We start from the raw sequence: 107,451 nt of genomic DNA, 5'->3' as shown, positions 1-107,451 counted from the left end.
CAGGCCGTCTTCGTTGCACCGGTGCCGGGCGCAAGGGTCGGCAGGCTGGTCTCATCCGCGAAGATCATCGCCCTTGCAGACCTCGGCCAGCACATGCCCGGCCAGGATTTCCAACTCGAACCCGACCTTTCCCATCCATTGCGACATCAGGCGGCGCTCAAGCTCCACGCCATCGCGGGCGTAAATCCCTTTCTGACGGTAGAGCGGCAGGCCATCGGCGTATTTGGAGACCGCGAGTCTCGCGCCAGCAGCGCCTCGGTCGGGATGCCGCCCTCGATGAGATGGGCCGGAGGCTGGATCACGTCATCGGCATTTTTGAAGGCCGTCGGGCATTCCTTCGGACCAATGGCAGTCATGCCCTCCATTGGGTCGGCGGGTGACGATGACGCGGAACTTCGCGGACATCGACGAGGATCAGCGCACAGTCCCCCGGACTGTGCGCCCGAGGAGGGTCCGCTCGTGCGGCCATCGCTCGAACCAATGGCGCGATGGCCTCACCATCCTCGCCGATCAGAACCTTCCGCTGGCCTGCATGTTCCGGCAGGTCTTCTGGCTCGATCACCACCTCGACCCGCTCCAGGTGCGGGGCGAAGTCCTTGCGCGGCCGGGGTGCGCGCTTTTCACCGGCAGGGCGGTCCTTGCGGACCTGTGCCTGCAATGCCGCGATACCGATCTCCTCGCAGACAAAAGCCCGGCTCGCGCCTCGTCGTCCTCCGGCATCGGGAGCTTTTCCGAACGGCGACCGAACCGCGCCCGGTCGAAGGCCTTCAGGATGCCGTCAGTTCCCGGATCCGCTCCGCCGCCGCCGCGTTGCTGACCTTCAGGGCCTCATTCTCGCCCTGCAAAACCGACGCTTTCGCCGCCATCGCCCGGATCATGGACTTCAGCAGATCCATGTCGTCTGGAAGAGAAAGATCATCGGTGCTCATGGCCATTTCATTGCTCCGAATAGGATTCAGGTGACCTGGCCGGGCTGCCTCCCGGCGGTCAACGGGGCGGTTCCGGGCTTGGGTAACGGATCACGACCGAAGACGTCAGCCGACTGTATTCATGTAGATAATTGAAATTAATTGATATTACCTGCGTACATCCACACATCCTTTTGCTGCGACCGATCATGGCAATGAAGCGGCCGCAGGCTGGATCGGGATGGAGCCGGTTCACTCCGTTGAGCCAAGTGCTCGGGCGATCTGCGTCAACGCCGCGTGAAGCGGGGATTTCGCCGGCAAACAGGCACGCGCCAGCGCCACCGCTTCGGCCAGAGCGAGAGCCGGTCCCTCGATCCGGTCCGCGACTGCGTTGAGCGGCACCGGATCGGTGGCGATCAGCGCTCGCGCAAGTGCGAGCAGCGGCGCCTCGGGCAGGTGCAGCCCGATCCGCGCCGCCTCGGCAACAAGCTCCGGCGTGGCCTTCTGCTGCGCCGCCCGTGCGAACAGGAGCCGCAGCCGCAAGGTCTCTTCGTCCTGCGGGTCGGCAAGTTCCACGGCGTGTTGCAACGCCTCCACCATCGCGCCGAGCGCTTCGTCGCGTTCGTCAACCGAGAGGGTGGCGCGCCGCTGGTTCAGGTCGGCCATGATTTCGAGTCGCGCCACCCCCGGGCCACAGGCAAGGTTCAGCGCCTCGATGATCCGCAAAGCCCGCCGCAACTGCGCGGCGTCATCCGCCATCCCCACCCGCAATGGCAGTGACAGGCATTGTTGCAGCGTCCCCACCGGCAGGATGCCGACCGTCGCCCGCACCGCGCGTTCATAGGCCGCGAGAGCTTCCTCCAGACGGTTCTCCGCGGCATAGGCATCACCAAGCGCGCTGGCGACATCGGCGCGTTCGGCCCAGCCATAGGTCTCGATCTGCCGCGCCAGTGTGTCGAGCGGCACCTCGGGATCCGTCACGGATTGGCGCAGCAGCGCGATCGCCTCTGTCGGCGCGGCAGGGTCGTGGGAGCGCGATACCGCTTCAGCCGGCTGGCCATGCAGAATGAAACCCGGATGGCCGTAACACTGATAGGCGCCCCAGGTGCTGTCGCGATAGCCGGTTGCATCATGGGCCGCACGGCGGGCCTCTCGCACGGCGGTTCCGAAATTTCGCCCCTCGCAGAGCGCATCGTAAAACGCCGTGGCGAAGCGTAGCGCGGCGGTATCATCGACTTGCCAGCCGCAGGCGACGACGGCGGGGCAGCCGAACTCGATCATTTCAACGGCGAGACTCGCGGCCATGCCGGGCCGGTCGTGGCGCAGTTCGCGGTCCTCATCGCGGATCGCGCCAAGATGGCAGCAGTTGAAGAAGAACAGTTCCGGCGGTGCGGGAAGCTGCGCGAGCGGCCCGGCAGGCAGAACCGAAAGAGGCCCGCCGCCAAGCACGATCCCGGGACCGACTTCGCTCTCCGCGACGCCATGGCTCGCGATATGGATCACGTCCCAAGGCCGCGAATAAAGCGCCGAGATGACGTCGACCGGGGCCGCTTCCTCTCCGATCAGTCGCGTCACCTGATACTTCGCCTCTTCAAGCCGCGTGGCGACCTCCTGTGCCTCGGCCACGGCGCCGGGCAGGGCGGCATTGGGGCTACCACCGCCGCGCGGATCACCGATGACGAGCGCCCGCCTGTTGCCGCCGCGCCGCGGCGGGGCGGGGCGGTCGCGCTGCGACACCAATTGCCGCAGCACCCCGAAGCGCACCGCAGGCGGCGCGGTTGCCAGCCGGACGTCATCGTCGGGGCGCCGGTCGTCGAGCATCTCCCACGGGATCGCGGCGGTCTCCCGGTCGAGGATCAGCCGCATGTTGCGGTCATCGAGGCTGTGCTCCTTGAAGCGCGATGGCCAAAGCAGCTCGAAAAGCGTCCGGCCGGGACCACGGCCATCGGGGTCCACCGCGCCGGTCTGTGCGGGGATCCCGGCGACGAACTGCCGCACGAGACGGCGAACCCGCGGAACGACATCGGCCTCGACCCGCGCGCGGCCATCGACCATCAGATAATGTAGCGGACCTTCGCCGGACGGTTCCGCCTCGGGTGCAGTGACGGTGACCTCGATCCAGGAGTCGGGCGTATTTTCCGGGCCGGTGCGGCGCCAGCCACCTTCGCCCTGTTCCAGCCGCGAAATCAACTCGAACCGCCCCGGGCGCGCGTCGATGCGCGATTTCGCCGCGTGCCAGGCGGTGATTGCGGTCTGCTCCACGGCTTCGATGATCTCGATTTCACCGATGGCGGGGGCCGGGCCCTCGCGCTCGCCCGCGATCAGCCGGTTGACCTCCTCGGTCGCGTTCAGGATCGCGGCAACGCAATCGCCGACCGAAACCACCCCGCCGCCGGAGCCGAGCAACACCGTCGAACAGGTAAGTGGTCTTTCGCGGCCCATCCGCTGCGCCGCGTCGACATAGGCGAGCAGCGCGCTCCGGATCGTGCGCGTCAACGCCCCCGCCGAAAGGGTCGAGAGAACGCCCAACCCTGCGACGATCCCCTCATGTCGCGAAGCGTTATCAAGCGCGACATCCCATGTCCCGATCAGGCCGGGATGCAGGCCGCGCGCGTTGCGCTGCGTTAAGCGTCCACCGAGCATCGTGTCCAGCGCGGCCTCGGAGCCGCTGATCGGGTCGCCGACGAAATGCCCGACAAGCACCGGATGGTTCGGGCGCCGCCTGCGTTTGAGATCGCCATGGACGACGCGGACGCGCACCGGCGCCTCGGTTTCCTCTTCCTCACCTGGCACGCCACCCATCGCCATCGCGAGGAACTGACGCTGAGAGGGCAGGATCGGCAGTTCCCGTTCGGGCAGAATCCGGGTGTCGTCCCCCACGGGGCCGTCGCGCATGGCGGGCTGGCGCGGGAGCCCGCGCGTGTCCCCGTTGAACAGCAGTTCCGCGATCGCCGGGAAGAACGACCGTCTGCGGCACAGGTCGCCATGCTGGGCCGGGGCATTCCAGGCGGGCACGTCCTTCGGGATGCCGGTGGACCAGAGCACGGTGCCGTCCCCCGCCATGGTTCCCGTCGCCTGTATCTCGTCCTTGACGAGCCGGAAGCCGTTGACCGTCTCGCGGCGGCCCTGCCCGGAAATATAAAGGGTTCGTCCGTCGGGCAGGACGTCATCGCCCAGCAGCCTCCAGAAGGCGTTTGCCGATTTCAGTGCATGGGGCGCGGGCGGCGGGCGCCCGGCAAGCGCCCGCCACACCGCCGGGGACAGCATGTCGGGCGGTAGCAACTGAGTCGCGCCGGGCCAGCCGCGGATGACGGCGGTGATGTCGTCGAGCGACCCCGAGCCGCCGAGAAACGCCAGCGCCCGCGTCGCGAAATCCCGCCCCAGCATCGCCATCGCCATCGCGTGCGAGCCGCCATTGGGCGTGCCGAGCATCAGCAGGCGCGAGCCGCTCCGGTTGCGGAATTCGCGCTTCAGGTCGGGGCTTCGGATCAGCGCCATGCGCGCCACCAGCCCCCCCATCGAATGCCCGACGAGATGCAGCGGGCGACGGCTGTCCCCGGCCAGGGATTCGAGGATCTTCTGCGCCACCCGGGGACCGAGATCCTGAATCGGCTGCCGCCAGTCGTAGGACATCGGGAGCACCTCATGCGTGCGCCGCAGATAGCCGATCAGATCGCCGTAATAATCACGCATCACGCCATCGGCGGAGACCTTGCTGCCCCATGCAAGCGCGGCAATCCCCTTGCGGCACAGTTCAAAGGGGCTGACCCAGACCACCCTGTCGTTGACCTTCAGGCTGCTGCCAAGGATGCCCGGCAGCACCACCGCGAGCGGCCGCCCCTTGTCACGCGCGAGCGCAGGGGCAGCAAGGCCACGGTCCACCGGGTCGGCCTGCGCGGCTGCGGCGCGCTCGGTCAAGCCATTAGCCACCAGCCGCCCCTGTCCGCGCAACCCGGCAAGCAGTGCAGAGACCGTTCTGGTATTCGCGAAATAACTGAAATGATTGACGCTCGGGCCCTGGTCGAAGAAAACCGGCGGCTCCTCGGCGCGGGTCATACCGGCGCCCATCGAGGTCGTGTCGACAACGAGATCGTGATCCGCGCCGAAATACGCATCCAGGAACCACAGCGGCAGCGCCGAAAGCAGACCACTGGCTGCGGTATCGCCGCTGATCACCATCAACCCGTCATTACCCGTGCCGAGGATTCTCTGGTTCAGCAGGCACAGAAGCGGCGAATGTTCGGGCGCCATCGCGGCAACACCGGGCAGGGCGTTCAGACTGTCCGGAGAAAAGGCCGCGATGCCGATTCCGCGCAGCATATCGAGCCGCGCCCGTGTCTCGGTGCTGACGGGGAGGAGGCTCAGGACGTTGAAGATCAGGTTGATCCAGTCTCCGATGCGGCCATCGACAAGGCTCGTGCCGCCTGCGGGGCAGGCGACGCGCACGAAACGGGTCACGCGCGGAGCGTTTGCGACGAGGGCCTTGCCGAGCGCCGCCATACGCGCCTGCGCCTCCTTCGGGAATGTCGCAAGATTCTCCTTGCTGAAGATCGTGTCGCCTTTCGGTGGTCTCACCTGCGGCCAGGCGAGCAATTCGCCGACAAGCCCGCCACGGCTGTGCGTGACGAGATGCAGTTCGATCCCCTTGGGCAGACCCTCAAGAAGTTCGGCGACATTCTGCGCCGGATCCTGGGTCAGGCTGCGGTGATCGAAGGCCAGAACGCGGCCCGGGTAGAGTGCGTGAATCTCCTGCCAGACCTTCGACGGCGGGCGCATCAGCGCGCCGAAAGAGCCATCTGTCGTCGAGGCCGTGCCGTGGATGAACAGCAGCCAGGGCCCGTTTTCGGGCAGGGCCTCGGGGGAGGTCACGGGGGTGCGGGTGCCGTCCACCGAAAGCCGGAACAGGCCCTGGGTGTCGCCTTCGAATTTACGCGCGGCCTCGGTAACGGAGGCGGCGGCGGCCAGCACGGCGATCTGTTCGACCGCGACATGGGCCGCACCCCGGGTGATGCCTCCGGGGACATGAGGCCGTGTCAGGACCGTCGGCAGCAACAGGACGTCCTCGCCGTCGGCGGCGCGGCTGCGCAGGACATCGCGCGGAAGGCGCGCGCCGATGTCCTCGGGCCGCAGCCAGAGCCGCACGCCGTCCGCCATCTCGATCTCGACGACATCCTCCGGGCCGATGTCGAGCAGGATCGGTTCGGCGGTCGCCCGTGCGGTGCGGACCTGCACCCGGTCCCTGACCTTGACGTCAGGCAGATCGCCCGCGACCCGTTTGCCCTGAACCTGAAGTTTCATGGTCATCTCCTCCGAGAGTTTGGCAGGTGGCACGCGCCGGGCGTTTCCTAAGATCTCGGATGGTCGAGCCGGGTGATCGAGACCCGCGCCGCGCCCGAGTTGTTCGTGTAGAAGACACCGGGCAGGAAGCCGACGTCATTGGCATAGAGAAACAGCGGACCCGTGCGGTTCGCGGTGAAGCTGCCGACGAAATCCGCATGGCAAAGGGTTCCGGGCGCGGGCATTTCGCCGGGATCCTGCGCGCCGATCTGCACCACCGGCGCGAGCCACGGCGCATCGGCCCGGCGCGCCCATTCAAAGCTGCGCAGCAGGGGGCCGGGCGAGGGGGCGCCGCCGGGCGGAACCGGGTTTTTGTGGTCCTTGAAGTCCTCGCTCACCGTCATACGCAGCGCGAACTGCTGGCCCTTGACGGCCCGCAAGCCGGTGTCAATGCAGGGCGCCTGCGGATCGAAGGCAAGCCGGTGCGCGGCGCCGGGCACGATTTGCGCGTCGTCCTTCTGCACACAATGCGCACGGGCCAGGACTACGCGCTGAATTCGGAGTGAAGGTGCAGGCCACGAGCGCGAGGATGGTGCAGGCAAAAACGTATTCGAGCGTCTTTGGCGCCATCCGCGCCCCCGCGTGCCAGAACCGCGAGACCTTCGGCACCTGTTCCTGCCCACGCCATCCGGCGGCGGCGGCATCGCGGATCCTGTCGCGCAGGTTCCAGCCGGAAACGTAGAGCATCCCCCCGAACAGAAGCGCACCCGCGCCCGTGCAGCCCGACCGCATCAGCCCGCTCATCACCCAGTTTCGCAAGCCCTCGGACAGGATCGTCAGCCGCCCGTCCGCCCCGGTTTCGAACAGGAACCGCAGCGGATAGAGGCAGAAGAAAGCGATGATCGCGATGATCGCCCGGTTCAGCAGGCGGTAGCGGAAGACCATCGCCGCGATCGCCTGCCGTGTCGCGGCGGGAAGCGGGGGCAGGGCGTCCTGCCCGGCGATCATGCAACCCTCGGCTGGGCTGATCGGGCCGTAAAGGTCGGCGCCGCCCTCCAGCTTGGCGGGCAGGGTCGGGTCGGCCTCCTCAGTGGGGTCGATATGGCGCGGCTGATAGCGATATGCGGCGGCGAGGCCCTTGCGGGAATCGTGGATCGGCGCGAGGTCGAAGCGGCGTGCGATGAGATCTTCCTGCAACGTGGGGGCGACGCGCAGCCCGGCCTCCCTGGCGCCGTCGAGTATCCATTGCAGCGGGGGAACAGCACCGTGATCCTCGGGGTAACCGCCGCCGATATCGGAATGCACGCCGGGAAACCACATCTGCCGCACATCCTGCCAGGCGCGCTCGGACGGGGTTTCAAAGGCGACGGGGTGGAAGGACAGCCGCTCCTCGTCGATGGCAAGAGCGTGGCGCGCATGCAGCACACAGGGCGCACAGACCCCATTCGCGAAGTTGAGTGGAAAGATCAGCCGGTCGATCAGCCCGCGCAGCTCCTCGACCGGCATGCCATAGGCTTCGACCGTATCGAAGACGCCGAGGAAATCGACGGTGACGCCGCAGTCCGGCGGCCCGGTGAACTCCTGCACATCGGGCGGCCAGACCGGGCGACGCTTGGTTCCGGCGACCTCTTTCTCGATGTCGCCGTGCAGTTTCTGGCCGAACAGCCATCGTTTCGCCGTGACCAGCCCGTCGCGCACCAGGCGCGCCGCCGCGATCGTCGGCCAGACCGGACCGAGCGTCGCCTTGCGATAGGCCCGCCAGGCGCCCCTCGCGTTGCGGCGCATCTCTGCGGTGCTGACCGGCCGGTCGTCGCGTTCCGCCGGCATCAGGCCCTGCCGCGCGATCATCCCCGCCAGCGTACGCACGGTAAACGCCCCCCGGCTGAAACCGAACAGCAGGATCCTGTCGCCGGGCCGCCAGTTCCAGCACAGGAAACGGTAGAGCTTGCGCACGTTCGAGGGCACACCGAAGCCCGTTGCCCCGTCAATCAGGCGTATGATGCTGTTGCCATGGGTGCCGACGCCGGGAATATAGCGGGCGATCTGACCTCCATCGCTCTGATCCGTCGCGGTATAGAGTCTCCAGATGTTCGTTTGGCTGACGGAGAAAGCATTCCCGGTGCCGTCGGCAAAGACAATCAGAACCCGCGGTTCGCGCTCTTTGTGCATCAGAACCCTCTTGTTTCGTCGGTTGTGAAAACCCTCTCGCACTCTGCGCCGGGACCAAGGACGAAATGCCCGTGAATTTTCGACCAGCGCGGCACGGGCCGGAAAAACCGCGCTCCGTATTCAGAAAGATGCGCAAGAAATACAAAGCCCGGTGGCGCGGTATCCGCGCCATTCACAATGAAATGCGTCATGAAAACTTCCATAAAACGTGAATTGATGTTTCGAGTATTCGACTCCTTTCGATTCTCGTCAACACTCCCGGCTATGGATGTCTGTCATGCGGTTTTGCGCCATGTTGCGCATCACCAGAATGGGGAATCAGGATTCGATCAGGGCGGCGCCGATGCTGGAGGCGAGGCGGATGAGTTGCGTGCGGTTGATACGATCAGTCTTGGACAGCAGCGATTTGGCCTGTGAATTGACCGTCTCCACAGAGCGGTTCCGGCGCGCCGAGATCTCACGATTTGTCAGGCCCTCGGCCATCAGCCCAACCAGGCTCGTTTCGGAATCGGTCAGGGCCAGCACCCGTGACAGCAGGCCAAGGTCAAGCGGAATCCTGCGTGCGATGTCGAGGCTGTAGAGGATGTATCCGTCGAGCCAACGTTCGCCGAGGTCAGCGGTGTGATCTCGACGGCAAACCTCCCGGCATCTGGCCTCTGTCCGTCGAGGGCTTCCTTTCGCGGTCGCGCTCCGAACCGGCCATGACGTCCCGCCTCCGATGTCAGTTCGAGGGACCAGGCCTGATCCTTCGGATCGCGCAATTCGATCTGCCCCCGGATGGTGCGAAAGAAAACGCCGCATTCCGCGCGTTGGCGCCGAAATTCGGCGTTTTCGCAGACCACCTGACGGTCCGACCGGATCTGGAGCCGCGGATCGACGGGCGGAGCGCACGCCTTCGCCGAAGCGCGACAGGATGAGATGGTGCGGCGCCTGATGACGATCCTAGGCGCGTGGGCCAGTCTGCGCCGTGGCCCTTGCGACACCGGCCCCACCGGTCGAGAGGTTCTCGAAAGACCGGGACTTCGCGACCTGCTCATTATCGGGGCCACGCAGATCGTGCGCTGGCGATCTCGGCACGATGCGCCCGCGGGCTCGTGGATGGTGCGGATACTGGCGACGAAGCCAAAGATGCTGATTGCCGTGACGCTGGCCAATAAAATCGCCCGCCTCGCCTGGGCTTTGATGCGCGGCGATGGGGTCTATCTGGCTCCGGCCAGCGCCTGACGCCAGGCGGACCGATCGGGGACCGTCGGAGGGTGTGAACGGTCGACTGGAAGGTTATGGACGAAAATCGAGAAGACGGGATTAGGCAAACCATCAGACCGGACAGCCCCTTGAGCGCAGGTAAGCATTCTGAACCCGATCCCCTGGCTTCATAAGGGCCTGTGGCGCACGGAAAACCGCACCACGAGGCCTCATCGGCCTGGATTTGGTCAAAGAACGAGGGTCCTGATCCAGATATCCGTCCAGATGCTCGACATGTTTTCGAAACACGCCTTGAGCTGACATGATGTCTGCCTCATGTTAGAAGAAATCCGTTTTACGAACATGTTGCGGGCATCATGTTAAAACCCACCTATCTCCTTCCGACTCTGCCGCCTCCGGTGGCTCTGGAAACGGTGCCGGTCTGAAAAGCCTGAACCGTGCCTCTCGGACGCTTGCCGACCTGAAGGGGCAGGCGCGGGCCATCCTGATCGACACGCTGGCGCTGCAAGAGGCCAAGGCCTCATCCGAGGTCGAAAACATCGTGACGATGCAGGACGAGCTGTTTCAGGCAGAGGTGGTTCCCCATGACTCCCAGTCTCCGGCCGCCAAGGAGGTGGCACGTTATCGGAATGGGCGGCGCCTCGGCCACCGCAGGCTGATCGAGACGGACGGGCTTATCCCGAACTCGACCATCATTGACATGTTCCGCCTGCTGAAGGACCGGGATGACGGCTTCCGCGCGATGCCCGGCACGGCACTGAAGAACGAAAGAAGCGGCGAAACCATCTTCGTTCCGCCTCAGGATGCAAACGTCGATCATGTTCGGCAGCCGAATGGCAAGCACCTCCGAAACGCGCATACCGGTCGCCGCGATCAGCCCGAACATCGTGGCGTAGGTGATCGGTCGGATCGAACCGTCGGGGCCAAGGCGATGCGCGGCATTGATCAGCCGCCGGATGCCCCTGGGATCTTAGTAGGGGGTGCGGCGCCGGTTACTGGCGCGGCCAAAGCGGTCAGCCAAGGGCACTTCATGGCGCGGATCTTCGGTATGCAGCGCAACCGCGAAGCGGCGTACCGTCAGCAGACGGTTGCGTCGTTGCTCGGGCGATGGTGCCCACTCGCGCACGGTCGCCGTCGTGACGACACGCTCACCGCGATGCTCGGCGAAGCGCAGAAGGATGCCCGGGTGAAGAGAAAGAATGCGCTCTTCGCCGGGCACGAGGTCGGCGCCGAGAACTAGGCGAGGCTCGCCGGCCTCATCGCCAATTGCAAGATGTGCGACGTAGACCCGGCCAGCAAGCTCACCGAAACCCTCCGCGCCGTGCTCGACGGACACCCCAAGAGCCGCATCGACGACCTCATGCCGTAGAATTTCGCACCCGCGTCAACCATCGCCGCATAGGGCACCGGCTGAGCGCCTACAGACAGCCCAACGCGGTTGCCGCACGTCCATGATCGGCCCGAGAAGCCCCGACCGTCGAACACCGGAACACGGAGCGAGCGTTTTTGATTACATAATACTGATTACAGGTGTCCTTGTTGTGACGCTGTTCTGAAATACGGATGTTGGTGAGCGAAAGGACATCCTGAATGGCGGCGCGCTACAGCCGCCTCACCCATGCTGACAACTAGGCTGCGGGGATCGACGACCGGAGCAGAGCGTCTTTTCCGCCGAACCTGCGACGGAGCGCATCAGCGCCCCGGATCGACGGCCTGTCGCAGAAGGTCCACCACCCGTTCGTGGCCCATCAACCCCTTCGTGACCATGGCCTCGACAAAGGAAACCCCGTCCTTGGCTGCCTGTTTCACGATCGCCGAAACCCGGGTGTAGCCCAGTTCGGGCACCATAACGGTCGCCAGCGCCGGGGGAATTCAGCAGCAGGTCGAGCGCCCGCCCGGGGACCACCTCGATCCCGCGGATGCGTATGTCGGCAAAAAGGCTGTTGCCATTGGTCAGAAGACGGGTGCTTTCAAACAGGCGCGCGGCGATTACCGGCTCGAAATGGTCGATCTCAAGCTGCCCGGCCATCAAGGCCAGCGCCACGCTCTGGCCATTGCCAACCAGCGCGAAGGCCAGTTGCTGCATCATCATCGGCGGGACCGGGTTGATCTTGTCCGGCATGATCGACGATCCGGGCTGCACCGCGGGCAGGCGGATCTCGCCCAGGCCCGTCTGCCGAATCAAGTCATGCGCGATCTTTTCGATGGTCTCGGCGACGATGCGGATCGCCGACGAGACGCGGGCGAATGTGTCGGAATTCTGCATCGCATCAAAGGGATCCACCACCCGAGCAAGGATAGCTCGACCATCGGATGCGCATAGACCGCAGCCGGATCTCCCGGGGCCGATCGCGCTGCCGCCTAGCAGCAGGATCAGCAGATCTCCGGCCGCTCCGGCGATCTTTGCCGCTTGACGCCGGATCGCGCAGGCATAGCCGCCGAACTCCTGGCCAAGCGCCATCGGCTGCGCCGCCTGCATGCAGGTGCGCCCGATCTTCAGCACATCGGCAAAGGCCATGCCCGCCCGGCAAACGCATCGGCCATTATACTCCAGCGCCGAGGGTGCCACGTCATTGGTCGATTGCCCATGGTTCACATGATCGTTCGAATGCGGCACCGCATAATCACCTGCCTCGCGCCCCATGATATCCACGATGAACTGTTCATGATGCACGCCCGCAATGATTTCGTCGCAGGCGGCGATGATGGCGGCGGCCAGATCGGACGGCAGGGCGCCGATCTCCAGATTCGCGCGGACCGCGGCCTTCTTGGTCACCGCCAGCGCAATGACGAGGCACGGGTGATCCCCAGCCGCTCGCCGCCCTGGGTGTTGACGCCATAAAGCGCCGTATCGGGCAGTTCGCGGGGACCGAGACCATCGGCTTCAATACGAGCCATGCTCAGAAATCCTGTGAGAGAGAAGGGTCAGAGCACCTGGTTCAGGAAGCACGGCGTGCGCGGGCCGGTGGCATTGTCGAAAAGCTGCGCGGGCGGCCCGTGTTCGACGACCACGCCCTTGTCGGTGAAATAGATGTGATCGGCGACTTCGCGGGCGAAACTCATTTCATGGGTGACCAGAATGCAGGTCATCCCCTCCGCCGCCAGATCCTTCATCGTGACCAGCACTTCCTTGACCGTCTCCGGATCGAGCGCCGCCGTCACCTCGTCGAACAACATGATGTCGGGCCGTATCGCCAGACTGCGGGCGATGGCGACGCGCTGTTGCTGCCCGCCCGACAATTCCCCCGGATAGCTGTTCTCCTTGCCTTCCAGCCGGACCTTTCGGATCAACTCCCGGGCGCGCTTCTCGACCTCGGCCCTGTTCCCCTTCAGCACCTTCACCGGCGCCATCATCACGTTTTGCAGCGCGGTCTTGTGCGGGAACAGGTTGTATTGCTGAAACACCATGCCAACCCTCTTGCGCAGGGCCAGAAGGTCGAGCTTCGGGTCATGCACCTTCTCCCCTCGACCAGGATCGAGCCGCCCGGAATGACGTTGAGCGCATTGATGCAGCGGATCAGCGTCGATTTCCCCGATCCCGAAGGGCTGATGATACAGACCACCTCGCCCTTCCTGCTGTCGAGGCTGTTCCGGTTCAGGACCGTCAGCGGACCGTAGGATTTGTGGACGTCTTTCAGCGAGACGATGGGTTTGTCTTCTGTCCAGGCTATCGGATTTCCTTACAATTTCATGGCATGGCGGCGTTCCAGCCGCGCGGTTAGGACGCTGATCGGATGCCCTGCGCCCAGCCCGGGCCGATCACGCTGGCGATCAGCGCGCCGAAGACCAGCGGAATCCGCAGGCCCGTCGCACCAGCCCGGCATCCGGGCCGCCATGGGTGCGACGGGGCAGCAGCACCACCATATGGCCGGGCCGTTCGATCGGAGGCAGCCATATGTCAGCCTCCATATCCGGGGATGTGCAGGGCCTGTTCCCAGCGGCCCATGATCCAGACCAGCGTCGTCTTGACCAGATTGGTGCCCAGCGACGGCAGCGAGATCCGCAACGCCAAGGGCAACACGATATCCCTGTAGATCCGCCACCGGCTGAACCCCAACGCCTTGGCGGCCTCGGCGGTGGCTTTCGGCACGGCTTCGATACCTGAACAGAAAATCTCGGTGTTCAGTACCCCGGCGAAAAGCGAAAGTGAGATCACCGCCCAACTGAAGGCCGACACCATCGGCACCGTCTCCCCGGTTTCGGTCTGCATTCGCAGGATCGAAGCGAGCGCGAAGAAGAAATACAGCGGCACCAGCGGCGGCGTATTGCGGAAAAAGGTCACGAACAGTCCGGCGGGTGCCCGCAGCGCCAGATGCGGCGAACCCTGCGCCCAGTTTCGGCCACCCCCACCGCCAGTGAAAGCAGGATCGACAGTTTGACCATCACCCACAATCCCCCAAGGAACTGCGCCCGGTTCCAGGCACCATCGCCGATGCTCAGGTTGATCCCGTGGCTCTGGTATATCCACTGAAAGAATGTTTCGATAGTTTCCATCGCCACCTCCGGAAAAGCGGCCCAATGAATGGGCCGGCAAGGTCAGCGGAATTTCTCGTGCTGCTCTTCGGGGAAGGAACTGGGCGCGATGCCATGGGCGGCATTGGCCGCGATCAGAAAGCCGCTCCTGTGTCCGTCCGTGACGATCTGGCTGATCTTCTGGTCATAGGGGCCATTCAGTTCGTCCAGCGAAACGGCAATGGCCTAGGGTTGCATCTATTCCGTAACGAAGGGCATTTCGTAATCCGCCCAGGCCGCTTCCGACGCGCGTTGGCTCCCGATCCAGGTGTTGTCATAGATCAGCGCGAGGCAACTGCCGTTGGTCAGGGCGGCGCTGACCTCGGCACACCGGCGAAGGCGACGATGTTCGACTTGTTTCTGCCTCACTTCCCGCAGGCAATAGCGGCCCTGAATGGCGCAAACATCCTTTCCCGCCAGATCCGGCCATTCCTTGAGACCGCTGGATTTCCGCGCCATCACATTGGCGCCACCGGAATAGTTCGGCTCGACCATCCCCACCACCTTGCGGCGCTGCGGGTTGTTGCCAAGCGTCGCGACGATCAGGTCGACCCGTTCCTGTTGCGGGAATTTCATCCGGTTCGAGGCCACGACCGGCGCCAGTTCCACCGAAACGCCCAGAAGCGCGACTATATCCTTCGCAAGGTCGATCTCCAGTTCTACCAGTTTTCCATCCGCATCCAGATAGCCTCAGGGGCGATAGTCGTTCTTGATGCTGATCACGATCTTTCCAGCGGCGAAGATCTTGTCCAGTGTGTCGCCAGAGGCGAGGAAACAAGAATTGCGGCGAAGGTGAATTTCAGCAGGGTTTTTATCTGATGTCACCTGTTGAATTGTCGTCGCGCCCTGTTTAAGGTGCTTTTTTATTCCCGCTCATCGCATGCCGCACACTTGCCACGCTGGATTCGCATCAGGAATCCAAGCCGCCGATTTATGCCACCTGTGTCACCGCCGCTTGCGCAAGGGGGCATTCTGGATCCTTTTGGCGGGTCATCGGGTGCTGACATGTGTCCGGCCTCTTTGCAGCCATCGTCATGCCGCGGGCCGGTATGGTGTTCGCGGATCAGGTCCAGATCAAAGCCGCGTGCTCGAAGGCACTCTGTTGCACACTGGTTCGCCCGATCCCGTCTCACGACGATTGCGCCAAACTGCTCCTTGCCCTCTTCCGCTCCGACGTCCGCGCGACCGACGACGATTTACAGCGCCGTGGCCGGAGCCTTGTAGGCGCTACCGTAGGCCAGCACGGCCCAGACGATCCGCGCCGTTCGCGATGAGCTTGAACCCGTGGCGCTTCATCGCTCACTGTTTGCCAATGCCACCCTCACCAGCATCGCCAGCATGCCGCCGAGCGAGGTGCCCGGTTGCGCCGCAGCATGGCAGTGCCGTTTGATGATGACGCTGTTGGCGCCGATGACCAGCAGCCTCCTCAATGAACGCTCGCCCATCTTCGTCGTGGCCCCCAGCCGCTGCTTCCCGCCTTCGCCGAATGCTGTCGCGGCGTGGGGCTGATCCAGGCGGCAAAATCGCGGCCCTTGCGGAATATCTCCGGAGGCGTGGCGAGCGCCGTAGCGATCAGCGGACCGATGCCGGGATTACCATGAGACGGCGCACCTTATCGCTCTCCCGCCCGCGGCGATCTGCCGGTCAAGTTCGGCGAGCAGCCCTGCCAGCACGCCCAGAGTGGCCCGCGCCGTCGCGGGCAGGCTCGAAGCCTCGCTTTCGATCCGCGCGATCAGCCGGCCCGCGTTCCTCGCGCCTTGAGGCACAACATAGCCATGCTCGCCCAGATGTCCGCGAAGGGCATTGATCGACTGCGTGCGCTGCCGGATCAGCAGCTCGCGCAAGCGGAAGACCATCGCCGCGCCCTGAGTCTCTTTGCTCTTCACTGGCACGAAGCGCATTGTCGGTCTATGAGCCGCCTCGCGAGACGGGCCTCGGCATCCGCCATGCCGTTCTTCTGGCGCTTCACGAACGGTTTCACCTAGGCAGGCGGGATCAGCCGCACGTCATGGCTCAGCTTGCCGATAGTAATGCGCACCGCCACAAGCTTCCATCGCCACGACGCAAGAGGGCAACTGGCTGCAAACCCCAGCACCTGAGCCCGCCGCAACTTCTTGCGCAGAACGGCCCGTCCTGTGCCATCGGCTCCATGCACCCGAAACACATTCTGCGCCAGATCGGGCCCGACAGTGATAATCGCCAACAGGACCACTCCCTATGTGGACCCTCGCAGACCCACCCGGGCACAAAGATGCCCGCAGGGGGACAGCAACAGTGTCGCGACGATAGACCGTTATACGCTTGCGGATGTGATGCTGTCGCCAGAGGATTTCGGCCTGTCGCCCGCAGCCTGACATTTCACGGATAGCCGCAGTCGGCTCCTGTTCCAGCAGGCGCCCGACCATCCAGCGCGCGCGGCGTAGTCGGCTCTGAACAATTATGGGGCGATCAGCGGCCGCGATCCGGCGTGAACGTCCTTCCTGGAACAAAGAGGCATCATCGTGGCGGAGGCCTCGCCCCGTTCACGCTATTGCACGAACACCGTCTCATCTATGGCTCTGCCTTTTGCATCCTGACGGCGGGCCTGCATTGGCGGTTCAGGCCCATGGGAAGATGACACTACTCCCCTCTCGACAGCCGAATGAGAAAGACCCGTTGGATCTCACCGCCCGGGAGCCGGATCGCCTTCCTTCTCGGGCGCATAGATGGCGGTGCGGATCTGTCCGGATGGATCCGTCCATGCGCGATACATCCCGGGGCTGTTGAACGGCATGCAGATATTGCCCTTGCGGTCGATCGCCACCAGCCCGCCGGACCCTCCGATCCGGCCGAGTTCGGCCACGACATCGCCCGCGGCTCTGTCGAGGCTCTGCCCGCCCCACCGCATCCGCGCGTCGATTTCGTGACCCACGGCCCAGCGGATGAAATATTCGCCATGCCCGGTTGCGGAAACCGCCGCCGTCGCATCGTCTGCCCAGGTTCCGGCACCGATCACCGGGCTGTCCCCGATACGGCCCGGCATCTTGGCCGTCATCCCGCCGGTCGAGGTCGCCGCCGCCAGATGCCCCGCCCGGTCGCACGCGACAGCCCCCACCGTGCCGTGCTTGCGGGCCGGGTCGCCGTCATCGGGCAGGCCAAGGCCGCGGCGGCGCATCTCGGCATCGAGCGCCGCGCGCCGGGCCTCGGTCCCGAACCATTCGGGCGGCATGATCTCCAGCCCGGTTTCGGCGCAAAAGCGGCGGGCGCCCTCGCCGGACAGGAAGACATGCTCCGTCCGCTCCATCACCGCGCGGGCGGCAAGGACGGGGTGACGTGGGCCGCAAATACCGGAAATCGCCCCGCAGGCACGGCGGGCCCCGTCCATGATCGCGGCATCCATCTCATGCGTCGCATCGGTGGTGAAGACCGCCCCGCGCCCCGCGTTGAAAAGGGGATCATCTTCCAGTGCCATCACCGCCGCCGTCACCGCATCCAGCGCTGAACCACCCTCTTGCAGGATATCCAGCCCGGCTTTCAGGCAGGCGCAAAGCGCGGCGCGATACGCGGCCTCGCGCTCCGGCGTCATGCTGGATTTCAGGATCGTGCCCGCGCCGCCATGCAGCGCGATCGCCGGTTGGATAACACTCATGGCGGCCTCCTATCGCAGCGCGAAGCTCATGGCGGACATCGCCGTCATCCAGCCGATGATCTCGGCCACCGAGGCACAGTCGAACGCCACCGTGGTCGGGTCCAGACGCTCGGCCGGTGGCAGAACCGCCATCTGATCGGCCAGCGCCGCGTTGTTCATCACGAATTCCGCGCGGTAAGGCCCCTGCCAGCGCAGTGGCGCGTTCTGCCCCGCCGCCTCCACGGCCCGGAGCGCCGCGGCCTTCAGCATCTCATGCGCCCGCGCAACCGAGACCTGACGGGCGGCGCGCTGGCCGAAGGCGCGCTTCACGGTGACGAATTCGGCCTGCGGGAACAGCGGCAGGTTCTCCTCCCGCATCCGGTCGTCGCCCGAGACCAGCCCGACCGGCACCCCCAGTTCGCCGGCATAGGCGCCATAGATCGCCGGTTCCCCGCAGGGGCGGCCGTTGACGCGCACCTCGCGGAACGCGAAACCGTTGGTGGTATGGGCCAGAACGCCGCCCTGCCCCGCCATCGAGTGATGCCCGGTCATGAAGAACAGGTCGAACCCGGCCTCCAGACCGCAGGCCATGTTCATCGGCTTCGGCTTGCCGAGGATCAGATCCGCCGCCGGATGCAGGTCACCCGGCAGCAGATTGGTCATCGGGCCATGGGAATCGTTGACGAGGATTTCCGAAACCCCCGCCTCGACCAGCCCCTCGACCACGGCATTGACCTCGCGCGTCATCAGCAGGCGGGCCTTTTCATATTCGGGATGCCCGGCCTGACCCTGCGCAGGGGCGACCACGCCGGCGACACCTTCGATATCCGCCGAAATATAGACCTTCATCGTCAATTCGTCCTGAGTTTTGGATCGAGCGCATCGCGCAGCCCGTCGCCGAAGAGGTTGAAGCCCAGCACCGTCACGAAGATCGCCAGCCCCGGAAACAGCGTCAGGTGGTCGGCGACGCCCATATAGGTGCGCCCGTCGGCCAGCATCGCGCCCCATTCCGGGCTGGGCGGCTGTGCGCCGAGCCCGATGAAGGACAGCGCCGCCGCCGTCAGGATCGAAGTGCCGATCCGCATCGAGAAATAGACGATCACATTGGGCAACGTGCCGGGCAGGATGTGGCGCATCATGATGACCCAGTGATCGACCCCGATCGCACGCGCCGCATCGACATAGACCGTCCGTTTCAGTTGCAGCGTCGTCCCGCGCGCCAGCCGCGCGAAGACCGGGACCGAGAACACCGCGACCGCATAGATCACATTGGTGATCCCCGGCCCGAGGATGGCGATGACCGCGATAGCGAGCAGGATCCCGGGAAAGGCCAGAAGCAGGTCGCACAGGCGCATGATCGCGGAATCGATCAGCCCGCCGAAATAGCCCGAGACGATCCCGAGCGAGACGCCGACGAGCGCCCCGAGCGTCACCGACAGGAAGCCGACCGCCAGCGAGATCCGCGCGCCCCAGATGATGCGGCTGAAGATGTCGCGGCCATAGGCATCCGTTCCCGCCCAATGCACGGCGGTAGGGCCTTCGAGGACGGCGTTGTAATCGGGTTGTGTCGGGTCATAGGGCGCAACCCAGGGCGCAAACACCGCCACCAGCATGATCGCCACAAGGAAGACCAGCGCGACCAGCGCCACCTTCTGTTTCCTGAACCGGCGCCAGAACTCGGCCAGCGGCTTGCGCATCTTTGCGGCGGGGGGCGCGGCTGCCGTCACATCGGTCATTGGTAGCGGATCTCCGGATTGGCAAAGACATACAGCACATCAACCAGCAGGTTGATGAAGATGAATTGCAGCGAGAACAGAAGGATCAGCGCCTGGATCACCGGATAATCCCGATAGGATACCGAATCCACCAGCAGCCGGCCGACGCCGGGCCACGAGAAGACGCTCTCGATCACGATCGAGCCGCCGAGCAGAAAGCCGAATTGCAGCCCGACCATGGTGATGATCGGGATCAGCGCGTTGCGCAGCGAATGGTGCCAGATCACGCGCCGCTCCGGCACGCCCTTGGCGCGGGCGGTGCGGACGTAATCCTCGCGGGCGATCTCGATGAAGGCCGAGCGGGTGAAGCGCGCCATGACCGCCGCCACCCCCACGCCCAGCGTGAAGGAGGGCATCACGAAATGCTGCCAGGTGCCGTATCCCCCCGTCGGCAGCCAGCCGAGCCGGACCGAGAACACCCCGACCAGCAGCAGGCCGAGCCAGAAGGGCGGAAAGGAAATCCCCGAAACGGCGATGATCATGCCCATGTAATCCTGCCACTTGCCGCGCTTGACCGCCGAGACGACGCCGATCAGCAGCCCCACCACGGTGGACCACGCCATCGCGAAGACCGTGAGCCAGACCGTCGGCATCAGCCTCTCGCCGATCTCCTCGACCACGGTGCGGCGGGTCTTCAGCGAGATGCCGAAATCGCCATGCAGGACGCGGCTGACATAGGTGACGAACTGCTCGGTCAACGGCCTGTCGAGGCCGAGCGACTTACGCACCGCCAGCACGTCCTCGGGCGAGGCATCGACCCCGGCCACCAGCCGCGCGGGATCACCCGGCAGCATATGGACGAAGGCAAAGACACAGACGGCGACCATGAGGATCACCGGGATTGTCGACACCAGCCGTTTGACCAGATACCCCAGCATGGCTTTCCTTTCCTGAAACGGGCGCGGCCATCAGGCCGTGCCCTGGGTCACGGTGGCGTTATTGCGCGAATGCGGCATCTTCCAGCAGGAAGCCGCGATCGGGCAGCATGTAGACCCCCGACAGATCCTTGGTCCGGGCGGCGATGTTCTTCGGCACGCCAAGGAAGATCCACGGTGCCCCCGCCCAGGCGAGCTTCTGCGCCTCGGCATAGAAGGCCGCGCGCTTTTCCGGATCCGCGGTGCCGATGGCGCCCGCGATCGCGGCATCGACCGCATCATCCTTGAAATAGGCAGTGTTGAACATCGCGGGCGGGAAGCTCTCGCCGTAGAGCAGCGGGCGGATGCCCCAGTCTGCATCCCCTGTCGAAGCCGACCAGCCGCCGTAATACATCTGCACGGTGGCATCCTCGGGCTTCTCCACCGACCAGATCCGTTGCGCGGCGACACCGGCTTCCAGCGGCACCACGGTCACCTTGACCTTGATCTGGGCAAGCTGCTGCTGGATGAACTGCGCCGCGCGCAGGCTTTCGGTGTTCGACGCGGCCCAAAGCTCGGTTTCGAACCCGTCGGCCAGCCCCGCCTCGGACATGAGTGCGCGCGCCTTGTCCAGATCGAAGGCATAGTCCCCCGCCGTCACATGGAAGGCCAGCAATTCGGGAATGATCGAATCCGCCGGGCTGCACAGGTTGTTATAGGCGATCTTGCAATAGGTCTGCTGATCGACGGCATGGTTTCAGCGCCTGGCGCACCCGCACATCGTCGAAGGGTTTCTTCGTGTTGTTCAGCGCAACGTAATATTCCACGATGGAATCCGTCGCCTCGACGGTCAGCGCCGGGTTCTTTTCGGCCACCGCCATCAGTTCGGGCGGAAAGCCGGGAACGAACTGCACTTCTCCGGTTTGCAGCATGGCAAAGCGCGCGCCCGATTCCGGAACCGAGCGGATCGTCACCCCCTCGACCTTCGCGGGGCCCTTCCAGTAGCTGTCGTTCCGCACCACCTCCAGCGTATCCGCCGACCAGTTCTTGAAGATGAACGGCCCGGTGCCGACCGGATTGCGGTCGATGTCCTTACCGTATTTCTCCAGCGCGGCGGGCGAGATGATCATCGCGCCCGGATGCGACAGCGAGGCGATCATCGCGCCGAAGGGCGCCGAGAGGATCAGTTTGACGGTATGGTCGTCGACGACCTGCACTTCCTTGATCATCGACACGAGGCTGCGGCGCGATAGCCCGTTGGCGGGGTCGGCCAGACGCTCGATGTTCACCTTTACCGCCTCGGCGTTGAAATCGGTGCCGTCGTGGAATTTCACCCCCTGACGCAGCGTGATGGTGAATTCGGTGGCGTCATCGTTCGACGTATAGCTTTCCGCCAGCAGCGGCACGCTCTTCATGTCCTTGTCGAAGCCGAAAAGCCCCTGATAGACGAGCCGGAGCGAGGTCTGGGACATGGTGTCGTTGACATTCGTCGGATCGAGCCCGGTCAGGTTGTTCGGAATCGCCACGGTCAGCGGCTTCGCCCAGACGGCGGCGGGGATCAGCGCGGCGGCAATGGCGGCCGAGGCAAGAAGATGTTTCAGGTTCATTCCGGGTTCCTCTGTCAGAGTGTCATTTGAAATCGCCGACGGGGTGACGGGCGACGAAATGCCCGCTCTCCACCTCTATCAGCGGCTTGACGATGGGCGGATCATTGGGGGCGCGGATCGGGCTCGGGACTTCGCCCTCGATCAGCGGCCGGTTCCGGTTGCGGCTCTGCGGCGCGGCGATCGGCACCGCCGACAGCAGCCGGCGCGTATAGGGGTGCTGCGGGTTCTCGAACACCTGCCGGCGGCTGCCGATCTCGACGATCTGGCCCAGATACATCACCGCGACCCGGTGCGAGATCCGCTCGACCACGGCCATGTCATGGCTGATGAAAATATACGAAAGCCCGCGCTTCTCCTGCAAATCCATCAACAGATTGACGACCTGCGCCTGAATCGAGACATCGAGCGCCGCCACCGCCTCGTCGGTGATCAGGATGGCCGGATCGCCCGCAAGCGCCCGCGCGATACAGATCCGCTGGCGCTGCCCGCCCGAGAACTGATGCGGATAGCGGTGCGCATGTTCCGGGCGCAACCCGACATCGAGCAGGAGTTCCGCCACCCGCGCCTCGACCTCGGCCCCTTTCGCAAGGCCGTGGGTCAGAAGTGGCTCGGCGATCGAAAAGCCGACCGTGAGGCGCGGATCGAGCGAGGCGAAGGGGTCCTGGAACACATACTGGATCTTGCGCCGCATCACCTTCTGCTCGGCGGCGGACATGGTGAAAATGTCCTTGCCCTGATACAGGACCGAGCCCGAATTCGCCTCTTGCAACATCATCACCGTGCGGCCCGTCGTCGATTTGCCGCAGCCGGATTCACCCACCAGCGCCAGCGTCTCGCCCGGGCGCAGGTCGAAGCTGACCTGCTCGACCGCATGGACCCGCCCCGTCACCCGCGACAGGATCCCCTTGCGCAGATCGAACCGCGTCACCAGATCGCGCACCTGCAACACCGGCTGATCCGAGGTCACGGTATCCTGCGCGGGATATTGCTCGAACCCGTCGGCGGAACGATAGTCGCCATCCGCCTTCAGCAGCGGGAAGCGGCGCGGCAGATCCTCGTCCTTCAGCGCGCCAAGGCGCGGCACCGCCGCCAGCAGCGCCCGCGTATAGGGATGCTGCGGCGCGTCGAAGATCTGCTCGACGCCGCCCTCCTCGACCTTCTCGCCATGGCGCATGACCAGCACCCTGTCGGCGACCTCGGCCACCACGCCCATGTCATGCGTGATGAACAGCACGGCCATGTCGATCTCGTCCTGAAGGATGCGGATCAGCCGCAGGATCTGTGCCTGAATCGTCACGTCAAGCGCCGTCGTCGGTTCGTCCGCGATCAGCAGCCGCGGCTTGCACGACAGCGCCATCGCGATCATCACCCGCTGCCGCATCCCGCCCGAAAGCTGGTGCGGATGGCGGTTCATGATCCCGGCGGCATTGGGGATGCGCACCTTTTCAAGCATCCTCAGCGCCTCGGCCCGGGCTTCCTCCTGCGAGCAGCCCTCATGCTGGCGCACGGCTTCGGCGATCTGCTCGCCCACCGTGAAGACCGGGTTGAGCGAGGTCATCGGCTCCTGAAAGATCATCGCGATGTCCCGGCCGCGCACCTGCTCCATCTTTTTGAGCGGATGCTGCGCAAGATCGACGGTCCGGCCATCGCGGTCCGTCAGGCGCACCGAACCTTCGGAAATCCGCCCGCCGCCGAATTCCACCAGCCGCATGATCGCCAGCGATGTGACCGACTTGCCCGATCCGGACTCGCCCACGACCGCCAGCGTCTCGCCCGGCGAAATCTGGAACGACAGGTTCCGGACGGCACGGAAATCGCCATCGTCCCCGGCGAAATCGACGGTGAGGTTGTCCACGCGAATGATCGGCGCGGCGGTGGTCTCGCCCTGCGGCGGGAGGGTCGTTTCGGCGGTCATCGCGGTCATTCGGGCTCCTTCCCCGGGGTTTCGGTATCGTGTTCCCGCAGCCAGTCGGACAGCAGCGGGCGCGTCGCGCCGCCGGGGCCCACAACCGGCGTCGCGGCGCAGAGCGCGTTCAGGACCGCCTCCTCGGTCGCCTCGCAGGCGGCGCGGAACAGGTCATCCATGCGGCTGTCATGCAGGCGCTGCATCGGCAGCAGGTCCGGCCCGGGATCGTGCGGGATACGGTTGGCCGTGGAGAACCCCAGCACCACATCGCCGCTGCCATTGCCCCAGAAGGTACCCAGCCGGGCGATGCCCGCGCCCGCCCGCCGGCAGATGCGCTGCAACTGCCGCTGATCGACGGGCACATCGGTCGCCAGAACAACAATGATCGAGCCTTTCTCCGGGCCGCCTCCGGCGCGCGGATCGGGCCGCCGCCCGTCGGGCAGGACCAGATCACCCGCGCGGCCGAAATTGGCCAGAACCAGCACACCCAGATGCCGCGCCTCGCCCGCGATCGTCATCCGCCGCGATGCCGTGCCGATGCCGCCCTTGAAGCCGAAGCAGGTCATGCCGGTTCCCGCGCCGACAGAGCCCTCGGCGCAGTCGCGGCCCGCGGCGTCGAGGGCCGCCAGCGCGTCGGCCTCGGTCACCGCCATGGCCTGAATGTCGGAGAGCCCGCCATCGTTGCATTCGCAGACCACGGCATTCACCGTCGATGTGCCGCGCCCGATGTCGGGGTTCTCCGCGACCGCCCGCCGGATCAGCGCATCGGCACACCGTCCGACGGCGAAGGTATTGCTCAGCAGGACAGGCGTTTCCAGCGACCCGAGTTCGGCCACCTGCATCAGCCCCGTGCTTTTGCCGAAACCGTTCACCACCTCGACCGCCGCCGTGAGCTTTTGCCGGAACAGGTTTCCCGGCTGTGGCACCACCGCCGTCACCCCGGTGTTCAGCGCCCCGCGACGACATGTCCGGTGCCCGACAAGAACGCCCGGAACATCCGTGATCGCATTCAGCGCACCGCAGGGCTGAATACCGGGCAGCCGTGCCATCATGCGGTATCGGGGCGCCCCGACCTGCTCCCGGACGCCCCCGTTCATGCCGCCTCGGGATTGTGCATGGCGACCGCCTCCAGATAGAGCCGCTGCAATTCCCGCGTGACCGGCCCCGGCGTGCCGTCGCCGATCACCGCCTCGCCGATCCGGACGACCGGCAGAACGAGGTTCGAGGCGCTGGTGAGGAAGGCTTCGGCCGCACCGCGCGCCTCGTCGAGCGTGAAGGCGCGCTCCTCAAGGCGCAGGCCCGGCGCCGTCTCGATCAGCCGCAGCACCGCCCGGCGCGTGCAGCCGGGCAGGATCGCCGTGGAATTGGGCCGTGTCACGATGGCGCCGTCGCGCGACAGGATGAAGGCCGTCGAGGATGCACCCTCCGTCACCACGCCGTCCTCATGCAGCCATACGTCGTCGTAACCTTCCGCCCGCGCCTGCTGCTTTGCCAGCACCTGCCCGAGCAGCATCACCGTCTTGATGTCCCGCCGGTTCCAGCGCGGATCGGCCAGCGGCAGGACCGAAATCCCGTTGCGCTGCGCCACCGTATCGGTCAGCATCTTCGGCTGGGTAAAGGCCACGAAATTCGGCTTCAATCCCTGCGGGGGCAGGAAATTCCGCTCCGCCGTGCCGCGCGACACCTGAAGATAGATCGTGCCATCGGTCATCGCGTTGCGCCGCATGAGTTCGTGCTGGACCTCGCGGATCTGCGCGAGTGGCAACGGCAGGGGAATGCCAAGCTCGCCCAGAGACCGCTCGAACCGCGCGAGATGCAGGTCATTGTCAACGAGCCGCCCGCCGATCACCGCCGTCACCTCATAGATCGCATCCCCGAACAGAAAGCCCCGGTCCATCACGGGAATGGTGGCGTGCTCTTCGCTCTGGAAGACACCGTTGACATAAATCTGTCGCATCGACTGCACCTTGCTGTGACGGTTCAGCAAACCCATGCGCGGGAAGCATGGCACTGGCCAATGCCGGTTCTCGAAAAAGATATTCCGGATCTGCATAACCTCGGTTATTCAAAGGGTAACTGTTGCAGCATGATCGGCGCCGAAACCGGGGATGGAACTTAAGTGGCTTGAAGACTTCGTTGTGCTTGCAAATTGTGCGAGTTTTTCACGGGCGGCCGAGGCCCGGCATGTCACGCAATCCGCTTTCAGCCGCCGAATCAAGCAACTGGAGACCTGGCTCGGGGTAACGCTGATCAACCGCGCGGGGCTTCCCGCCGAACTGACGGCCGAGGGCCGCGCCTTCCTTCCCGTGGCGCAGGACACCATCCGCACCTTCCACCAGTTGCGCGAGAGCCTGCCCCCGGTCGCAGATCTGGGCGACCGGCGGGTGACGATCGCCGCGCTGCACAGCCTCGGCGTGACGGTGCTTCCCGAATGGCTCGAACGCAGCCGCGCGACACTGCCCGGCCTCGTGACGATGGTCCTCCCCGACCGCGGCGGCATAGAGGCCAACCTCGAAGCCCTGACCGGCGGCGAGGTGGATCTCTTCGTGACCTATGTCCATCCTTTCGTGCGGCTGTTTCTCAGCCCCGGGGATTTCGAATGGAAGACGCTCGGCGCTGAGCAGCTCCTGCCGGTGGTGTCGCCGAAGCTGCGCCTTCCCGGGCTGCGTGCCCGCGAGGATCTGATCGAACAGGCGCTGCGCCAGGATGTCCCCCTGCCCTATCTCGACTATACCGGCAGTTCGTTTTTCGGCGTGGCCCTGCATCGGGTATTCGCACAGCGCCCCCCTTTGCAACGCAAGCTGGTTCACCAGAGCACGATCAGCGACGGGCTGCGGCAATGCGCGCTGGCCGGCTGGGGGTTGTGCTGGCTTCCCCATGCGCTGATCCGCGACGATCTGGAAAACGGCCGACTCTGCCTTGCGAGCCGCGATCCGGACTGGTCCCTGCCCGTCGAGATCCGCGCCTTCCGCCCGCGCGACGGAAACCGGGCGATGGCCGATGCGCTGTGGCGCAACCTCCCCACGGCCGATCCGCCGTCACATCCCACGCAAATATGAGGCGACCCCCGATCCGGCTGGAAACGATTGGGGAACGGAACCGCGCCCAGGTGTTCAGTCCCGGCATCTGGTGGATCGGGCTCAGGATGAATCTGTCGGGCTCTGATGTCCAGACCTTGCAGATGTATTCGTGCGGCTTGAGACCACCGAGCGTCTTGCGCCTGCGCGCGAAGTTGTCCCGCTGCAATCATCGTTAGCAGGGAATTGCGACCGACAGCGCAGCGAGAGATCGTTGGCCCGGGCCACGATCAGGTCATGCCCCTGCGGACCGGTGCCATCCTCACGCAGGAGGAAGATTTTGCCATGAGATGTGTTCGCGTTGCACCAGAGGGTGCGTTTCCGGCATTGTCACCAGCAGACGATCACGCCAGACAACGCGGGCGTGCAGGTTGGGGATTTCGTGCGTGAAAGCCATGAAGGCCACATCCAGCCGGTTATCGCGTGCCGTCCCCTCGGTGATGCGGAGCGCGTCCCCGGCATGGAGGTTGAGCGATTCAGCAGCCGGTCGAGAAATCCACCGGTAATTTTCCCCGTCAGCGGACCTTGCCAAAGCAAGGCACCCGATGCGTAAGGACAAGGCAGACGGAGGCTCCCAGCCCCCAAGGTGCCGTCGCCGGCTGCCGCGGCCTGTCCCTCTTGCGTGACAGAACCCGACCGAATGGGCGATGCGCAACAGGAGGAGACGGCAGACGTGACAGCGATAATCGACTTTCTCAACAATATTTTCTGGGGCTATGTGCTGATCTACGGCCTGCTGACGGTGGGGATCTATTTCAGCATCCGCCTGCGCTTTCAGCAGGCCCTGCATTTCGGCGAGATGATCCGCTCGATCACCGCCGCGCCGTCTACGGACAAGCAGGGCATCTCGCCCTTTCAGGCGCTTTGCACCAGCCTGGCCTCGCGCGTGGGAACCGGCAACATCGCTGGCGTCGCCGTGGCGCTGGTGCTGGGGGGGCGGGCGCGATCTTCTGGATGTGGGTGGTAGCTTTCGTCGGTATGGCCACGGCCTATGCGGAATCGACGCTGGCGCAACTCTACAAGGTCAAGGACGACACCGACGCCACTGCCGTCTATCGCGGCGGTCCGGCCTTTTATATCGCCAAGGGTCTGGGCATGCCCTGGCTGGGGGCGGTGTTCGCGTTCTGCCTGATCCTGTCCTTTGGTCTGGTGTTCAACGCGGTGCAGGCCAATTCCATCGCCGACGCGATGGAAGGCGCCTTCAACCTGCCCAAGATCGTCACCGGGCTGGCGCTGGCGGCGCTGACCGCCGTGGTGATCTTCGGCGGCATCCGCAAGATCGCGGCGGTGGCGGAATATGTCGTGCCCTTCATGGCCGGCATCTACCTGCTGGTGGCAATCATCGTCGTGGTGATGAACCTGTCCGAAGTGCCCAGCATGCTGTGGCATATCGTCGGCAATGCCTTCGGGCTGGTCGAGGTGGCGGGCGGCGTCACCGGCGGGGTCGCGGCGGCGATGATGAACGGGGTCAAGCGCGGGCTGTTCTCGAACGAGGCCGGTATGGGCTCGGCTCCCAACATCGCGGCGGCGGCGACGCCGAACCCGCATCATCCCTCCAGCCAGGGATTCGTGCAATCGCTGGGCGTGTTCATCGACACCATCCTGGTCTGCACCTGCACGGCGCTGATGATCCTGCTGTCGGGTGTCTACGTCCCCGGCGGCGAGCTGACCGGCACGCAACTGACGCAATCGGCGCTGGCCGACCATATCGGCGGCATCGGGCCGATCTTCGTCGCGGTGGCGATCTTCTTCTTCGCCTTCACCTCGATCATCGGCCACTATGCCTATTCGGAAATGGCGCTGTCCTTCCTGGGCATCGGCAACAAGGCCGGGCTGACGGCGCTGCGCACGGCGGTGATGGTGATGGTGGTCTGGGGTGCGCTTCAGGCGGTGGCGACGGTGTTCAACCTGGCGGCTGCCTCGATGGGGCTGATGGCGACGATCAACCTGATCGCCATCGCTGCACTGTCGGGCACGGTGGTCGCGCTGACCCGCAACTATTTCGAGCAGCGCAAAGCCGGGGTCGTGCCGCGTTTTCATATCAAGGAGCACCCGGAAATGGCCAAGGGCGTCGATCCCGAAATATGGAACTGACCGCCACGACCCGCCCATGACATCGGCAGCCGGGCCCTGGGGTCCGGCTTGTCTTTGCGCCCGACGGTCGCGCCATGCCTACCCCTTTCGGCCAACCGGCAAGGCTTCGCCCAACAAAACGGCAGTTATCCCCGGCAATGACCCTAGGTTAGCCTCGGCACCATCAACAGAGAAATATAAAATAAAATCAGGACATTCCTCGCGGCTCTTGCCGCCACCGCCGCGCTCGGCCAGGCCGCTTCGGCGCAGGAGATGTCGTTCTTCCGCATCGGCACCCGCGGCACGGCGGGCACCTATTACCCGATCGGCGGGCTGATCGCCAACGCGATCTCGAACCCGCCCGGCTCGCGCGCCTGCGAGGATGGCGGCTCCTGCGGCGTGCCGGGGCTGGTGGCGACGGCAGTGGCCTCGAACGGCTCGGTCGGCAATGTCAATGCCATCAACGGCGGCGCGATGGAGGCGGGCTTCAGCCAGTCCGACATCGCCTATTGGGCGCAGACCGGCACCGGGCTGTGGAAAGGCCAGCCGGCGGTGGAAAAGCTGCGGCTGATCGCCAACCTCTATCCCGAAAGCATCCATCTGGTGGCGCGCAAGGATGCGGGCATCGCCTCGGTCGCCGATCTCAAGGGCAAGAAGGTCTCGCTGGACGAGCCCGGCTCGGGCACGCTGGTCGATGCCAAGATCATCCTGGAAGCCTATGGCCTGTCGGAAGCCGACGTGACGCCGGAATACCTGAAGCCCGACCAGGCCGCCGACCGGATGCGCGACGGCGCGATGGACGCCTTCTTCTTCGTCGGCGGCTTTCCGGCGGGCGCCATCGCGGAACTGGCCAGCCAGCATGACGTGACCCTGGTGCCCATCGCAGGCCCCGAGGCCGACAAGCTGCGCGAAACCTACAGCTTCTTTGCCGCGGACAACGTGCCCGCCGGCACCTATGACGGCCAGGAGGCCGATGTCGCCACGCTTTCGGTAGGCGCGCAGCTGGTGACCAACGCCGACCAGCCCGAAGAACTGGTCTATGGCATCACCAAGGCGCTTTACAACGAGAACACGCAGAAGCTGTTCACCGCTGGCCATGCCAAGGGCAAGCAAATCACGCTGGACAGCGCGACCCAGGGCGCGGGCATCCCCTTCCATCCGGGGGCCGAGCGTTTCTACAAGGAAGCCGGGAAGCTGGAATAAGCACCCCCGCAAGCCGAACGGGGGACGCGACCGGCATCCGGTTCGCCTCCCCACCCCCCAATCGCACGGCAGGACAAGCGCATGACCGACACCACCCCCCAGCTTTCCGAGGACCAGCTTCGCGCGCTGGAAGAGGAATACGATCCCGAGGCGCGCTTTCGCACGGTGACGCGCCCCGTCGCCATCCTGTCGGCGGTGATCCTGTTTCTGCTGTCCTGCTATCACTTCTACACGGCCGGCTTCGGCATTCCGCGCGCGACCACGCATCGCGGGCTGCATCTGGGCGTGTCGCTGTTCGTGATCTTCCTCAGCTTCTCGGCCCTGGCGCGCAACCGCCACAAGACCGATGGCTTTGCCGTGCTGGGCGTACCGGTGACTGATTGGCTGCTGGCCATCGGCGGCGCGGTCAGCGCCTTTTATGTGCCGTGGATCTATGCCCAGTTGCAGTTCCGCGTCGGTAATCCGCTGCCCATCGACATTGCCATGGGCACGGTCCTGCTGGTGGTGCTGATGGAGGCGGTGCGGCGCTCGATGGGCTGGCCCCTGCCGGTGATCGCGGCCCTGTTCATCGCCTATGCCTATTTCGGCCGGTCGATGCCGGGCATCCTTGTCCACCCCGGCGCGGATTGGGCGACCATCATCAATCACCTGTATCTGACCTCGCAGGGCATCTACGGCACCGCGCTTGGGGTGATCGCGACCTATGTGTTCCACTTCGTGCTGTTCGGCGTCATGGCGCAGAAGATCGGGCTGGGACAGTTGTTCATCGACCTGGCCACCGCGCTTACGGGCCGCTTCGCGGGCGGGCCAGCCAAGGTGTCGGTGGTGTCCTCGGCCATGCTGGGCACGATCTCGGGTTCGTCCATCGCCAATACGGTAACGACCGGGGCGCTGACCATTCCGGCAATGATCAAGATCGGATTCAAGCGCCATTTTGCCGCCGCCGTCGAGGCCGCGTCCTCGACCGGCGGGCAGATCACGCCGCCGGTCATGGGGGCAGTCGCCTTCCTGATGGTGGAATACCTGGGCATCCCGCTGCGCACCATCCTGATCGCCGCCATCGTACCGGCCTTCATGCATTTCTTCGGCGTGCTGGTGCAGGTTCATCTTGAGGCCAAGCGCCTGGGCATCCGGGGCCTGCGCAAGGAGGAACTGCCCACGGCTGGCAAGGTCCTGCGCGAGGGCTGGCTATCGGTCTTTCCGCTGGTGCTGCTGGTCTGGATGCTGATGTCGGGCCGTACGCCGTTCCTGTCGGCCTTCTGGGCCATCACCGCCTGCATGGTGGTCTATCTGATCCAGCGCATCATGGCGGCGGGCGTTCTGGGCGGCATCAAGGAGGCCGCCGCCGGTATCTACGAGGGCTTCGTCGCGGGTGCCCGGCAATCGCTGGCGGTGACGGCGGCGGCGGCGCTGGTCGGTGTGGTGATCGGCATCGTCACCCTGACCGGCGTGGGCTTCAAGATCGCCTTCATGGTCACATCGGTCGCGGCGAACTGGGCCGCCTCGCTACATGGGGTGCTGCCGTTCGAACTGTTCTCGATCCAGACACTGACGCTGCTCTTCACGCTGGTGATGACGGCGGTGGTCTGCGTGCTGATGGGCTGCGGCGTGCCGACCACGGCGAATTACATCATCATGGTCGCCGTGGCCGCGCCGGTGCTGGGCATGATGAATGTCGAGCCGCTGGTGGCGCATTTCTTCGTCTTTTACTTCGGCGTGCTGGCCGACGTGACGCCGCCAGTGGCGCTGGCCGCCTATGCCGGTGCCGGGATCGCGGGCGCGAACGGCTTCAAGGCGGGCAACACCGCCTTCCGGCTGTCGATGGGCAAGGCGCTGGTGCCTTTCGTCTTCGTCTTCTCGCCCTCGCTGCTGCTGGTCACGCAATCCTTCACACTGCCCGACTTCCTGCTGGCCTTTACCGGTGCGGTGCTTGGTATCGTGGCGCTGTCGGCGGCGATCACCAATTGGCTGCTGGGTCCGCTGCTGCTGGTCGAACGGCTGCTGCTTCCCGTTGCCGCGCTGATGATGATCGCACCCGAGATCATCTCGACCGTGATCGGCGCAGCGATCCTGGGCGCGGTGCTGCTGCGGCAAGTGCTGGCCGGAAGATCGGGCCCCAGCCCCGAACCGGCCTGACCGGAGGCACCGAAAGGCGTTCCCGGCCACAGTATCCATACGCCGCCGGGGGCCATTGGTGCCCTACGCCAGGGACGCCCTCGGCAAATATCCGGTGCACAAGGTGAGAGAGGGGGTGAGGTCATGCTTGAGCATCCGACGCCACGACGGCAACGATCAGACGATCCAGCGCTCCGCTGGCCTCTACAGGCAGGTGGATTGATGCGCGACACGCGCTTGCCGGTGGAGGGATCTTTGACGAAGCGCAGGCGGTTCCAGACCAGCACGCCCGCATAAAGCTCGTTGTTGACGATGCCGGTTCCGCGCGAGACATGGCCCCGGATACTGGTGTCGCCCCATGCCCGGCCAAGCGGGCCGGGAACGCCATCGCGGTTCAGATCGACGGCGATAGCCTTGGGGCTTTTGCCGGATGCAAACTCGCGGAAGATGCGGCGCACGGTATCGGCTTCTTCGGGGATGATCTCCCTGTCGCCCCGGATCGGCTCGCCATTACCGTCGATCTTCTTCACGATGCGATAGCCGTGGCAAAGCCCACCGCCCGCCTTGCCCTTCTCCACCCTGCCCCGCAACCCGCAATGGGTTTTCATGGCAAGGTCTTTGAGAAACAGCGCGTTCATCGTGCCTTTCAGCCCAACATGAAGCTCGGAGATCTCGCCCTCGGCCAGCGTGACGATGGTCACGCCCGCGAATTTCAGATGCTTGAACAGGGCCGCCACGTCCGCCTGATCGTAGAGGGAACATCAGAACTGACTCGCGTCGGCACGGCTAACTGCCCCTACTCGGCGGCGCGCATGCCCAAACGGTATCAGCCCACGACCATGTAGCGAAGGCGGGAAGCGCGGAGACCTCATCTATCGCAGCGCTTCTCGCCTTCGCGGTTGCGTGCTTCTCGACGAGAAGGGCGGGAGGTTCCTTGTTGGCGCACAGGATGGCGATCTGGAAGCCCAGAGATAGGTGCCAGTCAGACAAGTCGCAGCCAAAGCCCCTACCAATGGTGACGGAGGGCGGAAAGATGAGGTTTGTTGCGCCCACAAATAGGGCCATGCCACGCGCTCAGAAGCGGACCTCCTAGAACTGTCCTCTCGAAGAGTCCACTCTTGAGAGCAGACTTGTTCACATGTCTCATTTCGCAAAGCCATCACGCGCAACGATCACGGCCGCCCGCCGATCCTTGAAACCGATCCACGTCCGGCACGCGGCAGGGCACGAAACGCCGTAGAGACCCCGCACAAGACCAGGTTCACTCTTTCAGGCATCAGAGCACGTCTTGTTCGGGTAGTGTCTCGCCGGTGATCCTGGCCAGTTCGGCAAGCAGTTGCTCCCGAAAGGTGACATCCGTGAAGCGCGTCTGGATCGGCGCCAATGCCACGGTTCTCGCCGGCGTCGTGATTGGATTAGGCGCGGTGGTCCCGCAGTATGTCGATCTGAACACAGTTATTGGCGGAGTGCCGGCGAAGAGAACCCGGGATATCTGGCCAGTCGGATAGCCTCTGAACCAGGTGATCGGCCGGTTCGGCGCAGAAAAGAACCGCCGCTGGATGAGGCGGCGGCTCTCAGGGGTCCGCACGAGCGACCTGCTATTGGACAACGGTCGCCGGCTCGGTGGACGTTGCGCCATTCAGCACCTGCGCCACACTCGTGGCAGCCTCCACGCATGCGGTGGTGGATTGCGCAGGCATGACAGCGCGGACACTGCGCTCGGCCTTGAACGCACAGTTCGCCCCCCCGGCCAGCATACTGGGCCGGCTGAGGACGATGGTCGCTGCAAGCCTCATCGTGTTCCACTTTTCTGTTGGACTGGTTGGCCACGGTCACAGAGTCAGATGGAATGCTTTGCACGGTCAAATTGCCCCGCGTATCGCGAATGAGCTTGTGATTCCCTTGCATGAATAAAAGGCGGCATTCAATCCCCGCCACGGTATCTGACCGCATCCAGGAACAGCCTGAATGCCCGGGATGCCTGATGGCGGTTGGGATAATACAGGTGATACCCTTGTATGACAGGGCACCAATCTTCGAGAGCGATGACAAGCTCGCCCCGGGAAATGAAGGGGGCGGCAAGGTCTTCCGGCAGATACGCCAGACCGTGGCCATCCACGGCAGCGCTCAGTATTGGAACGACGCTGTTGAAGGCAAGCTGACCACCGACGCGAACATTGATCGACTGACCATCCTTCTCGAATTCCCACGGGTAGAACGATCCGGCCGTGATGGAGCGCAGATTGATACATTGGAGATCGGTCAGATCCTGCGGGACCGTCAGCATGGGGTTCAGGGCAAGATATGAAGGTGCACCAACGACGATAAACCTGAAATCGGGACCGATCCGCATCGCGATCATGTCCTTCTCGATGCTCTCGCCAAGACGCACACCGACATCAAGACCCTGCTCGACAATATCGGTGTAGCCATAGTCAATGACGAATTCGACCTCGATACCCGGATGTCGGGGCAGGAACTCCCGCAGCCTCTGCCGGAAAATGGTCTCGATCACATAGTCATTGCAGGTGATCCGGATCTTTCCTGACGGACGGTCACGCAGATCGCCGAGGCTGGCGATCTGAAGATCAATCTGCTCGAAAAGCGGGCCGACCGACTGAACAAGCCGGAGGCCGGCTTCCGTTGCCGCGACGTTGCGGGTGGTGCGCGTCAGAAGGCGGATCCCCAGACGTTCCTCAAGCCCTCGAACAGCATGACTGAGCGCTGAGGGCGTAACGCCAAGCCTGGCGGCCGCCCTTGTGAAGCTGCGCTCACGCGCAACCGCCAGAAACGCAGCAATCTCGTTGTGCGGCCCCGCTGCCATTGGTGAATTTTCCTCACAGGTTCATACAATATAACGGTACTAATACCCGCAATCTTTCTGGCCTACCTCTTCCCTCAACGCAACAGACAGTCTGGCCGGGCGCCTTGAAGGCCAAGACGCAGATTCAGACGACCGGGCCTTGCCCACATTTCCGGTCATATGGTCGTCCAGGGGGATCGAAGAAATGCAACATGTTCTGCTCAAGGACTTTGGTGATCCCGGTCAGCTTGTCGTTGAATCCGTCGCAGACCCGATCCCGGGGCCTGGCGAGGTTCTGGTCGATGTCGAAGCCGCCGGCGTCAACTTCCTGGATCTCGCGCAGCGCATCGGGGCCTCGAAGATCCACACCGTGCAGCCTCCGCTCGTTCTCGGTCTCGAAGGACTTGGCCGTGTCCGGACCTTGGGCGCCGGTTTGGAGGATGGCCAATCGGGCCTGAAGGCCGGTTCGCGCGTCGCCTGGATGGATGTGCGCGGTTCTTATGCGAGCCAGGTCGTCCTTCCTGCCAGCCGGGCCATTGTCGTTCCTGAAAGCTTCACGACAAGCCAGGGCCTGCTTTTTCAGGCGCTTACGGCGCAATACCTCGTCCATGAATACAGGAAGGTCGGCCCCGGTGATCGTGTGCTTGTTCATGCGGCTGCGGGAGGTGTCGGACAGATTCTTGTCCAATGGTTCAAGCACCTCGGCGCCTGGGTGGTTGGCACCGTATCAAGCGAACGGAAGGCGGCCACAGTTCGCGGCCTCGGCGCCGATGCCGTCGTCATTTATGGACCGGACTATGATTTCGTCGAAGAGATCATGACGCACACCGGCGGCAAGGGGGTTGATCTCGCGCTCGATGGGATAGGAGAAAAGACCCTGGTGAAGACCATCGCGACGCTGGGACGGGGCGGCACGGCAGTTTCGATCGGTGCGGCTTCCGGCCCCATTCCGGCAATTCACCCGACGCTGCTGACCCAGAAGGCGCTGCGGCTGGGCGGAGGGTCGGTGTTCACCTATGTCGCAGACCCGGCCGAGTTGCAGCAGCGTGCGGCACAGGTCATCGCCGCCATTGAAGAGGGCTGGCTGCACTTGGACAACGCAACGGCATATTCCCTTGATCGCGCTGCGGATGCCCATCGGGACATCGAAAACCGGCAGGCGCAAGGCAAACTTTACCTGACACCCTGACGAAAGGCCGACGACGCGAACCGGATATGGCAGGTTTCGGTTCGCCCTTCCTCTGCCGGCGGCCGATGCCCCTACGCGGCGCCCGCCCGTGCGCGGTGGCGCACCCACCCTCTCGACCAAGGACAAGAACAGAATGCGAAAGTCCCTCATCCTTGCTGCCGTCGTCGCAATGATGCCGACCGTCTCCACCGTCAGTTGGGCTCAAGCGCCCGAAGCCACGCCAGTCGCCGCAGCGGATGAACAGGCGATCCGCGACATCCGCACCCGTTGGGCCACGTTGATCGAAGCCGGAGATGCGGCTGCGATCGAACAGCTCTATGGCGCAAACGCCGTGCTCATGGCACCGGGCGAGGATGAAGTGGTCGGCAGCGCGGCAATCGGCGCACGGTGGGGGCGGCAGCTTCAACTGGAGGGGTTCAGCTTCCGCCTCAACCCCGAGGACCTGATTATCTCCAGTTCCGGCGATCTGGCCTATGACCGGGGAACCTACGATTTCGCAGCGACAATCCCGCAAGTCGGCCCGATCACCGACACCGGAAAATATGTGCTCGTCTGGCAGAAGATCAGCGGCGACTGGAAGGTGATCTCCGACATCTTCAACAGCGATCCGGCTCCGGAAGCAAACTGAGCGGCATCAACCAGCAGCGGGAAAGGAACGGGCGATGACGATCAGTCCGACATTGAAACTGAACAACGGGATCGACATCCCCGCACTGGGGCTTGGCGTTCTCTATAGCGGCGGTGACGACACCGTTCGCATGGTGCGCACCGCAATTGAAACGGGCTATCGGCTCATCGACACCGCCGCCGCCTACCAGAATGAAGAACAGGTCGGTGAGGGTATTCGGCAAAGCGGCATTGACCGCTCTGAACTGTTCGTCACAACCAAGCTGTTCTTGCCCGACTATGGCTATGAGGAGGCGTTGCGGGCCTTCGACACCAGCCTTGGAAAACTCGGACTGGACTACCTCGACCTCTATCTTCTGCACTGGCCTGTTCCCCGGACCTTCGATGCCACGCTGGCATCCTGGCGGGCATTGGAGAAGCTGCTGGCCGAGGGTCGCATTCGCGCCATCGGCGTCTGCAACTTCAACCCGGACCATCTGGCCAACCTGATCGCCGGGAGCGATGTGATTCCTGCGATCAATCAGGTCGAGCTACACCCTTATTTCACCCAACCCGACGTGCGGGCGGCGAATGCCGAGCATGGTGTTCTGACGCAGGCGTGGTCGCCGATCGGAGGCGTGAAGCGATACTGGGCCAAAGACCCGGCGACCGCCCATGACCCGCTCACCGATCCGGTCATCGCCGAGATCGCGTCGAGATATGGCAAGACCACCGCACAGATCGTGCTGCGCTGGCAGATCCAACACGGCCATTCCGTCATCCCGAAATCCGGCCGGCCCGAGCGCATTGCGCAGAACATCGACATCTTCGACTTCCAACTCACCGCCGAAGAGGTCGCGGCCATAGACGCGCTCGACTGCAATGAACGTGGCGGCCCCGATCCCGAGGCCAACGATCTTGAGACCATCCGCAAGCGTGTGGCGGCAGCGAAAGCCTGAGCATCGCCACCTCGCTTGAACGGCAGCGGTCGCTCGACCGATCGTTGCAACCTGACAGTAGAATGGAGACATAAATGGCAGAACAGAAAGTCTGGTTCATTACGGGCGCATCGCGTGGCATGGGCGTCGAGTTTGTCAAGGCGGCGCTCGCCGCAGGGGATTTTGTCGTTGCGACCGGCCGGAACCCCGACAATGTGGCAGATGCGGTTGGCGCCCATCCGAACCTGCTGGTCGTCAAGCTGGACGTGACCAGTCAGACGGATGCGGAGGCAGCGGTGCAAGCTGCCGTGGATCGTTTCGGCCGTATCGACGTCCTCCTCAACAATGCCGGCAATTGCTATGCGGGATATTTCGAGGAGATGTCTCCCGTCCGGATTCAGGCACAGCTTGACACCAACCTGATCGGGCCGATGAATGTGACCCGCGCGGTGCTTCCCGGCATGCGCAAGCAGCGGGCCGGTCATATCCTTTCCATCTCCTCCGGTGCGGGACTGGCCGGCTTCCCCTTCAGCTCGATCTACGCAATGTCGAAATTCGCCGTGGAAGGGTGGATGGAATCGCTGCGGGGAGAAGTCGCCCAGTTCGGAATCCACACGACCATCGTCAATCCGGGCATGTTCCGTACCGAACTGGCCTCGGAAGCCTCGATGTTCTTCGGCGAGGCGACGGTGGCAGAGTATGCGGAGGCGAGTGCCGCACAGCGGCAATGGTGGAAGGATCAGTCCGGCAAGCAGGCCGGTGATCCCAGAAAACTGGCCGGCGCCCTGGTGGAAGTGGTGAAATCGAACCCGCCGCCGCACCGGTTCATCGCTGGCAGCGATGCCGTTGAGCTTACGGAACAGAAAATCCGTGAGTTGCGGGAGGATATTGCTGCACTTCCCGAGGCTTCGCGCCATATGGACATCGACGTGTAAGACCGAACCCATTGGGCTGGATTGCGTGCCTGTGCATCCGGCCCACAGACATATCCGTGACTTCAATAGAATAGCCGCCTCCTGTGATGGGCGGCCATCCTTTATACCAGACTGTTGGCGTAACCGCGCGAGCTAGCCCCGGCGGGGAGCCTCGCGCAGCCTTGCTGCCAGTGCATCCTGGTATTCGCGAAGCCTGCTGCCGCTTGCGCCAGCGGCGCCGAGGAAAGCCAGAGGCTCCGAATAGTTCATGCCGATATAGTTCGCGCTGGCGGCCAGCGGGGTCAGCACCTGTTCGATGGTGAAGCCGTATTGGCCTTCACGCCGGTAGCCGCTCGCGGCGCCGCCGGCCGTAACCACGGCGAACAGCTCCTTGCCCCTGAGCTCGGACGGAGCGCCCGCGCCCCATACCTCGTTCAGATATGCCTTCATCATCGGCGTCATGTTGAACCAGTGGATCGGGAACATCAGGACCATCCGGTCCATCTGCTGATAGAGCCGGCGTTCCGCCGCGCGGTCGAATCCACGCACGTTGTCACCATAGACCGAATCCAGGTTCACGAACATCGTGTCTTCTGCGGTTTGCGCCACCTCCCACAACGCCTTGTTGACGACAGAGCGGTCAGGATAGGGATGGGAGGCGATGATCAACGTCTTCGGTGTGCCGTTGATAACCTGAGCCTGAGCACTCGTGCCCGACAGCGCTGCGGGCACCACCGCGCCGAGGGCCAGCCCGGCACCTGCCCTGAAGATGTTGCGGCGGCTGACATTGCCTGCACCTGAGGCTTCGTTCTGTAGGTTCGGCCCTCTTTGCCTGTCTGACATGGTGATCTCCTTTCTTGAAGGTTTTGTCTGCTCCCGGACGTGAAATGAGGAGGTCTCCCGATCCTATGCAGGGGGATACGGCGCCTCGGCAGTCCAGCTTTCGGCCGACTGACCGAGAACGGGATCCGCCTCGCGCATCCTGATCTGTCGCACATCACGACTGTTCGCTTTATGCTCGAAATGCTCATTACCCTTATATATTAGGCTCATGAATTGGCCTGACATGATCAGGCCAGCGCCAGCACCGGCCCGTCCAGAAGGTCCATCAGACGTCCGAAATGCCCATCCGACCGGGCGGGGGCATTCGAGTCCGAGGTGATGGCGATGGCAAGGTTGCGGTCAGGATGCGCCGCGATAATCTGGCCGCCATAGCCGCGCGCGAGGATGTAGCCGCTCCCGGTCAGGAACCAGCCATAGCCGTAGTCCATGCCGGACCAGGGCGAGCGGGTGTGCCGGCGCACCGAGGCGCGAAACCACTCCGGCGTCACGATCTGCCGCCCCTCGAACTGCCCGCCGTCGCGCATCATCACGGCGATGCGCAGCATCGCGCGCGGCGTCAGCGCCATCTCGTTGCCGCCGAAATAATAACCCTGCGGGTCGCGGGTCCAGGCGGGGATCTCGATGCCAAGGGGACGGCCGAGGACAGTGCGCGCCTGATCGAGCAAGCTAGCACCCGTCGCAACCGCCAGCACCGCTCCGAGAATATGGGTGGTGCCGGTCGAATAGATCATGCGGCTGCCCGGCGTGGCGACCATCGGCCGGCGCAGGGCATAGGCGACCCAGTTGCGGGAATTCACCCAGGCCCCGTAATTGCCGCCCGAGGTTCCCTCAAGACCGGCGCGGAGCGTGACCAGATCCTCGATGGTCAACTCCGCAACGCCGGATGTTGCATCAGTGGGAATGAGCGACGGGGCGACTGTGCCAAGCGCGGCATAGACGGAGGGAAACGCCCCTTGCGCAATCGCGCTGCCGGTCAGCAGCCCGACGATGCTTTTCGAGCAAGACTTGATGTTCGCCACCCGGTCCAGACCCGGCCCGCGTGGCGCTCCGGCCACAAGGACGTCCCCACCCCGCTGCACCATGATCGCATGAAGCTGTGGCAGGTTCGCCGCAAACAAACGGATGTCGCCTGCGGTCTGGGCGGCAGCCCGATGCACGAAGGGGCTGGTGAGGACCGCCAGAAGGCCAGCGGAGAAGACACGGCGGTTCGGCATCGGGATCACCGCGCAGGCGTCAGGCGGATCAAGGCGCCGTCCTCGGCATCGGTCAGGATCATCACCGCACCATCCTGTGCGACATCGACATCGCAGATACGGGCCTGCCCTTGCAGATACCGCGCCTGGCCGGTGACGCGACCATCCTCCAACGTCAGGCGCACCAGTCCACCGATCAGCAGGTCGCCCCGCCAGTCCGGGAACAGCGCGCCCTCATAGAAGGCCATGCCACCCGGCGCGATCACCGGATCCCAGTAGTAGACCGGCTGCTCCATCCCCTCCCGCGCGGTCAGACCCTCGCCAATCGGGGCGCCGCTATAGTCGCGGCCATAGGTGATGACCGGCCAGCCGTGGTTCAGGCCCGCCTGCGGCCGGTTCAGCTCATCGCCTCCGCGCGGCCCCTGCTCGGCCGTCCAGAGGCTGCCGTCCGGGGCCAGCGCATCCACCTCCGGCAGACCGGCAATGGGCTCGGAGACCGTTCCGTTCTCTGCGATCTGCCGCAGCCGTCCGGGCCGTTCGGTCACAAACCAACGTCCATCGGGCAACTGCTCCATGCCCCAAGGGTGGACCAGCCCCTTCGCGATGACCTGCTGTTCCAGCCGCAGATCATCCGCAATGACCGGCGCGCGCGTCTGCCCCGCAAAAGCCGACTGCTGCCCGGGCGCATTGGGCGGGGCGGCATTGAAGTCCTGCGCCATGGCAGGAGCGGAGAGAGCAAGAACCGTCGAGATCGCCAGGGGCATGCCCCACCCGAAGGAGCCACGTTGTTGTCCTGGATTCTGCATCGTCGGCGTCTCCTCAACATGTATCAAATGAGTGGGCACCCATCAGGGCGGGGCGCGGTCATCCGACCACAGCTTGCACCATACGGGCGCTGCCCCGGCGCGAAAACCCGCCCGATCCCGCATGGCCCTATGAGGCCCGCTCATGAAACCACCTGGCCAGCCCTGTGTTGTCCCCGGTTTGGCGGATTCACGCTACCCCCAGTCACTGCGCGCGCCCGGCCCGGAACTGTGCGGCAACCTCCGCCACGCGCTGCCCGAGGTGGGCCGCAGTCTTCAGGTCGCTCTCGATCGGCGTCACGTCGGGCGAGTCATTATCGGACTGTGCCATGGCGCCCAGCCAGCCGCCGACGCGGTTCATGTCCTCTGAACCGTTGCCGGGAAACATGTCGAGCCCGACCCAGATCATGCCGTGCTGGGCGGCGAACAAGGCCATGGAAATCAGCGAATTCAACTTGTCGCCGTGTATGGCTCCGGAATTGGTGAAGCCGGCGGCGATCTTGTTGCGCCACTTCTGCGGTGTCCACGCCCGCTGGGTCGAGTCCTCCATAAACTGCTTCAGTCGCGCGCTGATGAGCCCGTTGTAGGTGGGGAAGCCGAAGATGATGGCGTCACACGTCTCAAACATATCCCACGGCACATTGCCTTCCGCGACCGGAACGAGGACGGCTTTTGCGTCTACCACCTTGTTGACGCCTTCTGCGACGGCCTGAGCTTGCTTGGCGGTGTGACCGAAGCCGCTGTCGAAAACGATTGCAATTTTCATGATACTTCTTCCGAATTGAGAGTTCGCGTGAGGGCCAGGCCCCTGATCGCCATCGCGAGCGCGTCAGTTATCTGCAACAGCCTTTGGGAACCGCGTCCCTGCCTAGCCGTTGCCTATAGCTAGGCCCATGAGCCCAACAGATTAGGTATATTCTTGCATTGCCTTATGATCGCCATTCATCAATCAAAGCATGACAGCACCTGTCAGCGGCAGAAGTTAGCCCGAGAACCGCATCGCCTTGACCAAGGCAGCGAAGGCGGGCGAGTGATGCCGTCGGCTGGGATAGTAGAGGTGGAACCCTGTCCAATAGGCTGAACAGTTTTCCAGCACGCAGACCAACTGACCGGATTCCAGATAGGGACGGGCCAGGTCTTCAGGCAAGTGAGCCAGACCGATCCCGTCCACCGCTGCCTGCAATACGTCGTAGATGTCGTTGAAGACGGCCTGACCTTCGACCCGGACACTGATCTCCCGGCCGTCTTCCTCCAATTCCCAAGCATAAAGGCCGCCATAGGTAGGTAAACGCAAATTGATACAGGAGTGGTTGGTCAGATCCCGTGGCGTCTCCGGTGCGGCTCTGTTCTCGAAGTAGGCGGGTGCACCTACCACCAGAAACCGGATGTCGGGACTGATCCGAACGGCGATCATATCCTTTGCCACCTGTTCACCCATGCGAACACCGGCATCATACCCTTCGGCAACGATATCCTGGAGGCCGTAATCGACATTCAGCTCGACGGTGATCGCAGGATATTCCTTGAGAAAATCGCGCAGCTTCGGCCACAGATACTCCCGCATCTGGTAGTTAGCGGTAGTAATCCGGATGTTTCCAGAAGGTTTGTCGCGTAGTGCGCTGACGGCATCAAGTTCCATTGCAATTCCATCAAAATGCGGTGCGATCCGCGAAAGGAGAAGTTCCCCCGCGTCGGTAGGCGAAACGCTCCGCGTCGTTCGTGTCAGCAGCCGCAACTCCAGCCGTTCTTCCAACTGCCGGATGGTGTGGCTGAGCGCCGATTGCGAGACGCCGAGTTTGGCCGCAGCCTTCGTGAAGCTTCGCTCACGGGCGACCTCGATGAAGGCAATCAGATCGTTGATGTGCTGTCGCTTCATTGATCGCCTCTCCTCATGAATGACAGGCTGATTATGCCACCGCTTACCCTGAGGAGGTAGCCGAACCCTGCCGGTTCGGCCATTGCTATGGCATGTTCTGGACACTGCGCTGCGGCTGGCGCGCTTCCAGCTTCTCGGGATAAGGGGGTTTGTCCCATTGCTCGAACATTTTTCGGTCCCTTGTCTGTCGATAAGGGCAGGATACTGTTGGTGCCTTCACGGAATTAGAGGCAGAATCCGGCAAAAGGCTATGAAAGTAGCTCATGAATTGGGTCACTTGCCGCAAGCCGTAGGATTCGCCGGGGCGATCTGCATCTCATGCCCACGAACGGGCATGGGTCATGCGCCGCGAGGCGTGATCCGAACCGTGGCCCCGCGCGCCCGGGCGCCGATCATCGGCGCAAGATACTGGCTGCCTTTGTATTTGACCCTATAGGCGTCGTCGATGCGGTCATTCAGTGGTCCCTCGATGGGTTCGAAGATAACTCCGTAGGTATTGCCGGCGGCAGTGATCTGTCCGGCGCCTTCCCGCATCGCCGCCTTGTGCCAGCGTGAGCCCTGACCATTATAGGCGCGGACATAAAGCGCACCCTCCACGATGACCGACCAGATCCATGTCGGTGTGCCCGGAGTCTTCCCGTCCTCGCGAAAGGGGGCGACGCGGAGGTCATTCGCCGCGTCGATTTTGTTCAGTTCTTCCTTGTCCCAGCTCATCATGGGCTCCTTATGGTTCGATGCGTTCGATGGTGGCGTTCAGTGGACCGGGCTGGCGCAGGGCGTCGATATTGCCATCGAAGGCCCCCAACCTGATCAATCCGCGTGAATAGCGGAAATCGCGGTAGAAGATGGCTAGATTGCCCCAGGGCGCAAAATAGGTGATGTCGCCGACCGACGGATCGACGCCTTCGGGCGATCCATCCGTCGACAGCCGCGCGGGCAGATCGGCGATCTTCTCGGTTGCGTTGTAGTCGGCGAGCGTCAGGTCGAGCGGAAGCATCGCAAGAAAGTCGCGGCTCGCGGCGTTGTCTTCCAGAGTCGCCGTCAGTACCGCGCCTTGAAGTGTCAGCCGGATTTTCATGGTGCTCTCCTTCGCCTCGGCGGCGAGCGCACCAGATCCCGCGATAGAAAAGGCGACCATCAAGTTGGTCGCGAAACGGGAGCGCATCGCTCAATCCTCCGATCAGTAGAAACTCGTATGTTGTCGCGGGCCGTCTAGCGGCCCGCCATGATTGTATTGGCGACCAGGGCGATCGTTCGGAGGCGAGGGCGCGCCCTTGCAATTTGCAGGACACTGCGTTCCTCTTCACCAGGGCTGACTGGTCGGCCCGACGGTGAATTCGTTGATCGTCGTATCCTCGGGTGCGTCGATCGCAAAGGAGACGACGCTGGCAATCCGGTCGGGCGTGATGGCGTGCTGGTCATAGAGCGCCTTCATGCTCTCGGCGGCGCCGGGATCGGTGATTCCGCCCAGCAATTCGGTGCTGATCGCGGCGGGATAGATGGTCGCCGTGCGAATGTTCGTGCCCTCCATGGCGGACTCCATGCGCAGCACTTCCATGAAATCGCGCACGAAAAACTTGGTGCCGCCATAGACGGCACTGCCGGGGTAAGCCTTGATCCCGGCAACCGAGGAGGTCGCAATGACATGGCCGGATTTTTGCGCCATGAAATGCGGCATCACGGCTGCGACGCCGTTCAGGACGCCCTTGATGTTGATATCGACGGCCTGGTTCCATTCCTCGGTCTTGAGCGCGGAGACCGGCGAGGTCGGCATGATGCCGGCGTTGAGGAAGATCACGTCGACGCGGCCGAACGTGTCCTTGGCGAGGCTCACGATGGCCTCGTTGTCGGATGGCCGGGTCACGTCGAGAACCTGGTAGACGGCCTGTCCGCCGTCCTTGCTGATCTCGTCTGCGATCTGCTTCAGCCTATCCTCGCGGCGCGCGCCGAGAACGACCTTCGCGCCCTGTTTGGCGAGCAGCCGGGCCGTGGCCTCGCCGATGCCGGAAGACGCGCCGGTGATAATCACCACTTTATCTTTGATCATTGTCGTTTGTCCTTGAAAGAAAGCGCCCGTCAGGCGCCGTATTGCGCGTCGCTGACATGCTCCAGCCAGTCGACGACCTTGCCGTCCTGCACCTCCTGCAAGGCGATGTGGCTCATGCCGGTCTCCGGCGAGGCGCCATGCCAGTGCTTTTCGCCGGGCTCGAACCAGACCACATCACCCGGATGAATGCTCTCGATCGGCCCGCCCCACCGCTGCACAAGGCCATGTCCGAAGGTGACGATCAGTGTCTGGCCCAGGGGGTGGGTATGCCATGCCGTCCGCGCGCCCGGCTCGAAGGTGACATGGGCGCCCTGAACGCGCTCGGGGTCGGCGGTGTTGAACATGGGGTCCACGCGGACTGTCCCGGTGAACCAGTCAGCAGGGCCTTTGGAGGACGGGCTGGTGCCCGCTCGGGTGATGTGCATGGTGGCCTCCTTATCATTCGCGACCGCCGGGCAGGAAGCCCGACGGCCAATCTTCCAGCTTCCTCGCCAATTATTCGCTCAGATATTGTTCGTCGGTAACGCGCTCCATCCACTCGACGACCTTGCCTTCAACGGAGCCGTTGACCACGATATGGGTCATGGCGGTCGTATCCGACGCGCCGTGCCAGTGTTTGACACCCGGCGGTGCCCAGATCACGTCGCCGGCACGGATGATCTGGCGTTCGCCGCCTTCCACCTGCGTCCAGCCGGTCCCCGAGGTCACATACATGGTGCTGCCGGCCGGGTGCGAGTGCCAGTTGGAATGCGCGCCGGGAAGAAAGGTCACGCTTGCCATTTCGTAGTTACGCCCGTCGGTGGCGCTGAAGATCGGTTCAACGAACACCGTTCCGGTAAAGACTTCCGCAGAGCCGATGACGGTCGGCCGCGAGCCCGATGGGCTGATGACATCCTGCGCCAGGGCGGGGCCTGCGATCAGCACGAGCGCGGCGGCGGCAATCAACCTGTTCATGTCATTTTTCCTCTTGATCGGGTTGCGAGGAGCCCGCATCGCCGCGGTCACTGGCCGCGGGAGGCGAAGACTTCTTGGAATACCGGGATCACGCCGAATACGTTTGGCCAGTTGGCGTAGAAGGCGAGCTGGGTCAGGGCCTCGGACGCCTCCGCCTGGGTCAGGCCGTTATCCATGGCGCGGTTGAGGTGGAAAGGCACCTGCACGCCCTGGCCATTGGTGACAAGCGACGTGACCGTGACCAGACTGCGATCGCGCGGCGTCAGATCGGGACGTTGCCAGAGGTCGAGGAACATAGGATTGCGGGTGAAATCGACGACGCCCTGCGCCGTGGCGCCATAGGTTTCCTGCACGCTGGTCTCGCGCGCAGCCTCGACTTCCTCGTTCAAGGGCAGCAGTTCGACATCCGGCCCAGGCAAGCTATCGGGAGCGATACCGCGTTCCTCATAGAGGTCCGCAGCGACCTGTGCAGCGGCGATACCGTGGTTCCACCCGGCATAAAAGGCGAGATGGGTAATGATGCCGGACAGTTCCCCCGAAGTGACGCCGTTGTCCAGGGCGCGGGCAAACTCTTTGCGCTGCAACTCGGTCTTGCCGCCCGCGATCAGCGCGGCGACGGAAATCACGCTGCGGTCACGGGGGGAAAGCCCCTCACGCTGCCACAATCCCCCTTCGAGCGTCTTCCTGTCATAAGCGGCGAGGGCCGGGGCCGCCCGGGCCAATGCTGGATCAGCTTCCTGAGCGAAGGCCGCCGGGCCAGTGAGGGACAAGGCAACCGCAATTGGCGCAAGCTTCTTCATCGGTCTGTGCTCCTTCTCTTATCCGGGGGGAAGATGGCACTGCCCTTGGGTCAGAATAATGGGTAAAATTCCGATTGCGCCTATGAGCCAGATTCATCAATCAAGGTGTCAAGGCGTGACGCCTTGCGATCGCGAAGGACGCGAGATGTTCATCGTCCCACTTCGACGCAGCAGCGTCTGTGCTGTAGATCGACGGCTATGGCGCTCTTTCTGAAGACGGACCTGTCTACAATTACTTCGGCGGGAAGCGCGACCTGTTCGTCCTTGTGTTTGGGGAGGAACTGACGAAGATCGCGCGCGGCGTGCCCGCCGAAGGTGACTGAAAGTCAACCGACTTCGCTGGTGCTTAGCCCAGGATCGGATTGGGTCGCCAACAAGGATCTGACAAGCATTGTGTGTTGAGCGGCATCAGCTATCAGCCAACTCTTTTCGCCATATGCCTACCATTTCTAATATTCGTAAAGCTCTGACGGATAATGATACAAGTTCTCTCCAAGGACGCTGCCCGGGAAGTCCAGGCCGATAAGCCGCGGCGGGGTGGATGATGGATCTCTACTGGCGATCAACCCATATTTCTTCGCCACATTCTCCACGATGACTTGAACGCGATGTTCCGCTCGCCGCTAGCAGAAGGCGGTCTTCCGCGCCGTCGCCCGCCTGCATGGCGATGACGCCACGGTGCCGCTGCTCGCCCGGGGCGGGATGAAGCGGGATCTCTCAAGTTCCCCGGCGATCCATCCTGCGACTTTGCGGCGGCCGAAGACCCCAGACGACCCTGCCTGCCTCGCCAGTGACGGGAGGTCAGGTGCTGCCCCCGGGCTCAACACACCGAAGGCGTCATCACGAACATGATTTCGGGGCTTTCCCCGCCGCTTCATCGCCCGCTGTCTACGCTTCACGACTGCCGTTGCCGACAGCCATGCAAAACTCGCTTCCGGCTGGCGGGCGGCGCCTTTGCCGGGCGGGAGTTGAACCCGCTGGATCGCTTCGAACGGTTTCAGGTCGTCTGTCACCTCCTTCCATTTATCATCCCCCGTTCCGGGGCTTCGACCTGGCCAACGTCGAGGGGAACACCCGCAAGGACAAGGAGGCCAAAGAGATCACCCATCGCCTTCGAGGCCGTGAAGCGCATCGACGCGCTGTTCGCAATCGAGCGCGACCTGAACGGCCAGGATCCCACCGACCGCCTCGCGACCCGACAGGCGCGCTCGGTCCCGCTGGTCAAGGATCTGGAACGCTGGCTGCGGAGCGAACGCGCGCTTCTGTCGAAGCACGCCAAGGCGATCGGCTATCTGCTTTCATCCGAACACTGGCCTGGCTTCACCCGGTTCCTCGACGACGACCGCGTCTGCCTCAGCAACACCTGCGCTGAACGGTCCTTGGTCGCAAGAGTTGGCTCTTCGCCGACTCGGAGCGTGGCGGTCACCGAGCGGCCTGCATGTATTCCCTGATCGGCTCCGCGAAACTGAACGGCATCGACCCGCAGACCTGGCTCGCCGACACCATCACCCGGATCTCCGGCCTGCCAGCCTCGCGCCTGCCCGGACTGCTGCCGTGGACCTCAAAACCGGCAGTGCCACAAGTCAACGCTGCATGACCACGGTTCTCGGCGGAGGGTACAAAGAAGATTCCTGCGGTGTAAGCCGTAGCCATAATCCAGGTTGTTTCTGTCTACGCAGCACAGGTCATGATCGACAACGCCGCGGGCAGCGCCAGTTTGCTCAACATATCATTCTTCCGTTGGCTTTCTGATTTTATGTTCAACTATACTGCGGTTGCGCTCTCAATGACCAAGCACCTGCGACAAGAAGCGCTTGGTCCGTTCGTTTCGAGGGTTTGAAAAGAACGCATCGGGCGCAGCTTCCTCCACGATTTCGCCGCGATCCATGAAGATCACGCGATCGGCGACCTTGCGAGCAAATCCCATCTCATGCGTGACGCAAATCATTGTCATGCCTTCGGTCGCCAGGCTTGTCATGACGTCCAGCACCTCGGCGATCATCTCGGGGTCAAGCGCAGAGGTAGGTTCGTCGAACAGAAGGATCTCGGGCTTCATGCACAGGGCGCGGGCAATGGCGACGCGCTGTTGCTGGCCGCCTGACAGCTGGCCCGGGAACTTGTCGGCCTGATCGGGAATGCGGACCTTTTCCAGAAAGCGCATCGCCGTCGCCTCGGCCTCGGCGCGAGGGGTCTTGCGCACCAGCATGGGAGCAAGCGTGCAGTTCTCCATGACCGTCATGTGCGGAAACAGATTGAAATGCTGGAACACCATGCCGACCTCGCGGCGGATCTCGTCGATGCTTCCCACGCTGTCGTCCAGTGCTGTGCCGAAAACCCGAATTGTGCCGGCATCATGTTCTTCGAGCTGGTTGATGCAGCGGATCATGGTCGACTTGCCCGAACCGGACGGCCCACAGACGACCACCTTTTCACCTCTGGATACGGTCAGATTGACATCCCGCAGAGCGTGAAAAGTACCATAGAACTTGTTCAGGCCGGTAATCTCGATGGCGGGGGCTTGGTGATTGCTCATCTGGCAGGCTCCTATCGGCGGCCGACATTCATGCGCCGTTCGAGATAGGCGCCATAGCGGGACAGGCCGAAAACAAAGGTGAAATAGATCGCCGAGATGAAGACATACACCTCGACATAGGCGAACTTCCATTCGCCGGTGTTATAGGCGGCGTTGCCCGCAGCGAGCAGTTCGACGAAGCCGACCACCACCACCAGCGAGGTTTCCATGAAAGTAATCACGACCTGGTTGATGGTGGCGGGCAACGCCAGACGAAAGGCCTGGGGCAGGACAATCCGGCTGATCCGGTAACGATAGGGAATGCCAAGCGCCTTGGCGGCCTCCTCTTGTCCGGAAGCGGTGCCCTGCAACCCACCGCGGATGATCTCGGCCTGATAGGCGGCGAAGAAGATCGCAAGCCCCACGATGACGCGGTAAAGTTTTTCACCCGTCAGCATGGCGGGCAACACGAAAGGCAGCACCACGGCGAAAGTGAACAGGATCGACAAGAGCGGCAACGAACGCACAGCGTCGATGAGAAGCCCGGTGACCTTGGCGATGACCGGCATCTCGGAGCGGCGCATCAGGGCCAGCATCACCGCCAGCGGCATCCCGATCACGACAGTCGAAACGAACAGGAACAAGGTCAGGGCAAGCCCGCCCCATTGCTCCTCGCTGACCCGCGACAGGCCGAAAGTTCCGCCCTTCATCAGGATATAGAAGGCCAGAGCGGCAAACAGCCAGATCGCAGCGAGCCGTCCGATGGCCCACATACGCGGCAGGCAGCTAAGAGCGACGGTCGCGATGACGATCACGCAGGCCAGCGCAGACCGCCATTGCTCGCCATAGGGATAGATGCCGAACATGATCAGCCGCCAGCGATTGGCGATAACCGCCCAGCAGGCGCCACCATTCGCGCGACACTCCGCAGCGCGGGCGTCGACGCCGAAAGTAGCGCGGAACAGTGCCCAGTCCAGCACCCACCATATCAGCAGGCCCAGGATAGCGACGCAGACCAGCGTAAGGATCGAACCCAATGGCGAGGCAAAATATTCGCTTCGCAACCGGCGCCAGAGGCGTTGCGAGGGGTCGGGGGCATGGATCGGAAGATCGGTCATTGTGCTACTCCGATCTGCTTGCCCTTCAGGGCGATGGCGCGGTTGACGCGATTCAGTACAGCGGCAAGCGAGAAGTTGATGATCAGGAAGCCCGCCATCAGGATGCCGATCAGTTCCAGCGTCTGGCCCGAATGGGTGATCGAACCGGCGATGACCATGAAGAAGTCCGAAAAGCCGACCGCGATCCCCAGCGTCGTGGCCTTGATCAGCCAGACATATTGGTTGATCAGGATCGGCAGCATGGCGCGGATCGCCAGCGGCATCCGCACCCGGCTGAACACCCGCCAGGGCGACAGGCCAAGCGCCTGCGCGGCCTCGACCTGGCCGCGGCCAACGGATTTGAAGCCCCCGCGGACGATCTCACCTATATAGGCCGCCCCATAGACGGTGATGGCAAAGGCGAGCGCATAGATTTCCGGCCGCAGCTGGAAACCGCCGCGAATGTTAAGGCCGCGCAACTCGGGCAGGCTGATCAGCGGTGTGCCGGGGATACGCCCCCAGTATAGCGCGACCGCCGCGCCAAAGATACCGGCCATAAGAACGCCCAGGCACAGCAGGCGGCGCCGCGCGGCCTCGACCCTGCCAAAACGCCGGGCGACCACTATCCACAAGATGACGAACAGCGCGGCGATCATGATCACAATCGCAACCACGGCCGACAGCACGGTCACGCTCAAACCGGGAAAGTGCAGGCCACGACCGGTCAACATGATATGGCCGATCTGGATGGCATTGCGCGGGCTGGGCAGTTGCGTGACCACCGCATACCAGAAGAACAGTTGCACGATCAGCGGGATGTTTCGGAAAATTTCGGTATAGATCGTGCCAAGCAGGCGTGCCGGCGCATTTTTAGAACTGCGCGCAAGGCCAATGACCAGGCCAAGCAAGGTAGCACAGAACAGCCCGACGAAGCCCATCAGCAACGTGTTCAGGATGCCGTTGAAGATGAACCACCAATAGGGATCACCGGGCGACGTCGGCAGCAGCGAAGTCCCCATCTCCCATCCGGTCGCACGCCACAGGAAGCCGAAACCCGACGAGATCCCCTGTGCGGAAAGGTTCCTCTGCGCAGTCACCCCGCCGATGATCAGGATCGCGGCGATGGCCGCAAGAAAGGCGCCCTGAAGCAGCTGCCGGCGGATTTTCTTGCGGCGCCAGAAAGGAATCGTTGTCATGCAGAGCGCCTCCAACATGTCGCTGTGAAACTGCATGGCAGAGCGATCGGGATAGGGATCGCTCTGCCCGATTTACGGGACTGCCCGCTCCCATCAGTCGATGATGTAGGGGAACAGCACGCCGCCATCCTTCCACAGCGCGGTCAGTTCGCGGTCCATCTTGTAGGGAGATTTCTGACCCAGGCTGCGTTCGAAGATTTCGGAATAGTTGCCGACATTCTTGATCACGCCATAGGCCCAGTCATCCGACAGCCCCAGGCCCGCGCCCATGCCCGGCGTCGCGCCAAGGAATTTGCCAACTTCGACCGTAGGCGGATTCGCCTTCATCTCATCGACGTTTTCCGACGTGATGCCCTCCTGTTCGGCAAAGAGCAGCGCGCTCAGCGTCCAGTTCGCAATATCGACCCAGTTGTCGTCACCTTGACGCATCAACATCACCGACGGCTCCAATGCGATGATATCAGGCAGCATGACATGCGCCTCGGGATCGTTCGATGACGCCCGGGACACCGCCAGAACCGGCCCCCACTGGATGTAGGTGTCGCAACGGCCCGAGAAATAGGCTCCCTCCAGCTCGGACGTGCGTTCGATCGCGACAACCTCCATCTCGATGCCGATCTGCTGGAGATATGAGGTCAGCTGCTTTTCCTGCGAGGTGCCCGCCATGACGCAGATCGTGCCGCCCTCGGCATCCTTGAGGCTTTCCAACCCCAGCTCTTTATGGGCCAGGACGCGGGTCGTGCCGAGATAGTAAGAGTTCGAGAATTGCATGTTCAGGTCGGTGTCGCGGCTCAGCGTGCCACCCGAGGCCTTGATCATGATGTCGACATCGCCCGATTGCAGCGACGGCCAGCGCTGTTCCCAGGACAGCGGGATGATGCGGACTTTGGACGGATCGCCAAGGATGGCGGTGCCAATGGCGCGGCACAGTTCGATGTCGATCCCTTTCCAGTTGCCGCGATCGTCGGTTTCGGCGAAGCCCAGATACGAGCCGTTATGTCCCGGACACAGCAATTCGCCGCGTTGCTTCACCGTCTTCAGCGTGTCGCCGTTGCCTGCGAAGGCTCCGGCAGCGGAAAGGATCAGGATACCGGCGGCAATGCCGGTTTTCAGAAAACAGTTCATAGCCCACTCCCGTGTTGGCATTGATTACAGGCATTCGGTCTTGATCCCGCCGCAGCCTGCGTTTCGCGTCGGGTTTTTCCAGTCCGGCATCGCGGATAGGGAAACAGTGTCAGGCGTAAATATAACCACCTGACACTATTATATTTTCTCCGGTCATATAGGTGTTCTTCGGGCCACCGGCCATCAGCACCCATTCCGCCATCTCTTCCGGTTCGCCACCTCTGCCCAGGGGGCTGGCCTTCGCCAGTTCGGCAAGGAATCCTAGCTCGCGGGCCTTTTGCGTGGCCATTCCGGCCGGCGCGACCGAGTTGACCAGAATTCCGTCAGGAGCAACTTCATGCGCCATGCTTTTCGTCAGGCTGACGACGGCGGCCTTGGTGGCGGCGTAATGGGCATTCTGCGGATGCGCCTTAAAGGCGTCGACCGAGGTGATATTGACGATCCGCCCACGCACAAGGCCGTTCAGGGACTGCTGCCGCATCCTGCGGATCGCCGCGACCATCATGTGATAACTGCCCTTGACGTTGATGGCATTCGAGGCGTCCCAATCGGCATCCGTGATTTCGAGGATCGGCTTTCTGGGATAGATGGCGGCCGAGTTCACCAGCGTGTCGATCCGGCCCAATTCGTCGGCGACCTTTTCCAGCGCGGCATGGGCCGCATCGGCCGTGCGGATGTCGCAGGCCGCAAAAGCGGCAGGAATACCGGCCTCGCGCGCGGGGGCCAGTGCCGCCTCGGCTGCTTCGGGGTTGAGGTCGATGATCCCCAAGGCCGAAGCCCCGTTTGCCACTGCCATGCGGCCGATGAGCGCGCCCAATCCAGCACCGCCGCCCACGATTACGACAGAAGTCCCTGCATCTGCGCCTATCCTTACTTTTTCTGCTGCGAACCGGTAACGGTCGCCTGATGGGTGGGAAGAATGTCGAAACGCGCCACATCGACGGCCTGCGGCAGCTTCCAGACCGAAAGCAACATGGCGGCCACGTCCTGCGGCTGAACTGCGGAATGCCCGGCATACATCGCGGCCCGTGCATCCTCCGACAGCAGATCCTTGTAGAGGCCGCTTTCGACACGGCCTGCGACGATCTCGGTCACGCGCACACCATGCGGCGCCATGTCCAGCCGCAAGGCCTGGGCAAAACCGCCGATGGCCGCCTTGGTGGCGCAGTAGACGGCCAGATTCGGGAACGGTGCATGTCCCGCTGTCGAGCCGGTAAAGAAGATATGACCCCTGCCCCGCCGACGCATACCCGGCGCGACGATCCGGGTCAGTTGCAGCACAGCAGTCAGGTTCACCGCGATGGCCCTTTGCATCTCCTCCTCGGGCAGATCGCAGAAGTTCACCATCGCTGGCATCATGCCCGCGTTGTTGACGAGAATGTCCGGCTCCAATTCCGCGAGCGAACCGAGAAGCATTCGGATCAGCCAGATCCAGACGCAGGCCCCTGATGCCCTGCGCCTCCAGTTCCGCCAACGCATCAGGCTGCCGCCCGACAGCGATCACCTCGTGACCGGCATCCCTCAGGGACAATGCGATTGCCCGTCCGATACCGCTCGTGGCGCCTGTTACCAAAGCTTGTGTCATGCGCGTATCCTTTCACGCAGGAGCGTGCAGCATCGGGGGGCGCAACCAAATCAAGAAAAGCGCAGGATCGACAAGTTTTTCTTGCCTCTCGCCTTGCGCGAAATCCGGTGCATCGCACCGTCGCGGATCAACTAGGACTGGGCCCAGTCTTCTTCCGCGATCCATTTGCAGAATGCCGCGATAGCGCTGACCCGGCGATGCGCCTTGGGCAGAACCAGATAGAAGCCAGGCACATGCCCGGCAGGCATGCCCCGCATGATCCCGCGGCCGAAAGGGGCGACGAGCTTGCCCAGTTTCAGATCTTCTTCCGCATCAATGGTCGAAATCAGCCCGACGCCCAGCCCCGCCACCGTCGCCCGCCGCATCGTCGCGGCATCCTGAAAGCGGATGGCAGCCTGCGAAACCTCGGCCCTCACCCCCAGATGGGCCAGCACATCCGGCCAGAGCCTGTCCGAAAGAACAGGATGCAGCAGCGCCAGATCCTTCAGGTCGTCGGGGATGGCGATCCTGCGGGCAATTTCAGGCGTGCAGCAAATTTCCTTGTAGTCGTAGAGCAGCAAGGTAGCCTCATAAGGCTTCCAGGTGCCGTAGCCCCATTGGATGGCGACATCCACATCGTCCGCCACGAAATCCGGCAGGTCGACCATCGTCGTCAGGCGCAGGTCGGCGTCAGGCATGGTTTCCCGGAACCTGGCAAGCCGGTCGAGCAGATAGCGCGTGGCAAAGTAAGGGCTGGCGTTCACGTTGATCCGGGTCCGCCGCCCGACCTTGGTGACGCGGCGCACGCCCTCCTCCATCTCCTCGAAGGCGGACTGGATGTAATGCGCCAGCAAGATCGCCTGCTCGTTCGGCTCGATGACGCGGCCCTTGCGCTCGAACAGCTCAAGCGCCAGGGTTTCCTCCAGCAGCTTGATCTGCTGGCTGACGGCCTGAGGCGTCACCAGCAATTCGTCGGCTGCGGCCCGAAAACTGCGGTGCCGCACGACGGTATGAAAGACGCGCAGCGCATTGAGCGGCGGCAGCCGGAAGGGGCGGTCGTTCATCGCCGCCCCCCGTGGTCGATCCGGCGTGTCAAACGCATGGCTTCCTCGCCTCCGCCCGGCGATCAGATGACCGCCTTTTCCAAGAAGGGCCGGTTTTCGACGATACGCTCATAGCCGACTTCGGACAGATCGAGTGTGCGGAAGCCGCCATAGGTGATCAGCTCAGACACGCCGCGACCGGCCGCAGGCCCCTGCTGCAAGCCATGCCCGGAATAGCCGTTGGCGTAAACGAAATTCGTCACTTCCGGGTGCGGCCCGACGATCAGGTTGTGGTCCAGGGTGTTGAAATCATAGTGGCCCGCCCATTGGTTCACCACCTTGATCGCCTCGAAACCGGGCGAGCGTTCCGCCAGCGCGGGCCAGATGATTTCCTCGAACTCTTCGTAACGCGGCTCAAAATCGTCCCAGTCCGCCGCCGGATCCTCGACCGGCGGGCAGCCGGTCAGGAAGAACCGTCCCTCGGGGCGGCAGAACACGCCCGAGGGGTCGATCATCAGCGGCAGGCGGCCTTCGTTGACCTGGGCCGTACCCTCGGGGGTCTTTGCGCAGTCAAAGACGAACAGGGTGCGCTTTCGCGGCTCGACCGGCACATCAAGGCCCGCCATCCGCGCCGTCAGCGCCGCGCGCGGCCCCGAGGCGTTCACCACCGTCCCCGCCTTGATCACCGCGCCGGATTTCAGCGTGACCGTGGCGACGCGATTGCCCTCGCGACCGATCGCCACCACCTCATCGGTGACATATTCCGCGCCTTGTTCGCGGGCCTTGGCCTTGAACCCATACATCAATCCGGTGTTGTTGAACCAACCCTCGCCCGATTGCCCGTAAGAGGCCAGCACGATGTCATCGACATTCAGATGCGGAAAGGCGCGGGCCAGTTCTTCCTGCCCCCACAGCACCACATCGGCGCCACAGGCCCGCTGGACCTCATGGTTTTCGCGCAGGGTCTGGGCCTGTTCCTCGGTATTGGCCAGGAACAGATAGCCGCCGGGATGAAAGTTGAGGTCCGGCTTCGGTTCGCCCGCCACCTGCATCGTCTCGGCGAAGCCGCGGATGAACGCGCTGCCGAACTGGCTGATCTTGACGTTGATCGGGTTCGAGAACTGCACCCGGATCGACGATGACGACAGCGAGGTCGCGGCTTTCAGATAGGTGGGGTCGCGCTCGACCACCAGCACAGAGCCCTTGAAATCCGGGTTCGCAGTCAGGAAATAGGCGACGGAGGAGCCGATTACCGCGCCCCCCACGATCACCACGTCATAGCTGTCCTTCATTTCGATGCCTCGTCGTCAGGATGGCCCAGATCCACGAACCAGCCGCCAAGGCATTGCACGGCGGGGGCATGCGGGTCTGCGGGATCGGTCTTGGCCTCCATGCCGGCCCGGAAGCCCTCGGTATTGTCCTGCGGGCGATAGCCCAAGTGTCCGGCCAAGCGGTTGTCCACCGGCTTCACCGCATTGTCGGACATGCCGAAGGACACCGTAAAGCCGACGCGCGGCGCGGTCAGGCTGGCCGTGACCAGCCGCACGCAATCGTCGAAGGACAGCCAGGACCACAGCATCCGCCGGTCCGCCGGCTCCGGGAAGGACGAGAAGATGCGCAAGGCGACGCTCTCGATGCCGAACTTGTCCCAGTAGAGCTGGCCCAGATTCTCGACGAAGCATTTCGACAGCCCGTAAAGGCTGTCCGGTCGCTGGCGGGCATTGGCGTCGATATGGTCTTCCAGCTTGTGATAGCCGATGGCATGCACCGACGAGGCATAGATCACCCGCTTGACCCCATGTTTCCGCGCCGCCTCATAGATGTGATAGCTGCCGCGGATATTGGAGTTCAGGATCTCCTCCCAGGGGCGCTCCAGCGGCGCTCCGCCGAAATGGACGATGGCATCGACGCCTTCGACCGCCTTCAGCACCGCCGCCTCGTCGGCCAGATCAAAGATCGCGGCCTCTTCGTTGGGTTTCAGATCCTTGATCTCGGCGACATCCGCCAGCCGCAGCCGGCGCGCCAGCGGCGCAAGGCCCCGGCGCAGTTCGGTCCCCAGGCGGCCGGCGGCGCCTGTGATCAGGATGGTGTCGAAACGGGGGCTGGTCATGCGGATACCTCGGCAGGTTGAAGCGCGGCCACGGCGCGGGCGATCCGGGCAATGGCCTCGGTCAATATCTCGTCGCTCGTCGCGGTCGAGATCCGGAAGAAGGGCGACAGGCCATAGGCCGTGCCCGGCACCGAGCTGACATGCCCCTCGGCGAGCAGGTAGTTCGACACGGCCACGTCATCGGCCAGCACCTCGCCCTTGGGCGTGCGACGACCGATCAGGCCCGCACAGCCGATATAGGCATAGAAGGCGCCCTCGGGGGCCGGAAGCGTCAGCCCGTCGATCTTCGCGATCCCCGCCACCACCAGGTCGCGGCGACGCTGGAACGCCGCGCGGAATTCGCCGATGCAATCCTGCGGGCCGGTGAGCGCCGCCAGCGCGGCGGCCTGCATGGGCGCGGCGACCGAGGTCACGCTCTGGCTCTGCACCGTGTTCATCGCCTTGATCAGCGGCGCGGGACCGGCGGCGTAACCGACGCGCCAGCCGGTCATGGCATAGGCTTTCGCGACGCCGTTCACGATCAGGCTGCGGTCCTTCAGTTCCGGGCAAGCCTTGCCCCAGCTGACGAATTCCCGCCCGTCGAAGATGATATGTTCATAGATTTCATCCGACAGCACCAGCACCTGCGGGTGCCGTACCAGCACATCGCCAAGCGCGCGCAGTTCGTCGCGCGAATAGACCGCGCCCGAGGGATTGCCCGGCATGTTCAGGAACAGCCATTTCGTGCGCGGCGTGATCGCGGCCTCCAGCACCTCGGGCGTCAGGCGGAACCCGGTTTCCGCCGGGCACTCCGCGATGACCGGGGTGCCACCCAGCAGCTTCACCATCTCGGGATAGCTGACGAAATAGGGCGCAGGCAGGATCGCCTCGTCGCCATCGTTCAACGTCGCCATCAGCGCGTTGAAGATGATCTGCTTGGCGCCGTTCGCGACCACGATGTCTTCGGGACCGTAGTCGAGGCCGTTCTCGCGCCGGAACTTCTCGGCTACGGCCTGCCGCAGCGCCGGCGTGCCCCCGGCGGCGGTATACAGCGTCTCGCCCGCCAAGGCCGCCCTGTGCGCGGCCTCCGCGACATGGGCGGGCGTCGGAAAATCCGGCTCGCCCAGACCAAGGTCGATCACATCGACGCCGGTCGCCCGCAGCGCCTTGGCCGCCTGCGACGCCGCCATCGAGGCCGAAGGTTTCACCGCCCCCAGGCGGCTTGCCACATAGCTCATTTGCCCGTCTCCGTCACATAACCCTTGTGGGCATCCTCGGCCCGCGCATCAGTGCTGCGCCGGGCCGGATCGCCGAAGCCACCGCCGCCCGGCAGGTGCAGGATCAGCTTGCGCCCGCTCGGCACATGCTGCCAGCCCTTGGGTTTCAGCCGCGTGCCATCGTCCAGTTCGACCCGGCCCTGCGCGCCGTCCTGCCCGCCGTCGCGGCCCCTCGCCGCATGGCCCACCCGGTCGAACATCGCCGAGAAGTCGAATTCATGCCCCGGCGCGGGTTCGATCTCGATGATCTGGCCCAGCCCGCCGCGATATTCGCCATCACCGCCACTGTCCGGGCGCAGTTCCTTGCGCCAGACGATGATCGGGCCGGTGTGCTCGGTCGCCTCGATCGGCATCGTATGCACGCCCGAGGGGAAGGCCGTCGCCGACAGCCCGTCCAGCGAGGGCCGCGCCCCCATGCCGCCCGAGTTGAACATCAGGATTTCCGCGTGGCGTCCCTCCTGCCCCGCCACCGGCCGGGCGGAGATATGGATGTTCCACAAGGCCGCCGCACCCTCGGCCAGAATCTGCCCCGGCATCGCCTTGGCGACCGCCCCCAGCACCAGATCAGGCACCATATGCCCGTTCACATGCCGCAGGCTGACCGGCGCCGGACGCTGTGCGTTCAGGATATTGGGCGGCGAGGACACGGTGAACAGTTCGAGCGAGGCCCAGTTGTTCGGGATATCCGGCGCCACCACGCATTTCAGCGCATAGCAGGCGTAAGCCTTGGTATAGATCAGCGGCACGTTGATGCCCCAGCGGCTGGCCCCATCGGTGCCGGTGAAATCGACATGCACGTTATCATCGCCAAAGGTGACACAGGCGGCCAGCCTGACCGGCTCGTCATAGCCATCGGTCAACATCTCGTTCGACCAGCTTCCCTTCGGCAGCGCGCGGATACGGTCCAGCGTCGCCGCGCGGGTGCGGGTGAAGATGAACTCGCCCAGCATGTCGAGGCTTTCCAGCCCGATTTCCTCCATCATCGCGATCAGGCGACGGTGGCCGACATCGTTGCACGCCGCCAGCGAGAAGAAATCGCCCACGACCTGGTTCGGCTCGCGCACGTTGCTGCGCAGGATGCGGATCAGATCCTGATTCACCGCGCCGCGCTCGGCGAATTTCATGATCGGGATCTGGATGCCTTCCTCATAGACCGACTTGCCGTCCGCCCCGAAGCCGCGCCCGCCCACATCGACCACATGCGCCGTGCAGGCAAAGAAGCCGACCAACTCGTCGCCCTTGAACGAGGGCGTGACCATGGTGATGTCGTGCAGATGCCCGGTGCCCAGCCAAGGGTCGTTGGTGACATAGGTGTCGCCGGGATACATCTGATCGCGCGGGATCGCCGCCATGAAATGCAGCACCGATTCCGCCATGGTGTTGACATGGCCCGGCGTGCCGGTCACCGCCTGCGCCAGCATCCGGCCCTGCGGGTCATAGACCCCCGCCGACAGGTCGCCCGCCTCGCGCACCGAGGTGGAGAAGGCCGTGCGCAAGAGCGTCATCGCCTGTTCCTCGACCACCGAGATCAGCCGGTTCCACATGACCTGCATGCGGATTTCCTGCGTTGCGTCAGTCATTTTCCGGTCTCCTTGCGGGTCAGAAGAAGGGTGCCGTCGGCCTGCATCACCACGTCAAAGGGCGAGGTGACGACGGTCGAGGTCTCGCGCTCGACGATCACCGCCGGGCCGCTGACGCGGGCGCCGGGGGTCAGGCTCTGGCGCTCGACGATGGCGGTGGTCAGGGGTTTGCCCTCGGCGGGATCGAAGACGGCGCGGGTCACCGACGCCTCATGCGCCTTGTCGCCGCGGGTAATCTCCAGCCGCTCGGGCGCGGGGCGTTCGTCCTGCGCCTTGACCGAGAAGGTGACGATCTCGATTTCCAGCCCGTCCAGCCCGTCGATGGCGCGGCCGAAGAAACGGGCGTAATTCTCGCGGAAACTGTCGCGCAGGCTTTCGACATCCCCGGCGGTAAAATCGCGGTCGGGCAGCGTGACCGGGATTTCCCAGCCCTGGCCGACATAGCGCATGAAGGCGGTGATCTCGCGCTGGATGGCGCCATCGGTTCCGGCACGGACGAAGCCCTCGGCGGTGGCCTTCAGATCGGCCAGCAGGGCGTTGACCTGCGCCGGATCGAATTGCGACAGCCGCACGATCTTCGAGGCCAGCGCCTCATAGCCGAAGGGCGCCTTCAGGAAACCGATGGCCGAGCCCACGCCCGCGCCCGGCGGGATCAGACATTCGTCCACGCCCAGCTTCTCGCACAGCCGCGCGGCGTGCAGCGGCGCGGCACCGCCGAAAGCGATCATGATATTGTCGGAGATGTTCTTGCCGTTCTCGACCGCATGGACGCGGGCGGCATTGGCCATATTCTCGTCGACCACCTCGACGATGCCGAAGGCCGCCGCCTCGGCGGGCAGGTTCAGCCGGTCGCCCACGTCGCGGACGATGGCGCCTTCGGCATTCGCCACCGACAGCCTGATCGCGCCGCCGGCGAAATTGTCGGGGTCGAGCTTGCCCAGAACCAGATCGGCATCGGTGATCGCCGGGCGCTCACCGCCGCGCTGATAGCAGGCCGGACCGGGTTCCGAGGCCGCCGATTCCGGACCGGTCTGGATCCGCCCCATGGCATCGACCCAGGCAATGGATCCGCCCCCCGCCCCGATCTCGATCATCTCGATCACCGGGATCGAGATCGGCATCCCCGAGCCCTTGCAGAAGCGATAGGTGCGGGCGACCTCGAAGGTGCGGGCGGTCTTGGGCTGGAAATCCTCGATCAGGCATATCTTGGCGGTGGTGCCGCCCATGTCATAGCTGACCACCGTGTCGAGCCCGAAACGCTGCGCCACATCGGCGGCAAAGATCGCGCCCCCCGCCGGGCCGGATTCGACCAGCCGCACCGGAAACTCCGCCGCCGTCTCGACCGAGATCAGACCGCCGCCGGAATGGATCATGAAGACGGGACATTGCGCGCCCATCTCCTTCAGCCGGATCTGCAACCGGGCCAGGTAATCCGCCATCTGCGGCCGCACATAGGCATTGGCGCAGACGGTGTTGAACCGCTCGAACTCGCGCATCTGCGGCGAGACCTCGGCGGAAATCGAAATCGGCACCTTCACCTTGGCCGCGATGATTTCGCGGGCGCGGCGCTCATGTGCGGGGTTCATGTAGGAATGGATGAAGCCGATGGCGACGGCGCCGAAGCCCCCGGCGGCGATCCGGTCGGCGATCTGTTCCAGCGCGGCCTCGTCCAGCGGCGCCAGTTCCTGCCCCTGCGCGCCAATCCGGCCCTTGACGGTGAAACGGTCCTCGCGCGGGATCAGTGGCGTGGGCAGTTTCAGGTTCAGATCATATTGCTCGAAGCGGTTTTCTGTCCGCATCTCGATCACGTCGCGGAATCCCTCGGTGGTGACCAGCGCCGTGCGGACCCCGCGCCGCTCGATCAGCGCATTGGTCGCCAGCGTGGTGCCGTGGATCACGATGTCGAGCTCCGCGGGCGTGATCCCCGCATCCCGCATGACGACGACGATCCCGTCGAGGATGGCCTGTTCCGGCGCGCTGTAATTGGTCAGTACCTTGGTCGAGAACATCGTGCCGCGGCAATCCAGCGCGATGTCGGTGAACGTGCCGCCGATATCGGCACCAAGGCGGATACTCATGCGCTTTCCTTTGCTTTCAGCGCGGCTTCGCGCATCTGGGAGAGGGTCTGGCGCGGGGTCAGCGCCTCGGGCGAAATGTTCAGTTCCAGCAGCGCGCCGGTGCGCGAGGCGCGGGCGCGGGCGAAGGCCGCCGGGAAATCCTCGGTCGTCTCGACACGCTCGGCGTGATAGCCGTAGGACTGCGCCAGCATGACGAAATCGGGGTTTTGCAGCTCCGTCCCCGAAACGCGGGCCGGGTAGTTGCGCTCCTGATGCGCGCGGATGGTGCCGTAGATACCGTTGTTCAGCACCAGGATGATCGGCTGCGCACCGGCCTGCATGGCGGCGCCAAGCTCCTGGCAATTCATCTGGAAATCGCCATCGCCCGCAAAGCAGACCACGGTGCGGTCGGGAAAGGCCACCTTGGCCGCCACCGCCGCCGGAACGCCGTAGCCCATCGCCCCGGATTGCGGCGCCAGCAGCCGCGCCTTGGGGCCGAACTTGTAGAACTTGTTCGGCCAGACGGTGAAGTTGCCCGCGCCATTGGTCAGGATCGCATCTTCGGGCAGCACCTCGCGCAGATGCGCGGTGGCCAGCACCATATCCACAGGGGAGGGCTGGACGGGCGCCTCGAACCCGTCCTCATAAGCCTTGCGGCCATTCGCGCGCCATTCGGCCCAGTTGCCCTTGACCGGGCGGAGCGCGGCGGCGAAGGCGTTCGGCCCCGCCTGAATGCCGAGCGTCGGCTGATAGATCTTGCCGATCTCGCGGTCCGAAGCATGGACATGGATCAGCTTCTGCGACGGAACCGGCACGGTCAGCAGCGTATAGCCGTCCGTCGTCATCTCGCCGAAACGGATATTGATCGCCAGGATCACATCCGCCTCGCGGATCAGCGCCTTGACATGCGCGGGCATGCCCACGCCCGCCTCACCGGCATAGACCGGCGAGAAATTGTCGAACTGATCCTGATAGCGGAAGGCCGCGACGACGGGGATGTCGCTGGCTTCGGCGAAGTCCTGCAACGCCGCCTGCCCGGCCTCGGTCCAGTTACAGCCGCCCATCAGCACCAGCGGACGCGCGGCGCCTTCCAGCATCGCCAGCGCCTCTGCGACGGTATCCGCCGCAGGCGCCGGCTCGGCCACGCGGGCGAAGCCGGTCAGCGGCGCGGCATCGGTCAGGCTGGTCAGCATGTCCTCGGGCAGCGCGATCACCACCGGGCCGGGGCGGCCCGTGGTGGCCGTGGTCCAGGCGCGGGCGAGGATTTCCGGGATGCGCTCCACATCGTCGATCTCGACCGCCCATTTCGCCATGGTGCCGAAGACGGCGCGATAGTCGATTTCCTGGAACGCCTCGCGACCTTTCATATCCGTGCCGACCTGACCCACGAACAGGATCATCGGCGCCGAGTCCTGCATCGCCGTATGCACGCCGATCGAGGCATTGGTGACGCCCGGGCCCCGCGTCACGAAGCACAGACCCGGCTGGCCCATCAGCTTGCCCCAGGCGGCGGCCATGAAGGCGGCCCCGCCCTCGTTGCGGCACAGGATGAAATCAAGCTTGCCTTGCGTATCGTGCAGCGCATCCAGCACCGCCAGATAGCTTTCTCCCGGAACGCCGAAACCCTTGGTCGCACCAAGAGCGACCAGGCTTTCGACCAGAAGCTGACCTCCGTTCCGCATTCCCGTATCCTTCCTGCCCCCGGCTCTGAGCGCGGCCAGCGGGCATAAATGAATTGACTGTCTGAAACGATCCTGCCCCTCCGAAGCGGTGGACAAAATCAAGAATTGTGGCCCATCGACAAGATTTAATTGTCGATTACCGCGCCCGGGTTCATCGTGCCCCCGGGGTCCAGCGCGGCCTTCACGGCGCGCATCAGCCTGCGTTCGACCTCGGACCGCATCGCATCGGCCAGCGCGATTTTTGCCCGGCCCAGCCCGTGCTCCGCCGCGAAGCTGCCGCCCATATCGGTGGCGAGCTGCGCGAGTTGCAGGCCGATCTCCCGCTCCCGCCCCGCGAAATCCATCCGGCCTTCGGGGGCGGTCAGGTTGTAGTGGATGTTGCCATCCGCCAGATGCCCGAAGGGATTGATCCGCACATCGGGCACCAGCGCCCGGCACAGCGCATCCCCCCGCGCCACGAATTCGGCGATCCGGCCCGGCGGCACCGCGATGTCGTGCTTCAGTTGCGCCCCCTCCAGCCGCTGACCCTCGGGCTGTTCCTCGCGCAGGCGCCAGAAAGCCGCACGCTGCGCTTCGGACGCGGCCAGCGCACCGTCGAGGACAAGCCCCTCCTCCATGCCCCATTCCAGAACGGCGCCCAGAATATCGTCCAAAGGCACCTTGTCCGAGCCGCTCGCGACCTCCACCAGCAGATAGCAGCCGCCCCGCGTCTCCAGCGGATAGGCCAGGCCATGGACATGCTTCAGCGCCAGCGCCAGACCGAGTTCCGAGAAAAATTCCAGCCCGGTCAGGAACTCGCCCGCCTCGGCCCGCAGCCGCGTCCCGAAGCGCACCGCTGCCGCCTCGTCAGGCAAGGCGAGAAAGGCCGTGGCCCGCTGACGCGGCGCCGGAGACAGTTTCAGCACCGCGCGGGTCACGATCCCAAGCGTCCCTTCCGAGCCCACGAACAGGCGGCGCAACTGGTAACCGGCATTGTCCTTCTGCACCGCGCGCAGCCCGTTCCAGATAGTGCCGTCGGCCAAGACGACCTCTAGCCCTAGAACCAGATCGGCCATCATACCATAGCGGAATGCGTGGCTGCCGCCCGCATTGGTGCCGATCAGACCGCCGATCTGGGCCGAGCCTTCCGCGCCCAGATGCAGCGGGAACATCATGCCCGACCCTTCCAGCGCGCCATGCAGCGCGGCCAGCACCGCTCCCGCCTCGACCTCGACCGAGGCGCTGGCGACATCGGGCGGCGCGATCGCCGCCATCCGCGCCAGCGACAGGATGACACCCCCGGCCTGTCCCAGAACCGCGCCACCGCACAGCCCGGTATTGCCGCCCTGCGGCACGACCGGCACGCCGGCGGCATGGCAGGCCCGGACCACTGCGGCAACCTCGGCGGTCGAGGCGGGACGGGCAACCCCTAGCGGCACCTCGCCGTAGCGATCCAGCCAGTCACGCTGCCACGACGCGGCATCCGCGCCCTCGATCCAGCCCGAAGGGCCAAGGATCGTCTTCAGGTCCTGCTGCAAGCTCATCTCCTACCCCGCGAAGACATAGGCGGTCTTGACCGCGGTATAGAAATCCATCGCGATCCGGCCCTGCTCGCGCCCGCCCAGACTGGACGCGCCGCGCCCGCCGAAGGGCACATGGTAATCGACGCCAGCGGTCGGAAGGTTGACCATGACCATACCCGCTTTTGATTTGCGCCGGAACGCCGTCGCGTGTTTCAGCGACGCGGTGCAGATCCCCGAGGACAGCCCGAACGACGTGTCATTCGCCACCGCCAGCGCCTCGTCGAAATCCGCGACCCGGATGACCGAGGCGCAGGGGCCGAAGATCTCCTCGCGCGACGAACGCATCCGGTTCGTGGCGCCGACGAACAGCGCCGGGTTCTGGAAATATCCGGCCCGGTTCAACCGCTCGCCGCCGACGACCTCGCAGCCCTCGTCGGCCGCCAGCCGCACATAGTCGAGGTTACCCGCAAGCTGGCCCTCGGACACCACCGGCCCGATCTGCACGGCCTCGTCCAGCGGGTCACCGATCCGCAGCCCGGCCATCGCCTGCCGCATCCGGTCAACGAAGGCGTCATGGATCCGATCCTCGACGATCAGCCGCGAGGACGCCGTGCAGCGCTGCCCGGTCGAGAAAAAGGCACCGTTGAGGCAGGCATTCACGGCCAGATCCAGATCGGCATCGGCCAGCACCACCATCGGGTTCTTGCCGCCCATTTCGAGCTGGACCTTCTTCAGACCCTGGGCGCAGCCCATGGCGATGCCGCGCCCGACCCGCTCGGACCCGGTGAAGGAAATCGCAGCGATATCGGGATGTTCGACCAGCGCCTTGCCGATGACCGAGCCGCTGCCCATCACCAGGTTGAATACGCCTTTCGGACACCCCGCCTCGACAAGAATCTCGGCCAGCAGATGCGCGCAGCCCGGCGTCAGGTCGGCTGGTTTCAGCACGACCGCATTCCCCGCCGCCAGCGCCGGGGCGGTCTTCCAGACAGGAATGGCGATCGGAAAGTTCCAAGGGGTGATCAGGCCGACCACGCCCAGAGGCTCGCGCATCACGTCGACCTCGACCCCATCGCGGATCGAGGTCAGCTTCTCGCCGGGATTGCGCACCGCCTCGCCCGAGAAGAAATGGAACAGCTGCGCGGCGCGCAGGGCCTCCCCTGTGGCCTCGGCCAGCGTCTTGCCTTCCTCCCGCGCCAGCAGCCGACCCATCTCATCGTTGCGGGCCAGCAGCATGTCGCCCGCCCGGCGCAGCACATCCGATCGTAGCTGCGGCGAGGCGGCAGCCCATCCCGGCTGGGCGATCTTCGCCGCCTCGACGGCGCGGGCCACGTCATCGGCTTCGGCACGGGCATAGAGGCCGATCACCTCGTCCGGGTTGGCCGGATTGCGGTTCTCACTGAAGGTCTGCGGCGAAACCCATTCGCCGCCGATCAAGTTGCGCTTACAGTCCTGCATGCCTGCCTCCTGCTGTCGGGCAAGGATTTGCCTCAAGAAACTGGCAGGATTATTCCCGATCCTCGGCGAGCAGACCGCCAAGAAGGGTTGACGATCGACAAGTTTCCCTTGTCACATATTCGGGTAATTCGGCCCGTCTGCGCCTTGGGGTGTTGTCCAGTTGATGTTCTGGCTGGGATCCTTGATGTCGCAGGTCTTGCAATGTACGCAGTTCTGGAAGTTGATCTGGAAGCGCGGGCCACCCTCGCCCTCCAACACCTCATAGACCCCGGCCGGGCAGTAGCGCTGCGCGGGCTCGGCGTAGAGCGGCAGGTTCACCGTGATCGGCGCCGAGGGATCGCGCAGCTTCAGGTGGCAGGGCTGGCTTTCCTCGTGGTTGGTGAAGCTGAACGCCACGTTGGTCAGCCGGTCGAAGGACAGTTTCCCGTCCGGGCGCGGGTAGTCGATGGGCTGGAAATCGGCGGCCTTGCCGGTGGCCTGCGCATCTGTCTTGCCGTGCTTCCAGGTGCCCAGCGGGTTCCAGCCGGTCAGGTTCGCCACCCACATGTCGAAACCGCCAAGCGCCAGCGAGGGCCACAGCCCCAGCTTCGACCAGACCGGCTTGACGTTGCGCACCGGCTTCAGGTCGCGGGCGATGGCCCCGGTGCGCACCTCGGCCTCGTAATCGGTCAGCTCGTCGCCCGCGCGCCCGGCGGCGATGGCCGCAGCCGCCGCCTCGGCCGCGGCGATGCCGGACAGCATGGCGTTGTGGTTGCCCTTGATGCGCGGCACGTTCACCAGCCCGGCCGAGCAACCCAGAAGCGCCGCCCCCGGCACCGTCAGCTTCGGGATCGACTGCCAGCCACCCTCGGAGATGGCGCGGGCGCCGTAGGCCACGCGCTTGCCGCCTTCCAGCAGTTCCGCGACCAGCGGATGGTGCTTGAAGCGCTGGAACTCCATGTAGGGATAAAGGTAGGGGTTGGTATAGTTCAGGTGCACGACGAAGCCGACAAGCACCTGGTTTCCCTCAAGATGATAGATGAAGCTGCCGCCGCCGGCGTTCCTGCCCAGGGGCCAGCCCATGGTATGCGTTACCGTGCCGGGACGAGCCTTTTCGGCCGGAATCTCCCAGATTTCCTTCATGCCGAGGCCGAATTTCTGCGGCTCGTGGCCTTTGGAGAGGTCGTATTTGCCGATCAGTTCCTTGGCCAGAGAGCCCCTCACACCCTCGGCGATCAGCACATATTTGCCGCGCAGCTCCATGCCGGGCTCGTAGGCCGGGCCGGGGGTGCCGTCGGCATTGAGCCCCATCTCGCCGACGACGACACCCGCCACGCGACTGCCCTCGTAGACCAGCTGCGAGCAGGCCATGCCGGGGAAGATTTCCACCTCCAGCGCCTCCGCCTGTTCGGCCAGCCAGCGGCAGACGTTGCCCATGCTGACGATATACTTGCCGTGGTTCGACATCAGCGGCGGCATCGGCCAGTTCGGGATCCGTATCTGGCCCTGTTCGCCGAGGATATAGAAATTGTCCTGAGTGACTTCGGTGGTGACGGGCGCGCCCCTGTCCTTCCAGTCCGGGATCAGCCGGTCGAGGCCCGAGGTGTCCAGGACCGCGCCCGAGAGGATATGCGCGCCGATCTCGGACCCCTTCTCCAAGAGCACGACCGTCAGCTCGGGGTTCACCTGTTTCAGCCGGATCGCCGCCGACAGACCCGCAGGCCCGCCGCCAACGATCACCACGTCATACTCCATCGACTCGCGTTCTGGCTGGTCGAGCATGGTCTGGTCCCCTAGATTCCGAGGTCGCGATAGGCGTTGGCGACTTCTTCGATGGCGAGCACATAGCCCGCGCGGCGGAGGGAGCCGAGTTCGGGCTGTTCGGCCAGCCTCTGGGCGATGCGGCGATAGGCGGCGCGGATCATCTCCTCAAGGCCCGAGCGCACCAGGTCAAGCTCCGACCCGGAGTCAGCCAGATCGGACCGCACGCGCGAGGGGATCGCCTGGCTCGTTGCCGACTGGATCAGGTCCGCCACATGCGAGAAGCGGCGCTGCGTGATCCGCCGCTCCATCAGACCAAAGGGCATATGCGTCAGGTTCTTGACCCATTCGAAATAGCTGACGATCACGCCCCCCGCATTGGCGCAGAGGTCTGGGATGACGGTGATGCCGCGCTCCCACAGGATCCGGTCGGCCTCGAAATCAATCGGCCCGTTGGCGGCCTCGATGACGATCCGCGCCTTGATCCGCGCGGCATTCTCGCTGGTGATGACATTCTCCAGCGCCGCCGGGATCAGGATGTCGCAGTCCGTGCAAAGCGCCTCGGGCGTGACCGGTTGCACCTCGGCGCCGCCGAAACCGGCCAGCGCGCCGCCCTGCGCCAAGTGGGCGCGCAGCGCTGCGATGTCGATGCCGTCCTCGCGGAACAGAAAGACGTCGCGCTCGATGATGCCGGTGATGTGGGCGCCGTATTCCTCGGCCAGCACATGGGCGGCATGCGAGCCGACATTGCCGAAGCCCTGGATGACGATCCGTTTGCCCGCCAACCCTTCGGCCCCGCAATGTTCGGCCAGCACATAGGCCACGCCGCGCCCGGTCGCCTCGGTCCGCCCGGCGATGCCGCCGCGCGACAGCGGCTTGCCGGTGACGCAGGCCGCCGCGTTCAGCGTTTCCAGAGGCGAAATCCGGCGATATTCATCCGCCATCCAGGCCATCTCGCGCTCGCCCGTGCCCATATCGGGCGCCGGGACGTTGCGGCCCGGGCTGATCAACCCGCGCCGGGCCAGTTCCTGCGTGAAGCGGCGGGTGATCTTTTCCAGTTCCAGTTCGGTCCATTCACGCGGATCTATGCAAAGTGCGCCCTTCGAGCCGCCAAAGGGCACGCCTGCGACTGCGCATTTCAGCGTCATCAGCGCCGCCAGAGCCTCGACCTCTTCACCGGTAGCGTCCGGCGCGTAGCGGATCCCGCCCTTGACCGGCTCGATCTGTTCGGAATGCACCGCGCGCCAGCCGGTGAAGCTGATCAACTCGCCGCGCAGCCGGACGCCGAAGGTCACCCGATAGATCGAGTTCGTGGCCTTGATCCGCTCGGCCAGCCCCTTGGGCAGGGTCATATGCGCAAAGGCGCCGTCGAAATGCGCACCGACGCTGGCGAGGAACGATGTGATCCGGGTATCCGTCATGGCTTCCCCTACAGCTTCTGTGTCAGTTCTGGGACATTGGTGAACAGGTCTCCGACCAGCCCGTAATCGGCGACCTGGAAGATCGGCGCCTCCCCGTCCTTGTTGATCGCAACGATCACCTTGCTGTCCCTCATCCCCGCAAGGTGCTGGATCGCGCCCGAGATGCCGACCGCGACATACAAGTCCGGCGCCACCACCTTGCCGGTCTGGCCCACCTGCCAGTCGTTCGGCGCATAGCCCGAATCCACCGCCGCGCGGCTTGCCCCCACCGCGGCCCCGAGCTTGTCAGCAAGTGCCTCGATGATGGCAAAACTCTCCTTCGAGCCCAGACCGCGGCCGCCCGAGACCACCCGCTTGGCCGAGGTCAGCTCGGGGCGGTCGCTCTCGGCTACCTCGTCGGCAACCCAGGCCGACAGGCCCGGATCGGCGGCGGCGGCGGTCTCCGCCACGCTGGCCAAACCGCCCTCGCCCGCCGCGTCGAAGCTCGCTGTGCGGATGGTGAAGACCTTCCTGGCATCCTTCGAGCGCACCACCTGAATGGCGTTGCCCGCATAGATCGGCCGTTCGAACGTGTCCGCGTCGATCACGGCCGAGACGTCCGACAGCACCATCACGTCGAGAAGCGCCGCCACGCGCGGCATGACGTTCTTGGCGTCCGTGGTCGCCGGGGCGGCGATGTGGTCGTAATCACCGGCAAGGCCCACGATCAGCGCCGCCGTCGGCTCGGCCAGGCGGTGGCCGTAGAGCGCGTTTTCCGCGACCAGAACCCTGGCGACGCCGGCGATCTTTGCCGCCTCCTCACCCGCGGCGCGGGCCGAGGCGCCGGCGCAGAGCACCGTGACATCGCCCAGGCCCTTGACCGCACCCACCGCCTTCGCCGTCGCGTCACGGTTCAGCACCCCGTTCGTCACTTCCGCAACCAGAAGAACAGCCATCAGATCACCCCCGCTTCCTTCAGCTTGCCGACCAGTTCGTCCACCGAGCCGACCTTGATGCCGGCCTTGCGGCCCTCGGGCTCGCGCACCGAGACCACCTCCAGCCGCGGCGAGACGTCGACGCCGTAATCGGCGGCGGCCTTCTCATCGAGCAGCTTCTTCTTGGCCTTCATGATGTTCGGCAGCGAAGCGTAGCGCGGCTCGTTCAGGCGCAGGTCGGCGGTGATGATGGCGGGCAGCTTGACCTCAATGGTCTGCAACCCGCCGTCCACCTCGCGGGTGACCTTGGCCGCCTCGCCCTCGATCTCCACCTTGCTGGCGAAGGTCGCCTGCGCCCAGCCCAGGATCGCCGCCAGCATCTGGCCGGTGGCGTTCATGTCGTTGTCGATCGCCTGCTTGCCGGCGATGACGAGCTGTACGCCTTCCGCCCTGGCCACCGCGGCGAGGATCTTCGCCACCGCCAAAGGCTCGATGTCCTGCTGCACATCGTCCGTAGCGGTGACGAGAATGGCGCGGTCGGCGCCCATCGCCAGCGCGGTGCGCAGCGTCTCCGCCGCCTGCTTGACACCGATCGAGACGGCGATGACCTCCTCGGCCCGGCCCTTCTCCCTCAGCCGGATCGCCTCTTCCACCGCGATCTCGTCGAACGGGTTCATCGACATCTTCACATTCGAAAGGTCGACACCAGACCCGTCACCCGTCACACGGACCTTCACATTGTAATCGACAACCCGCTTCACCGGAACGAGAACCTTCATCGGCCGCTTCCTCTTTCTGCCTTGCTCGCCACGAGAGCCTAAGCAGAAGGCTGCCGCAAAACAGAAAAGAACGTCCGAAAAAGGGCAAGAATTACTTGTCCATTGATACGCTCAGCCAATCAGCAGCCAGCCGGAATGGCTCTCGCCCAGAGGTTGGCCGTCAGCTATCCGCAACGATGACATGCGGTATTGCCTCCCTCAAGGCGTCAAACCCGGGGCGTTCCCTGGCACGGGCATCGACCACAAGATGATCGATTTCGGCGGTAGGACAGAAGCAGGCGCGGGTCACCACTCCAACCTTGGAGTGGTCGGCAAGAATTGCCACCTGCGCCGATTGTCGAACCATCGCCTCAGCGATTTCGGCACTGTGCAGGAAATGGTTCATCGCTCCAACCGAAGCCTCGATGCTCCAGGGCGCGATCAGCGCGATATCGGCGCGGTAGCTGTTGACGTGGGCGACCGTCGCGCCACCCCAGGTTTCCAACGGATCGCGCTTGACTGCGCCGCGCAGCAACTGGACGCGGATGTCGCCCAGTGCGTCATCGGGAGCCGGGGCTAGCCGGGCCGCAACATCCAGCGAATTGGTGATCACGGTCAGATCGGTCAGCCCGGTCGGGCCGGCCAGCACCTCGGCCATAATCGTGGTGGTCGAGCCCGCATCCATGAAGATGGTCTGGTGGCTTTTCACCAACGAAAGTGCGGCCACGCAGATCGCACGCTTCTCCCGCAGGCGTTGCGTCACGCGCACCCCGAAATCCAGATCCTCGGTCTCCACCGGAACAGCACCACCGCGCACCCGTCGCAAGGCTCCCGCCTGCTCCATCTCCATCAGGTCGCGGCGTACGGTTTCCCGCGAAACACCGAAATCCTCGACGATGCGGTCAACTGACACCTGCCCGAAGGAGGCCAGCATGGCACGGATCTTCTGATGGCGTTCTTCCTGCCACATGGGCCCTCCACAGCATCAGCCATCATTTACACATTTCGCCGCATTCGCCAATTGGAATAAAAAACACATTTTGACACTAACGCCATATTTTGGCACATTGAGGAGCGACGGGGCGATTCTCCTGTCAAGCCCCCGGCCAGAGGACGGCAACATATCCGTGCAGCAAGAAAGGCCCAGATGACCCAGCACCGATTCCCCGGCCCTCCGGTCAGCGACGACCATATCGTCTTTGCCACCGAACTGGCCGACACAGCTCGACACCTGCTGCTGCACGAGATTGGCAGTCGCCCCGAGGGCTCATTCAAACCTGACCGCAGCTTCGTCACCCAGACCGACCTTCTGATCGAGGTGCGACTGCGCGAAATGATACACGCGCGCTTTCCGGGTCATGGCATCATCGGCGAAGAGCACGGGCGGCAGAACGCAGGGGCCTCGCATGTCTGGGTGCTGGACCCGATCGACGGGACAGCACAGTTCATCGCCGGCATGCCGGTCTATGGCACGCTGATCGCGCTGGCGGTGGAAGGCGTGCCTATCCTGGGACTGATCGACATTCCAGCCATCGACGCACGCTGGCTTGGCGCATCTGGACAACCCACGAAACAGAATGGAGAAATCGTCACTGTCCGCCGCTGTCAGGCGCTGGATCAGGCGATCATGACGAACAGCAACCAGGACTATATGAGCCCTGCCGAGCGTCGTGCGCTGGACCGCCTGCGTGGCGGGACCGCCACCCGCGTTTATGGTGGCGCCAGCCTGAATTATGGGCTGCTTTCCTCGGGGCGGACCGATCTGGCACTGGATGCGGGCCAACAGATCTATGACTTTGCTCCCTTCCGCCCCATCGTTGAGGGCGCGGGGGGCACCATAACGGACTGGTCAGGCCGCCCGCTGACGCTGGAGAGCGACGGTCGCCTTCTTGGCGCGGGTGATGCCGTGTTGCACCGGGCCGCACTGGAAGAAATCCGGGCGCTGGATCTGGACGCCGCAGTCCCGGACACGACAGGCGCCAGCTGACCACGCCGCAGCAACAGACCGTCCACACCAAAGGTGAGACGGAAAGATGGCGGACAACAGCCGCCGCAACCCTCAGGGAGACGACCATGACCGACAGAAGCAAGAAGTTGGCCACTATATTGGCCGCGGGGGTGGCAATGACCAATTTTGCCACATTCCTGCATGCGGGCGAAATCACCATCTATTCCGCGCTGGAAGAAGAGGAGATCAACCAATTCGTCGAGAAGGCTCGGGAAGAAATTCCCGAGATCACGCTGAACGTGCTGCGGCTCTCGACAGGCAACCTGACAGCCCGCCTGCTAGTCGAGGCCGAGAACCCGCAAGCCGATGTCGTGCTCAGCCTGCCCGTTACCAATATCATGAACCCCAATATCCTGAATATCTTCGAGCCTTATGCACCCAAAGGGATCGAACAGGTACCCGAGCAGTTCCGCGACCCTGAAAACCGCTGGTTCAGCCTTGCGGGCTATATGGAAGTGTTCTGCGTGAACACGGACCGGATCGAGAGACTGGGCCTGCCGATCCCCACCTCATGGGAGGAGCTGGCCGATCCGAAATACAAGGGCGAGGTGGTGATGCCGGATCCGCTGTCCTCGGGCGTAGGCTTCATCGTGGTGGCCAGCCTGGCCAACGGGTTGGGCGAGGAAAAGGGCTGGGACCTGCTCGGGCGAATGTCGCAGAACATGGCGCAATACACAAATTCGGGTTCGCGCCCCTGTCGCATGGCGCAGACCGGCGAATACAGCATCGGCGTCAGCTACGAGGTTCCCGCGATCCAGGCGATCGACGAGGGATATCCGATGCAGATGGTCATCCCCTCGGACTTGGCTGGCTATGAAATTTCGGGGATCGGCCTGCTGAAGGGCTCGAAAAACGAGGGCGACGCCAAGGCTTTCCTCGACTGGATGCTGACGAAAAGCCCGCTAGACATCTATCAGTCGCTGAAGCCCGTCACCACCATCCCGCGCGAGGCGTCCACAGAGGCGGAACAAAAGGCCGGCATGCCGACGGACCTGTCCTCGGTTTTGGCACCGATGGATTTCGGCGCAATCGCAAGTCAGCGCGACGCGATGCTTGCCCGCTGGACCAGCCTGATCGGCAAATAACCGTAACGACCGGAATCCCCGATCACCGAGGCCCCGATCACGGGGTTTCGGATCATCGGGTCCGGGCTCTTGCACAGGGAAAACCACATGCTCGACATCAAGGGCCTTTACAAGAACTACGGGGAATTTCGCGCGCTCAGCGACATCAATATCAGTGCCGAAAGCGACGAATTCGTCTGTCTTCTGGGGCCGAGCGGCTGCGGCAAGACCACGCTTCTGCGCATCATAGCGGGACTGGAAGAATACCAGCAAGGCACGATCACGCTGGATGGACGCGACCTGAACAGCATCGAGGTACGGGACCGGGGCTTCGGTATCGTTTTCCAATCCTATTCATTGTTTCCGAACATGACCGTAGCGCGGAATATCGGCTATGGATTGAAGCTGCGGGGTCATGACAAGGCGACGATCAGCGCCAAAGTGGATTCGCTGCTTCAACTGCTGGGGTTTCCGCATCTGGCAGGACGCTATCCTCATGAATTGTCGGGCGGCCAGCAGCAGCGCGTTGCCATCGGCCGGGCGCTGGCGGTCGACCCCTCGCTTCTGCTTCTGGACGAGCCGCTATCGGCCCTGGACGCCAAGGTCCGCCATGAGATGCGGGACGAGATACGGCAATTGCAGCGGCGGCTACGCATCCCTACGATCATGGTCACGCATGACCAAGACGAGGCCCTGAGCATGGCCGACAAAGTCGTCTGCATGAACCACGGCCTTGTTGAACAGGTCGGCACACCGCAAGATCTGTATTTCCGACCGAGAACGAAATTCGTAGCCGGCTTCATCGGCACCAGCAACTTCTTCGACCGGGCCGAGGCAAGCACGCTGTTCGGCGTTAGCGACAATGCCGGAACGGCCGAACACCTGTTCGTGGCCCGCCCCGAAGAACTGAGTCTGCGTGCCGATGAAGGCGCCGAGGCGATGGTCGAGGACATCACCTTTCTCGGCAAGGTCAGCCAGGCACAGATCCGCTGGCGCGACCGCACCATCCTGGGCGAAATCCGCCTGGGCGAGCGATTGCGCCCCGGCGATTGCGTGGCGGTTGGCCTGCTGCCCGAAGCCGGGCGTTGGGTGGCGCCATGAACAGCCCCGCCCGCCGCGGCCTGCTGGAACGCCTGGCCCGCAACGACCGTGCCATCACCGCGCTGCTGCTGGCCGTCCCCCTGAGCATGCTGACGCTGTTCTTCCTGTATCCCTTGTTTGGCATCATCCGCCGCGCGCTGACCGGTGCCGAGGGGATGGGGCTGGGCAACTTCGCCCGCGTGGCCAGCCTGCCGCATATCCCGCGTGTGATCCTGAACAGCGTAACCGTCGGCCTTGCCACGACCTTCGTCTGCATCACGCTAGGCTTTGCCATCGCCTTCATGCTGCACCGCACCCGGATCCCGGGCAAGAACCTGGTGCGGTTGGCGCTGATCCTGCCCCTGCTGGCGCCCTCGCTGGTGCAGGCACTTGGGCTGATCTTCATGTTCGGCCGCAACGGGCTGGTGAACAACTGGCTTGGCCTGGATATCCAGATCTACGGCTTCTGGGGCCTGCTGCTGGCGAATTGCATGTATGCCCTGCCGCAGGCGGTGATGATCATCGAAGCCTCGCTGCGCCGCTCAGATGCCCGAATCTACGAGGCATCGCTGCTGATGGGCGCCTCGCGCTGGCGTAGGTTCATCGACATCACCCTGCCGGCAACGAAATTCGGGCTGATCAGCGCGGCCTTCGTCATCTTCACCGTCTCGATCACCGATTTCGGCAATGCTGCGGTGATCGGCGGCAATTTCCAGGTGCTGGCGATGGAGATCTATACTCAGGTCGTCGGCCAGATGGATTTCAACATGGGCGCGGTCGTCGGCATCATGCTGCTGCTGCCGACGCTGCTGGCGGTCTATATCCAGCGCATCGCCAACCAGCGCCAGTTCGGCGGCAGTTCGGAAAGCGCGATCCCGGTGCAACCGGACCGGGTGTTGGGCCGCGACATCCCTCTGGCCGCTGTAGTCTATGTAACGGCGGGCGTGGTCGCACTGATCGTGGCGACTGTGGTCTTTGCCAGCTTCGTGCGGCTCTGGCCTTACCGGATGGAGCTGACGCTGGCGAATTACAACATCTCGATGGCGGGCGGATACAGCTCGCTGTGGTCCACGCTGCTGATCTCGTTCGAGACGGCGCTGATCGGCTCGGTGCTGCTGTTCATGCTCGCGTTGGCGCAACGCGAGCTCAGCGCCAGCATGGCACGGCTGGTCTACTTTCTGGCAATCGTGCCGGTGGGCGTGCCGGGGCTGGTGCTGGGCCTGTCCTATGTGCTGTCCTTCAATGTTCCCGGTCCGGTGATTGGAGCGCTTTACGGCAGCAGTTTCCTGATCGCGATCTGCAACTTCTACCACTACCATTCGCAGGGCTTCCTGACGATGGTGACGGGCATCCGTGCGGTGCCTCAGCGGCTTGAGGAAACCGTGCTCTGCCTGGGTGGCAACAACCTGCACCGCCTGCGCGACACCATCCTGCCTTTCATGGCGCCTACCTTGGTATCGGTGTTCTTCTTTCTCTTCATGCGGGCGATGGTCACCTTGTCGGCGATCATCTTCCTTGTCAGCCCGCAGCTCTCCGTCGCCGCTGTAACTGTGGTGAGGCTGGATCAGGCGGGGCGAAGCACACAGGCCGCCGCCTTCTCGGTCTGCATCATGCTGTCGGTGCTGATGGCCATGCTGGCCATGCGCCTGTCGATGCGACTGATCACGCACCGGGCCGCAACGGCTCAATGACTTTCTCAGAACAGGAACGAACCATGAGAATTCTTCTCGCCAACGACGATGGCATCCAATCCGAAGGCTTCGCCGTGCTCGAAGACATCGCTCGCGAGTTGGGCGACGAGATCTGGTGCGTCGCGCCCGAGGCGGATCGCAGCGGGCTGGCGCATTCGCTAACGCAGCTTGAGCCTCTGCGACTGCGCAAGCTGGCGGAACGCCGCTACGCCCTGCGCGGCACTCCCGCCGATTGCGTCATCGTCGCTATTCGCGAATTGATGCCCGCCCTTCCGGACCTGATCCTGTCGGGCGTCAACTCGGGAGTGAACATCGCCGACGACATCAACTATTCCGGCACCATCGGCGCCACGATCGAGGGTGCACTGTTCGGTATCCCCTCGATCGCACTGTCACAGCACTACGAGATCGTGGACGGCGAACGCCACTTCAATTGGGAGATCAGCCGCCGCAAGGCGCCCGGCCTGATCCGCCGCCTGCTGGATCTGCCGCATGTCGACGGCACGTTCTACAACATCAACTTTCCGCACTGCCGGCTGGAAGAGCTACAACCGCCGCGCGTGGTCGAACAGGGGCGCCGGGCGCATGGCTATCAGGTGGACCGCCGCCTTGACGGCCGCGACTTTCCATATTTCTGGCTGAGGGCCGCGCATGAAAAAACCGACTACCTGCCCGGCAGCGATGCCGAAGCGATGGCGCAAAACGCCCCCAGCATCACGGCCCTCAAGATCGACATGACCGATCACACCCAGAACGCCCGGCTGAAAAGCCTCGACTTCTCCGGTTAGCTGTCGTCACCCCGTTGCAAGGCGTCAAGCCTGGCCAGTTCCCGAGGGCTAAGCTCGATGCCCTCGGCCAGCGCCTTGCTGCGGGCGGCGAAGCGGCGCTGCGACGGCAGGCGGGCGCCCTGCCCCACGATGGCCGAGAACAGCACTTCCGCCCGGTCCAGCGGATCGCCGGAACGGCCAGAGGCAAAGCGCTGCGGATCGAACGCCAGGATTAATTCGCCATGCCTGGGGAACAGGGCCGTGGTGCCCAGATAGTCCAGCGCGCCCCGACTGGTCAGATCGACGATCATCGCCCCGGCCAGAAGCTCGATCATGGTTGCGATGGCCGAGCCCTTGTGGCCGCCGAAGGGCAGCATGGCGCCTTGCAGGGCGCGGTCGGGATCGGTGGTCGGCTGGCCGTCTGAATCAATCGCCCAGCCTTCGGGTAGTGTGGTTCCCGCCCGGCGATGCAGCTCGATCTCGCCGCGCGCTGCGGCCGAGGTGGCAAAGTCGAAGACATAGGGCGGACCGTTCCGGCGCGGCCAGCCGAAGGCCAGCGGATTGGTGCCCAGAAGCGGGGCAGTGCCTCCACTGGGCGCAACCGTCGCATAGCTGGGACACATGGCCAGCGCCGCGAGTCCGTCATTGGTCAGAACCTCGACCTCGGGCCAGAGCGCCGAGAAATGCGTGCAGTCGTTTATGACCAGGGCCGCAACGCCCAGAGCCCTCGCCCGATCCGCCAGCACCGGGGCACCGAGCGCGAAGGCTGCTGGCGAGAAACCGCCCCGCGCATCGACGCGGATCACCCCGCTGCCGTCGTCTTGCAGGCTTGGCTCGGCATCGGGATTGACCTTGCCCGCCGCCAGCGTATTCAGACAACCGTCGATCCGGTAGATGCCGTGCGACTTGCAGGCGTCTCGTTCACCGGCGGTGATGACCCGCGCGACCGCACGCGACTGCGCATTGCAAAGACCAGCCCGGAGGAGGATCCCGGTCACGATCCCCTCAAGTTCGGAAACGGATATTCGCGTTGCCATTGTATCAACCTCCTCCGACCCGCGCCCTACAGCGTTTCAAAGAGCCTGCCATGCTGGGGCAGCTGGTCCCCGATGCCCGCCAGGCGCAGCATATGCCATGCCAGCGCATGGTTGCTGGAGGTGACGGGCTTGCCGATGACGGCTTCGACCCTGGCGGCGATCCGGGCCACACGCAGGCTGGTGCAGGACACGAAGACCGCATCGACCTGATCCGAACGCCCAAGCTCGATCATCGCAGCCTCGATCGCCTCGGGGGTGATGCGGGCGACGGTGTAATCGTCGGGCTGGTTGAACGAGCCCATGACCGGAACGTTTAACCCGCGCTGCTGGAATTGCTCGCGCAGCGAGGCGTTGATTTCGGGCAGATAGGGCGTCAGCAAGGCGATGCGGGGCGCCTTCAGTGCAGCCATCGCGGCAACGGCTGCGGTGACCGGGTCGGTGACCTTGGCCTCGGGTCGAACCGAGGCAACGCGGGCCGCGACGTTTCCTTCTCCAATCACCAACGCGCCGGAAGTGCAGCCGAACCCGATCGAGGCGAAATCCACTGCCGGCAACAGCCCGGCGGCGACGGGAATATGCGTCTCCATCAGCTTCAGCTTTTCGGGCGTGATCTCGGCCGGGGATTCCAGCCGCGCACCATAGAGGGCCACGCCCTCAGGCAGGATATGGCGGAATTCGTCCTCGATGGTCAGGTCGGTTTGCAGGACCAGCAGGCCGATATTCGCCCGGCTGCCGATACCGGCATCCGTCTTGTAGGCCATGCCGGTCAGGTTGGTAACAAGGTCAGTTTCTTGCAACATGTTTGGTTCTTTCACAATGAACGGCGCGGGCCTTACGGCTCGCCGCCCAGATAGAGGTGGCGCATGGCCGGGTCGGCCAGCAGGTCGGCGGCCCGGCCCTCAAGCGCGACCTGTCCAAGCGCCAAGACATAGGCCCGGTCGGCAACGCCAAGCGCTTCGAAGGCATTCTGTTCGACCATCAGGATGCACATGCCGGTGCGGTCGCGGATGCCCGCGATTGCCTCGAAAACCTCGTGCACCATCGCGGGCGACAGGCCGGCCGAGGGCTCGTCCAGAAGCAGCGTCGTGGGTTCCGCCACCAACGCGCGCGCCAGCGACAACAGCTGACGCTCGCCCCCCGACAGGGCCGACGCCTTGCGCCCCGCCTTCGTGGCCAGAGACGGATAGGCCGTCATTTGCGCGTCAAAGGCATCCTGGCGCCGCGCGGACGGCAGGAACCGGGCGCCCAGCATGATGTTTTCCGCAACCGTCAGCGACGGAAAAACATTGTCGGATTGCGGCACGAAACCCATGCGATGGGCGCGGACCTTTTCATTGGCGGGCACCGAGGTCAGGTCCTTGCCGTCGATGGACACCCGCCCTTCGCGCGGCTTCACGAAACCGGCCACGGTCTTCAGCAGGGTGGATTTGCCGCAGCCGTTCGGCCCCAGGATCGTCACGATCTCGCGCCCCTGAGCGTTCAGGCTGATGCCATGCAGGATGGCGGGACCGTCGCCATAGCCCGCAACCACGTTCGATACGTCGATCATGCCACGACCTCCATCCGCTTGGCCTTGCCCAGATAGGCCTCGACCACCCTTTCGTTCTCGGTCAGCGCCTCGGGGTGGCAATCGGCGATGATGCCGCCGCCATCCAGCACCACGCAGCGGTCGCAGAGCCCGCGCACGAAATGCATGTCATGCTCGACGATCAGGATGGTCACGCCGCTGGCCGCCACCTCGCGCAGGATCTGCACCATGCGTGTGCGCAGTTGCGGGTGAACGCCAGCGGTCGGCTCATCAAGGCACAGAAGCTGCGGCTTGCCCTGCAAGGCCACGGCGATGGAGAGCAGCTTCTTCTGCCCACCCGACAGCGCGCTGGCCGGAATGTCGGCAACGGGCCCAAGTGCACAGCGCTCGATCACCGCGGCCACGCGCCCGTCCCGGTCCGCGACCCGGCCGAGGACCGCACCGAGGCTGAAGGGCACGCGCTCCCCCGCCTCGATCAGCTCGCGCGGGGTCATCCGGTGCGGCATCGAGGGCAGCTGAAAGGTCCGCATCAGCCCGTGCTGCGCCACCTTATGCGCCGGAAGGCCGGTCATCTCCTGTCCGGCGAACAGGACACTGCCGCCGCTGGCCGGCTGGAACCCCGAGATCACCGACAGCAGCGTGCTTTTGCCCGAACCGTTGGGGCCAAGCAGGCCAACGATCTCGCCCTTGCCGACATTGAAGCTCACGTCCTTCAGGACCTGCAACATGCCGAAGGATTTGGCGACGTTGCGGATTTGCAGGATGTCATTTGCCATGGGTCGCGCCTCCGATCCGTTCGGGGATCAGCCCCTGGGGCCGCCAGAGAAGGAAGGTCAGCAGGCCGCCGCCAACCAGCGTCAGCCGCAACGCCGCCACATAATCCGAGGACAGGCCCAGGAAATCCTTGGCGAAGGGCACGAAGGCAAAGAGGAATTGCAGCAGGAACGCCCCGACCACGACGCCCAGGTTGTTTCCGGCGCCGCCGACCACGACCATGGCCCAGATCAGGAAGGTTTCCGCCGCGACCAGCTGATCCGGCCCGACGAAGGAAACGTAATGGGCAAAGATCACGCCGCCGATCGCCGCGATGCAGCCCGACATGACCAAGATCTGTGCCCGCAAGGCAACGGGGCTGTATCCCAGCGAAGCAGCCAGCAAGGGCTCTTCGCGCAGGATCTTCAGCGCCAGCCCGTAATGGCTGCGGGCCAGGCGCTGGCACAGCCAGAAGACCACCGCCAGCAACAGCAGGCAGGTGACAAGGGTCGCCAAAGCGGCTTCGCGGCGGTCCAGGGTGCCGAACAGCGGCGTCAGCCCGCTGATCCCCTGCGCACCGCCCGTCACGCCGTCGAATTCGCGCAGCAGGATGCGGCAGGCCTCGGCCACGGCCAGCGTGGCGATGCCCCAGTAATCGCCACCAAGATCGCGGCCCAAACGGGCGAACAGCAGCGCCACCGCGCTGGCCATCGCGATCCCGGCGGCGAACGCAGCCCAAAGCCCCATATGGCTGCTGAAGGCCAGCGCGGCCCCATAGGCTCCGGCACCGAACAGAATGATCTGGCCGAAATTCACCAGCCCGGTAATGCCGACCTGCAGGTTCAGGCTGAGCGCAACCACCGAATAGAGGCTGGCCATGACGCAGACATGGATCAGGAAATCAGACACGTTTCACCTCGCTGACCAGGATGCCGACCGGACGCACCAGCAGGATCAGCACCAGCAGCCCGAACGAAGCGACCGATGCGAAGCTGGCGGGCAGGAAGTAGAAATCCTGTCCTGCAAGCAGACCGAAATTGGTGTTGGTGACGAAGGTCTCGGCCAGGGCGATGATGATCGCGCCCAGCACCGCGCCCAAGGCATTGCCTAACCCGCCCAGGATGGCCGCGGCAAAGATCGGCAGTAGCATGTCCATGCCCAGTTGCGAGCTGGTCTCGCCCTTCAGCGCGATGGCGATGCCGCCAAGGGCCGCCATGACCCCGGAAATGACGATCACCGCATTGGTGACACGCCGAGTAGGAATACCCGTCGCCTCAGCCAGCACGCGATTGGTGGCCGTGGCGCGCATGCAGCGGCCAAGCCCGGTGCGGAACAGAACCAGCGCGAAGGCGGCAATGGCCAGCACGGTCAGGCCGACCGACAGCATCTGCACCTGCGTCAGGCTGACCCCACCCCAACGCAGCGGCGGCGCGATGGGCAGATCGAAGCGTTGCGGCCTTGGGCCGACCGTGACCAGAAAGGCGGCGGTAAAGATCATCGACAGCGCCAGCGAGCCGATCATGGCGATGGCCGGGCTGATCCTCAGCAGCTTTTCGAAGATCAGCACGCTCATGGCCAGGGCCAGAAGCCCGACAAGCGCACAGGCCACGATGATCGCAAAGGCAAGGGGCAGGCCGACCGCTTGCAGACCGACCGCGATCAATGCCCCCGAGGTCGCGTATTGCACCAGCGCGACATTGGGAAAACGGATAAGGGAATAGACACAGCTCAGCGCGAGGGCGATCAGGGACAGATCCACCGCGCGCAAAAGTGCATCCACCAGGAACTGAAACATCAGGCTTTCTCCGGCATGGTCCCGAAACCGTGGCGCTGGAGCTGCGGATCGGGGCGGGATGGACGGCGCCGGCGCGATGCCGGCGCCACGCGGGATCAACGGTTGACGGTCTTGCCGCCTTCGATCTTCTGCTTCAGATAGGGCTGCTTGCTGCGCTGACGGTCGGCATCGAAGGTGATGTTGCCGGTCGCACCTTCGTAACCGGCAGCGCCCAACTCGTTCAGGGCGGTGCGGATGGCCGCCGGATCGGTCGATCCGGCCTTCTCGATGGCCGCCGCAGCCAGCTTCGTCGCATCATAGGCATAGCCTGAGAAGCTGGTCACGAAGGGCTCGCCATAGGCGTCCTGATAGGCCTGCTCATAGGCCTGGCCGTTTTCGCCGACGAAGTTCAGGTCATAGCCGATCTGACCCTCGACGTAGGTCCGCTCGCTGTCCGAGGTACACATCGACAGGTAGCCCGCATACCACTGGCTCTGGTTCAGGCCCAGCTCATAGGCTTCGCGGTTGATGGTGGCCGCGTCCTTGCCATAGGCGGAATAGAAATAGGCATCCGGCTGGGTGCGCTGCATCTGCTGCAATTCGCGCCGATAAGAGGTCTGGCCCTCGGTATACAGCACCTCGGCGACGACCTCGCCTCCAAGTTCGGTCAGCGCCTTCTTGAATTCAGTCGCGACGCCCTGCCCAAAGGCGTTGTTCGGCGTGATGACCGCGATGCGGCGATAGCCCTGGTCGAACATGTCCTGCGCGGCGAAGGCGCTGGACACGTTGTCCAGGCCCAACAAGCTGAAACTGCCCTCGCCGATCTCGCGCACACGGCCGCTGCTGGAGCCGATGTTCAGATGCACCAGCCCTTCCTGCACCAGATAGGTGCCGACCGGAATGGTGATCCCGGAGGAATATTCGCCGATTACCACCGGCACCTTGTCCACTGTCACCAGCTTTTTCGCGGCATCCAGCGCCGAGGGAACCCGTGCGCCGGAATCCTCGATCACGACCCGAATGGGCTGGCCAAGCACGCCACCCGCATCGTTGATTTCCTTCAGCGCCAATTCGATGCCGCGGCGCTGATCCTCGCCCGCCGTCGCGCTTTCGCCCGACAAGGCAAGTACGGCCCCCAGCTTGATTTCCTGCGCCGAGGTGGCGCCTCCCCATGCGACAAGCGCCATCGCCGCCGCAAAAAGCGTCGTCTTCTTCATTTCAGTCTCCCTGTTATTTTGATTGATTCGTTTGCGCGGCCTACGCCCGGTCAACGATACAACATTCACAACATAAGTGAATACACTTTTTAATGCAGATGTGGATGCGGGTTATCATGCCCCCCGAACCGGCACATTGAATCAGCGACCAAAGCCTGGGTATCCGCCTCTTCCCCGGACAGCATCTGCGTGGGCGAGAGCGAGAAACGCAGCGCGTGCAGGGCACCCAGATCCACATCGGCCGGCGACGCGACCCCCTCGGCCAGCAATTCACGGATGGGTCGGGCGACCGCGATGCGCAGCCGGCGCGCAATGGTATCGGCCTTGTGTCCGGCCAGGGACGACGGTGTTTCGTCGAGAAGCCCATTTGTCATTTGCCGCCGCAAGCTCGCGCAGCTTCGCCGCAGGCTCGTAAAGCGCACCCAGATGCGCCAGGTTTTCCAGCGCATGCAACATGACCGGGGCGCCAACGATATTCATCGACGCAAAAGGCCCGAGAGGCTGGCCGAACAGGCCGCATGCGATCCGGTCGATCTGTGCGGGACTGCCCAATCCGTCCTCAAGGCAGCGCAGGGCCTCGTTCACATAAGGGCAGAAGAACCGATTGACGACAAAGCCGTTCGAATCGCGGCATTGCAGGGCGATCCGCCCGGTGGCTGACAGAAATTCCTTTGCCGCCTCAATGGCCTCTGGCGCGGTCTGGTCACCACGGACCAGTTCCACAAGCGGATTGATCTCGGCCGGGCTGAAATAGTGCAGGCCCAGAAAACGGTCGGGGTGAGTCAGCGCCTGCGCAATCTGCGAAACACGCAGGCAACTGGTATTGGTCGCAATCAGGCAATGCCGCGACACCACCGGCTCAAGCTCGGCCATCAGGGCCGTCTTGACATCCAGCCGCTCGAACACCGCCTCAATCACCAGATCGGCGGCGGCAACGTCCGAGAAGCTGGCACCCGTGCGCAGTGTGGCGCTGGCCACCCGCGCCTCGTCAGCGGTCATGCGACCCTTTTCCACTTGTCTGCCAAGATAGACGTCCAACCGCGCACGAGCAGCGTCCAGGGCCTGCCCGGAACGGTCGATCAGCAGCGTGGGCAGACCGGCCATCGCCGTGGTGATGGCAATGCCGGCGCCCATCGTCCCGGCACCGATGATGCCAACGGTTTCGATCTCGGCCATCAGGGCAAGACCTTGACGATACTGCACAGCGCGCTTTGGATCAGATCCGCCATGTGTCGTTCCTCCGAGGTCAGCCCGCCATGCGGGCCGGCTGCGGCAAGGCGATCAGCCGCCCCATCAACTGCTTTTGCTGCGCGCGCGCAGCGGCGACATTGGCATCCTTGACATGGCCAAAGCCGCGCATCTGTTCGGGTAATGCCGCCAGTGCCAGCGCGATGGCGTAATCGGCCCGGCCCAGATCGGTCAGGATCGTCTCGATCAGGTGTTCGTATTCGCGGATCAGCTGACGCTCCATCCGGCGCTCGGCGGTGTGGCCGAAGGGATCCAGTGGCGTGCCGCGCAACCGTTTCATCGGCGCAAGCCAGCGCATCGCGCGCAGGATCCACGGGCCGAAATCGCGCTTGAGCAGATGGCCGGTCTCGGGATCGCGCCGACTGAACAGCGGCGGCGCCAGATGCAGCTTGACCTTGTAGTCGCCGGTGACCTGCCCCTCCAGCATCCGGTCGAAACGGCCATCGGTATAAAGCCGCGCCACCTCGTATTCGTCCTTGTAAGCCATCAGCTTATGGAGGTTGCGCGCCACCGCCGAGGTCAGTTCCTTGCCCGGCGACGGGTCTGCGGCCAGCACGCGCCGCACCATCCCCTCGTAGCGCGCGGCATAGCGCGCATTCTGATAGAGGGTCAGATCGGCCGCGCGATGGGCGATCACCTCCTCCGGCGTCATCTCGATGCGCGCGGCAGCAGGCGCGGAGATGCGCGCCTCGACCTGCGCCGGATCGGCGGCCCAGGCCCGTCCCCAGGCAAAGCTTTTCTGGTTGAACGGGATCGCCACGCCGTTCAGTTCGATGGCCCGCTGGATCGCCTCGGCCGAAAGCGGAATCAGGCCCTTCTGATAGGCCACGCCCAGCATGAACAGGTTCGCCGCGATGCTGTCACCCATCAGGCTGCGCGCCACATGGGTCGCGTTGACGAAAACCCCCGCCCCAGGCGCGACCGAGGATTTCAGCCGTGCCTGCATCAGGCTGACGGGCAGCCTGAAATCCGCGTCGCGGGTAAAATCCCCGGTCATCATCTCGTGGCTGTTGACGACCAGATGGCTGCGGTCCGGGTCGATCAGCCGCATGACGGTATCGCTGGCGCTGACCACCAGATCGCAGCCCAGTACCAGATCGGCCTTGCCGGGCGCGATGCGGATCGCCTTGATGTCCTGCGGCTGCGGCGCAAGGATGATGTGAGAGGTCACCGCGCCGCCCTTCTGTGCCATGCCGGTCATGTCGATGATGCCGCAGCCCCGGCCTTCCAGATGTGCGGCCATCCCCAGAAGGCTGCCGATGGTGACGACGCCGGTGCCGCCGACCCCCGTCAGCGCGATGGCATAGGGCCGGTCAGCCGGCGCGATGCGCTCGGGTTCGGCAAGCGGCGGCAACTCGGCCTGCTGCGCCTGCGGCTTCTTCAACTCGCCGCCGATGACCGAGACGAAGGACGGGCAGAAGCCCTTGACGCAGGAAAAGTCCTTGTTGCAGGCCGACTGGTCGATCTCGCGCTTGCGGCCGAACTCGGTTTCCAGCGGCAGCACCGCGACACAGTTCGATTTCCGGCCGCAATCGCCGCAGCCCTCGCAGACGGCGGGATTGATGAAGACCCGCCGTTCGGGCTCGCCCATCTTGCCGCGCTTGCGCCGGCGGCGCTTTTCAGCGGCGCAGGTCTGTTCGTAAAGCAGAACCGTCACGCCATCGACCTGCGACAACTCCCGCTGAACCCGCAGGATGTCGTCACGGTGGTCGATGGTCGTGCCCGGCGGGAAATCGGCGGCGGAATACAGATCCGGCCGGTCCGACATGAAGGCCAGGCGCTGGACGCCCGCAGCCTTCACCTCGGCCGCGATGCGCTGCGGTGTCAGCCCGCCCTCGTGGTCCTGCCCGCCGGTCATGGCGACGGTATCGTTGAACAGGATCTTGTAGGTGATTGGCGTGTTCGAGGCGATGGCCGCCCGGATCGCCATCAGGCCCGAGTGGTTATAGGTGCCGTCGCCAAGGTTCTGGAACATGTGCTTGCGGGTCGAGAATCTGCTTTCGCCGATCCAGTTCGCGCCCTCGCCGCCCATATGGGTGTAGCCCTCGACATTGCGCTCCATCATCTGGCTCATCCAGTGACAGCCGATCCCGGCATAGCCGCGCGCGCCCTCGGGCAGGACGGTCGAGCTGTTATGCGGACAGCCCGCGCAGAAATAGGGCTTGCGCTGCACGGCAAGGCTTTCCCGCTCCACCCCCAGCCGGGCCTTCACGACGGCCAGCCTTGCGACGACCTCGGCATCGGCCTCCAGTCGCGACCCGATGGCCTCGGCGATCTGCATCGGGTTCAGGGCCAGTTCGGCCTGAAACAGCGTGCGGCCCTGTTCGTCCTGCTTGCCGATGATGCTGCGCGGCGCACCGGGCTGACCGTAAAGCAGACCCCGGATCTGTTCCTCGATCAGCCCGCGCTTTTCCTCGACCACGATTAGCTGATCCAGCCCTTGCGCAAAGGCCCGCAACCCCTGCGGCTCGACTGGCCAGGGCATGGCGATCTTGTAGAGGGACAGGCCCAAAGCGGCGGCCCGCGCCTCGTCAAGGCCCAGCTCGTCCAGCGCGGACAGCACATCCATATAGGATTTCCCGGTCGAGACGATGCCGATACGCGGCTGCTGACCGCCGAACAGGATCACCTTATCCAGCGCATTGGCCCGCAAATAGGCCCGCACCGCATCCAGCTTGTGCCGATGCAGCCGGACCTCCTGATCCTGCGGGCTGTCATTGGTGCGGATGTTGAGGCCGCCCTCGGGCAGGCTGTAATCCGCAGGCAGGACCGAGCGGAAAGCCGCAGGATCGGCATGGATCGAGGCGGTGGATTCGATATTGTCCTTGACGCATTTCAGCCCGACCCAGACCCCGGCAAAGCGCGACAAGGCCCAGCCATGCAGCCCGTAATCCATGATCTCCTGCACATTGGCCGGGTTCAGGATCGGGATCATCGCGTCCTTCAGCGCATATTCACTTTGATGGCAGGTGGTCGAGCTTTCGCAGGTATGATCGTCGCCCATCAGCACCAGCACGCCGCCATGCGCCGAGGATCCCGCAAGATTGGCATGGCGGAACACGTCGCCGCTGCGGTCCACGCCCGGACCCTTGCCATACCAGATGCCGAAAACACCGTCGAATTTACCCTCGCCACGCATCTCGGCCTGCTGCGCGCCCCATAGCGCGGTCGCGGCCAGATCCTCGTTCATCGCCGGTTCATAGACGACCTGCGCGGCATCCAGTTGCTTCTTCGCGCGCGGAAACTGGCTGTCGAGCCCGCCGAGCGGCGAGCCGCGATAGCCGGTGACGTAGCCCGCCGTACTCAGCCCGGCGCGACGGTCCAGCCAGCTTTGCGTCAGGCACAGCCGGATCAGGGCCTGCGTGCCGGTGATGAAGACCTGCTGCTTTTCCAGATCGTATTTGTCGTTCAGATCGACGGGCAAAAGGCTCATTATCTGGTTTCCTTGCTTGCTGCCCGGGCCGCCTGCAACAGGCGCGGGTTGCTGATCTCCAGCTTGCGTTCGACATAGCTGCGCAGGGCGGCGCGCAATTCGCCGCTGTCCGTGACCGAGCCTTCGCGCAGCCCGCGCGCCAACGCCGCAGCCCCGCCGAACCCGGCCAGCGCTGCCTCGGGCGGCTCTGGCACCGTCGCTTCGGCCAGCAGCACGTCCAGCGAGCGTTTCAGCATGGCGCCGGTATAGCGGTCGCCGGCTTCAAGCCGGGGCAGCAGCAGATCCACGAACTCGGCACGCGCCGCGCGCAGAAGGCCAAGGTTGATCCTGCCGCTCATGCCGCCACCTCGATCAGGTTCAGGATGTTCAATTCCATCTCGGAGGACATGATGCCGCTGAGCGCCAGTTCCTGCGTGATTTCGGTCCCGGAATTGCAGCGTTCGCCCTGTTGCAGCGCGATGATCGCCCAACGCAGTTCCGCCATCACCTGCCAATAGGGCAACACCCCGCGATCGACCCGGCGGCCCGAGATCCGCTGATAACCCTCAAGGAACGGTTCGATCCCGGCAATGCCGCCCGCCTCCAGGTGATCATTGCCGAAACGCCAGCAGCGCGCCATGAACCAGCCGATATCCTCGTCAGGATCGCTGAAGCTGGCGAATTCCCAGTCGAGGATCACGCTCAACGCACCGTCGTCCACCAGGTAGTTCCCGGTTCGGAAATCGGTATGGCACAGCACGACCGGATTGGGGGCCGGTTTACGGGCCTCCAGCCAGTTCAGCGCGAATTCCAGAACCGGGTGCGGATCCGGCAATGCGTCCAGATCGGCGCGATAGCGATCAATGCGCAACTGCGCGGGATGGCCCTGCGGCACCGGCAGGAAATCGAGCCCGGTCACCGGCGGACGCACCCGATGCAACCGGGCCAGTTCCTCGCCAAGACGCGCGGCCAGCGCCGGGCCAAAGCTGGGCAGCGCCGGATCGCGGGTGATGCGCCGGGCATGGGCGGTGCCCCTGCCCCGTGCCATCAGATAGAACGGCCGCCCGGTCACCCACTCATCCGTGCAAAGAACGACCGGCTGCGGCACGGAAACCCCCGCCTGACAGGCGACCTCAAGACTGGCGAACTCCTGCGCCCGGCCATGCGAGGTGCTGATCGACGACGGCGCATCCGTGCGCAGCACCCATTGCTGCGCGCCGGGATGGCTGCCGCCGTCGCAGTCGGCATCCAGAGACCAGTTCTCCTGGATCGCGCCGCCGGACAGCTTGGACATGGCGGTGATGGTCACGGACCGTGCCCCCAGGGCATCGGCAAGCCAGCGTTCCAGCGCCTGCCGCTCGGGCGCCTGCTGCACCGGGGCCATGCTCATACCCCCCAACGCCAATAATCCATGCCCTCATCGGCATAGGCGCGAGCAAGGACCATCTTGTGAACCTCGTCCGCGCCATCGACCAGACGCGCCTGCCGCGCATAACGATAGATCCATTCCAGCCGCGTATCCTTGGAATAGCCCCGCGCACCGTTCAGCTGGATCGCGGTATCGACCGCCTTGTGCAGGGTATTGGCGACATGGACCTTGGCCGAGGACACTTCCTTGCGCGCGAAATCGCCCTGATCCAGCTTCCACGCAGCGTACATGACCAACAGCCGGCCGATGCTGATCTCATGCGCCAACTCGCCCATCTTGATCTGCACCGACTCGCGGTCGGCCAGCCGGATGCCGAAACCCGTCCGCCGCTGGGTATATTCCGCTGCGATCTCCATCGAGCGCTTGGCCAACCCCAGCCAGCGCATGCAATGGGTCAGCCGCGCCGGTCCGAGGCGTATCTGCGTCACCTTCAACCCGTCGCCGACATTCAGCAGGCGGTTCTCGTCCGGGATCTCAAGCCCGTCATAGACGATCTCGCAATGGCCGCCATGTTCCTCGGGGCCCATGATTGGGATGCGACGCTCGATCCGATGGCCGGGCTGGTCGGCGCTGTAGAGAAACGCCGAAAGCCCCTTGCGCGGATCGTCCGATGTGCGGGCGATCAGGATGAAATGCTGCGCGGCCCCGGCGCCGGTGATGAACCACTTGCGGCCGTGAACCACCCAACGATCCCCCCGCTTTTCTGCGCGGGTCAGCATCATGTTGGGATCCGAGCCCGAGCCGGGATGAGGCTCGGTCATGGAAAAGGCGGAACGCACCTTGCCGTCGATCAGGGGCTGTAGCCACCAGTCCTTCTGCGCCTCGGTACCGATCTTCGACATGACATTGATATTGCCGTCATCGGGCGCGGCGCAGTTCAGGCAGGCCGGGCCGAAGATCGAGCGGTTGGCCTCTTCATAGATCGCGGCCCAGCCCGTGACCGGCAGCCCCATGCCGCCGCGTTCCCTTGGGGCCTGCGGCGCCCACAGGCCGGCGGCTTTGGCCTTTTCGCGGACCTTCGCCAGCACCCCTTCGTCGATATTCTCATGGTCATCGTAATTCGCGGGATCCTCCTCCAGCGGCAGAACTTCGGCCACGATGAAGTCGCGAGTTCCTGCGGCGAAGCGCCTCGATCTCGGGGGTAAGCGCAAAGTCCATGGCAGATCCTTTCCGGGTCAGAGGCTGTTGAGCAGATGGCCGCCATCGACCGGAATGACGGTGCCGGTCATGAAGCTGCCGGCGTCGGACAGAAGCAACAGCAGCGGGCCATCCAGTTCGTTCAGGTGGCCGATCCGCCGCATCGGTACCCGCTTGCGCAGCTTGTCGCCGGCATCGGATGCCAGAAAATCCTGCGTCAGTTCGGTCTCGAAATAGCCGGGCGCGATGGCGTTCACCCGGATGCCGTGCCGCGCAAGTTCCAGCGCCTGAATGCGGGTCATATGCGCCACCGCGGCCTTGGTGACCGCATAAGAGGCCGCCCCGCCGACAGCCCGAAGCCCGGTGATCGAGGCGATGTTGACGATCGCCCCCGGATTGCCGACGGCAACCAGCCTGGCACAGACCTGCTGCGCAACCTCCCAGACGCCGGTCTGATTGACGGCAAAGACACGCTCGGTTTCGGCGCGGGGGGCGGCAAGGAAGCCATGTTCGGCGGCAAGGCCAGCGTTGTTGATCAACAGTTCGACATGGCCAAAACGTTCCTCGATGCGGGACAAGCCGGCCCGGATCGCTTCCGGATCCGTCACGTCCATCGCAACGGCCATCGCTTCGCCGCCGGCATCCGCAATAGTGGTGACCATCCCTGCCAGCCGATCCTCGCGCCGGGCGGCCAGCGCCACGCGGCAACCCTGCCGCGCCAGCAGGGAGGCGAAATGTGCCCCCAGCCCGGAGGAAGCCCCTGTCACCAAGACAACTCGTCCGCGAAGATCTTGAAACATGCCAGCCTCCATTCTGTGCTCATAAGTGGATACACTTTTGGATGCGGTTGTCAAAACAAAAAGGCGGACGATCTGGTCGCCCGCCCTTCCCCGAGATCGCAGACGCCTAGCGCGCCCGACCGTTCTCCATGTCAAAGAAAATCCGCGCCAGCCCTTCCTTGGTAACCATAACAGCGTGACCCGAACTCATCACGATATGGTTCTTCAGAATTTCGACGCCGCTCTTGTCGCGACGCCTCAGGCAATCGAGGACGGCCGCATGCTCCTGATAGGTGTTCTTGCGGCGACTGTCGTTTTCAAGGTCGATTCGGCGAAAGAATCGCAACTTGGCGTTCAGATCGTTCAGCGTGTTCAGGATATGCGGATTCTCTGCGAGGCTCGCGATGGCCAGGTGGAACGCCTCGTCGGCCGCGCTCAACTGCTCCCAGTCGCTGCCGGCACTGCTCTGGGCCTCCCATTCCGCCTGGATACGGGCGATATCCTCGTCGCTGCCCCGCTCGCAGGCCAGGCGAAAGGCGCCGCATTCGACCAGAGCGCGGAACTCATAGATCTGGCGAATGTCCGCAGGGGCGATCTCGCGCGCATAGAATCCGCGATTGGGCACGAAGGTCACGAATTCCTCATGCACCAAGCGATTCAGCGCCTGCCTGATCGGCGTACGCGACACCTTGAGCCGCTGCGCCAGCTCAACCTCGTTCACCCGCTCTCCGGGGCGAAAACGATACTCGATCGCCATGTCACGGACTTGTCGATAAACCTTCTCGACCACATCCGCGGGACGCTTTGACTTGGCCTCTGCCACGCTCGCCATCCGCCTGTCTCCGTTATGATTTCTCGGCCCCGCAGCGCACGGACATGCCGATTTCAGCGACAATTTACTCCCTCGGAAATCATGACGCAAATAAAAATCTTATTGTGTATCCACTTGTGTATTGTTAGCGTGATTCCACCTGGAGCCATCAAGCAAGGAAAGTCCGATGACCGAGATCACCCATATCGACCCCAACGCCCGGATGTCCGCTGCCGTCGTTCATGGCAACGTGGCCTATCTCGCGGGACAGGTCGCGCTTGGCGCACCCGGCGGCAGCGTCACCGAGCAGGCCAAAGACATCATCGAACGTCTGGAGGCCACGCTGGCCAAGGCCGGTACCGACAAGTCCAAACTTCTGTCTGCCTCGATCTGGCTGTCCGACATCTCGACCTTCGACGAAATGAATGCCGTCTGGGACGCATGGGTCAAGGATGTGACCGCCCCGGCCCGCGCCACCGTCGAATCGAAACTGGCGGCGCCCCAATTCACCGTCGAGATCGCCCTGATCGCAGCGATCTGACGGGCAAAACCACTCATGCCTTGGGCGAAAGGAAACAGGGAATGCGTGTCATCGTTCTGGGAGCCGGGGTGGTCGGTGTGACGACCTCCTATGAACTTGCCCGCGACGGGCATGAGGTCACTGTCATCGACAGGCTGGACCTTGCCGCCTCGGAAACCAGCTATGCCAATGCCGGCCTGATCGCGCCCGGCCATTCCTATACCTGGTCCTCGCCCAAGGCACCGAAAATCCTGCTGCGTTCGCTGTTGGACCGCAGCCAGGCGCTGGTCTTCCGGCCCAGCCTGGACCCCCGGCTTTACCTCTGGTCGCTGCAATTCCTGCGCAACTGCACCGCCGAGCGCGCCAGCACCAACACCAAGCGCAAGGTTGGGCTGTGCCGCTATTCTCAGGACCGCCTTCTGAAGATCACCGAGGAAACCGGGGTCGCCTATGACGGGCTGTCCGGCGGCCTGCTCTATCTCTATCGCAAGCCGGAAAGCTTCGAGCGCGGCACCCGCAACACGCGCGTGCTGACCGAGGAAGGTCTGGAGCTGCGCGCCATTTCGGTGGACGAGGCTGTCCGCATCGACCCGTCCCTGAGTTCCGCCCGCGACAAATTCGCCGGCGCGATCTATTGCCCGACGGACGGCAGCGGCGATGCTCGCATGTTCACCCGCAACCTGGCCGAATATTGCGCGACGAAGCTGGGCGTCACCTTCCTCTACGATACCGAAATCCGCGACCTGGAAACCTCGGGCGACCGGATCACGGCGGCCCTGACCGACAAGGGCCGCATTGCCGGCGATGAATTCGTGGTCTGCCTTGGCGTCTTTGCCCCGCGTTTCGCGCGCAAGCTGGGCGTATCGCTGCCGATCTATCCGATCAAGGGCTATTCCGTCACCATGCCCATCGGCGAGAACCATCAGGCCCCGACCGTCGGCGGCGTCGACGAAGACAACCTTGTCGCCTATGCCCGCTTCGGCAACCGCATGCGCGTCACCGCGACAGCCGAGTTCGCCGGGTTCAGCAAGACGCACAAGCCGCGGGACTTCACCCATATGCTGCGCGCCGTCCGCGAACTGTTCCCGCAAGGTGCCGATTTCGGCCAACCCGACTATTGGGCCGGACTGCGGCCGATGACCCCCGACGGGCTGCCGATCTTTGGCCGCGGCAAGCGCTTTGCCAATGCGGTGATGAATCTGGGCCACGGCCATATGGGCTGGACCATGTCGGCCGGGTCGGCGCGGATCGTCGCGGATATGGTCAAGCGCACAGAACCTGCCTTCAATCCCGAAGGCATGCTGGTCAAGGCAGCATGACCCGGACGACGCTATGAAAAACAGCTATGATGTGGTGATCATCGGCGGCGCGGCTACAGGCTCGGCCATCACCTATTTTCTTGCCGCCAACCCAGATTTCGACGGATCCGTCCTCTTGGTCGAGCGGGATCTCAGCTTTGCCCGCGCCGCCACATCGCTTTCGGCATCGGCGATCCGCAGCCAGTTCTCGACCCCGATCAATGTGCAGATCAGCCGTTTCAGCCATCGGTTCATGATGAATTTCGCCGAGACCATGCAGGTCGACGGGCAGGCTCCGCAGCTGAACTTTCTTCCCGGCGGCTATCTGTTCCTCGCCACGATTCCCGATCAGGCCGAGATCCTGCGGCAGAACCACGCCGTGCAGATCGCCCATGGCGCCGATGTGGTGCTGTGGAGCGCCGATGAACTGGCCAAGGCGTTCCCGCATCTGAACGTGGCGGATATCGAACTGGCCTCTTACGGGCGCTCGGGCGAAGGTTGGTTCGACAACACCGCCCTGATGAACGGCTTTCGCAACAAGGCCCGCAGCCTGGGCGTCGACCTGATTCAGGACGAGGTGACGGCGGTTCATCGGGACGGAAACCGGGTCACGGGTCTGCGGCTGGCGTCCGGGCGCCGTATTTCGGCAGGAGCCGTCGTGAATGCAGCGGGATGCGGCGCCCCTGCGATCGCGCGGATGGCCGGGATCGAGACCCCGATCGAGATCCGCAAGCGCACCGTCTTCGTCTTCGATTGCGCCAAGAGCCCCGAAGGCACGGCCCGCATCAACGATGGCCGCCTGCCCCTGATGGTCGAACCCTGCGGCGTCTATTGCCGCCCCGAGGGGCATTTCTTCCTAGCCAGCACGACCCCCGACCCTGACCCGGAGGTTGCTCCCGGTGACTTCGACCCACGCTATGATGAGTTCGAGGAACTTGTCTGGCCCGCCCTTGCCGAACGCTCGCGCCATTTCGAGGCCATCAAGGTCGTCAACCAATGGGCCGGGCATTTCGACCTGAACGCGTTGGACCATAATCCCGTCATAGGTCCGCATCCCGAGATCGCAGGCTTTCACTTCGCCTGCGGGTTCTCGGGCCATGGTCTCATGCAATCGCCGGCCATCGGTCGCGCTTTGTCCGAGATGCTGGTTTACGGAGAGTTCCGAACCTTGGATCTGTCGCCCTTGGCCTATACCCGCATTCTGAACGACACTCCGTTTCACGAAAGAGTGCTGCTTTAAAAGTTAAGTATGAACAAAAATGCCAAGACACCAACATCTGCCTGGATTCACTCGATTCTCTGATCAGATCGCAACGATCGGGCGAATGATCCGGTGTCAAAGTGCCCTGAGATGGACGAGGTTCTTACTACCGTCAGGACGCGTTGATTTCGGTCATTTAGCGTGATTCAGGCTCGGCAAGGAGACCTGACCATGAGCAACCTATACTGGCTTTCCGAGGCGCAGATGGGGCGCCTGAACCCGTTCCTGCCGAAGATAGATCTCTTCCATCTCTTCTTGGGTTTCGCGGACGACGGCATGCAGCTTCCAGTTTTCCTTCCAGTCGCAGAACTCATGCCCGGCGATGCTCTTGATCACCATTTCTTGTCGGACGCCCGCTGGACGATGAACAGCTTGGGGCCGAGTGGCAGGATGATGCGGTCGTCCCATGGCACCTGCTCTTGCAGGATATGCGTGCACCCTGACCACCGCAACAATCGCCCCGCTGCACGCGATGAGGGTTCCGCGCCTCGGGCGATTGCTCAACCCGCGCCGCTGGCCGTAAACACCCGGGCCGATGCCTCCGCGATTTGTTACGGGCGTTCCGGTGGCAAAAGCAGACGTGATACCGCAGTCTTATGAAGGGGTCAAAGCACAGCCCCCGCGCGGAACCGCACGGGGGCTTTCTGTCGGGCCGGGGCACGGCCCCGTCATTCGATCTGCGTCACTCGGCTGCGGCGCGGGCGGTCTCCAGCCAGCCATCGACCAGTTCACGGTTCCCGGCGATCCAGGCATCGGCGTGGGCCTGAATGTTCTGGTCGCCCGCATTCATCAGCGCGTTCTGGGCATAGATGTCGGTCAGCGGAATCTGCGCCGCCTCGAACAGGGCGCGCACCGCCGGATTGGCCGCGATGAATTCGCTGTTGACCACCGGCACGATATCGTTGGCGACATAGCCCAGCATGCAGGGGTCGGCCACGCAGCCCTCGACGCCCGTCATGGTGGCGGCGTCCTCCAGCCCCTTTTCGGTCTCGACCAGATCGACGAAGGGCACCTGAATCCAGACCACATCCTTGCCGGGCTTCAATTCGTTCACCGTCCAGTTCGGTGTCCAAGTGTAGAACAGGATCGGCTCGCCACTGCCATACGCAGCGACCGCATCGGCCATCGAGGCCGAATAGTTCGCGTTGATGACGTTCACATGGTCGCGCAACTCATAGGCGTCCATATGATGCTCGATATTCTCTTCGCAGGCCCAGCCGGGCGGGCAGCCAACCATGTCGGCCTTGCCGTCGCCATTGCGGTCGAAGGCGGCCTTCACATCGTCGCGTTTGAAATCCTCTATCGAGGTGATGCCAAACGCCTCCGCCGATGCCTTGTCCACCAGATAGCCCTGCAAGGCCCCGCCCTTGGCGACGGCCCCGACGATCTCGGCCCCCTGCTCGAAACTGTCGCGGTAGGAATTGTGGCCGGGGAACCAGCCATCCACCCACATGGTCACGTCGCCGAAGGCCACGGCCTGATAAAAGGCGGGATTGTCCAGCGTCATCGGCTCGGACACGGTATAGCCGAGTTCGGCCAGCAGCTTGGAATATATGGCGGTCTGGAACCAGCCGGTGTCCCATGTGGGCTGCACCATGGTGATGCTGACACCTTCGCCGGGCTCGGCGGCATGGGCAAGCGGCGCGGCCAGAGCCAGCGCGACGGCGGTGAGGGTGAGACGGGGCATGCCGGGTCTCCTTTTGTTTTGGTTCGGTTGATTGGTGGCAGGGCGGGGTCAGCCCGCCTTGCCGGGTTCGGCCGCGGGCGCCTGCCCGCGCAGCCGGATCAGATTGGAGAGCACCTGCCGCAGCGAGGGCGCACGGGATTCGGTCAGCCCCTGCGTGATGCGGTCCAGCACGATGGCAAGGATCACGATGCCGACGCCGCCAGCCGTCGCCCCGCCCACGTCCAGCCGACCCAGCCCGGTATTGACCACAAGGCCGAGCCCGCCCGCGCCGATCAGCGCCGCGATGACCACCATCGACAGCGCCAGCATCAAGGTCTGGTTCATCCCCGCCATGATCGTGCGCATCGCCAGCGGCAGTTGCACGTCCCACAGCATCTGCCAGCGGGTGGAGCCGAAGGCTTCCGCCGCCTCGATCAGGTCGGCGCGCACGTTGCGGATGCCGAGGTTGGTCAGCCGCACGATGGGCGGCAGGGCGAAGATGATCGTGGCGATGATGCCGGGCGCCATGCCGACGCCGAACAGCATCACGATGGGCACCAGATAGACGAAGCTGGGGATTGTCTGCATCACGTCGAGGATCGGGCGCACGACTTTCCACATCCGGTCCGATCCGGCGGAGAGGATGCCCACCGGCACGCCGATCACCGCGCAGAACAGGACCGAGGTGACGACCATCGCCAGCGTGGTCATGGTGTGGCCCCACAGCCCGATCATGTCGATGAAGGCAAAGCCCAGCACCGTGAACAGCGCCGCGCCGCGCCCGGCGGTGCGCCACGCAACGCCGGCAAAGGCGGCGGTCATCACCAGCATCGGCACCCAGCGGAAGAAGGCGTCGAGGTTGTTCAGAACGGCGGTGATCGGCACCTGTGCCGCGCGGAAGGTGGGGCGGAAATTCGGCACCAGCCAGCCGCGTACGAAGGCGTTCACCCAGTCATCGAAGGGCAATGTAACCAGATCAGCGGGGCTGAGCATCGGCGCCCTCCTTTGCGGGTTCGTTGGTGGCAGCTCCCGAGAGGTGGGTCAGAACATCCCCCGGCTCGACCACGGCCAGCAGACGGTCGCGCTCGTCGGTGACGGCGATGGGCAGGCCCCCGCCCGCCGGGCCGTAAAGCTCGTGCAGTTGCGTGTCTGTGTTGGCGGTCGGGAAATCGGTAATCAGTGCCTCGCGCAGCGTCGGGTTGGGCGTGGCCTCATCCAGTTCCGATGCGGCAAGGTCGCGATAGGTCACCACGCCGACCGGGCGCGTCCCGTCCATGACGTAAAGCGCCTGCGTCCCGCGATTTTCCATCAGTCGCAGCGCCTGGCGCACCGAGGTATCGCGCAGCGGCACGGTCAGCGCCTCCGACGATACATCGTCCACGGTGAACACCCGGCCCCGGTCGATATCGGCGACGAAGGCCGCCACATAGTCATCGGCGGGATTGGTCACGATCTCCTGCGCGGTGCCGATCTGGACGATCTCGCCATCCTTCATGATGGCGATGCGGTTGCCGAGCAGCAGGGCCTCGTTCAGGTCGTGGGTGATGAAGACGATGGTCTTCTTCAGCGTCTTTTGCAGGGTCAGCAACTCCATCTGCATGTCGCGGCGGATCAACGGGTCCAGTGCGCCGAAGGGCTCGTCCATCAGCAGAATGTCGGGATCGGCGGCCAGACCGCGCGCCAGACCCACCCGCTGCTGCATCCCGCCCGACAGGTCGGCAGGACGGCTGTCGGCCCAGGGCGCCAGCCCGACCTGCTCCAGCACCTCCAGCGCGCGGGCGCGGCGTTCGGGCGCGGGAATGCCGCGCACCTTCAGCCCGTAAGCCACGTTTTCCGCGATGCTCCAATGCGGGAACAGCGCGAAATGCTGGAACACCATCGCGATGCGCTCGCGCCGGATGCGGCGCAGATCGGCGGGCGCGGCCGTGGCCACATCCTCGCCGTCGATCAGGATATGGCCTTCGGTGGGCGGGATCAGCCCGTTCAGCATCCGCACCAGCGTCGACTTGCCGGAGCCGGACAGGCCCATGACAACGAAGATCTCGCCCTCCTCGACGGCAAAGCTGGCGTCGCGGACGCCCACGGTGGCGCCGGTCCGCGCCAGGATGTCGGCCTTGCCCGCCCCTTCGCGCAGCATGCGCATGGCGGCGGCGGGGTGTTTGCCAAAGATCTTGTACAGGTTCTCGACCGAAAGTTTCGGTTGCATGCAACTCCGTATCAGGCCCGGCAGACGCAAGGGCACAACGCCCCCGCGAGGTGAATGGCTGATCCCGCGCCGCATTCGGGCGCGTAAAAGCTCGCCCGTCCGAAAGGGGCGGGGTCGCGAAAAGAGGCGCGCCGGGCGGCGCCCCGGGATCAAGGCTTACCACTACCTATAGCAATTTGATGCCGGAATATCAACCTATTGTGTTCAAGGCTCCAGATGGGGGGCGGCCATGAGGGCAAAACCTGCACGTCTCCGGCAGGAATTTCCGCCTGTCACGCTATCCCAGCCAGCGGCCCCGCCGGTCGACGCAGCAGGCAGATCAGCACCGCAGACAGGAACTGCGTCACCGTGACATGAGGACGAATATCGTTGTCGGCCTTGGTGCGTGATCCAGTGGCACGACGGCGCAATTGGCGCCTTCAAATCCTGTTCCGCATCAGCATGACGGTGACGAAGAAGGCGCCGATGGAACTGGTGACGATACCGATCGGCAGTTCCTGCGGCGGCAGCAGGGTGCGGGCGATCAGGTCGCTGGCCAACAGCAACGCCGCGCCGAAGACGGCGCAGGCGAGCGTGAGCCGCAGATGCAACGGCCCCGCCACGCGGCGCGCCAGATGCGGGATCATCAGCCCGACGAAACCGATGACACCGGCCAGCGCGACCAGCGTCGCGGTGGCAAAGGCGGCGGCCAGAAACACCGCCATGCGGAAGCGGGCAACCGGCACGCCAAGGCTTTCCGCCGTGGTTTCGCCCGCCAGAAAGGCGTCCAGCCGCCGGTGGTTCCACAGCGCGAAACCCGCGATCCCGCCCGCCCCAAGCGCCGCGAAGCCGATATTGTCCCACCGCGCAAGGCCAAGCCCGCCCATCGTCCAGAACAGCACCGAATGCGCGGCCCTCTGATCGCCCGAGAACACCAGATAGTTCGTCAGCGCGGTGAACAGGAAGGAGACGGCGAGCCCCGCGAGGATCAGCCGCTCCGGCCCCTGACCGCGCAACCGGCTGACCAGCGCCAGCACCAGAAGCGCCGCCAGCATGCCGCCGGTAAAAGCGGCGACCGGCAGGGTCCAGATCCCCAGCCGGTCGCCGAAGACGGTGATCACCGACACCGCCCCCGCCGCCGCGCCGGAGGACAGCCCGAACAGGAACGGATCGGCCAGGTCGTTGCGCGTCACCGTCTGCAACAGCGCGCCGACCACGCCCAGCCCCGCGCCCACGCAGACCGCCAGAAGCGTGCGCGGCAGGCGCAGATCCACCACGATCTTGCCCACCGGGCCGGAAGGCGGCGCGCCTGCGACCCCGAACGAGGCCAGCACATCGGAGAGCGGGATCACCGTCGAGCCCCAGGCGACCGACAGCAGCGCCAGCACGATCACCGTCCCCACGCCGATGCCGATCGCCACCCCGAAGCGCATTCAGAACGCGTCCGGATACATCGCGCGGGCGATCTTCTCGATCGCTTCGATATTCGCCGGGCCGGGGGTCAGTTCGGCGTAACGCAGGGGCACGAAGCGTTCGTTCTTCACCGCGTCCGTCTCCTTCATCGCGGGATGCGCCTTCAGGAAGTTCAGCAATTGCGCCGCGCCGCCGCCGTCCTGATAATCCAGCAGCACGAGGAATTGCGGGTTCCGCGCGGCCACCGTCTCCCAATCGGTATTGCCCCAGCTGGTTTCCATATCGGCCATGACATTGGTGCCGCCCGCCGCCTCGATCATCGCGGTGGTGATGGCGTATTTGCCCGCCGTGAAGGGTTTGTCCTCGCCGGAATCATAGAGGAACACGCGCGTGCCCTTGCGCTCGCCGACCTTCGCGGTGATCCCGGCCAGCCGGTCTTTCCAACTGGCAATCAGCGTGTCGGCCTCGGCCTTCTTGTCAAAGATCCGGCCCAGTTTTTCCACGTCGCCATAAAGCAGGTCCATCGTGGCGGCGGGACGGTTCTTCTCGACCTGCACGCAGCTTTCGGTCAGAACCAGCGTCTTGATCCCATGCGGGGCGAGCGTATCGGGCGTGACCTCTCCGCCCGGTTTCATGCCGTAATACCAGCCGGCGAAGAAGAAATCGGGCTCGACCGACAGCAGGTTTTCCAACGTCGGATATTTCGGCGCCAGTTCCGGAATGTTGCCCCGCATCGCAGTGAATTCGGGCCCGACCTTATACCAGCCGGTGATGCCGGTCAGCCCGACGATGCGCGGCTGAAGGCCCAAAGCAAAGGCCATTTCCGTCATGTTCAGGTCGTGGATCACGGCGCGCTTCGGCGCGGCATCAAACGTCAGCGGCGCGCCGCAGCTATCGACGGTGACAGGATAGGCCGTGGCAGCGGAGGCCGCGAAGAGCGCGGCAAGGATCAGCAGGGGTTTCAAGGCAATATCTCCTCAGGGGGTCGAAAGACGGATCGGAATGTCGAAGACGGTCAGTTCGCGGGCATCCGTCGGATGCGGCAGGCGCAGCACATCGACGCCGAAGACCCGCCGCACCAGCGCGAGGCTCAGCGCCCGGTCCGGCGTGTCGCAGGCCACGAGCCGCCCGCGATCCAGCACCGCCACGCGGCTGGCAAAGGGCGCGACCAGCGACAGGTCATGCAGCACCGCGACCACGGCAATGCCGAGCCCGGCGACCAGTTCCAGCACCTCGCCCCGCGCCCGGGGGTCGAGGTGGTTGGTGGGTTCATCGAGAAACAGGATGCGCGGCTGCTGCGCGATGGCCCGCGCGATCTGCGCCCGCTGCCGTTCGCCGCCCGAGAGCGAGCCCATGCTGCGCCCGGCCATCGGCAGGAGGCCGCTCCGCTCCAGCGCAGCAAGGGCGATCCGCCGGTCATCCCCCCGCCGCCCGGCATGGGGGACGCGGCCGAGCGCCACATACTCCAGCACCGAAAGGCGCGGGTCGGGCTGATCCGACTGCCCCACCACGGCAATGCTGCGGGCGCGCTCCACCGCCGGGATGCGGGCCAGATCCCGCCCGTCCAGCGTCACCACGCCCATGCCGGGGCGCAGCACCCCCGCCAGCATCCTGAGCAGCGTGGTCTTGCCCGCCCCGTTCGGCCCGATGATCGCCAGCCGGTCATGAGCTTCGACCGAAAGGCCGACCCCCTCGACCAGCACCGCGCCCTCCGCGCGAAACCCCAGATCGCGCGCCCGGATCACCGCAACACTCCGGGGATCCGCGCCAGCACCTTGCCCGCCAGACCACGCGGGCGCTGCCCCTCGTTGCACCAACCATCGGGCAGGCTTCGGTAAAGGCGCGCGAAGTCGATCAGATGCGGCGCGTCCCGTTCCACGTCGATACCGCCGAACAGGTAACTCGCCTTGCCCGGCGCGGTAACGGCTACTGCCAAAGGCCGGTCGCAGCCCGCCATGCAGGCGACCTCCCCGATGCGGAACTCCGAGAAGCCCCTCAGCACGCAACCGCACCACCAGCGCCGGGCCGGGGCGGATGCCACCCGCGCGGCAACGGGTGCAGACGATGATGCTATGCGCGGCGCTCTCCACCCTGCCATCTCTTTCCCGAAGCCCGGCCCGGGACACCAGGAAGGATGGCACGCAAGACGGCGCGAGGCCGCTTGAGAAGCTCCCTCCCGGCACACCCCGTCCGGTCCGATCTCTCCGATGGCAGGTCTCCTGGCTCGCGGGTCGCGGCCCCGATCCTGCCTTCCCAGCCGCGCGGGGCCAGTGGCATCTCGGACGGGGCTCGCCGCTTACAGTTGCGGGGGCAGCCATGGCCTTGGCCCGAAAGCCGCACCACATTCCCTTTTCACCCCGGCCCAAAGAACACGGGGAACCATCGGCGCCGAGCCTATGCCGAATGAAACCAAAGGGCAATCGCCATGAGGACCGGCCCGGCGCGTGGCAGGCCGCGACCTGTCAGGTTTCACACGTCAGGACGAGATCGCCCGCGACGAAGTGGCAGGACGCATGGCACACGCCCGGCGCTTCGGTGACGGCGCGCCTGGCCCTTCGGTCGGCGCAACGGCCACATCTCGGCGCGCTTACCGGCTTGCCGTCGGCCACCCATTCGATCCGCTCCTCGATCCATTCCAGGGCTTCACCGATCCCGCTTTTTATAGTATACCCCCCCATGTTATAAGAAGCCAAGGCCATGTCCCACACCCACCGCGACAAGGAAAAGCTGATCGCCCGCGTCCGCCGCCTGAAGGGCCAGATCGAGGGGATCGAGCGCGCGCTGGAAGCCGAAAAGCCCTGTGGCGAGGTTCTGCGGCAACTGGCCTCCGCCCGCGGTGCGATGAGCGGCCTGACCGCCGAAGTGATGGAGGACCACCTGCGCGAACATGTCCTCCACGCCGGGACCGAGGCCGAACGCCAGCAGGGCGGCGAGGAGCTGATCGCCGTCATCCGGACCTACATGAGGTAACCCCCGATGTCCGCCATCGACATTTCCGCCCATACCCACGGGCATGATTTCCTCGGCCGCGACCATCGGCGCAATGAACGCCGGGTCTGGCTGGTCATCGCGCTCACCGCCACGATGATGGTGGTGGAGATCGCCGCCGGCAGCCTCTTCGGCTCCATGGCGCTGGTGGCCGATGGCTGGCACATGTCCACCCATGCCGGGGCGATGCTGATCACGGCGCTCGCCTATCTCTACGCCCGCCGCCATGCCGGCGATGCCCGCTTCAGCTTCGGCACCGGCAAGCTCGGCGATCTGGGAGGCTTTGCCAGCGCCATCGTGCTGGCGCTGATCGCGCTGCTGATCGGGTGGGAGAGCCTGCTGCGGCTGGCCGATCCCGTCCCGATCAGCTTCGGCCAGGCCATCGCCGTCGCCGTGATCGGGCTGGGGGTGAACCTCGTCTGCGCATGGCTGCTGCGGGACGACCATGACCACCATCACGGGCACGACCACCACCACGCGCAGGACAACAACCTGCGCGCCGCCTATCTGCATGTGCTGGCCGATGCGCTGACCTCGATCCTCGCCATCGGGGCGCTGCTGGCCGGGCGGGCCTATGGCTGGCTCTGGGCCGATCCGCTGATGGGCGTGGTCGGCGCGCTGGTGATCGCGCGCTGGTCCTGGGGGCTGATCCGCGATTCCGGCGGCGTGCTGCTGGACCGCACGGATGACGATCTGCCCGGCGAAATCCGCGCGGCGCTGGAAACCGGGGGCGACCGGATCACCGATCTGCATGTCTGGCAGGTCGGGCCGGGGCATCACGCGGCGATCATCGCGCTGGTCTCCGCCAATCCCCGAGAGCCGTCGGAGTACAAGGCCCGCCTGTCACCGATCCACGAGCTTTCCCACGTCACCGTCGAGGTCGAGAGAGCGGCGTCCGAACGCCCGGCCTGAGCCATGAACCGCAGATCAAGCGCGGCACATCCGTCGCCAATAACGTGATGTAATTACAATATATGCCCCAGCCTCTGCCAGGGTCATCCCTGTCCTCACTCCAAGGAGCAAGACCATGACCGAACAGATCCCCGTCACCGTCCTCACCGGCTTTCTCGGCGCCGGCAAGACGACGCTGCTGAACCGCATCCTCACCGAACAGCACGGCCGCAAATACGCCGTCATCGTCAACGAATTCGGCGAGACCGGCATCGACAACGAGCTGGTCGTCGATGCCGACGAGGAAATCTTCGAGATGAACAACGGCTGTATCTGCTGCACCGTGCGGGGCGACCTGATCCGCATCCTCTCGGGGCTGATGAAGCGCAAGGATTTCGACGGCATCCTGATCGAGACGACAGGCATGGCCGATCCGGCGCCGGTCGCGCAGACCTTCTTCGTCGATCAGGAGGTGGCCGGTAAGACCCGGCTCGATGCCATCGTCACCGTGGTCGATGCGGTGAACCTGACCACCCATCTGGACGAGGCGCATGAGGCCGCCGAGCAGATCGCCTTCGCGGATGTGATCTTGCTGAACAAGGTCGATCTGGCGGACGGGGCGGGCCTGAAATCCGTCGAGAACCGCATCCGCGCCATCAACCCCTATGCAAAGATCCTGCATTCCGAGAAATGCGGCGTCGATCTGGACAAGGTGCTTGGCCTCGACGCCTTCAGCCTGGAGCGGGTGCTGGAGATCGAGCCGGATTTCCTTGATGGCGATCACGAGCACGAGCATGAAGAGGACATCACCTCGATCTCGCTGCACGCCGATGCGCCGCTCGACCCCGACCTGTTCAATCTCTGGTTCGGGCGCCTGCTGCGCGAAAAGGGGCAGGACATCCTGCGCTCCAAGGGGATCCTGGATTTCGCCGGATCGGATCAGCGCTATGTCATCCAGGGCGTCCATATGCTGATGGATGGCAGCCACCTGGGGCCATGGCCCGAGGGGCAGGCCAGAACATCGAAACTGGTCTTCATCGGCCGCAACCTGGACAGCATGGCGCTGAAGGAAGGCTTCGACGCCTGCAAGGCGGCGTGATGGCGCAAACCCCTGACATCCCACCCACCGCCATCGAGGCGGCGGGGCAGCGCCTGACCATCGACGCGGTGCCGGTCGGGGCCGTCCTCGCGGGCGCGGCGGCCCTCTCCGCCTGGGGCGACGGG

95 protein-coding genes, 11 pseudogenes and 1 riboswitch (1 of these 107 cut by a window edge) are annotated in these 107,451 nt (G+C 64.3%); of the genes and pseudogenes, 24 read left to right on the top strand and 82 right to left on the bottom strand.

Features of this window, described 5'->3' with window-relative positions:
- From QM789_RS06565 to QM789_RS06540, 6 genes and pseudogenes are all read right to left on the bottom strand, one after another.
- Positions 1-929: pseudogene (locus QM789_RS06565) on the bottom strand (transposase); the annotation flags it as partial.
- A 231-nt stretch (positions 930-1,160) separates the two neighbouring features.
- Positions 1,161-6,206 (bottom strand): DUF7379 domain-containing protein, encoded by a 5,046-nt coding sequence (locus tag QM789_RS06560; protein ID WP_420351145.1) that lies wholly within the window; start codon positions 6,204-6,206, stop codon positions 1,161-1,163.
- Positions 6,207-6,253: 47 nt separating this feature from the next.
- Complete coding sequence (locus QM789_RS06555) at positions 6,254-6,625, bottom strand: hypothetical protein (RefSeq protein ID WP_420351144.1); 372 nt, start codon at positions 6,623-6,625, stop codon at positions 6,254-6,256.
- 7 nt (positions 6,626-6,632) lie between these two features.
- Positions 6,633-8,354: a DUF2235 domain-containing protein gene (locus tag QM789_RS06550; RefSeq protein ID WP_420351143.1), complete on the bottom strand. Its 1,722-nt coding sequence runs from the start codon at positions 8,352-8,354 to the stop codon at positions 6,633-6,635.
- Positions 8,354-8,545, bottom strand: a complete 192-nt coding sequence (locus tag QM789_RS06545; protein ID WP_420351142.1) for a hypothetical protein — start codon at positions 8,543-8,545, stop codon at positions 8,354-8,356. The genes QM789_RS06550 and QM789_RS06545 overlap by 1 nt, the downstream gene beginning before the upstream one ends.
- A gap of 127 nt (positions 8,546-8,672) precedes the next feature.
- The gene (locus tag QM789_RS06540) at positions 8,673-8,879 is read right to left on the bottom strand and encodes a helix-turn-helix domain-containing protein (RefSeq protein WP_420351141.1); all 207 of its coding nucleotides are present in this window, start codon (positions 8,877-8,879) and stop codon (positions 8,673-8,675) included.
- Positions 8,880-9,275: 396 nt separating this feature from the next.
- Between QM789_RS06540 and QM789_RS06535 the strand changes: the two genes are divergently transcribed.
- The 3 genes from QM789_RS06535 (at position 9,276) to QM789_RS06525 (ending at position 10,929) form a co-directional block, all read left to right on the top strand.
- Positions 9,276-9,578, top strand: coding sequence for a hypothetical protein (locus QM789_RS06535; RefSeq protein WP_420351140.1), 303 nt, complete (start codon positions 9,276-9,278; stop codon positions 9,576-9,578).
- 403 nt (positions 9,579-9,981) lie between these two features.
- Positions 9,982-10,800 carry a Fic/DOC family N-terminal domain-containing protein gene (locus QM789_RS06530; RefSeq protein WP_420351161.1) on the top strand — a complete coding sequence of 273 codons (819 nt, stop codon included), beginning with the start codon at positions 9,982-9,984 and terminating at the stop codon, positions 10,798-10,800.
- Positions 10,801-10,818: 18 nt separating this feature from the next.
- A complete protein-coding gene (locus QM789_RS06525) occupies positions 10,819-10,929 on the top strand; it encodes a transposase domain-containing protein (RefSeq protein ID WP_420351160.1) in 111 nt (36 codons plus the stop codon).
- Positions 10,930-11,252: 323 nt separating this feature from the next.
- Here QM789_RS06525 and QM789_RS06520 read toward each other — a convergent pair whose 3' ends face one another.
- The 17 genes and pseudogenes from QM789_RS06520 to QM789_RS06440 form a co-directional block, all read right to left on the bottom strand.
- Positions 11,253-11,408 carry a hypothetical protein gene (locus tag QM789_RS06520; RefSeq protein ID WP_420351159.1) on the bottom strand — a complete coding sequence of 52 codons (156 nt, stop codon included), beginning with the start codon at positions 11,406-11,408 and terminating at the stop codon, positions 11,253-11,255.
- 268 nt (positions 11,409-11,676) lie between these two features.
- Positions 11,677-12,336: pseudogene (locus QM789_RS06515) on the bottom strand (lyase family protein); the annotation flags it as partial.
- Complete coding sequence (locus tag QM789_RS06510; protein ID WP_420351139.1) at positions 12,333-12,458, bottom strand: hypothetical protein; 126 nt, start codon at positions 12,456-12,458, stop codon at positions 12,333-12,335. The gene QM789_RS06510 and the pseudogene QM789_RS06515, both read right to left, overlap by 4 nt.
- A gap of 27 nt (positions 12,459-12,485) precedes the next feature.
- Positions 12,486-13,207, bottom strand: a pseudogene (locus tag QM789_RS06505) (amino acid ABC transporter ATP-binding protein).
- 251 nt (positions 13,208-13,458) lie between these two features.
- Complete coding sequence (locus QM789_RS06500) at positions 13,459-13,842, bottom strand: ABC transporter permease subunit (RefSeq protein ID WP_420351138.1); 384 nt, start codon at positions 13,840-13,842, stop codon at positions 13,459-13,461.
- A complete protein-coding gene (locus tag QM789_RS06495; protein WP_420351137.1) occupies positions 13,839-14,054 on the bottom strand; it encodes a hypothetical protein in 216 nt (71 codons plus the stop codon). Before QM789_RS06495 ends, QM789_RS06500 begins: the two co-directional genes overlap by 4 nt.
- Positions 14,055-14,270: 216 nt before the next feature.
- Positions 14,271-14,705 carry a transporter substrate-binding domain-containing protein gene (locus QM789_RS06490; protein WP_420351158.1) on the bottom strand — a complete coding sequence of 145 codons (435 nt, stop codon included), beginning with the start codon at positions 14,703-14,705 and terminating at the stop codon, positions 14,271-14,273.
- A gap of 563 nt (positions 14,706-15,268) precedes the next feature.
- Positions 15,269-16,278: pseudogene (locus QM789_RS06485) on the bottom strand (IS110 family transposase).
- A gap of 456 nt (positions 16,279-16,734) precedes the next feature.
- Positions 16,735-17,700: an isoaspartyl peptidase/L-asparaginase family protein gene (locus tag QM789_RS06480; RefSeq protein ID WP_420351136.1), complete on the bottom strand. Its 966-nt coding sequence runs from the start codon at positions 17,698-17,700 to the stop codon at positions 16,735-16,737.
- A gap of 9 nt (positions 17,701-17,709) precedes the next feature.
- Complete coding sequence (locus QM789_RS06475; RefSeq protein WP_420351135.1) at positions 17,710-18,528, bottom strand: M55 family metallopeptidase; 819 nt, start codon at positions 18,526-18,528, stop codon at positions 17,710-17,712.
- Between the two features lie 2 nt (positions 18,529-18,530).
- Complete coding sequence (locus QM789_RS06470) at positions 18,531-19,415, bottom strand: ABC transporter permease subunit (protein ID WP_420351134.1); 885 nt, start codon at positions 19,413-19,415, stop codon at positions 18,531-18,533.
- Positions 19,412-20,332: a glutathione ABC transporter permease GsiC gene (gene gsiC / locus QM789_RS06465; RefSeq protein WP_420351133.1), complete on the bottom strand. Its 921-nt coding sequence runs from the start codon at positions 20,330-20,332 to the stop codon at positions 19,412-19,414. Before gsiC ends, QM789_RS06470 begins: the two co-directional genes overlap by 4 nt.
- Positions 20,333-20,390: 58 nt before the next feature.
- Positions 20,391-21,017 (bottom strand): ABC transporter substrate-binding protein, encoded by a 627-nt coding sequence (locus QM789_RS06460; protein ID WP_420351157.1) that lies wholly within the window; start codon positions 21,015-21,017, stop codon positions 20,391-20,393.
- A gap of 4 nt (positions 21,018-21,021) precedes the next feature.
- On the bottom strand, positions 21,022-21,915 hold the full coding sequence (locus tag QM789_RS06455) for an ABC transporter substrate-binding protein (RefSeq protein WP_420351132.1): 894 nt from the start codon (positions 21,913-21,915) through the stop codon (positions 21,022-21,024).
- A 22-nt stretch (positions 21,916-21,937) separates the two neighbouring features.
- Entirely contained in the window at positions 21,938-23,830 is a 1,893-nt protein-coding gene (locus QM789_RS06450; protein ID WP_420351156.1) for a dipeptide ABC transporter ATP-binding protein, read from the bottom strand.
- Positions 23,831-23,835: 5 nt separating this feature from the next.
- Complete coding sequence (locus QM789_RS06445) at positions 23,836-24,918, bottom strand: P1 family peptidase (protein WP_420351131.1); 1,083 nt, start codon at positions 24,916-24,918, stop codon at positions 23,836-23,838.
- Positions 24,915-25,778 carry a D-amino-acid transaminase gene (locus QM789_RS06440; RefSeq protein WP_420351130.1) on the bottom strand — a complete coding sequence of 288 codons (864 nt, stop codon included), beginning with the start codon at positions 25,776-25,778 and terminating at the stop codon, positions 24,915-24,917. Before QM789_RS06440 ends, QM789_RS06445 begins: the two co-directional genes overlap by 4 nt.
- Positions 25,779-25,929: 151 nt before the next feature.
- Between QM789_RS06440 and QM789_RS06435 the strand changes: the two genes are divergently transcribed.
- Positions 25,930-26,880: a LysR family transcriptional regulator gene (locus tag QM789_RS06435; protein ID WP_420351129.1), complete on the top strand. Its 951-nt coding sequence runs from the start codon at positions 25,930-25,932 to the stop codon at positions 26,878-26,880.
- Positions 26,881-26,929: 49 nt separating this feature from the next.
- Here the strand turns inward: QM789_RS06435 and QM789_RS06430 are convergent.
- Together QM789_RS06430 and QM789_RS06425 are read right to left on the bottom strand one after the other, a co-directional pair.
- Positions 26,930-27,055, bottom strand: a pseudogene (locus QM789_RS06430) (IS481 family transposase); the annotation flags it as partial.
- 105 nt (positions 27,056-27,160) lie between these two features.
- Positions 27,161-27,457, bottom strand: a complete 297-nt coding sequence (locus tag QM789_RS06425; RefSeq protein ID WP_420351128.1) for a LysR substrate-binding domain-containing protein — start codon at positions 27,455-27,457, stop codon at positions 27,161-27,163.
- An 81-nt stretch (positions 27,458-27,538) separates the two neighbouring features.
- Between QM789_RS06425 and QM789_RS06420 the strand changes: the two are divergent.
- The 3 genes and pseudogenes from QM789_RS06420 to QM789_RS06410 all read left to right on the top strand — a co-directional run bounded on the left by QM789_RS06420 (position 27,539) and on the right by QM789_RS06410 (position 32,310).
- Positions 27,539-28,992 (top strand): annotated as a pseudogene (locus tag QM789_RS06420) (alanine/glycine:cation symporter family protein).
- 186 nt (positions 28,993-29,178) lie between these two features.
- Positions 29,179-30,174, top strand: a complete 996-nt coding sequence (locus QM789_RS06415; protein WP_420351155.1) for a TAXI family TRAP transporter solute-binding subunit — start codon at positions 29,179-29,181, stop codon at positions 30,172-30,174.
- 81 nt (positions 30,175-30,255) lie between these two features.
- Complete coding sequence (locus QM789_RS06410; protein ID WP_420351127.1) at positions 30,256-32,310, top strand: TRAP transporter permease; 2,055 nt, start codon at positions 30,256-30,258, stop codon at positions 32,308-32,310.
- A gap of 194 nt (positions 32,311-32,504) precedes the next feature.
- Here the strand turns inward: QM789_RS06410 and QM789_RS06405 are convergent.
- Together QM789_RS06405 and QM789_RS06400 are read right to left on the bottom strand one after the other, a co-directional pair.
- Positions 32,505-33,026, bottom strand: a pseudogene (locus QM789_RS06405) (recombinase family protein); the annotation flags it as partial.
- 1,187 nt (positions 33,027-34,213) lie between these two features.
- Positions 34,214-35,113: a LysR family transcriptional regulator gene (locus tag QM789_RS06400; protein WP_420351126.1), complete on the bottom strand. Its 900-nt coding sequence runs from the start codon at positions 35,111-35,113 to the stop codon at positions 34,214-34,216.
- Positions 35,114-35,297: 184 nt separating this feature from the next.
- On the opposite strand from QM789_RS06400, the gene QM789_RS06395 reads away from it, so the two are divergent.
- The 4 genes from QM789_RS06395 (at position 35,298) to QM789_RS06380 (ending at position 38,760) form a co-directional block, all read left to right on the top strand.
- Positions 35,298-36,281, top strand: a complete 984-nt coding sequence (locus tag QM789_RS06395) for a quinone oxidoreductase family protein (protein ID WP_420351125.1) — start codon at positions 35,298-35,300, stop codon at positions 36,279-36,281.
- 133 nt (positions 36,282-36,414) lie between these two features.
- Positions 36,415-36,909, top strand: coding sequence for a YybH family protein (locus tag QM789_RS06390; protein ID WP_420351124.1), 495 nt, complete (start codon positions 36,415-36,417; stop codon positions 36,907-36,909).
- A gap of 34 nt (positions 36,910-36,943) precedes the next feature.
- On the top strand, positions 36,944-37,846 hold the full coding sequence (locus QM789_RS06385) for an aldo/keto reductase (RefSeq protein WP_420351123.1): 903 nt from the start codon (positions 36,944-36,946) through the stop codon (positions 37,844-37,846).
- Positions 37,847-37,920: 74 nt separating this feature from the next.
- Positions 37,921-38,760, top strand: coding sequence for an SDR family NAD(P)-dependent oxidoreductase (locus QM789_RS06380; protein ID WP_420351122.1), 840 nt, complete (start codon positions 37,921-37,923; stop codon positions 38,758-38,760).
- Between the two features lie 132 nt (positions 38,761-38,892).
- On the opposite strand, the gene QM789_RS06375 is transcribed toward QM789_RS06380, so the two are convergent.
- The 11 genes from QM789_RS06375 to QM789_RS06325 form a co-directional block, all read right to left on the bottom strand.
- Positions 38,893-39,582, bottom strand: coding sequence for an NAD(P)H-dependent oxidoreductase (locus QM789_RS06375; protein WP_420351121.1), 690 nt, complete (start codon positions 39,580-39,582; stop codon positions 38,893-38,895).
- 227 nt (positions 39,583-39,809) lie between these two features.
- On the bottom strand, positions 39,810-40,796 hold the full coding sequence (locus tag QM789_RS06370) for a serine hydrolase domain-containing protein (RefSeq protein WP_420351120.1): 987 nt from the start codon (positions 40,794-40,796) through the stop codon (positions 39,810-39,812).
- 5 nt (positions 40,797-40,801) lie between these two features.
- On the bottom strand, positions 40,802-41,539 hold the full coding sequence (locus QM789_RS06365; RefSeq protein ID WP_420351119.1) for a PQQ-dependent sugar dehydrogenase: 738 nt from the start codon (positions 41,537-41,539) through the stop codon (positions 40,802-40,804).
- A gap of 244 nt (positions 41,540-41,783) precedes the next feature.
- On the bottom strand, positions 41,784-42,344 hold the full coding sequence (locus tag QM789_RS06360; RefSeq protein WP_420351118.1) for a flavodoxin family protein: 561 nt from the start codon (positions 42,342-42,344) through the stop codon (positions 41,784-41,786).
- 216 nt (positions 42,345-42,560) lie between these two features.
- Complete coding sequence (locus QM789_RS06355) at positions 42,561-43,454, bottom strand: LysR family transcriptional regulator (RefSeq protein ID WP_420351117.1); 894 nt, start codon at positions 43,452-43,454, stop codon at positions 42,561-42,563.
- 339 nt (positions 43,455-43,793) lie between these two features.
- Entirely contained in the window at positions 43,794-44,168 is a 375-nt protein-coding gene (locus tag QM789_RS06350; RefSeq protein ID WP_420351116.1) for a DUF2255 family protein, read from the bottom strand.
- A gap of 10 nt (positions 44,169-44,178) precedes the next feature.
- Entirely contained in the window at positions 44,179-44,619 is a 441-nt protein-coding gene (locus QM789_RS06345) for a cyclophilin-like fold protein (RefSeq protein WP_420351115.1), read from the bottom strand.
- Positions 44,620-44,757: 138 nt separating this feature from the next.
- Positions 44,758-45,501: an SDR family oxidoreductase gene (locus tag QM789_RS06340; RefSeq protein ID WP_420351114.1), complete on the bottom strand. Its 744-nt coding sequence runs from the start codon at positions 45,499-45,501 to the stop codon at positions 44,758-44,760.
- 29 nt (positions 45,502-45,530) lie between these two features.
- The gene (locus QM789_RS06335) at positions 45,531-45,926 is read right to left on the bottom strand and encodes a (R)-mandelonitrile lyase (RefSeq protein ID WP_420351113.1); all 396 of its coding nucleotides are present in this window, start codon (positions 45,924-45,926) and stop codon (positions 45,531-45,533) included.
- Positions 45,927-45,996: 70 nt separating this feature from the next.
- Complete coding sequence (locus tag QM789_RS06330) at positions 45,997-46,455, bottom strand: (R)-mandelonitrile lyase (RefSeq protein WP_420351112.1); 459 nt, start codon at positions 46,453-46,455, stop codon at positions 45,997-45,999.
- A 47-nt stretch (positions 46,456-46,502) separates the two neighbouring features.
- On the bottom strand, positions 46,503-47,255 hold the full coding sequence (locus QM789_RS06325) for a carboxymuconolactone decarboxylase family protein (protein WP_420351111.1): 753 nt from the start codon (positions 47,253-47,255) through the stop codon (positions 46,503-46,505).
- Positions 47,256-48,282: 1,027 nt separating this feature from the next.
- On the opposite strand from QM789_RS06325, the pseudogene QM789_RS06320 reads away from it, so the two are divergent.
- Positions 48,283-48,852 (top strand): annotated as a pseudogene (locus QM789_RS06320) (IS66 family transposase); the annotation flags it as partial.
- A gap of 186 nt (positions 48,853-49,038) precedes the next feature.
- On the opposite strand, the gene QM789_RS06315 reads toward QM789_RS06320, so the two are convergent.
- The 21 genes and pseudogenes from QM789_RS06315 to QM789_RS06215 form a co-directional block, all read right to left on the bottom strand.
- Complete coding sequence (locus QM789_RS06315) at positions 49,039-49,788, bottom strand: amino acid ABC transporter ATP-binding protein (RefSeq protein WP_420351110.1); 750 nt, start codon at positions 49,786-49,788, stop codon at positions 49,039-49,041.
- 11 nt (positions 49,789-49,799) lie between these two features.
- Positions 49,800-50,885 (bottom strand): amino acid ABC transporter permease, encoded by a 1,086-nt coding sequence (locus tag QM789_RS06310; RefSeq protein WP_420351109.1) that lies wholly within the window; start codon positions 50,883-50,885, stop codon positions 49,800-49,802.
- Positions 50,882-52,060 (bottom strand): ABC transporter permease subunit, encoded by a 1,179-nt coding sequence (locus tag QM789_RS06305; RefSeq protein ID WP_420351108.1) that lies wholly within the window; start codon positions 52,058-52,060, stop codon positions 50,882-50,884. The genes QM789_RS06310 and QM789_RS06305 overlap by 4 nt, the downstream gene beginning before the upstream one ends.
- Positions 52,061-52,153: 93 nt before the next feature.
- Positions 52,154-53,185, bottom strand: a complete 1,032-nt coding sequence (locus QM789_RS06300) for an amino acid ABC transporter substrate-binding protein (protein WP_420351107.1) — start codon at positions 53,183-53,185, stop codon at positions 52,154-52,156.
- 109 nt (positions 53,186-53,294) lie between these two features.
- Positions 53,295-54,020, bottom strand: a pseudogene (locus QM789_RS06295) (SDR family NAD(P)-dependent oxidoreductase); the annotation flags it as partial.
- Positions 54,021-54,055: 35 nt separating this feature from the next.
- Positions 54,056-54,601 (bottom strand): SDR family oxidoreductase, encoded by a 546-nt coding sequence (locus QM789_RS06290; RefSeq protein ID WP_420351106.1) that lies wholly within the window; start codon positions 54,599-54,601, stop codon positions 54,056-54,058.
- A 16-nt stretch (positions 54,602-54,617) separates the two neighbouring features.
- A pseudogene (locus QM789_RS06285) lies at positions 54,618-54,770 on the bottom strand (SDR family NAD(P)-dependent oxidoreductase); the annotation flags it as partial.
- Positions 54,771-54,901: 131 nt separating this feature from the next.
- Positions 54,902-55,813: a LysR substrate-binding domain-containing protein gene (locus tag QM789_RS06280; RefSeq protein ID WP_420351105.1), complete on the bottom strand. Its 912-nt coding sequence runs from the start codon at positions 55,811-55,813 to the stop codon at positions 54,902-54,904.
- Positions 55,814-55,875: 62 nt separating this feature from the next.
- Positions 55,876-57,084 carry an NAD(P)/FAD-dependent oxidoreductase gene (locus QM789_RS06275; RefSeq protein ID WP_420351104.1) on the bottom strand — a complete coding sequence of 403 codons (1,209 nt, stop codon included), beginning with the start codon at positions 57,082-57,084 and terminating at the stop codon, positions 55,876-55,878.
- Entirely contained in the window at positions 57,081-57,902 is an 822-nt protein-coding gene (locus QM789_RS06270) for an NAD-dependent epimerase/dehydratase family protein (RefSeq protein ID WP_420351103.1), read from the bottom strand. The genes QM789_RS06275 and QM789_RS06270 overlap by 4 nt, the downstream gene beginning before the upstream one ends.
- Positions 57,899-59,119 (bottom strand): pyridoxal phosphate-dependent aminotransferase, encoded by a 1,221-nt coding sequence (locus QM789_RS06265; protein ID WP_420351102.1) that lies wholly within the window; start codon positions 59,117-59,119, stop codon positions 57,899-57,901. The genes QM789_RS06270 and QM789_RS06265 overlap by 4 nt, the downstream gene beginning before the upstream one ends.
- Complete coding sequence (locus QM789_RS06260; protein WP_420351101.1) at positions 59,116-60,738, bottom strand: hydantoinase B/oxoprolinase family protein; 1,623 nt, start codon at positions 60,736-60,738, stop codon at positions 59,116-59,118. The genes QM789_RS06265 and QM789_RS06260 overlap by 4 nt, the downstream gene beginning before the upstream one ends.
- On the bottom strand, positions 60,735-62,816 hold the full coding sequence (locus QM789_RS06255) for a hydantoinase/oxoprolinase family protein (protein WP_420351100.1): 2,082 nt from the start codon (positions 62,814-62,816) through the stop codon (positions 60,735-60,737). The genes QM789_RS06260 and QM789_RS06255 overlap by 4 nt, the downstream gene beginning before the upstream one ends.
- Positions 62,813-64,477, bottom strand: coding sequence for a thiamine pyrophosphate-dependent enzyme (locus tag QM789_RS06250; RefSeq protein WP_420351099.1), 1,665 nt, complete (start codon positions 64,475-64,477; stop codon positions 62,813-62,815). Before QM789_RS06250 ends, QM789_RS06255 begins: the two co-directional genes overlap by 4 nt.
- Before the next feature lie 125 nt (positions 64,478-64,602).
- On the bottom strand, positions 64,603-65,994 hold the full coding sequence (locus QM789_RS06245; protein ID WP_420351098.1) for an FAD-binding oxidoreductase: 1,392 nt from the start codon (positions 65,992-65,994) through the stop codon (positions 64,603-64,605).
- Positions 65,995-66,003: 9 nt separating this feature from the next.
- Positions 66,004-67,437, bottom strand: coding sequence for an aldehyde dehydrogenase family protein (locus QM789_RS06240; protein ID WP_420351097.1), 1,434 nt, complete (start codon positions 67,435-67,437; stop codon positions 66,004-66,006).
- A 111-nt stretch (positions 67,438-67,548) separates the two neighbouring features.
- Positions 67,549-69,198 (bottom strand): electron transfer flavoprotein-ubiquinone oxidoreductase, encoded by a 1,650-nt coding sequence (locus QM789_RS06235; RefSeq protein WP_420351096.1) that lies wholly within the window; start codon positions 69,196-69,198, stop codon positions 67,549-67,551.
- An 11-nt stretch (positions 69,199-69,209) separates the two neighbouring features.
- Positions 69,210-70,598, bottom strand: a complete 1,389-nt coding sequence (locus tag QM789_RS06230; RefSeq protein WP_420351095.1) for a Glu/Leu/Phe/Val family dehydrogenase — start codon at positions 70,596-70,598, stop codon at positions 69,210-69,212.
- Positions 70,599-70,606: 8 nt separating this feature from the next.
- Entirely contained in the window at positions 70,607-71,533 is a 927-nt protein-coding gene (locus QM789_RS06225) for an electron transfer flavoprotein subunit alpha/FixB family protein (protein WP_420351094.1), read from the bottom strand.
- The gene (locus QM789_RS06220) at positions 71,533-72,291 is read right to left on the bottom strand and encodes an electron transfer flavoprotein subunit beta/FixA family protein (protein ID WP_420351093.1); all 759 of its coding nucleotides are present in this window, start codon (positions 72,289-72,291) and stop codon (positions 71,533-71,535) included. Before QM789_RS06220 ends, QM789_RS06225 begins: the two co-directional genes overlap by 1 nt.
- Positions 72,292-72,451: 160 nt before the next feature.
- Positions 72,452-73,240 carry a DeoR/GlpR family DNA-binding transcription regulator gene (locus tag QM789_RS06215; RefSeq protein WP_420351092.1) on the bottom strand — a complete coding sequence of 263 codons (789 nt, stop codon included), beginning with the start codon at positions 73,238-73,240 and terminating at the stop codon, positions 72,452-72,454.
- A gap of 177 nt (positions 73,241-73,417) precedes the next feature.
- On the opposite strand from QM789_RS06215, the gene QM789_RS06210 reads away from it, so the two are divergent.
- From QM789_RS06210 to surE, 5 genes are all read left to right on the top strand, one after another.
- On the top strand, positions 73,418-74,257 hold the full coding sequence (locus QM789_RS06210; protein WP_420351091.1) for an inositol monophosphatase family protein: 840 nt from the start codon (positions 73,418-73,420) through the stop codon (positions 74,255-74,257).
- Between the two features lie 86 nt (positions 74,258-74,343).
- Positions 74,344-75,363 (top strand): ABC transporter substrate-binding protein, encoded by a 1,020-nt coding sequence (locus QM789_RS06205; protein ID WP_420351090.1) that lies wholly within the window; start codon positions 74,344-74,346, stop codon positions 75,361-75,363.
- 87 nt (positions 75,364-75,450) lie between these two features.
- Positions 75,451-76,443 carry an ABC transporter ATP-binding protein gene (locus QM789_RS06200; protein ID WP_420351089.1) on the top strand — a complete coding sequence of 331 codons (993 nt, stop codon included), beginning with the start codon at positions 75,451-75,453 and terminating at the stop codon, positions 76,441-76,443.
- A complete protein-coding gene (locus QM789_RS06195) occupies positions 76,440-78,113 on the top strand; it encodes an ABC transporter permease subunit (RefSeq protein WP_420351088.1) in 1,674 nt (557 codons plus the stop codon). The genes QM789_RS06200 and QM789_RS06195 overlap by 4 nt, the downstream gene beginning before the upstream one ends.
- Positions 78,114-78,136: 23 nt before the next feature.
- On the top strand, positions 78,137-78,901 hold the full coding sequence (gene surE, locus QM789_RS06190; RefSeq protein ID WP_420351087.1) for a 5'/3'-nucleotidase SurE: 765 nt from the start codon (positions 78,137-78,139) through the stop codon (positions 78,899-78,901).
- Here surE and QM789_RS06185 read toward each other — a convergent pair.
- From QM789_RS06185 to QM789_RS06120, 14 genes are all read right to left on the bottom strand, one after another.
- Complete coding sequence (locus QM789_RS06185; RefSeq protein WP_420351086.1) at positions 78,898-79,917, bottom strand: Ldh family oxidoreductase; 1,020 nt, start codon at positions 79,915-79,917, stop codon at positions 78,898-78,900. The two genes, surE and QM789_RS06185, sit on opposite strands and share 4 nt — an antisense overlap.
- A 26-nt stretch (positions 79,918-79,943) precedes the next feature.
- Positions 79,944-80,717, bottom strand: a complete 774-nt coding sequence (locus QM789_RS06180; protein WP_420351085.1) for a maleate cis-trans isomerase family protein — start codon at positions 80,715-80,717, stop codon at positions 79,944-79,946.
- A 32-nt stretch (positions 80,718-80,749) separates the two neighbouring features.
- Entirely contained in the window at positions 80,750-81,466 is a 717-nt protein-coding gene (locus QM789_RS06175) for an ABC transporter ATP-binding protein (RefSeq protein WP_420351084.1), read from the bottom strand.
- Entirely contained in the window at positions 81,463-82,221 is a 759-nt protein-coding gene (locus QM789_RS06170) for an ABC transporter ATP-binding protein (protein WP_420351083.1), read from the bottom strand. Before QM789_RS06170 ends, QM789_RS06175 begins: the two co-directional genes overlap by 4 nt.
- Positions 82,211-83,107, bottom strand: a complete 897-nt coding sequence (locus QM789_RS06165; RefSeq protein WP_420351082.1) for a branched-chain amino acid ABC transporter permease — start codon at positions 83,105-83,107, stop codon at positions 82,211-82,213. The genes QM789_RS06170 and QM789_RS06165 overlap by 11 nt, the downstream gene beginning before the upstream one ends.
- A complete protein-coding gene (locus QM789_RS06160; RefSeq protein WP_420351081.1) occupies positions 83,100-83,993 on the bottom strand; it encodes a branched-chain amino acid ABC transporter permease in 894 nt (297 codons plus the stop codon). Before QM789_RS06160 ends, QM789_RS06165 begins: the two co-directional genes overlap by 8 nt.
- 95 nt (positions 83,994-84,088) lie before the next feature.
- Positions 84,089-85,189, bottom strand: coding sequence for an ABC transporter substrate-binding protein (locus tag QM789_RS06155; protein ID WP_420351080.1), 1,101 nt, complete (start codon positions 85,187-85,189; stop codon positions 84,089-84,091).
- A 270-nt stretch (positions 85,190-85,459) separates the two neighbouring features.
- On the bottom strand, positions 85,460-86,365 hold the full coding sequence (locus QM789_RS06150) for a 3-hydroxyacyl-CoA dehydrogenase family protein (RefSeq protein ID WP_420351079.1): 906 nt from the start codon (positions 86,363-86,365) through the stop codon (positions 85,460-85,462).
- Positions 86,366-86,435: 70 nt separating this feature from the next.
- Positions 86,436-89,870, bottom strand: a complete 3,435-nt coding sequence (locus QM789_RS06145) for an indolepyruvate ferredoxin oxidoreductase family protein (protein WP_420351078.1) — start codon at positions 89,868-89,870, stop codon at positions 86,436-86,438.
- Positions 89,870-90,208, bottom strand: coding sequence for a hypothetical protein (locus tag QM789_RS06140; RefSeq protein WP_420351077.1), 339 nt, complete (start codon positions 90,206-90,208; stop codon positions 89,870-89,872). Before QM789_RS06140 ends, QM789_RS06145 begins: the two co-directional genes overlap by 1 nt.
- A complete protein-coding gene (locus QM789_RS06135; protein ID WP_420351076.1) occupies positions 90,205-91,233 on the bottom strand; it encodes a phosphotransferase family protein in 1,029 nt (342 codons plus the stop codon). Before QM789_RS06135 ends, QM789_RS06140 begins: the two co-directional genes overlap by 4 nt.
- 2 nt (positions 91,234-91,235) lie before the next feature.
- Positions 91,236-92,375 carry an acyl-CoA dehydrogenase family protein gene (locus tag QM789_RS06130; protein ID WP_420351075.1) on the bottom strand — a complete coding sequence of 380 codons (1,140 nt, stop codon included), beginning with the start codon at positions 92,373-92,375 and terminating at the stop codon, positions 91,236-91,238.
- 78 nt (positions 92,376-92,453) lie between these two features.
- Entirely contained in the window at positions 92,454-93,182 is a 729-nt protein-coding gene (locus QM789_RS06125) for an SDR family NAD(P)-dependent oxidoreductase (RefSeq protein WP_420351074.1), read from the bottom strand.
- Between the two features lie 139 nt (positions 93,183-93,321).
- A complete protein-coding gene (locus QM789_RS06120; protein WP_420351073.1) occupies positions 93,322-94,026 on the bottom strand; it encodes a GntR family transcriptional regulator in 705 nt (234 codons plus the stop codon).
- Positions 94,027-94,192: 166 nt separating this feature from the next.
- Between QM789_RS06120 and QM789_RS06115 the strand changes: the two genes are divergently transcribed.
- Genes QM789_RS06115 through QM789_RS06105 form a run of 3 tightly spaced genes read left to right on the top strand, consistent with a single transcriptional unit; the run spans position 94,193 to position 97,063 of the window.
- Positions 94,193-94,546, top strand: a complete 354-nt coding sequence (locus QM789_RS06115; RefSeq protein WP_420351072.1) for a RidA family protein — start codon at positions 94,193-94,195, stop codon at positions 94,544-94,546.
- A gap of 41 nt (positions 94,547-94,587) precedes the next feature.
- On the top strand, positions 94,588-95,844 hold the full coding sequence (locus tag QM789_RS06110) for a D-amino acid dehydrogenase (protein ID WP_420351071.1): 1,257 nt from the start codon (positions 94,588-94,590) through the stop codon (positions 95,842-95,844).
- Between the two features lie 13 nt (positions 95,845-95,857).
- Positions 95,858-97,063, top strand: coding sequence for an NAD(P)/FAD-dependent oxidoreductase (locus QM789_RS06105; protein ID WP_420351070.1), 1,206 nt, complete (start codon positions 95,858-95,860; stop codon positions 97,061-97,063).
- A 201-nt stretch (positions 97,064-97,264) separates the two neighbouring features.
- Here the strand turns inward: QM789_RS06105 and QM789_RS06100 are convergent.
- The 9 genes and pseudogenes from QM789_RS06100 to QM789_RS06060 form a co-directional block, all read right to left on the bottom strand.
- Positions 97,265-97,497 (bottom strand): annotated as a pseudogene (locus tag QM789_RS06100) (acetone carboxylase subunit gamma).
- A 269-nt stretch (positions 97,498-97,766) separates the two neighbouring features.
- Positions 97,767-98,771, bottom strand: a complete 1,005-nt coding sequence (gene proX, locus QM789_RS06095) for a glycine betaine/L-proline ABC transporter substrate-binding protein ProX (RefSeq protein ID WP_420351069.1) — start codon at positions 98,769-98,771, stop codon at positions 97,767-97,769.
- A gap of 48 nt (positions 98,772-98,819) precedes the next feature.
- The gene (locus tag QM789_RS06090) at positions 98,820-99,743 is read right to left on the bottom strand and encodes an ABC transporter permease (RefSeq protein ID WP_420351068.1); all 924 of its coding nucleotides are present in this window, start codon (positions 99,741-99,743) and stop codon (positions 98,820-98,822) included.
- Positions 99,727-100,956, bottom strand: a complete 1,230-nt coding sequence (locus tag QM789_RS06085; protein ID WP_420351067.1) for a quaternary amine ABC transporter ATP-binding protein — start codon at positions 100,954-100,956, stop codon at positions 99,727-99,729. The genes QM789_RS06090 and QM789_RS06085 overlap by 17 nt, the downstream gene beginning before the upstream one ends.
- 419 nt (positions 100,957-101,375) lie before the next feature.
- The gene (locus tag QM789_RS06080; protein WP_420351066.1) at positions 101,376-102,368 is read right to left on the bottom strand and encodes a FecCD family ABC transporter permease; all 993 of its coding nucleotides are present in this window, start codon (positions 102,366-102,368) and stop codon (positions 101,376-101,378) included.
- A complete protein-coding gene (locus QM789_RS06075; RefSeq protein ID WP_420351065.1) occupies positions 102,369-103,313 on the bottom strand; it encodes an ABC transporter substrate-binding protein in 945 nt (314 codons plus the stop codon).
- A gap of 12 nt (positions 103,314-103,325) precedes the next feature.
- Entirely contained in the window at positions 103,326-104,093 is a 768-nt protein-coding gene (locus tag QM789_RS06070) for an ABC transporter ATP-binding protein (RefSeq protein ID WP_420351064.1), read from the bottom strand.
- Positions 104,090-104,305: a DUF1636 family protein gene (locus QM789_RS06065; RefSeq protein WP_420351063.1), complete on the bottom strand. Its 216-nt coding sequence runs from the start codon at positions 104,303-104,305 to the stop codon at positions 104,090-104,092. The genes QM789_RS06070 and QM789_RS06065 overlap by 4 nt, the downstream gene beginning before the upstream one ends.
- A 234-nt stretch (positions 104,306-104,539) precedes the next feature.
- Positions 104,540-104,747, bottom strand: a riboswitch (cobalamin riboswitch).
- A 63-nt stretch (positions 104,748-104,810) separates the two neighbouring features.
- Positions 104,811-105,047, bottom strand: a complete 237-nt coding sequence (locus QM789_RS06060; RefSeq protein WP_420351062.1) for a hypothetical protein — start codon at positions 105,045-105,047, stop codon at positions 104,811-104,813.
- Between QM789_RS06060 and QM789_RS06055 the strand changes: the two genes are divergently transcribed.
- From QM789_RS06055 to QM789_RS06040, 4 genes are all read left to right on the top strand, one after another.
- Positions 105,046-105,318 carry a metal/formaldehyde-sensitive transcriptional repressor gene (locus tag QM789_RS06055; RefSeq protein ID WP_420351061.1) on the top strand — a complete coding sequence of 91 codons (273 nt, stop codon included), beginning with the start codon at positions 105,046-105,048 and terminating at the stop codon, positions 105,316-105,318. The two genes, QM789_RS06060 and QM789_RS06055, sit on opposite strands and share 2 nt — an antisense overlap.
- Before the next feature lie 6 nt (positions 105,319-105,324).
- The gene (dmeF, locus tag QM789_RS06050; protein ID WP_420351060.1) at positions 105,325-106,248 is read left to right on the top strand and encodes a CDF family Co(II)/Ni(II) efflux transporter DmeF; all 924 of its coding nucleotides are present in this window, start codon (positions 105,325-105,327) and stop codon (positions 106,246-106,248) included.
- 115 nt (positions 106,249-106,363) lie between these two features.
- The gene (locus QM789_RS06045; RefSeq protein WP_420351059.1) at positions 106,364-107,326 is read left to right on the top strand and encodes a CobW family GTP-binding protein; all 963 of its coding nucleotides are present in this window, start codon (positions 106,364-106,366) and stop codon (positions 107,324-107,326) included.
- A protein-coding gene (locus QM789_RS06040) for a WD40 repeat domain-containing protein (protein ID WP_420351058.1) crosses the window boundary here: on the top strand, positions 107,326-107,451 show its 5' end (the start). It continues 927 nt past the right edge of the window; 126 of the gene's 1,053 nt are visible here — the first part of the coding sequence; the start codon lies at positions 107,326-107,328; its stop codon lies off the right edge, out of view. The genes QM789_RS06045 and QM789_RS06040 overlap by 1 nt, the downstream gene beginning before the upstream one ends.

This window comes from Paenirhodobacter sp. (assembly GCF_047600745.1).
Taxonomy (GTDB): Bacteria; Pseudomonadota; Alphaproteobacteria; order Rhodobacterales; family Rhodobacteraceae; genus Rhodobacter.
This window is presented reverse-complemented; position numbering and strand designations above follow the sequence as displayed.

What these genes read in the sequence shown, in the direction of transcription:
- QM789_RS06560 (WP_420351145.1), bottom strand. Translation starts at nt 6,206, where the DNA reads ATGAAACTTCAGGTTCAGGGCAAACGGGTCGCGGGCGATCTGCCTGAC.
- QM789_RS06550 (WP_420351143.1), bottom strand. Translation starts at nt 8,354, where the DNA reads ATGCACAAAGAGCGCGAACCGCGGGTTCTGATTGTCTTTGCCGACGGC.
- QM789_RS06545 (WP_420351142.1), bottom strand. Translation starts at nt 8,545, where the DNA reads ATGACGCATTTCATTGTGAATGGCGCGGATACCGCGCCACCGGGCTTT.
- QM789_RS06520 (WP_420351159.1), bottom strand. Translation starts at nt 11,408, where the DNA reads ATGGTGCCCGAACTGGGCTACACCCGGGTTTCGGCGATCGTGAAACAG.
- QM789_RS06510 (WP_420351139.1), bottom strand. Translation starts at nt 12,458, where the DNA reads ATGGCTCGTATTGAAGCCGATGGTCTCGGTCCCCGCGAACTGCCCGAT.
- QM789_RS06495 (WP_420351137.1), bottom strand. Translation starts at nt 14,054, where the DNA reads ATGGAAACTATCGAAACATTCTTTCAGTGGATATACCAGAGCCACGGG.
- QM789_RS06480 (WP_420351136.1), bottom strand. Translation starts at nt 17,700, where the DNA reads ATGAGTGTTATCCAACCGGCGATCGCGCTGCATGGCGGCGCGGGCACG.
- QM789_RS06475 (WP_420351135.1), bottom strand. Translation starts at nt 18,528, where the DNA reads ATGAAGGTCTATATTTCGGCGGATATCGAAGGTGTCGCCGGCGTGGTC.
- QM789_RS06470 (WP_420351134.1), bottom strand. Translation starts at nt 19,415, where the DNA reads ATGACCGATGTGACGGCAGCCGCGCCCCCCGCCGCAAAGATGCGCAAG.
- gsiC (WP_420351133.1), bottom strand. Translation starts at nt 20,332, where the DNA reads ATGCTGGGGTATCTGGTCAAACGGCTGGTGTCGACAATCCCGGTGATC.
- QM789_RS06455 (WP_420351132.1), bottom strand. Translation starts at nt 21,915, where the DNA reads ATGAACCTGAAACATCTTCTTGCCTCGGCCGCCATTGCCGCCGCGCTG.
- QM789_RS06450 (WP_420351156.1), bottom strand. Translation starts at nt 23,830, where the DNA reads ATGACCGCCGAAACGACCCTCCCGCCGCAGGGCGAGACCACCGCCGCG.
- QM789_RS06445 (WP_420351131.1), bottom strand. Translation starts at nt 24,918, where the DNA reads ATGAACGGGGGCGTCCGGGAGCAGGTCGGGGCGCCCCGATACCGCATG.
- QM789_RS06440 (WP_420351130.1), bottom strand. Translation starts at nt 25,778, where the DNA reads ATGCGACAGATTTATGTCAACGGTGTCTTCCAGAGCGAAGAGCACGCC.
- QM789_RS06435 (WP_420351129.1), top strand. Translation starts at nt 25,930, where the DNA reads ATGGAACTTAAGTGGCTTGAAGACTTCGTTGTGCTTGCAAATTGTGCG.
- QM789_RS06410 (WP_420351127.1), top strand. Translation starts at nt 30,256, where the DNA reads ATGACCGACACCACCCCCCAGCTTTCCGAGGACCAGCTTCGCGCGCTG.
- QM789_RS06400 (WP_420351126.1), bottom strand. Translation starts at nt 35,113, where the DNA reads ATGGCAGCGGGGCCGCACAACGAGATTGCTGCGTTTCTGGCGGTTGCG.
- QM789_RS06395 (WP_420351125.1), top strand. Translation starts at nt 35,298, where the DNA reads ATGCAACATGTTCTGCTCAAGGACTTTGGTGATCCCGGTCAGCTTGTC.
- QM789_RS06390 (WP_420351124.1), top strand. Translation starts at nt 36,415, where the DNA reads ATGCGAAAGTCCCTCATCCTTGCTGCCGTCGTCGCAATGATGCCGACC.
- QM789_RS06385 (WP_420351123.1), top strand. Translation starts at nt 36,944, where the DNA reads ATGACGATCAGTCCGACATTGAAACTGAACAACGGGATCGACATCCCC.
- QM789_RS06380 (WP_420351122.1), top strand. Translation starts at nt 37,921, where the DNA reads ATGGCAGAACAGAAAGTCTGGTTCATTACGGGCGCATCGCGTGGCATG.
- QM789_RS06375 (WP_420351121.1), bottom strand. Translation starts at nt 39,582, where the DNA reads ATGTCAGACAGGCAAAGAGGGCCGAACCTACAGAACGAAGCCTCAGGT.
- QM789_RS06370 (WP_420351120.1), bottom strand. Translation starts at nt 40,796, where the DNA reads ATGCCGAACCGCCGTGTCTTCTCCGCTGGCCTTCTGGCGGTCCTCACC.
- QM789_RS06365 (WP_420351119.1), bottom strand. Translation starts at nt 41,539, where the DNA reads ATGCCCCTGGCGATCTCGACGGTTCTTGCTCTCTCCGCTCCTGCCATG.
- QM789_RS06360 (WP_420351118.1), bottom strand. Translation starts at nt 42,344, where the DNA reads ATGAAAATTGCAATCGTTTTCGACAGCGGCTTCGGTCACACCGCCAAG.
- QM789_RS06355 (WP_420351117.1), bottom strand. Translation starts at nt 43,454, where the DNA reads ATGAAGCGACAGCACATCAACGATCTGATTGCCTTCATCGAGGTCGCC.
- QM789_RS06350 (WP_420351116.1), bottom strand. Translation starts at nt 44,168, where the DNA reads ATGAGCTGGGACAAGGAAGAACTGAACAAAATCGACGCGGCGAATGAC.
- QM789_RS06345 (WP_420351115.1), bottom strand. Translation starts at nt 44,619, where the DNA reads ATGCGCTCCCGTTTCGCGACCAACTTGATGGTCGCCTTTTCTATCGCG.
- QM789_RS06340 (WP_420351114.1), bottom strand. Translation starts at nt 45,501, where the DNA reads ATGATCAAAGATAAAGTGGTGATTATCACCGGCGCGTCTTCCGGCATC.
- QM789_RS06335 (WP_420351113.1), bottom strand. Translation starts at nt 45,926, where the DNA reads ATGCACATCACCCGAGCGGGCACCAGCCCGTCCTCCAAAGGCCCTGCT.
- QM789_RS06330 (WP_420351112.1), bottom strand. Translation starts at nt 46,455, where the DNA reads ATGAACAGGTTGATTGCCGCCGCCGCGCTCGTGCTGATCGCAGGCCCC.
- QM789_RS06325 (WP_420351111.1), bottom strand. Translation starts at nt 47,255, where the DNA reads ATGAAGAAGCTTGCGCCAATTGCGGTTGCCTTGTCCCTCACTGGCCCG.
- QM789_RS06315 (WP_420351110.1), bottom strand. Translation starts at nt 49,788, where the DNA reads ATGAGCAATCACCAAGCCCCCGCCATCGAGATTACCGGCCTGAACAAG.
- QM789_RS06310 (WP_420351109.1), bottom strand. Translation starts at nt 50,885, where the DNA reads ATGACCGATCTTCCGATCCATGCCCCCGACCCCTCGCAACGCCTCTGG.
- QM789_RS06305 (WP_420351108.1), bottom strand. Translation starts at nt 52,060, where the DNA reads ATGACAACGATTCCTTTCTGGCGCCGCAAGAAAATCCGCCGGCAGCTG.
- QM789_RS06300 (WP_420351107.1), bottom strand. Translation starts at nt 53,185, where the DNA reads ATGAACTGTTTTCTGAAAACCGGCATTGCCGCCGGTATCCTGATCCTT.
- QM789_RS06290 (WP_420351106.1), bottom strand. Translation starts at nt 54,601, where the DNA reads ATGCTTCTCGGTTCGCTCGCGGAATTGGAGCCGGACATTCTCGTCAAC.
- QM789_RS06280 (WP_420351105.1), bottom strand. Translation starts at nt 55,813, where the DNA reads ATGAACGACCGCCCCTTCCGGCTGCCGCCGCTCAATGCGCTGCGCGTC.
- QM789_RS06275 (WP_420351104.1), bottom strand. Translation starts at nt 57,084, where the DNA reads ATGAAGGACAGCTATGACGTGGTGATCGTGGGGGGCGCGGTAATCGGC.
- QM789_RS06270 (WP_420351103.1), bottom strand. Translation starts at nt 57,902, where the DNA reads ATGACCAGCCCCCGTTTCGACACCATCCTGATCACAGGCGCCGCCGGC.
- QM789_RS06265 (WP_420351102.1), bottom strand. Translation starts at nt 59,119, where the DNA reads ATGAGCTATGTGGCAAGCCGCCTGGGGGCGGTGAAACCTTCGGCCTCG.
- QM789_RS06260 (WP_420351101.1), bottom strand. Translation starts at nt 60,738, where the DNA reads ATGACTGACGCAACGCAGGAAATCCGCATGCAGGTCATGTGGAACCGG.
- QM789_RS06255 (WP_420351100.1), bottom strand. Translation starts at nt 62,816, where the DNA reads ATGAGTATCCGCCTTGGTGCCGATATCGGCGGCACGTTCACCGACATC.
- QM789_RS06250 (WP_420351099.1), bottom strand. Translation starts at nt 64,477, where the DNA reads ATGCGGAACGGAGGTCAGCTTCTGGTCGAAAGCCTGGTCGCTCTTGGT.
- QM789_RS06240 (WP_420351097.1), bottom strand. Translation starts at nt 67,437, where the DNA reads ATGCAGGACTGTAAGCGCAACTTGATCGGCGGCGAATGGGTTTCGCCG.
- QM789_RS06235 (WP_420351096.1), bottom strand. Translation starts at nt 69,198, where the DNA reads ATGCTCGACCAGCCAGAACGCGAGTCGATGGAGTATGACGTGGTGATC.
- QM789_RS06230 (WP_420351095.1), bottom strand. Translation starts at nt 70,598, where the DNA reads ATGACGGATACCCGGATCACATCGTTCCTCGCCAGCGTCGGTGCGCAT.
- QM789_RS06225 (WP_420351094.1), bottom strand. Translation starts at nt 71,533, where the DNA reads ATGGCTGTTCTTCTGGTTGCGGAAGTGACGAACGGGGTGCTGAACCGT.
- QM789_RS06220 (WP_420351093.1), bottom strand. Translation starts at nt 72,291, where the DNA reads ATGAAGGTTCTCGTTCCGGTGAAGCGGGTTGTCGATTACAATGTGAAG.
- QM789_RS06215 (WP_420351092.1), bottom strand. Translation starts at nt 73,240, where the DNA reads ATGTGGCAGGAAGAACGCCATCAGAAGATCCGTGCCATGCTGGCCTCC.
- QM789_RS06210 (WP_420351091.1), top strand. Translation starts at nt 73,418, where the DNA reads ATGACCCAGCACCGATTCCCCGGCCCTCCGGTCAGCGACGACCATATC.
- QM789_RS06205 (WP_420351090.1), top strand. Translation starts at nt 74,344, where the DNA reads ATGACCGACAGAAGCAAGAAGTTGGCCACTATATTGGCCGCGGGGGTG.
- QM789_RS06200 (WP_420351089.1), top strand. Translation starts at nt 75,451, where the DNA reads ATGCTCGACATCAAGGGCCTTTACAAGAACTACGGGGAATTTCGCGCG.
- QM789_RS06195 (WP_420351088.1), top strand. Translation starts at nt 76,440, where the DNA reads ATGAACAGCCCCGCCCGCCGCGGCCTGCTGGAACGCCTGGCCCGCAAC.
- surE (WP_420351087.1), top strand. Translation starts at nt 78,137, where the DNA reads ATGAGAATTCTTCTCGCCAACGACGATGGCATCCAATCCGAAGGCTTC.
- QM789_RS06185 (WP_420351086.1), bottom strand. Translation starts at nt 79,917, where the DNA reads ATGGCAACGCGAATATCCGTTTCCGAACTTGAGGGGATCGTGACCGGG.
- QM789_RS06180 (WP_420351085.1), bottom strand. Translation starts at nt 80,717, where the DNA reads ATGTTGCAAGAAACTGACCTTGTTACCAACCTGACCGGCATGGCCTAC.
- QM789_RS06175 (WP_420351084.1), bottom strand. Translation starts at nt 81,466, where the DNA reads ATGATCGACGTATCGAACGTGGTTGCGGGCTATGGCGACGGTCCCGCC.
- QM789_RS06170 (WP_420351083.1), bottom strand. Translation starts at nt 82,221, where the DNA reads ATGGCAAATGACATCCTGCAAATCCGCAACGTCGCCAAATCCTTCGGC.
- QM789_RS06160 (WP_420351081.1), bottom strand. Translation starts at nt 83,993, where the DNA reads ATGTTTCAGTTCCTGGTGGATGCACTTTTGCGCGCGGTGGATCTGTCC.
- QM789_RS06155 (WP_420351080.1), bottom strand. Translation starts at nt 85,189, where the DNA reads ATGAAGAAGACGACGCTTTTTGCGGCGGCGATGGCGCTTGTCGCATGG.
- QM789_RS06150 (WP_420351079.1), bottom strand. Translation starts at nt 86,365, where the DNA reads ATGGCCGAGATCGAAACCGTTGGCATCATCGGTGCCGGGACGATGGGC.
- QM789_RS06145 (WP_420351078.1), bottom strand. Translation starts at nt 89,870, where the DNA reads ATGAGCCTTTTGCCCGTCGATCTGAACGACAAATACGATCTGGAAAAG.
- QM789_RS06140 (WP_420351077.1), bottom strand. Translation starts at nt 90,208, where the DNA reads ATGAGCGGCAGGATCAACCTTGGCCTTCTGCGCGCGGCGCGTGCCGAG.
- QM789_RS06135 (WP_420351076.1), bottom strand. Translation starts at nt 91,233, where the DNA reads ATGGCCCCGGTGCAGCAGGCGCCCGAGCGGCAGGCGCTGGAACGCTGG.
- QM789_RS06120 (WP_420351073.1), bottom strand. Translation starts at nt 94,026, where the DNA reads ATGGCGAGCGTGGCAGAGGCCAAGTCAAAGCGTCCCGCGGATGTGGTC.
- QM789_RS06115 (WP_420351072.1), top strand. Translation starts at nt 94,193, where the DNA reads ATGACCGAGATCACCCATATCGACCCCAACGCCCGGATGTCCGCTGCC.
- QM789_RS06110 (WP_420351071.1), top strand. Translation starts at nt 94,588, where the DNA reads ATGCGTGTCATCGTTCTGGGAGCCGGGGTGGTCGGTGTGACGACCTCC.
- QM789_RS06105 (WP_420351070.1), top strand. Translation starts at nt 95,858, where the DNA reads ATGAAAAACAGCTATGATGTGGTGATCATCGGCGGCGCGGCTACAGGC.
- proX (WP_420351069.1), bottom strand. Translation starts at nt 98,771, where the DNA reads ATGCCCCGTCTCACCCTCACCGCCGTCGCGCTGGCTCTGGCCGCGCCG.
- QM789_RS06090 (WP_420351068.1), bottom strand. Translation starts at nt 99,743, where the DNA reads ATGCTCAGCCCCGCTGATCTGGTTACATTGCCCTTCGATGACTGGGTG.
- QM789_RS06085 (WP_420351067.1), bottom strand. Translation starts at nt 100,956, where the DNA reads ATGCAACCGAAACTTTCGGTCGAGAACCTGTACAAGATCTTTGGCAAA.
- QM789_RS06080 (WP_420351066.1), bottom strand. Translation starts at nt 102,368, where the DNA reads ATGCGCTTCGGGGTGGCGATCGGCATCGGCGTGGGGACGGTGATCGTG.
- QM789_RS06065 (WP_420351063.1), bottom strand. Translation starts at nt 104,305, where the DNA reads ATGGCGGGCTGCGACCGGCCTTTGGCAGTAGCCGTTACCGCGCCGGGC.
- QM789_RS06055 (WP_420351061.1), top strand. Translation starts at nt 105,046, where the DNA reads ATGTCCCACACCCACCGCGACAAGGAAAAGCTGATCGCCCGCGTCCGC.
- QM789_RS06060 (WP_420351062.1), bottom strand. Translation starts at nt 105,047, where the DNA reads ATGGCCTTGGCTTCTTATAACATGGGGGGGTATACTATAAAAAGCGGG.
- dmeF (WP_420351060.1), top strand. Translation starts at nt 105,325, where the DNA reads ATGTCCGCCATCGACATTTCCGCCCATACCCACGGGCATGATTTCCTC.
- QM789_RS06045 (WP_420351059.1), top strand. Translation starts at nt 106,364, where the DNA reads ATGACCGAACAGATCCCCGTCACCGTCCTCACCGGCTTTCTCGGCGCC.